Here is a 115,343-nt window from a genome sequence, read left to right on the forward strand (position 1 = left end):
GAAAAGTCCACCCCCTATGAATGATGGATATTCACTTTTCAAAGAACGAGTTTTAACTGGAAATGGATTGTTTTTGAGGATTTAAACTTACTATACGAGAGGGATAAGTCCTGAAAGTTAGGAAACAATTTTTGATTGAAAGATTCATTGCCCCCTCTCTTCCTTTAAAACATATACCCTTCCATCTATCAGAAATTATGTTTGTTTAACCTATCACTTTTATCCACTCGTTTCAGTAATACAGACATATATTATTACAAGAATGAAAAGGGGGGGGTGCAAGTGCAAAGAAGTAACTGTAAACACAAACGGGGGAAAAGAAAAAACAAACAATTACAACTCATTATTAAACTACTAAGACAATTGATCAATAGACCGATCATCCCGAATATTACCGTGAATGCTAATCCAACTGCTCAAGCTGCACAAGATCATGCTCAAAATGCCGGTACAAACATGATCGATGAGGCTTCTGATTCTGATATCAAAATCGAAACAACTATCAGAGAAAAAGGGCCCGGTAATCAAAATGTATTATAAGTATTGCTTCTACTCTCCATATCTGGAGAGTTTTTTATTTTTACAAAAAAGATTACTTGATCCCAAACCTCTTAATAATCCTCGCTTGACCCGGATAAATTGTCCAATCTTTTAGAAAATCTTAATCATATACTGTTAGCAAATAGTAAGGAGGTGAAATATATGTTTAAAAAAAAGAAGCGCAAACGTTTTAAACGCGACAGATTCCGTTTTCCTAAAAAGGATTGCTGCCCGTTAGACGTAGAAGCGATTGCTAATCCTCTTGCACAAGCTACACAAGATAAATCCAATAACGCAGGCGCTAACTTAATTGATAACCCGGACGATTCAGACATCTGTATAGAAACTGTTATTACAGAACGTGGACGAGGAAGTCAGAAAGTGGTTTAAATTATCCACACTTCCTGCAACAAAATTATAAGGGAGGATAGAAATGAGTAAAAAACGCGGAAAACGATTTAAAGATCGCAAACGCAAACATTTTTTTGATCCAGATTGCTGTCCGGTCGAAGTAGAAGCAATTGCTGATCCTCTTGCACAAGCTACACAAGATAAATCCAATAACGCAGGTGCGAACTTAATTGATAATCCAGATGAATCAGACATCTGCATTGAAAGGATTGTTACAGAAAGAGGACCAGGAAGACAGAAAGTGGTTTAAATTTGTTCTTATTTTCCATTAGAAAGTAAAAGTGAGGTGTACAAATGTTGAACAAAGACAACCGCCGTGGTAGGGATCGGAAAAGAAGAAGAAGAGGGAAAATTGATTTAGAAGCCATTTCCACTCCTCGGGCACAAGCTACCCAAGATCAATCGAATAACGCGGCAATTAACTTAATCGACAATCCAAAAGATACGGATATCAAAATCTTCGAGAGAGTTTCAGAAAGTGGACGTGGGAGCCAAAAAGTGATTAACGATTAATTTACCATCCCTTTTTGAAAACGCGACAAACAGGTAGATGATTATTCCCGAAGTGCTTTTGAGAAAAGTTGTAAAGATGCGATAATTTTTAGCGGCATATAGAGCCCGGCTGATGCTGGTTTCTATATGCCCTTTTTTGTTGAAAAATGTCTTATTTGTTGGTATCGCCTACACCTTTTTGGCTTGAACGTAATATATTATATCAAGGTGATAGATTGATAGATTTTAAGAATGCAGTAGGGGCAACTATTTAATGCTTACCTCTTTAATAACCAACATACTTAAACAAGCCTATGCATACTTAGATTTAAAGATCTTGAAAGGAGGTGAATACAATGAGAAGGTTTAAAAAATTCCCGAAACGCGACAGACGCCGCAGACGCCTGAGACGTTGTAGACGAATCAGACGTGATCGTCGTCATGACTGTGATTGTTAGTTTGATCCCCCATTAAAAACACAATCCCATTAAAGCCAACATCTAGCAGGTCAAGCGGGTTACTTGCCCAATAAATAATGATCTTTCAAAGGTCTTGGCAGAGTGGACGGTTTTAACTTTCAAAATGGATACTATTAATAAATGATCTATTGGGTGAGTAACCCTATTAATTGCAATCAGGCAGAGGAATGATTACATATGTAGTAAGCAAGCGTCTGGTAAAATCCCTTTACATCCGCTTCCTTGCGAAATTCATACAATCCCTCCTTTCATTCCCCCCTATGTACTGTTATTAACCTTGGACAAAAAAATTCCCGTTTCATCCATTCGCCTTTAAAAAAATTAAAAAGCTGCTTCTCTGATGCAGAGAAACAGCTGACTAATACCAGAATCAAACTATTTTGATTACTGTCAATGACAGGTTAGTAATCTCGAAGATCTATATTTTTATTCAACGTCTGCATCTTACCCGAACGGTTCCGCGGGCAAATTCCCGTCTGATCCTTGATGGGAACCGTCCGCAAACAAATATAAATATCCGGCCACTTATGCAGCGAACGACAAGAATTTCATTTCTTCTAATCGTAAATCTTCGGGCAGGTCCTCTTCTTCCACACTCCACCCTTTCTTCCTGCCCCGGTCTCAGCAATATAACTCTTGGCCTTTGTAATGCTTCCACTATAGATTGCCCCCTCTCAAACCAAGTTACTATAATCTATTAAATAAAATGCTACTTTGAAACAGACAAATATACTAAAAATAAAAGTTAGATACTTGAGTGTTAGCAGCTTTCATCTGTTCCCGGGTTTGGAGAGGAGGCTGATTATGAATGACATAAAGATTGATGAGGTTTCACCTGCTATCCAATTTCCACAATTATTGATCTGCCGCTAACCCCGGCAATCCCAGCAGATCATTGATTCGTTTCATATCCAGGTGTTGCCGGATCCATCCCGCTAAAAAAATGTATACTTCTTCTCTTAATTCCTTCCGGCTCCTCAAATGTTCCATTCGCTCCGGCAATCCTTTTTTTCGGCGAAGGTGATTAAGCCAATGGTTTGTGAAAGATGGATTATCAAAGATTCCGTGAAGATAAGTTCCCCAGACATCCCCATGCTCGGAAACGGCACCGTCGAAACGCCCGTCAGCCAGACGAAGCAGTGGAAGTAAGGTTGGGTCCCGCTGTGTCCGACCCAGGTGAATTTCATATCCCTCGAGTCTGTCTGCTCCAGCCCAGTCAACAAGGGGATTGGCTTCGATTCGGACCGTTTTCTTTCCGGGCATAAAACGGGTTTGCATCTTTAAAAGCCCCAATCCGTCCTGCTCTTGTTGCGCCGACTCAACATGGTCAGGATCAAATAGTTTTCTGCCCAGCATCTGATAGCCGCCACAGATGCCCACAACGAAAGTGCCATTTTGTTTGAGGTGCAAAATTTCTTCTGCCATTCCCTTTTCCTTGAGCCAACTGAGATCGTCCATCGTATTTTTGGTTCCCGGGAGGATAATAACATCAGGCTGTCCCAGTTCACTGACCGATTTGACATAGCGGACAAGCAAATCATCCCGATTGAACAGAGGCAAAAAATCTGTAAAGTTAGAGATCCGGGGAAAGCGTATGATGGCAATATCTAATTGAACGTTTGTCTTGTTAACTTTTTTTAGTTGGAGATTTTCCAGTGACATCGAATCCTCCGGATCAACGCTGATCTCTATATAAGGAAGTACTCCTAACACGGGAAGTCCTGTCCGTTCTTCCAGCCACTCGATTCCCGGTTGAAGGAGCTCTTTACTGCCGCGAAATTTATTGATAATTAGTCCTTTCACTCTGGCCCTCTCTTCTGGTTCAAGAAGCTCCAGCGTGCCGACAATCGAGGCAAAAACACCGCCACGATCAATATCCGCCACTAACAACACAGGGGCTTCGGCCATATGAGCGATTCTCATATTGGCGATGTCACGATCTTTCAAATTGATCTCCGCCGGACTCCCTGCCCCCTCAATCACGAGAACCTGGTATGTTTGAGCCAGCCGGTCCAGTGACTGCTGAACCGGTTCTAATATTTTTTCCAGTACATTCCGCCTGTAAGAGCCGGCTTCCATATCTGCAAAATGCCTGCCGTGAACAATCACTTCTGCAATCATGTCACCTTTTGGTTTAAGTAGAATCGGATTCATATCTGTAGTCGCTTCAATTCCTGCCGCTTCAGCCTGAACTCCCTGAGCCCTTCCGATCTCCCCGCCATCTGGCGTCACATAGGAATTGAGAGACATATTTTGTGATTTAAAGGGAGCAACCCGATACCCTTCTTCCAAAAAATAACGGCACAGAGCCGTACATAATACGCTTTTTCCCACATCGGACGCCGTTCCTTGCAACATAATAGCCTTCATTTCCAAGCACCCTTTTCTCTTATGCGGCGATTTAAATTGCTTGGCATTCTCTTGCCCATTACCGTATCAGCCGAGAGCTGTTCTCTTCTTGTGTCTATATTCTCTGCAGGCCGTTAACCAACGGTGAACCATCGCCGGATTGGAGGCAAAATGCAGATGAGTATACCCTGCTAACAGATTTTCCTTCGCATAACCTTCCTGTTGTTTCCCCCATCGACTTGTCGTTTTATAAGCAGGGGAATAATCCGCCGTTTGCGGAGTCAATGTTGAATAATGAAATTCATGCCCGCGCGCCTTCTCTCCGTCCCGGAGCAACAGCTGGTCTGTCTCCGCTTTCACTTCCCGGTACCCAAGAGCAACCAGATGGTCTTTCATTTCAACGGTTGCGGGAATCACACCAACCATGTCGTGTACCCTTCCGGCGGTGTCCTTGATCGACCGGCTGAGGTACATGTATCCCCCACACTCAGCAAATGCAGGCAAACCTCCTGTGATCCGCCTGTAAAAAGATGTTTTCACCAGGTCGTTGCCAGCCAGTTCAACCACAAACTCTTCGGGAAAACCACCCCCAATATACAGACCGTCAGCCTCATCCGGAACAGGTTCTCCCCTGAGCGGGCTAAAAAACAGCAAATCGGCTCCAAACATCTCAAGAAGCTCCAAATTTTCCGGGTAGTAAAAGTTAAACGCCTCATCCTTTGCCACCGCGATAACCGGGCGATGCTGATTATCCGTCGCCAGAGGCTGAAATAGACGATCTGCCAACTCTTCCAGCCGTGGAGCATTTGTTGCAATCGCCAGGATTTGATCCAAATTGACTCCCCGTTCCGCTTCCTTTGCCAACCGCTCAAAGAGAGGGGTCATTTCACCCCGTTCAACAGCGGGAACCAAACCGAGATGTCGTTCCGGGATATTGATGGCGGTACTCTGCGGCAACCAGCCTAAAACAGGCAAGCCGCATTCCTGTTCAATGGCCGCCTGCACCATGCGGAAATGCGCTTCACCACCTGCCTGGTTGACAATCACTCCCGCAATCGGCACAGCCGGATTTAAAAGTTGATAGCCTTTAACCACTGCTGCGGCACTGCGAGCTAACCGATTGATGTTGACAACTAAAATGCACGGGCTTTGCAGCATGATCGCAATCTCAGCCGTACTGCCCTTATCACTGAGGGGGCCTTCTCCATCATATAATCCCATTACGCCCTCAATGACAGACAGCTCTGCTCCCTGACTTCCCCGTAAAAAAATTTCCCTCATACATTCAGGCGTGAGTATCCAGGTATCCAAATTCCGTGAAGGGCGCCCTGTCACAGCGGTATGATAGCTGGGATCAATATAATCCGGACCCGCTTTAAACCCTTGAACCACCAGGCCTCGCCTTTTAAAAGCAGCCATTAGGGCAAGAGTTAAAGTTGTTTTCCCCACACCGCTTTCTGTGCCAGCAATGACGATCCTCGGCCTTGACTGGCTCATGAAATCACCTCTTTTTCATTCCGATACAGCTTGTGGAAAACCTCTATGTATATATAAAAAACACCCCTTTAAGCAGATTGTACACAAAATCTTTTTTGTGTGTCTGCTTAAAGGGATGCTCATCAACTCCTCTTTGGCCGGCAACAACACCGAGTGACACGGAAAATGGTCTGCCGGTTCCCTCCATTAATAAAAACGGCTTAAAAACTGGCCTATGCGCGAGTCTTTCGGATGGTCACTGTTAAAAATCTTGTCCGGAGGACCTTCTTCAGCAATGCGCCCTTCCTCAAAAAATACGATGCGATCCGCCACATCACGGGCAAAATCCATTTCGTGTGTAATCAACATCATTGCCATCTGTCCTTCAGCGGCAATCTCTTTAATAACCGCAAGTACCTCGCCAACCAACTCCGGGTCCAGCGCAGATGTTACCTCATCAAACAGCATAACCTTGGGTTGCATGACCAGGGCGCGTGCCATCGCCACCCGCTGTTGCTGACCCCCGGATAATTGTGAAGGGTAAGCGTCGATCTTATCCAGTAATCCTACTTTATCAAGCATGGTTTTGGCCCGCTCCACCGCTTCCTCTTTGGACAGGCCCAACACCTTGATCGGTGCTTCTGTCACATTGCGCAATATGGTCATATGCGGGAATAGATTAAACTGTTGAAAAACCATGCCGATTTTTCCGCGCACTTTGTGCAAATGTTTTTCCTTGGCCGGCACCAGCTTATTCCCAACTTTTTTGTGCCAGAGCAGCTCACCGTCGACTTCAATCGTACCCGAGGACGGCTTTTCCAACGTCATCAACACCCGGGCAAACGTTGTTTTGCCTGAACCGCTCGGACCAATTACCGCAACTTTCTCCCCTGGTGCCAAGTCAAAATCAACTTCGCGCAATACCTGGGTATCACCAAACCATTTGCTTATTTTCCGGTAGCGGACAATGGGTTCTATTTGATCCGGTTCGGCTTGTGATCGATCCGATTTTGGTTTTATATTCACCATGCCGATCATCTCACTCCTCTTTTATGGATAAATTAGACAAACACTTTTCTTCCTATTTCCAGGCAATATTATTTTTGTTGGAGTTTCAAACTCATTTCCAGGCGGCGTACCAGGAGAGAGGAAACATAACTCATAATAAAGAAGAATACCCCGACAAGCGTAATCGGTTCTAAATAGCGGAACCATGTCGAACCAATGATTTGTGCTCTGCCCAGCAATTCGATCACCGTAATGACCGACAATACCGGGGTTTCTTTAAACATTGAAATTCCGTAGTTCCCCAGCACGGGAACAATCGGCCGGATCGCTTGCGGAAGAATCACACTCTTCCACATCTGCACTTTTGAAAAGTTAAGGGCAGTCGCTGCTTCCCATTGCCCACGGGGTACAGCCTCAATACCTGCACGGTATACCTCCGACATATAGGTACTGTAATGAAGCCCCAGACCCAGTACACCGGCAGTGAATGGTGAAAGCTTTAATCCAATGTCAGGTGCCACATAAAAAATGAAAAACAACTGAACCAGCAAGGGTGTGCTGCGTACAAACTCAATAAACCAGTAGCATATCATTGATAACAGTTTCACCTTTGACCGCCGGCCAAAAGTGAGCAACAGTCCGCCAGCCAATGAAATCACAAAGGCAACCAGTGTCGCACTAATCGTCACTTTCGCCGCATCAAGGAGTTGCGGTAAAATTTTTAAGGTAAAATCCCATGACCAACTCATATTATGACCTCCCCGTTGAAAGTCTGCGCTCAAACCATCGCACGCCTAACGTCAACGGATAGGCAATGACAAAATACAAGATAAGTAACAGACCGAATATTTCCGGGGTGTACTGATTCATATCTGTCCGTAAGGTTGTTGCGGCAAATGTCATATCAGAAATGGTAATCAGTGAAACTAAGGAAGTTCCTTTTAACAGCTCGATCAGCTGGTTGCCAAAAGACGGCAGCATGATCCGAAAAGCTTGCGGCAGGATGACGCTGCGCATCCGCTGTCCCGGGGTCATGTTTAGAGCAATCGCCGCTTCGGTCTGTCCCCTGGGGATCGACAAAATCGAGCTGCGGACAATTTCCGAACTATACGCCCCGTAGTTAAGCCCAAGAGCGAGAAGACCCGTTAAATCGGCCGGTAAAGAGATACCCAACTGTGGCAGGACAAAATAGAGCCAAAACAACTGAACCAATAATGACGTCCCGCGGAAAAATTCGACATAAATACCGGATAGAAATCGAACCACTTTAAATTTTGACAAACGCGCAAATCCTACTGCCAGAGCGATAACAAAAGCCAGTACAGCCGAATAGATCGTTAACTGGACTGTAACTCCAAGCCCTTCCAGCAATCTTGGCAATATCTTTTCATAGACACCGATTGAAACCACATCCTTCCCTGTTTCCACCAGACACTTGTTGACAGCCAGACATGTGAACCACCATTCACCTTGAAACAAATCAGAGGGACTGGAACCACCAATCCCTCTGATCGGGTATATGAATGGTTTGCATCACAAACTATTGTTGTTTACATAATTCTTCGGCAGTTTTGTCTCCTGGTAAGTTTTCTTCGTTAAATCCGAATGGTTGAATAGCCTCTAATAGAGCGCCCGACTTTTTCATTTTCGCAAGTTCTTGATTGAATGCATCACGAAACTTCTCATTATCTTTGCGGAAGGCTGCCGCCCCATATCCGCGTACACTTTTTCCGTCTATGACCGGCTCTTTAAAATCCTTCACTTCTTCGATATTTTTTGAACCGGTAGACTCGATCATCGCCCGCAGAGAAGGGCCTGTCATGGTAATCGTATCTACCCGGCCGGACGCAAGCGCCGAGATTGCGGAAGGCTGGTCCGGAACAATCACAATCTGATTATCCTTCACACCCAGCTTCTTCAAATAGCCAACCTCAACCGCCCCCTTCATCACCCCGACTTTCACCTTCGGATTGGCGGCGATATCTTCATAACTGTGAAGATTTTTCGGGTTTCCTTTTTTGACGGCGATTGCTTCGCCGATCGTATACTCCGGATTGGCAAACGCTACTTCTTTACAACGCTCCGGTGTAATATACATTCCGGCGGTAATAACATCGAAACGGCCCGATTTCAATCCCGGAATCAATGAGCCAAATTCGACCAGGACCGGTTCAATTTTGTTAATTCCCATATTTTCGAAAACGGTTCTGGCAACCTCAACGGCCTCTCCCGTCACCTTTCCTGATTCATCTTTATAAGCATACGGCTTCTCGTTAGCGAACCCGACTTTGACAACTCCTTCTTCCTTTGCACGCTTGAGGGTATCGTTCATACTTGAACCAAAATCAAGCCCGCCACAGGCCGTCAATGACACACTGAGTAACAACACGAAGACCATTTTAAATAAGTTTTTTCCAGACAACAATCTGTCCCCCTTCAATCTGTTTCATTTTAATTTGCATGAGCACTCGGGTTTTTATTGTAACATACATCACTGTTTACTTTCCAATTAGCTAGATTCATCAAAAATTTCGCTTCAGGGTTATAGTACAGGTAATTCCCGGAATATGAAACAGATTCTGCAGCAAAAATTTGGTAAGATTCTCTGTGATCAGTGAGAGAGCAGTACCAGAATATAATCCCTAAAAATAATCAGTCGCCGACCCATATGATGCCGGCGACTCCCAATCTTTATTTTTAGTTTTCCATTCCTAAATCTTACAAACTTCTGCCCCGTAAGCTTCATCCAACACTTTCAGCTTTCCGGTGAGATGACGGCGGTACGTGTTGATATAAGCTTGCGGTTCTTTCGGGTTAGGCCAGCGTTTAATGCGGCCCGTCATCGGAGAGATAATCTTGCTGACCGCACCGCACCCGAGGCCGATAATCGTCTGCCGCTCTTCCATAATAATAATATTGTACAGGCTTTCTTCGCCCGGGAAAGCGTAACCTACGTTTTCCTGATTGCCCAGGATATTTTTCTGGCGATACAAATAATACGGGACATATCCCATTTTTTTGGCCCACTCCCGGGCAAGGCGAACCATTTCTCCTGTCTCATCACGATCAGCAACAGTGTATTTCTGTTTGTTCTGTGTCATCACAGAGCCACGCTTAAAGGAAAGGGTGTGTACTGTCAGGGATTCAGGTCTCAGCTCCTCCATTACATCCAGTGATTGGCGGAAGGTATCAGGGCCCTCATTGGGCAAGCCGATAATAAGATCCATATTGATATTATTTAAACCCATCCGGCGGGCGAGCTTGTATTTTTCAAGTGTCTCTTTTACCGTGTGATGGCGGCCGATCAATTTTAATGTTTCTTCTTTGAAGCTTTGCGGGTTAATACTGATCCGGTCCACCTTCCAGCGCTTCAACAAATCCAATTTTTCTTCGTCCAGCGTATCCGGGCGGCCGGCTTCTACGGTTAGTTCACGAACTCGACCGTAGGAAGGAATTGAGTTTTTCATTTTCTTGAACAAAGAATCCATCTGATTTGCAGTAATTGAGGTGGGTGTTCCCCCTCCAAAGTAAATTGTCGTGACCGGCAGATTGCGTTCTTTCAGCCATTCTCCCACTGCTTCAATCTCTTCATGCAAACCAGCCAAAAACCCCTCTACAGATCCCGTCCGCCCCTGGATCGCATAGGCGGGGAATGTACAATATGCACATTTGGTGGGACAGAACGGGATACCGATATATAAGCTTACTTCTTTATTCAGTTCATACAGGTCGGGAATCACTGTTGTCTGGCGATGTATGATTTCCTTGAGAAGCTCGATTTTCTCGGGGTGGAGCTGATAGTCGCGGATGAGAATCTGTTCTGCTTCTTCCATCGGCTTTCCGTCCAATAATAAAGTGTGCAACAGCTTTGTAGGGCGGACCCCCGTCAAAATCCCCCAGGGTTGCCGGATACCCGTAGATTCTTGCAAAACTTGAAGCAAAGCATGGCTGACCGCTTGTTTTACCCGTTTGCGGTATTCTTTCCCCTGTTCATCCGATTTCACTGCCCGTTGATGCGAAGCATGCCATTGTTGCATCTTGTTTGGATCTGTCAGCGTAACAGAAACACCAATTGGGTTTCCTCCCTCAATGGTAAAGTGGAGACTGAAATCTCCTGTTCCCGACTCATCGGTCACTTTCACATCCTCAAAAAACAAAGCGGAAATAAGTTCTATATCGCGATAAAAAACGGGGTCAACCCCGGATACATATATGTTAATCATTATCATCCGTGTCAACTTAAAAGACACTTCCTCCTTTACAACATTCCATCTCTACACAGTCTAGCCCATGCCCCTGCGGAAATCAACGAAATTTCAAAGGGCCGCCGACGGGCAAGGAAAACCCGGTTGGCTTTTCATTGTTTTAATTGATTACCGCATATTGCGGAAACAACTCTAAAAAACTAAGATCACCATTCTTGTTATACTTTAAACCAGAAAGCGCTTTCTGCTTGAAAACCTAAGTGGTGATGTAAACTTGTTAGATGAACGGAAAGTACGTCTCCTGCAATTTTTGTTAAAAACAAATCAAATCACATCTGTGAATGATTTAGCAAAAATCCATGATGTTTCAGAAAAAACCATTCGCAATGATTTAAATGAAATCGCCAGCTGGCTTAAACATGCATTTAAGCTGCAATTGGTACGCCGTCCGGGTGTGGAGCACGGGAATCGGCTTCGGCATTGCCATTCCCCACGGGAAATCGGCAGGTGTTTCTTATCCCCGGGTCGCATTTGGCCGCAAGTTGGAAGGAATCGATTGGAACAGTATGGACGATGAAAAAGCTAAATTGATCTTTATGATTGCCGTACCGGAAGAACAGGCCGGCAATGAACACTTAAAGATTTTACAGGCTCTTTCACGAAAGTTAATTGATGACTCTTTTCGGGCGCAACTCCTGGATGCAAAAACAAAAGATGAAGTGATCTCATTGATGAACACGATGTAATTCAAGGGGCTTCGGTCCCTTTTTTACATATTGAGAATGCTGTCTTATCGTGAGAAAATGACCATAGAGGATGGCAGCCATGATACTGCACTGAAAATCCCTCAAATACACAAAAATAGATATGAATGAGACAAACAGCTTTCACTTTATAAGGAGCGACACATGATGTACCAAGAGCCGATTTTTCTGCAACCCGCCTTTAAAGAACGAATCTGGGGGGGCAATCAACTGCAAACCCGTTTCGGTTTTTCCATCCCGTCCCCACATACGGGTGAATGTTGGGGGATTTCGGCCCATCCCGAAGGACTCAGCCGGGTTAAAAACGGTCCTCTGCAGGGAAAAACACTGGACGAAGTATGGAAAAACCACCGGGAATTGTTTGCCAATCAACCGGGAGATGCATTCCCGCTGCTCATCAAAATTCTGGATGCGCAAAAAGACTTATCCGTCCAGGTTCATCCTGATGATAAAATGGCAATGAAATTAGAAGGTTATCCGTTTGGAAAAACGGAATGCTGGTATATTATCGATTGTGACGAGGGAGCAGAAATTATTCTCGGACACCACGCTTCCAGCAAAGAGGAACTTAAGCAAATGATCCGGGATGAACAATGGGATTTGCTTTTAAAAAAAGTTTCTGTCAAACCCGGTGATTTCTTCTATGTCACCAGTGGAACCATTCATGCCATTGGTAAAGGGATCATGATTTTGGAAACGCAACAAAGTTCGGACATCACCTATCGTGTCTATGATTATGACCGCACAGACGCGAATGGGAACAAACGCCCGTTACATGTTGAAAAGTCAATCGCCGTTACCAACGTCCCTGATCTGGAATCAACCATTCACCCTGCCGTCACAAAGACAAAAGGCCTTGCCATTAAACAGTTCGTTTCCGAAAAATACTTCACCGTACAGGAATGGAGCATCAACGGTGAAACAGATGAATTAAAAAGAAATAGTGGTGATTTTCTTTTGTGCAGTGTAATCGACGGAGGCGGGAAAATGGTCACGAAAGATCGTTCTGTTTCATTTACCAAAGGTGATTTCTTTATTCTGCCGGCCACTATTCCCTCATTCCGGGTACAGGGAAACTCCCGATGGATCGTATCTCATCCGTAGTTCATCCGCCAAAGCTCTTTACCGGACTTTTATACACCGGCAAAGAGCTTTTTTCTGTGAAAGTGTGTATCTAAGGGGGGAAGGCAGATTTCTGCTTCCCCAGCATAATTAAAACTTTCATCCCAGTGTATCGGCAAGTCATGAAGTTTTTCTGTAAATCTGCCTCAAGAAGGTGGAGAAATGATTTTTATTTATTTCCATCAAATTTCCTGCAAACAAAAATTGTTCGTAAATTTTTTAATAAGCTGCTCAAATTGAACCAAAAATCATTTATAATATTCTTGAAAGGAGGTACACAGATGAAAAAAGCAATGGGTTTGACCTGCTCTTTTATTTTAACTTCTACCCTCTTGCTGCCTAACCTGGCAAATGCAAGCGCTCCGAAACAAATTCTTTTCAGTGGCGGCTCTTTACATAAGCCCGGCATCTACAAAATGAATGAAGATACAACGGCTGTAACACGGATTACGGACGGGGTTTCTGTGGATGCATCACCTGATGGGAAAAAGCTGGCCTTCATTAAAAATGACAGCCTTTATATCTCCGACATCGATGGAAAACACCAGGTTCGTTTGACCAAAAGCCGGTTTCCCGTTTATGACTCCTCCCCCCGCTGGTCTCCGGACGGAAAGAAAATTGTTTTCAGCCGCAGCGATGGAAATATCTATAGCATTGATAAGAACGGAAAAAATTTAACCAATCTTACCAATACGGATGAAACAGTCATCAACTCCGAACCTGATTGGTCTCCCGACGGTTCCAAAATTGTTTTTCACTCAAACCGGAACGGCAATAGCCATATTTTTGTCATGAACGCCGACGGTTCCAGTGTCAAACAACTGACTGGGAATAAGCAGTCATCAGAGTATAGTGCTCACTTTTCACCCGATGGCAGAAAAATTTTATACGGGAGATCCATCAAGGCTGACTCCGATATCTATATCATGAACGCTGACGGAAAAAATCCCCGGAATTTAACCAAAGACATACAGGAAGCAGCGGCCAGCCCTCTCTGGTCCGATGATGGAAAGAAAATCGTTTTTACCCTCAATGAGCCTCGCATCACCGATCACGGTTATTTGCTGATCATGAATGCTGACGGTTCCGGCAAAGCGACCATCAAATTGCCAATTAACTTTGTAAACCCCTATGATTGGAACCAATTGGAGACAACACAATCGGCTTCCAAACAATCATCCGGAATCAAGGCGACGATTAACTATTTATCAGATTTTCTATTTGATTAAAAAACGCCCATCCCCCCTGATCCTTTCTCGTTTACAGGCATCAGGGGGTTTTTAGTTTTTATTTAAGAAAAACCGGCCTTCTCTTTGATAATTTTTGTTTATATTTTCCAAACGTTGTGATAATATGAGATCAGGAATTATTTTACATTAAAGGGGTGTTTATAATGGCCCAACCATTGATGAGGGTTCTTGGCGTCATATTTGTCTTGGCCGGCGTAATCGGTTATTTTGTTCCCCTTGAAGGATTTCTTCATCTGACGGCAACGCACAACATCATTCATCTTATAACGGGAATTATTTTTTTAGCTGTCAGCAACAGTGAGCACTACAGCATGTGGGTATCCAGAATTTTCGGTATTGTTTATCTCCTCGTAGCCATCCTGGGACTGTTTACAGATAATAATTTCGGATTAATGATGTCTACCCCGGCCACGGATATTATTCATTTCATCATTGGTGCACTGGCGGCTTATGCTGGATTTAAAAAGCCCGCTTCTTCTGCCGAGAAGCAGAACCAATCTGTTTAGCCCTTCCTTTCTTCCAGCCAAAATGAGGCTGGCTTTTTCTTTGTCTTTACACCCGATGCTGCTCTTTCTGTTCTTATGCAACATCGGGATCAGACAAAAAGTTTAGAGATGATTTATAATTACTTCCGCTCCATGAAAAGATGAATACGGCTTTCCAATTTTTAAAGCCTGTTCGCTCAGGCTGTGTAAAACATGTTTATTTTGCACAAAAGTGGTTAACTCGCGAGGGATAAAGCTTGGTTGATCCTGTCTGATTGCTACTTGTTGTTCAAGTAAAAACCGGCTGTTTCTTTCCTCTTGTCCAGGAATCGGTTGACAGATTAAGATTGGCAACCCCGTCGCCAATGCTTCTGAACTAGTCAACCCTCCTGCTTTGGATACCACAATATCGGCAGCCTTCATAATGGCCGCCATATCTTCAATAAACCCGAACAAACAAACTCGCACATCCTGATTATACTTGCAGCGCAGGCGTTCATATAAAGGGCGGTTTTTCCCGGTAACCACAATGAGCTGGATATCTGGCATTTTTTCACGAAATATATTTATACATTCTTCTACAGGCCCCATCCCCATTCCACCACCCATAATCAGAACGGTAAAGCGGTCAGGATCTAAGTTCAATTTTATCCGCAACAGATGCTTGGATCGTCCGGAAACAGAAAAAGCAGGATCAATGGGAATCCCGGTGCAAAAAATCTTGCCCTCAGGTATGTGGTATCTCCGGTTTATTTTTTCGATCAATGCTGAGTGGGCGACCAGATAAAAATCAACTTCCGGATGTACCCAAAATCCGTTGACATCAAAATCTGTAATCGCCACCCCTATACGAAATGGTCGGCGAGTTCTCTCTCTCACATAAGCTAAGGCACCAATACAAAAGGCATGTGTACAGACAATCACTTGCGGATTGATTCGTTCAACGAAATCTTTTAGCTTGTGTCCGATCATTTTCCCGACAGGGGTGGAAAATAATTGACTGAAATAGCTCTCTTTTGCGTAAGCCATTCCCCATAGCGCCGGCGCATATTTCAATGTATTGAGATACACTTTGCGCAAGAAAACTGCCAGCTGCTTGCTTACATAGGGGAGTCCGCAGGCCACTTCTACATGAAGATCAGGATTTATCATATTTAGCCCTTTCTTCAGTGATAAGGCCGCACCAAAATGACCAATCCCGCCAACGTTTTCCGTTAAGATTAATACTTTATCCATATTACGATTCCACCAAGTATCGTTTTAACATTGCCCTCCTTTTTGAAGAGGAGGGCATTCTGCATTTTGCTTTTAGCATCCCCATAAGAAGAAGATAAAAGCAAACTTTCTTCCTTTATTTAAGGTAAAAAGCAGGTTTTACAGTTAAAGCTGGCAGTAAGCCCACGGTTTTGAATCGTGGGATGAAAGAAAGCGTTGCTCGGCATCCCCCCTTTTGGGGATAATAAGATCAACCAATTTGGTGGATAATCAAACATATGAGCGATGATCATCCCACTGGTAGTGGGTTTGTTCCTGTACGTCATGGTATGAGGTTCCAGTGGCGAATCAATCTCTCCGACCGGGTAAACCCATGAGAGTGAGTAAATATGGGACCAGAATGCTGGTAACAGGCGTTTCGCCCATGCGGGTAGATGCAACATGAGTTGTAGAACTGCATGGGAAGACAGCCCTGAACTTGAGAGTTGTCCAAAGCAGAAATGAATGGAGGGCGTTAACTACCCAGGAATCCCATGGGGACCATCGGGAGTGCCTGTGGTGCTTCAGCCGTGTAGAGTCTCAATGAACATAGGATACAATTAAATGTGTTGTACTCGGAGCAATAATGGTTTTTGATTGAGTCTTGCACCCCGACAGCCTCTCCCCTGTTACTGTGTTTCATTTTTTAAGATTTTATACGAAAAGGTTGAATTAGACCGGTTCTTCCGATCAGAAGCCCGGTATGAAATCCATTTTTCGTATTTTTGTGATTATTGATGATTTTAAAGTGTTTTGCCAAACTTTCTATTAGAACAAATATTCCTTTTTCAGGTGAACTTGATTGCAGACCAGAGGCCGCCGATAAACTTGAAACTCAGACGGTAAACCTTAGGCAAACAATTAGCGCACCACTGATTGCAAATGCGGCACTGCCGATAATACTAAACAGTTCTCATGTCACTTTCCACCACTTCAATCAGTTATAATTACTATTTGTACCAGACTATTCTATATCCTGATAGAGGTTTTAAATAATAATTTGGATCTAGAAATACCTTCCTCCGGCTGTTTTTCATTCATCATTTTTCCGGATTATCCGTGTTGCAAGGTGCGGATCAAATCCTGTTTGCCCATCCAAAGCGAAGGCCCCAGTGAAGCAATAATCCCAATAAACGGGCTTAGGATCAAACTTCCCAACACCCATTCGGTTGGAAACGGAAATATTTTGGCCTCCAATCCTGCCAAAAGATGATATCCCAGCGTAATCCCGGCAATGATACCCACCAGCCCGCCAGCTGTGGTAATCATCATTCCCTCGATGACCGCTAATCGGACAACCTGTCGCGGCGAGCTTCCGATCGCCCGCAGAATGGCAAATTCACGGATACGTTCCCTTAATCCGCCTGCCATACTGTTCATTAAACCGAAATAAGCCAGTCCTGTCATCATGGCGATTGCTGCCAACAGCAGCGCCCATCTTTGCCTGAATTGCTGCTGCACCTTTTTCCACTCCTCGGCCCGGTCATACAAGATTGAGTTTGAGTAATTGGGATTTTGTAATAAGAGTTGGGTTTGATTTTGAATAGACTTTTTTAATGAAGGACGTTCAATGGTATAGTAAATACTTTCCAGTGTATTAACACCAAAATTCCTGACTATAAAAGCAGGATCTGTATACATACCAAATTCGTCTTTGGTGTTAACCGGAAGAATTTTAATAATTCCCACCACTTTGAGAGTAATGGTTCTGGGCAGTTTCTGTTCAGCCAAATCTGCATTTATTTTAATTTTTTCTGTATCCCGGATCACTTTGATTGAATCTCCCAACCGGTAGCCAAACGTTTCAGAAGTTTTTTTGGTGATAACCACTCCACCGCTCCGCAATTTTTTTTGATCCCATGTACCCTCAATCAGGGGGATGGGAGTGAGTTGATTTATGTCATTCATCTGTAAGCCGCTTAACCCTATGGATGCCTGTTTTTGTCCATGGAAATAATGATATGTCGGGTAGTTAGGATCAGATTTTTTTAAATTGAGTGTGATCACGTGTACCCTGGTGTGAAGAGCAGCCGTTTTGATGCCCGGAATTTGTTTCAACTCACTTAACAACCGGGGGTTGAGTCCACCCGGATGATAATAGTTACTTGCACCCGCTGCATGAATAACATAGTCAACCGGATAGTCTTTCTTGTGATCTTTTTCAGCCTGGATCAAGACCGATGTCAACACCATGGTTCCGATACAACCGATCATCACCGCTAACATGAAAATAGCAGCAATTTGTCTGCTTCTCCCCATCTGCCTTAACGCGTTGCGGCCGGCCAATAAGCCTTCAGATCTGAAAAAGGGTTTTAATACGATGCCGACCAGTTGTACTGTCCATTGCAATAAAATAGGCAACCCCATCATGAGCACCAGTGCAAACCCCAGTCCGACAACTACATAAACAATTTCAGGGGCTTTAAACAAATAAGTCAGAGTTGAACAAACCAAACAGGAAAGGAGCAACCAAAAAATACTCCACTTTTTCCACTTTCCCGGCCCGGGCTCCACTTTCACTTCTTGCCGAAACGCTTCGACCGGGGATAACCGGCTCGCTGTAAAGGCTGGAATCAATCCCGTCAGCAGGATGAAAAAATTGGCTCCCAATCCATACAGGGCAACTTTTCCCCAGGGGATTGCAATCCCAACATGCTTGACACCAATGATATTTTCTGTGATCCCCTGTAAGCCATAAGCAGCAGCAATACCGCCTAAGATTCCGGCAGCAGTGGCTAAACCGGCAATCAATAAAGACTCGATCAGAACGATTTTTCCAAGTTGGTTTCTTTTTGCTCCGATTAATCGCAGCGTTGCCAAATCTCTCTGCCGTTCCCGCATCGACATTTGCAGCGTACTGACCACAATAAATGAACCTGCAATGATAACGGTAATTGCGATTCCCTGAACGATAGGGCGAATCCCGGAGAGATTTTCCCGCTCTTGATCCATAAAACTACGCTTATTAATCTCCGCGTCGGGAAGGATCTTCTTCAATTCTTTCACTACTTCTTCTTTTTGTTCGGGACGGTACAAACTGATAAACAGAACAGTTGTTTTTCCTTGCTTACCAGTCGCTTGCCGGAGCCATTGCAAGTCGAAGACGGCTGTAGGACCTGCTTTTTCTTTTCGTTTAAGCGCTCCGGAAATCCTTACTTTTTTCTTTCCGTACGGAGGAAATGGCATTTCGATCACACTTCCCACCTGCAAATGCTTCGCTTTTAAATCATCTTCATAAAAAGCCACTTCTCCCTGTTTTGGGAAACGGCCCTGAACAATTTTTTCATGAATGGTAGCGAGCATCGAAGGGTTAATCCCTACGTACAGGGGTTGGTCCATGATCTCAGGGAGGTTCTGCTGTTGACCGATATAGGGATATAAGACTTGGTCTGCCCTTTTCACCCCTGTCAGTTGCATGATCCGACCTACCTCAGCATCGCTCAAACCCAACTTTGATGTTTGATAACCCACTCTGAGATCATCTTCCCCATATTTTTGCTTAACTTGTTCCTCAACTGAATTTTCAATGGAAACCATTAAAATCTGGGAAACTGTTAGCAGCATTATACTGAGAGAGACGCCCAGCACAGAAAAAATGGCTCTGCCCCTGCGAACACGAAAAAATCGCCAGGCAAGCGCAAATAATCCCTTCATTCATCAATCACCTCTTCCCTTCTCATCCGATTGGATTTTGATTATAAATGGCAATGATCAACTTCTTATCGCAGATTTATAAACAAAACATCAACTGTTTTTCAATCACTGGCAGATTTGCCGTTATATTTGCCATAATGGAATCGTAATGGGAGGGAACGAAATGAAACAAGCAACGGTTCTTATCGTGGATGATGAGATAGAAATTGTGGAATTGATCCGGGATTTTTTAGAAGCGGAAGAATTTCAGGTGATCACAGCGCATGATGGAAAAGAAGCTGTCAAAATGCTACAGGAGCTGCAGATTGATTGCCTGTTGCTTGATGTCATGATGCCGAAGCAATCAGGATTCGACACTTGCCGGGAAATTCGGCAGAATAGTGATGTACCAATCCTTTTCTTGAGCGCCCGGCAGGAAGATACAGATAAAATCAGGGGCTTAAGTCTCGGAGGGGACGATTATATCGTCAAATCAGCAACCCCTGGGGAAATTGTCGCCCGCATCAAAGCGGTTTTGCGCCGTACCCGGAAAGAGACGCGGCTACGAAAACCGGCCCCCCTCCGTTTTGGTGATCTACTTGTAGATTTGTCTTCCCATGAAGTCTCGGTAAGACAACAGCAAATTCCTTTAACTGCCAAGGAATTTGAACTATTGCGATTTTTGGTTGAAAACCCGAGACAGGTATTCACCCTGCAACAGCTTTACGATCAGGTGTGGCGAGAAGAATATGGAGACCTGCATACCGTGCGGGTTCATATTGCCCGGATCCGTGAAAAAATAGAAGAAAACCCAGCGAAGCCCCGTTGGATTCAGACGGTTTGGGGAATTGGCTACAAATTTGCCGGTGGTCATACATGATGAAAAAAAAGTTTTCCATTCGCACTTGGTTTGTATGGATTGGCTTACCATTAATTTTTATAGTACCGACATGTATCACCTATGGGGAAGTTTTTGTCCTTGTCTCCTTCTTTGACGATACAGATGAAGCCGTCACTCAACTCAACAAACAAATGGAGGCAGATCAAACATGGATCAACCAAAATATTTTAAACCAACCAATGAAATGGTCAGATCCATCCTGGCAAAAAACGGTTACAAGTAAACTGGAACAAATGAAAGTTCAGATCCGGTTGTTGGATCCGAAAGGGCAGCTGGTATTTGCCAACCGGCACCACAACGAACAGCAAAAGGTTCAAACAAATCTTTTTGAAGAGTATCCCGTCTATCAGGATCAGCAATGGAGAGGAACCGCTTATATCAGCTATCAACTAAGAGCACGTACAAACAACGATCAAAGAACAAGTGCAACTCAAGAAATACTGCTCTCTTTCGCAAAATTCAGCCCGGTTATTAGCTGGTTGGTTACTTTTATTATCATGCTGCTCACCTGTCTGTGGTTTATAAATCAGTCTATATTGAAACCATTGGCCAGTCTGGGGAAAGCGGCCAGGATGGTTTCCAGGAACAATCTGCAATTTCATCTTCCCGGCACCCATATCAAAGAAGTAGCCCAGGTGCTGGAAGCATTTACAGCCATGAAAAAGGCGTTACATGCTTCGATTGAACGACAGGCTATAATTGAACAGGAAAGAAAAATGTTTATTGCCTCTATGATTCATGATCTTAGAACCCCCCTGTTTTCCATCAGGGGATATCTTGAAGGGATTCAAACGGGAATTGCCTCTACTCCGGAAAAGGTTAAGCACTATGTACAAGTTTGCCAGGAAAAGGCGAACACTCTTGATCAATTGGTCAATGATTTATTTACCTATTCCAAGTTAGAACATCTGGAGCAATCCCCTGAGTTACAAACCACTGATCTGGTTGATCTCATTCGGACAGCTCTTGAGGGTTTTGACCCGCTTGCCAGGAAAAAGAATATTTCCGTTTCATTTCGACATGTTGTTGATCATTGTATGATTCCGGGTGATTCACATTTACTCGCCAGAGCAATTAACAATTTGTTGGATAATGCCCTTCGCTTCACCTCTTCCCATATTGAGGTCGGCTGTCATTATAAAGATGAAAATTCTGTGCAGATGATCATCTCGGACAACGGTCCCGGATTTACCTCCCAGGATCTGCCTTATCTTTTCTCGCCGCTCTATCGGGCAGAATCTTCCCGAAACCGGAACACTGGCGGTGCGGGTTTAGGATTGGCGATTGCCAAAAGAATCGTCGAAGCACACCAGGGAAAAATAGACGCTTTCAATCGTCAACCAGGTGGTGCATGTTTTGTGATCGAGCTTCCTGCAGAACGGCAAAATGAGAAATAAACAACCTTTTTCAACCTCGAAAAAAACTTTTAAATTAGATATTCACCTAATTTCATATGTGTCTAACAAAAAACGAGCCTGCAGTCACAGATTGGGCTCGTTCCTCAAACAATTTTTTAACCACGGTTTATATGGGAAAATTAGAGCTTCTTTCTTTGAATGCCAGATTCCCTCTACCAGGCCGCCACAGCTCCGTCTGTCCGGGGTTCTGTCCCACCTGCCAGAACTCCGTCTTGATTTCTCCAGATAATCTGCCCACGGCCAAATCCTCCTGAGTCAGGCGCAATCCGGATATCGTGTCCGCGTGCGAGAAGGTCCTGGACGATATGATCAGGCACACTTCTTTCCACTTCAACAATTTTTCCTTCTTTCCATTGCCAACGGGGAGCATCTAAGGCAGACTGGGGATTCATGGCAAAATCGATGGCATTGACAATTACTTGTAAATGGCCCTGCGGCTGCATGAACCCACCCATGACACCAAAGGGACCGACGGCTTGATCCCCTTTGGTGACAAAGCCGGGGATAATTGTATGATAAGTTCGCTTTCCAGGTGCTAAACAGTTGGCATGATCAGGATCCAATGAAAAAGTGTGGCCTCTGTTTTGCAGGCTGATGCCTGTTTCCGGAACAACCAGTCCCGATCCAAAGCCCATGTAGTTGCTTTGAATAAACGAAACCATATTCCCTTCGCCATCAGCCGCAGCCAGATAAACGGTCCCTCCTGTATACGGCTTCCCGGCCTGTGGCAAAATCGCCCGTTCGCCGATTTGTTTCCGCCGCTGTTCAGCGTACGATTCAGATAATAACTCTTCCACTTTTACTTTCATACGGTCCGGGTCGGTAATATACTTCAGGCCATCAACAAAAGCGAGCTTTAAAGCCTCCATCTGTAAATGATAAGTTCTGGCACTCTCTTTCTCGAACAGATCAAACCCTTTCAGGATATTGAGAGCCATCAGGGTAACCAGTCCCTGTCCATTGGGCGGAATTTCCCAAACATCATATCCCCGGTAGTTGACCTTAATGGGTTCCACCCACTCCGGCTGATAGGACTCCAGATCCTCCTGTGAGAGATATCCGCCGTATTTTTGGGAAAAATGGACGATTTTCTCCGCCAGTTCTCCCTGATAAAATGAGGAAGCTTTCGTTTCAGCAATCAATTTTAAGGTATTGGCATGGTCCTGTGAACGCCATACCTCCCCCGCACGGGGCGCCCGCCCTTTCGGAGCGAATGTATGAAACCAGTATTCAAATTCAGGGCCTTTTAACACTTCTTGAAAGATTTGAACCGCTCTTCCCCAATATTTACTGAGAATCGGTGAAAGCGGATAGCCTTGTTCAGCATATTCGATCGCAGGTTGCAATACGTCAGACAACGGCAATTTCCCAAACTTCCCGGACAATTCTGCCCAGGCTGCCGGGGCGCCCGGAACTGTTACAGGCAGCCACCCGAACTTGGGCATTTCTTTAACCCCTTTGCGGGCCAGTTCCTCCAGGGAGATTTTTTTCGGGGACGGGCCGCTGGAATTTAATCCGTGCAAACGGCCCTCATGCCATACCAGAGCAAAAGCATCTCCTCCTATCCCGTTGGATGTGGGTTCCAACACTGTCAGAGCGGCTGCAGTGGCAACGGCCGCGTCGATGGCATTCCCCCCTCTTTTCAGTATTTCTAAACCGGCCTGGGCGGCCAACGGCTGAGAGGTTGCCACCATTCCATTTTGGGAGTATACCGTCATTCGCTGTGAGGGATAGGGTATATGCAAAGAATTAAACTTCATACATAGGCCTCCTGATCTTTAAAGTGTAAGATGCCTCTACGCCAGAAAAAAGAATCCGTAAACAAGCGAGCCCGCAATCACCCAGGCAGGATGAACATTCCACTTTTCCATCAGCAAGAGACTTGCCAGAGAGAGGAAAAACGTTTGAATAAAACCGATATCCTCAAGAGAACTATCAAAAAAATCGAAAGCCATCAACGCTAATAAAATTCCAACAACAGGCCGAATCATCATGGTCATCCGTTCCACTTTGGGAGAACGCCTGTACCGGTACAAAAGAGCCAACAAAAAAATCATGGCCAGCAAAGAAGGGCCAACAGTCGCAAACAAAGCCACAATGGCTCCCAGGGGGCCGGCGATTTCATAGCCGACATATCCTGCCATCTTGGTGGCGATCGGACCTGGCAGGGTATTCCCAAGGGCTAACAGATCTTTAAATTGATCTTGAGTCAACCAATGATAATGATTGACCACTTCATGCTGAATGAGGGGGATGGCTGCCGGTCCTCCTCCGTAACCCACGATCCCGGGGATAAAAAAGGCCCAGAACAATTTCCAGTAAATCATCTTTTATCTCCCTCTCTTTTCGCCAAGTTCTTTTGAGAAGGAAGCATTTTTTTCTCCTTAATCAAAAGGGTGGAAATCAACAATATCCCTATGACTACCGCCGGATGAATGTCCAGCAATACGATGGCCACCGTACTCGCCGCACTGATGAAAACGGTTAACCATTTATAATGGTTTGACCAGGCTTTTTTAAAAAAGGAGTAAGCAAGGACAGCGAGCATCACTGCGACTACCGGACTGACGGCATGAGTGATCCCCTCAAAGCGAGGGGAGTTTCTATAGGCTGCGAATATTCCCAGCAGAGCGATCATCAATATAACAGTTGGCAGTACCATGGCACATAAACCTGTGAGACATCCTGCCACACCGGCGACCCGGTAGCCGATATACCCTGCCATTTTTGTGGCGATCGGACCGGGTAAAGTATTTCCGATCGCCAGAATATCACTAAATTCTTCATCATCCATCCAACCAAACCGGGTGACCACTTCCCGGTGAATCAACGGGATGGAAGAGGGGCCTCCTCCATAACCAAGCATTCCTGCCCGAAAAAAAGCAAGAAAAATTTGGTAAATTTGTTTCATAAAACAACATCCCCGTTCCCATTCAGGAATCAAAGTCTATCTTGCATGACAAGCAATCCAATGATCCGGCGCCAGTTCTTTCCAATCAGGCTTAACCTCTCTACATACCGCCTTTGCTTCCGGGCAACGAGTATGAAACGGGCATCCTGCCGGGGGATCTGCCGGACTGGGTAAATCACCTTTCAATAAGATGCGTTTCCTTTTCCGTCCGGGGATGGGCCGGGGAACAGCAGATAAAAGAGCCAGGGTATACGGATGCTGCGCTTCTTTAAACAACGTTTTCACCGGTGCCAATTCCATCGATTGACCCAAATACATAATTAACACCCGGTTACACAAGTGGCGGACGACTCCCAGATCGTGGGAGATAAAAAAGTAAGTCAAGCCGTGCTTTTCCTGCAACGAACGCAATAACCGCAATACCTGGGCTTGAATGGAAACATCAAGTGCTGAGACAGGCTCGTCGCACACAATCAGTGAAGGGTTTAAAACCAATGCCCGGGCAATCCCGATCCGTTGCCTTTGGCCGCCGCTGAACTCATGGGGCAAACGGTCATAATGTTCTGCTCCAAGTCCCACTTCTAGCAGGTACTGCAACACTTTCTCTCTTCGTTCCCTGTGTTTCAAACCTGTTTGGTGAATGATGAGCGGTTCCTCCAGTGCGGAACCGACTGTTTGGCGGGGATTCAAAGATGCAAAAGGATCCTGGAAAATCATCTGCATTTTTTTGCGAATAGGTTTGAGGGATCGAGCCGGAAGAGAGGCAATATCCTGTCCATCGAATATCAGCTTCCCGTCTGTCGGATTTTCCAAGCGGAGTAAGGTTCGGCCCAAGGTAGATTTTCCGCAGCCGGATTCACCTACCACTCCAAAGGTTTCACCCGGGTACAGTCGCAAAGAGATCCCATCAACCGCTTTTACCTGCCCGGTTACCCTCCTCAGCCAACCACTGCGGACAGGATAATATTTCTTGATATTCTCTAATTGAAGAAGCGCTGTATCACTCATGGCTGCATCCAACCTCCTTTTCCCCGAGCCAGCAACGAACCATGTGTCCTTTTTCATAGACAAACTCCCCTGGAAACTCGGTCACGCATCGGTCCATCGCTTCTGAACAACGGGGGTGAAAAGGGCATCCCTGGCGAATGGAGCCCGGCTTGGGCAGGCTGCCCGGGATCGATTCCAACTGATACTCCTCTTCATCCACATTGGGTACAGAGCGCAACAGTCCCCGCGTGTAAGGATGCTTTGGATGATTGAAAAGAGTTTCAACATCCCCCTCCTCCACTGCTTTTCCCGCATACATCACCAGTACCCGGTCTGCCGTTTCCGCCACCACGCCCATATCGTGCGTGATTAAAATCACTCCCATTCCCGTATCATCCCTCAATTTCAGAATCAAATCCAAAATCTGCGCTTGAATGGTCACATCGAGAGCGGTTGTGGGCTCATCAGCAATCAATAATTTGGGCTGGCAGGCCAGCGCCATGGCAATCATCACCCGCTGGCGCATCCCGCCACTTAACTCATGGGGATACTGTTCCATCCGCTTTTGCGGATCAGAGATTCCCACCTGTGCAAGCAGTTGAATCGCTTCTTGGTAAGCCTCTTTTTTTGAACAGCGGCGGTGGATCAGCAGAGGCTCCATCAACTGAAAACCAACCGTAAACACGGGATTAAGCGAGGTCATCGGCTCCTGAAAAATCATCGAGATCTGATTCCCGCGGATTTTTCGCAACTCTTCCTGATCCAATTTCAGAAGATTGGCTCCGTTAAACTTGATCTCGCCGGATGTACGGGCTGATGAAGGCAGCAGCCCCATCATTGACAGGGAGGTCAAACTTTTTCCACAACCCGATTCACCGACAATACACAGGACTTCCCCCGGCTTTACAGAAAATGAAACTTCCTGGACAACAGGGATTTCAGTCCCTGCGTCCAAGAAAGAAACTCGTAAGTTTTGTACATCGATCAGTGAGTTTTGCATCCAATCCCCCCTACTTAAAGGAGACGTCCTTCAGGTACCATTGTCCCGTTGGATCGACTTCCAGACCTTTTACATTATTTGCCGTGGCAGTTACAACCACTCCGTGGTGCAGTGTCACCCATGGGGCTTGTTTCACCAGCAGTTGGTTTGCTTGATGAAGGGCTTCAAGTCGTTTTTGCTTATCTGTTGTAGTGCGGGACAGTTGAATCAGTTGATCAGCCTCCGGAATAGCCGTCTGTGTCCGGTTGGATGTCCCGATGTTATCGGAGTGCAAGTTTGGATAGAACAGTTCACTTCCGTCTCCCGTACTGTTTGTCCATGCACCAATCACTAATTCAAACTGTCCCTGTCGGGTCGTATCCAGATAGGTACCCCATTCTAAAGTCTGAATCTTCACATCTAACCCAGCCTTTTTCAATTGACCCTGGACCAATTCGGCCAGCTTGGGATAATTTCCGGTGTTGGAAGAAGTGATTGTAAGGGTTTTGCCCTCCAACCCCGCTTGTTTGATCAATTCCTTTGCTTTTTGTAAATCATAGGGATAAGCTTCTTTTTCGATCTCCGGTTTGTATCCAAATACTTTGGGCCCAATAAGCCCTTTGGACGGTTGCGCCAATCCCTTCATCATATCCACAATTTCATCCTGATTGATCGCATGGGCCACTCCCTGGCGAAGAGTCGGGTTATTGGTCGGCGCTTTTTTCATGTTAAAGCCGAGATAGTAAACCGGGGTTCCCTCATTGGTCACGATTGAAATATTTTTGTTTCTTTTTAACCGTTCCAACTGCTCCGGCTGTAAATTGTCAACCATTTGTACCTGGTTTGTTTCCAGCATTGAAATAGCGGTTGATAATTCGGGAACAACACGGAACTCTACTTCTTTCACCTTTGCTGTTCCATCCCAATATTTATCGTTAGCTTCCAAAATTAAATGATCTCCCTGCACCCATTCTTTCAGCTTATACGGCCCCGTTCCCACCGGTTTTTTCATCAGGTCGCCTTTTTTGTCCGCAGTCGGACTGACAATCGAGGCATTGGTATGGGCCAAAGCCGCCAACATCGCTCCATACGGTTCTTTGGTTTTAATCACAACGGTATGCTCGTCTTTCACTTCAATCTGATCAATGGGTTTCAGTAATGAACCTCGAGGAGCAGCAGTTTTAGGGTCACGCAATTTATCAAAAGTGTATTTCACAGCTTCTGCATTGAAAGGAGTCCCGTCGTGAAATGTAACGCCTTTCCGCAGTTTAAACACCCATGTGTTCGGGTCGGGATTTTCATAAGACTCAGCCAGCTTCGGCTTGATTTCCATTGTTTTGGGATCACGGACCACCAGAGTTTCGTAAATTTGGTTAATCGCATTTGCAGAGGGAGTATCATTGGTCATAATAGGAGACAGCCCCACCACATCGGCGGTGGATGCATAAACCAGTTTCTGATTTGAAGCGCCGGGTTGAGCAGGAGTACATCCTGCTGCCAGCAAAGCGACGATTGAGCAAAAAGTAACCAACAGTTTAAAGCCCTTTCTCCTTACCATTTATCATCTCTCCTCACATCATTTAATGTTCTGTCATCTTGGGATCCAAAGCATCACGCAATCCGTCCCCGACAACATTAAAGGCAAAAACAACCAACATGATCGCAATACCGGGAATAATGGTCATATGGGGAGAAGTCCACATAAAATCTTTCCCTGAAGCGATCATCGCCCCCCACTCCGGTGTCGGCGGCTGGGCTCCTAATCCAAGAAAGCTTAAGGATGAGGTAGAGAGGATCGCCGTAGCCATTCTCATCGTTGCAAAGACGATGATGGGTGCAGTACAGTTCGGCAAAATATGTTTAAACAAAATTCGCCCGTCACTCGCCCCAAGCGCGCGCAGGGCTGTCACAAAATCCTGGTTTTTGAGTGACATCACACTTCCCCTCACCACACGGGCACAGGAAGGAATGGACCAAATACTGATGGCGATCACAACGTTGACCAGGCTTGTTCCCAGCATGGCGATCACTAACATCGCCAGTAAGATCCCCGGAAAAGAAAACATGATATCCATCAATCTCATTAACAGGCCATCCAACCAACGGTAATAACCAGCTAACAGCCCGATGACAACCCCTCCGACCAATCCCAAAATGACTGAGGAAATCCCTACGATCAATGAAATACGGGAACCATAGATAATCCGGCTCCACATATCCCGTCCATATTCATCCGTCCCCAGCCAGTGCCCCTCCGTCCCCGGCGGCAACTCTTTTACAGAAAGCTCCTGTGCAGTTGGATCATACGAAGTAAGCAGAGGTGCAAATAAGGCCATAAAGATTTGCAAACCGATAATCACCAATCCCAGACAAGCCAGTCGATTCTGAATCAGACGCTTGCCTATTTCTTTGAAGCGCTTGCCCCCCTCTTTATTTTCGGGTACAGGTGTTGAATCTAAAGAAACAGATGAGTTGTTTGCCATGCCGATCCCTCCCTTCTTTATTCATATCGAATGCGCGGATCTACAATTGCGTATAAGATGTCGACAAGGAGATTGACCAGAACAAACAGAGTGGCTACTAAGAGAACCGACCCCTGTACCATCGTATAGTCCCTGGCAGCAATCGCCTGAACCATCAATCTTCCCACACCGTTAATGGCAAAGACCTGTTCGGTGATAATCGTCCCCCCGAGCAAGAAGCCAAAATTTAAGCCAATGACCGTAATCACAGGAATTAATGCATTACGCATACAGTGGAGCAAAATAACACTTCTCTCTTTGACTCCTTTGGCTCTTGCAGTCCGAATATAGTCCTGACGGATCACTTCCAGCATGGCGGAACGTGTCATTCTGGCAATCAGCGCAGCCGACCCCGTGCCCAGGGTGATCGCCGGCAGAATCAACTCTTTGATTCCTTGAACCGTCCACGGTGCCGCCGTCAAGCCCGCCACAGGAAACCATTGCAGATAGACGGAAAAAACCAAAATCAGCATACTTCCCAGCCAAAAATTCGGAATAGAAATCCCGGCGAGTGCACCGACTGTACTTAACATGTCCAGAGATGAATTTTGCCTGATCGCGGAAATGATTCCTGTCCCGACCCCGATTACTGTCGCCACTACAATACTGGCGATGGCCAGATTCACAGTGTTGGGAAACCGAATCATAATCGCTTCCGCTACCGACTGCCTGGTTTGGTACGAATACCCCAGATCTCCGTGCAAAACGTCGTTAATATAGCGGAAATATTGCGTCAATATAGGATCATTCAACCCTAAATCCGCCCGGATCGCCGCAATTTCCTCTTTCGTTGCAGTCGGTCCCGCAATGATACTGGCAGGATCACCGGGCGCAAGATGCAGAGAAATAAAGAGGATAAAGGAAATTCCCAATAGTAAGGGAATAAGCTGTAAAAGTCTGCGAAAGATTAGCCCGGCCATTCAATCCCTCCTTATTCACGGACGTTATTTTACAAAGTTGTAGCTGCTTTTCATCTTTTTTAATACTGGCATTACATTTGTCTTTTGAATGCCTTCGATCTTGTTTAGTTTTTGAATGATCCACTGGGAAAGATCTTCATAACTTCGGGTCATCACTTCTGCAAAAATTTGATACTCCCCCGTGATCAATACCACAAAACGGACTTCATCCATTTCCTTTAACTGTGCCACCACCTCCTCCAAAGAATGCTGTTCAGCCGCTAAAAGAACAAAAGTTTGGACATTTAAGCCTACTTTGATTGGATTAATTACTCCGACTAAACTTAATATTCCGCTTTCTTGCATTTGCGCTACCCGCATACGAATGGTGCGCTCAGAAACACCTAATATTTCGGCAATTCTGGTAAAAGGCATACGGGCATTTTTCTGTAACATCAATGCAATCTCGCGGTCCATTCCACTTAACTCTTGAGAATCGATACAATTCTTTTCTAATTTCATGCAAGCCTCCTAATATCGTATTATAATTTGTTAAAAAAAACGAAATAACACCTTATTTGCATTAGATTGATTCGATATTTTTATTATTTCAAGTAATAATAATCGAAATCCAATCGAATTGCAACTATATTTTTTCGGTTTACGAAAAATAAAAAGCCGGCCTCCGATTTAAGAGACCGGTTTTTAAAGATGCGAATATTGATGAACATGGCCGCCGCATTTAGCTTATCCAGCCCGGATGGGCTAAAAGTCCCTTCCTCTATTACAGCAATTTTACCAGTGTTTTAGCCTTTTCCGCCGAATTCAGGACTTTATCCAGACCACTGCCGCATCCGGATTCTACGACTGCTGCATAGCTTCCTTCAACCAGGGGGGCATCGGCAATCTTTACCTTTTTATTCTGTTCCAGCCACTCGATCGCCATTTCCGTATTCATGAGCGCACTGCCAATGTCAAAGAGCACCACAACCCCTCTGTCCGTACAGACAGATTCAATCGCTTCCTTGATTCTCACAGCGCTGGTACCCAGCTCATCTTCATCCGTTCCACCAGCGACAGCAATCGGCACCTCCGATTGGACCTGCCGTAAAAATTCCCGCAGTCCCTCAACCAGAACCCTGCTGTGGGAAACCAGTACAATCCCTACATAACTCATGTTCCTTTTTCCCCTTTTAACATTGTCAGGCAAAGGGCTTCAAACAGATAATAGGAGGATACCGCTCCGGGATCCAGGTGCCCGGCCGATCTCGGGCCAAGATAGGAAGCACGCCCTTTTTTAGCTTCTAATGGCCTGGTGTTTTCCATCTGTTGATAAGCAAAAGATTTTAAACTTTGCCAGGATAGATCTGCAACATATTCAGCTACATAGGATGAAACCGGTTCCCATACATCTAACAGAGTCTTCTCTCCGGGTGCCGCTTTGCCCCTCATTTTGATGCCGTTAACTGCTTCATGTAATGCTTTTGAAAATTCGTCCAGCGAAACCTTTTCTTTCCCTTTAAACACAGATGCCATTTTTATAAAAGCGGTACCATAAAGCGGACCGGATGCTCCTCCGACTTTGGAAAGCAATGTCATCGCGATATTCTGGCACAAAGCCCCAATATCCTGATTCAACTCCCGGGAAATCTTGTTTTGCACCTCCGCAAATCCGCGCGCCATATTGATGCCGTGATCACCATCACCAATAGCTCGATCCAGCTCTGACAAGTAATCTTTATTTGCCTGGATGGTGTGATTCGCTTTCAGCATCCATTGAGCAAAGTCCTGTACATCAATTCCCACATTTGATCCCCCTTATTCCTTCTTCCAGGCAACCGTATGAGCCGGAGCTTCTAATAACTCTGTTAATTCGTCATCCAATTTTAACAGAGTCACAGAGCAACCTGCCATTTCCAGAGAAGTCATGTATTCACCAACAAAAGTATCATGAACGCGGATCTCCTTCTCATTTAATATTTCAGCTACTTTTTTGTTAATGATATACAATTCCATCAATGGGGTGGCACCAAGTCCGTTGATCATGACTGCTACTCTGTCACCTGAAGCCAGCTTCAGATCATCGAGAATATGTGAGACCAGGGTTACGGCAATCTCATCTGCGGACGCCATCTCAGCCCTTTGAATACCAGGCTCTCCGTGGATACCCATTCCGATTTCCATCTCATTTTCACCGATCTCAAAGCCCGGCTTTCCCGCTGCGGGAACCGTACAGGGACTGAGTGCCATTCCCATGCTTCTCACATTGTTGATCACTTTGGAGGCAACCCTGTGCACATCCTCTAAAGAAGCCCCCTGCTCAGCAAGAGCACCGGCTATTTTGTGAACAAAGACTGTCCCGGCAATCCCCCTGCGCCCGGTTGTATAAGTGCTGTCCTCTACAGCTGCATCATCATTCACGACCACTTGTTTGACGGAAATTCCTTCTGCCTCTGCCAATTCAGCAGCCATTTCAAAGTTCATGATATCGCCTGAGTAATTTTTTATGATAAGTAAAACGCCCTGTCCACGGTCCACTGCCTTAATCGCTTCAAAAACCTGGTCCGGTGTCGGTGATGTAAACACTTCACCGGCAACTGCTCCGTCCAGCATCCCTTTTCCCACAAACCCTGCATGAGAAGGTTCATGACCGCTTCCTCCCCCGCTCACCAGGGCAACTTTTGCCCGTGCAGGAGTCTCGTTGCGAACAAGCACAGTGGTCCCCTGTAACCGCTTTAATAAGTTCAGATGAGCAAGTACCATTCCCTCAAGCATCTCATGTACGACCTTTTCAGGATCGTTGATTAATTTTTTCAAAGAGCACCCTCCTCCGGCTATCATACTGTGAAGACTGAAAGAATGTAACCTGGGCGTGAAAAAAATAGTTGATCTTTCTTTATTATACTAGTTTCTCAAATTGAATAACTTACTCATCCCAATAAAATAGCATCCCTATGTTTTTTTATCCCACCTATTTTCAGAGACATACGATATGAGCCGTTACGATCAATGTAGTAAGAAAATAAATTATCAAAAATGGACAATTTATAACCATATCCCGGTACCGTACTGGACGAAACTTGCCAGCCGGCAGGTGGTGTACGTGTACAGATCACTTTATTCGGAAGAACAGGCTCAGCAAATACCCGGATGGAACATTCTCCATTGATATTGCCCCGACAGCAAATGCAGCTCCTGGCCCGGCCGGGTTTTCCGCTTGTACCTTTTGAAAGTACGATTTGTACAATGGGAACCACTCAAATGGTTGAATGCAATTCGCAAGAGCCACCAAGGGTGAAGTCATTCTGAATCACTCTATTATAAAATCAGTCACCCAAAAGTTTTCCGGGTGACTGATTTTATGAATTTCACCAGAAAAAAATCCCTTTAAGCAAACAGCAACTCATCTGCGTTTTGCTGTCTGTTTAAAGGGGATCATATAGCTACTCTCTTGGTTTAATCATGATCTCCTTTGCCCCTTTTTTGATCGCATCGGAAACGGCATCAAGGATTTTCCCCTCGTAAGCAGTGTCAATCACCGGTTTCCCGTCCACTGTTACCCGATACATTGGCTTGGGAGCAGGCGGTTGTTCGGGCACATACTTCACCCCAAAGTATTCACAAACCCCTTTCGCCGTTTCAACAGCGCATTCTTTCTGAAATGCGGGGTCAATCATCCGCTTAGCTTCTTCCAATCTTGGATCATCCATAAAGCCGTATTCAATTAATACCGCCGGCATCTTTGTCTCACGCAATACATGGAAATTGGCTGATTTTACCCCCCTGTTTCGCTGTTTTGTCCCCTGGATTACATATTTGTGAATCAAGTTGGCAGCCCTTGATCCTTTACTGCTTCCCGGGTAATGGTAGCACTCAACACCCTCTCCGCCCCCGGCATTATAATGGCACGAAACATACAGATCGGCCCCTTTTGAATTGGCCAGGTTTGTACGGTCAGCAAGAGGAGTATCCTGATCTGTCGGTGCTACGAGCAAGGTACGGAAACCACAGCGTTTTAGCTCCTGATCTAAATATTTAACTACCGCCCTGTTAAATTCATTTTCCTTTATCACTCTTCCCCCTAACTGCGGGATCGGCGGAGTACGTTTACCGGGTGTATTCATTCCATGCTAATGTCCATCGTCTAAAGCAATAAGCCATTGACGATGTGCCATAATACCAACTCCTTTCATCAATAAACCCGTTTATGAAACAAAACAATTGTCTTTCGTTGATTTTTAAATGGCAGATTTCGATTACCTGTATGATTTATTTAAATAAATAAATTTTTTCATTCCTATTATATCATAATATTGATAATTTTTCATTTTATTTGCTTTATGATAATCTCTTCATTTTTAAATCTATGCTCCTTACTTCACCAGTGTCAAGCCAGGCAGTACTCCCCGGCAGGCCTGTCAGAAATAGGCCTGTGATTCCAAACCAGGTTCGTCACTTGTCCGTTTCCATTGAAACTTAATTCACATATGAATAACTGTACAACCTGAAGAAAGGGGGCTTTGGTTTGAAAAAAAGTAACCCTCCTGCGCATAAACACACGTATGACATCGTTTTGATGGATCATAAGTCTCGCCACAAACATCATCGTCATAAGTACAAAGGGGCTACTTCCATCGATGTCGGTCATATGCACTTTCTTTCCGGAAAAACGGAGTCGGCGCCAAGCTTGAAAAGACATGTTCATAAATACAGAGGTACCACTACCTTTGACGCCGGGCATGTCCACCATTTCTCAGGAGTAACAAGTCCCCCGATCCACTTGCCCGACGGAAGACACTATCATATTATTAAGGGTAAAACAACAGTCAGCGGAAAGATTCCTCATCAACATTTTTACTACGGGGTTGCCAGATGAAGAATCTGCGGGATCTCCTGATCATTCAGAAAGATCCCGTTTTTTCATGAAAAGGCAGATACCTGTTCTTCTTTTTGGATTCCCTGGGAAATAATTTCAACCCGGGCCGGTCTGCTATTACCTTTATTAATTAACAATAGTTGAGATAGTTGCATTAATAATTCAAGACTTTTTCTATGATGGCATAGGTTAAAGGCAAGGAAACGGGACAAATAAAGAATAGAAGACATTCAAAAAGCCAGGCGATCAAATTCCCGGCTTTGATAAGAAACATATTTAAGACTAGCGAACAAAACTTTGTTCGGTTAAAGTTAACGCATCTTCCAGCCAGTTGGGATGCATGGGAATCATATTACACGGTAAATCATCGGGAGGAAAAAAACGGATTTCCATCGTCTCCGGTGATCGGTTGGAAAGTTGGCCTTCCAGGATTTCAGCTTGAAAATATACAGTAACAAAATGGATATTTCTACCGTCCGGGTAGTGAAAAACTTGCGATTCCGGCTCAGAATAAACACCAATCAGGCGCAGAATCCGGACCTTAAGCCCGGTTTCTTCCCACACTTCCCGAATTGCTGCATTTTTCACCGTTTCACCAGGCTCCACATGTCCTGAAGGAAGCCCCCAAAGTCCTACATCCGATCTTTTTTGCAATAATACCCGCTTATCATGATCAAATATGATCACCGCCACACCAGGCCGGATTTCATCAATGATATGCCCAGAAGATTTCATTTGTCTCTTCCTCTCACTTTCCAATGTATTGAATGAAAAACTCAAACAATTCTATGCTGAAAAGATTTTGAACACTCCCTCCACCTACGCAGACGCTTAGAGGTGGGGGATTCTTGGGTCGTCCTGACTCGTGACAGGAAGTTTACCAAGCTTACACGGTCGTCCCAACCGCAAGAATCCTTAAGCCTTCCTTCAGAATGTTGATGGACACGTTCACATCCCGATCATGGCCGGAATCACATCCGGGGCACTCCCCACTCGCGCAAATGGAGATGCTTGACGTCTTTATTTCGGAAGCCACAATGGGAGCACAGCTGGCTGGATGGGAATCGTTTCCCTACCTGGATGATCTGTCTTCCAAACCATTCAGCCTTATAGGCAAGCAGGTTGACAAACTCTGACCAGCTTGCATCCGTGATCGATTTCGACAAGTGATGATTTTGAACCATATTTTCTACTTGCAAGTCCTCTAAAACAATCGTTTGGTTTTCACGAATGATTTTAGTGGACAGTTTATGTAGAAAATCTCTACGGGCATTCACAATCTTTTCATGAATGCGATTGACTTTCAGGCGAGCTTTCCTGCGGTTTTTTCCTCCCGGTTGTCTTTTAGATTCCACGCGTTGCCATTTGGCTAACCTTTTTTCATATTTTCGGAAATATTTCGGTGCCTTCACCTTCTCTCCTGTCGACAGAATTGCAAAATCCTTAAGCCCAAGATCAATCCCTACAGCTTGATCTTTATCGACAGGTATATAGGGGCTCGCAATGCGTTCACAGAGAATGGAGACAAAGTATTTGCCTGTCGGAACCGCCGGACCGTTGCAGAAAGAATCCGGCCTTCGACTTCTCTTGATTTCGCAAACTTCACCCAACCGAGCTTGGGAAGTCTGATTCGGTTTTCTTCGACTCGGATGTTCTCAACTGCTTCTTCTTGATCTTCAAGAATCGCTTCCATGCGTCATCCAATTGTTTCAACGTCGTCTGAAGAGAAGTAGCGTCTACTTCTTTCAACCACTCCAGTTCTTTCTTGAGTACAGGAAGTTGAGCAGAACAAGCATGATAGCCCGGAATCTTGCTCTTTTTTCTATACAATTCCCTTTGAATACTTAGAAAATAGTTAAATATAAACCGGCTGCAACCGATGCTTTTGTGGATCAGAATCGCTTGTTCTCGTGTCGGGTAAAGACGGAACCGATAGACTTTGTGCACTTGATTTTCACCTCCGATCTATATCCAGTTATAACACATAGAACGTATGTTTGTAATTATTATTCTGAAAAATAAGAAAAATGAGTACAACTCATGAAGATGAGAATAAGGGTAGAAGCAATGAAAGAGGCTGTTGGTGCGATCACATCATGGAGTGATGAGTCAATGGAATCTGAAACAAGCGTCGGACTCCTAAGAGGGTTCATGCCCTCCCTTGTCCGAAGCCGATTCATCCCCCGCCTACTTTGTTGAGGTAGGAGTCTTCTCGGCTTTTTGAGAGAAATTCAAGAGGGTTTGCTTATTATCGCCCCATATCTGCCTTCGTTGAATAAGAAAGGAAATCATCATCCACATTAAGGAAAAGGAGGTTTTTTATGAGTGAGCATGAGACCCGAAGTATGGAGCAGAAGAAAAAAGAGGCCAAATCGCGAGAGTGGGATCAACAGGAAAGGGATCAGGAACGGGCGACCGGTTTTGGAAGCAAAAAATTAGAGGGCCCAGACCGTCCCTCCACTTAAGTTCTTCACACGGCTACGTGCCGTGTCTTTTATTGGTCCGGCAAAATGTTGTTCCTGGATTCGTCATCATTTATTGATTTTAATCGTCAATTTGAATACACTTTATTTATACTTTTTCATCCCCAAACCTATGATTCATTCTTTGTATGTATGTAAACAGGAGGATTCCTCTACTAAGATGAAACAAGTAAAAATGGCATACTTTCAGTTGGGATTATCGATGTCGTTTGTGGGGGCCAATGTGGCAGTAGGAAAACTGATCGTGGAAGATGTCCCTATTTTTTTATTTTCAGAAATCCGCTTTTTGATCGCCTTACTTTTTTTGGTTCCTATGCTTTTTGTCAACCGTCAACAAACTTTTCGTTTACATCACAAACAGTGGGGTTTATTGTTTCTGCAATCATTTTTTGGTGTTTTCCTCTTTAGTATCCTCATTTTATACGGAGTGAAATTTACATCTGCAACATCAGCCGGAATTATTACCAGTACGGTTCCCGCAGTGATTGGCCTGCTCTCTTTTTTCTTGCTGAGAGATAGGTTAACTTTTTTTCAGATTCTTTCTGTTTGTTTGGCAGTACTGGGGATCTCGATTATTACCTTCAAAGAGGCAAACCCTGATGGAACGGCAGATTTTGCACTGCTGGGGAATCTGCTGGTACTCGGATCAGTTGTTGCAGAATCCTTATTTACAATACTGGCAAAAAAACTCTCCGGGATTTTAACTCCGATCCAAATGGCCACTGGGGTGAATATATTCGGTTTTCTCCTATTTTTACCCTTTGCAATCAAGGATTGGTTCTCTTTTAACCTGTCCTTGATGGATTTCACCACATGGTCTCTCATCGTTTATTACTCTATCACTGCAAGTGTACTGTCATTCGTGCTATGGTATCGGGGAGTAGAAAAAGTTCGGGCAAGTGTTGCCGGTTTGTTTACCGGATTTATGCCCGTTGCGGCAGCGATCGTTGGAATTTTCATTCTTAAAGAGCCCTTGGGTTGGACTCAAGTAATTGGTATCATATGTGTCATCCTTGCTATTTTCCTGGGTACAAAAAAATCGGTTCAACCTCCATTAGAGAAAAAAGTGGGAGGAAGCATGAGAAATCCAAAATAGAATTCGTGCGACAAAAGCTGCTTTAAGATTTACCGCACAACTTGTATGATACTTGCTATTTATAATTTTGTTAAAAGCTTTGAAAGAGTGCCCTCAGGACTGGAAGCCGGTTGATCTCGATTTGGTCATATTCGGCGTGCGGTCCATCACCATTTTTCATCCCCCGCCTTTACCTGCTACCTTTTTGCAAATTCTTTTTTTGCCACTGTGTATTTATCCAGCATCTCAGGTACCGGTTGATAGCCAATTCCGGGAGTGGTCGGAATTTCAATCATTCCGTCAGGAGAAACTTCCACTTCGGGTCGAATAATATCTTCAGTCCAGTAACGGGAAGAACCGGCAGTATCACCCGGCAGCTTAAAGTTAGGGAGTGAGGTGATAGCAATATTATGGGCACGCCCGATGCCGGATTCCAGCATGCCGCCGCACCAGACGGGAATCCCATTGTCCCGGCACAAGTCATGGATTCGTTTTGCTTCCGATAAGCCGCCAACCCGGCCGATTTTTATATTGATGATACGCGCGCTTCCCCATTCAATCGCCTTGCGGGCATCTTCGTACGAGTGAATACTTTCATCGAGACAAATCGGTGTTTTAAGTTGTTTTTGCAAAGCCGCGTGATCAATAATATCGTCATGTGCCAGTGGCTGCTCAATCATCATCAGATCGAGGTCATCCAATTCTTTTAAAAGGAGGAGATCATTCAAGGTATAAGCTGAATTGGCATCAGCCATCATCGGAATATCACCGAAACGGTCACGTAACGCACGGAGCACTTGAACGTCTTTCCCCGGTTTAATCTTAATCTTGATCCGGCGATATCCCTGCTCCAAATAATGTTCCACCGTCCGAAACAGCTTGTTGATATCCTCTTCAATACCAATACTGATTCCCACTTCGATCCTCTTTTTCGTTCCTCCAAGAGCTTTCGCGAGCGAGAGATTTTGCCGTTTGGCATACAAATCCCAAAATGCCCCTTCCAGCGCGGATTTCGCCATATGGTTTCGTCGGATCGGTGCGAACAACTTACCAACTTCATCTGGATGTCCAAACGTTCCCTGCTCAAAAACCATCGGAATCAAAAAATCCTCCAGGATATGCCAGGCAGTCCCCGCTGTTTCCTCACTGTACAAGGGTGCAGTTGAAACAACACACTCTCCGTAACCGATCTCTCCATCACCATATACCTCTGTCAAAACAAAGTCTCTCTCCTGCTCTGTACCAAAACTGGTTTGAAAAGGTGATTTTAGTTTCATTTTCATTTTGCGTAGAACGATTTTTTCTACCTTCATTACATTCACCTCTCTGTATATATTTTCGCAGATGAATTCATTTCTGAATAGAACCATTTTGCAGGATCACAATGTGATGAAGAAGAGATCAACCGTTCAAAATATTAAGTGCCTGCTCCCCCTCTCGATCAGGAATGCAGGCACTTTATCGTCTCCTTACTAACGGTCTGCCCTTTTCTTCCCCGCCAGTTCACTGTTTTTTCTAAGATTCCATTCTTTGTTTTGCATAAAGAGCACTGCCGATCACACCTGCATCATCCAACAGTTCTGCGGTACGAATAGAAATCCGTTCCCAGTAACCATGATAAACAGAGTGCTCCAACTCTTCTTTCATCGGGGCGAATAATCGCTCTCCCGCAAATGCAACGCCTCCGCCGATCACAATGGCATCAGGACTGAGCAACGAAACCGCATACGAGAGACCTTTCCCCAACAACCTCCCTGTATGGCTGAGCACCTCAATTGCTACGGGATCTCCCGCATCGTAGGCACGTGTCACATCAGCCGCCGTGATGCGGGAAAGATCCTCGGATTCAAACCATGTTTGTAAAATACTGCTGCGGCCGCCTTCTATCGCTGCACGTACCTGCCTGATGATCCCTGTTGCAGAAGCGACAGTTTCCAGGCATCCCCGCACTCCGCAAGGACAGGGAGTCGACTCTCCCTCCATCGGAATATGCCCGATCTCACCGGCCATATAACCGCCGCCATAGAAAAGTTTACCCCGATCAACAATTGCAGCCGCAATTCCGGTGCCCAGTGTAATCCCAAGCACAACATCATGCCCTTTTCCCGCTCCCTGCAATGCTTCGCCAAGCGCATACATTCTGACATCGTTGTCCAGGAAAACAGGTATTTCCAGCTGTTGCCGCAGCTTGTCAGCCACAGGAACATCCTTCCACCCCAGATTGGCTGAAAACAATGAGACTCCGCGAACAGGGTCTACAAATCCGGGATTCCCAACCCCTGCCGCTAAAACCCTGCTTTTATCTATTTGTTCTTCCGCAAGCAAGGATTGGATTATTTTCCCAATTTTTTCGATCACATAACTGCTTCCCAAGTGAGCCTCTGTCGGCAGTTTACATGTACGTTTCAGGTTCCCCTCCCGATCCAACAGCCCTGTTACAATGTTTGTCCCGCCCAAATCAACACCAACTACAAAATCCATGAATAACCCCTCGCTTTTTGGGCCCATACTCGCAAAAATTCAATCGGTTTTTGATTAAACAGGCTCTTCTGCTTCCGTATTTTCCCCCTGTACTCTTTGAAAAGGGACACTCTTCCTAAACGCCTGATGCGCAATCCAGGTCATCCAAAGAGCCAATCCGCTCCCGCCAAGAAGAGGAATAAAACCGGAAAATGTGAGCAAGAAAAATATGATTCCCACACAACCAGCCAACATGAACAGACTGCGAAACAAGTGGTAGATGCTTAACATTAAAGAGTACTTCAGATATTGCCAACTTTTCAATTTGACATGTACAAACAGGGGAAACACATAGAGAAGCAACAACCCGTACATCATTGATGCGCTTAAGATCACAAGCTTCGCGATTAGATAGATTGTTCCTGGAGATGAAAAAAAGTAAAAATCTACATATAATACAATACCTATAAAAACAAGAAGAAACCCGAGAATTTGAGAATTTATGAATTCACGGCGATAGTTAAGCCAAAATGTGCGAAAGATCGGAATATCTTCTTCCCCCATCACCCATTTTCGCGTAACGGCAAACATGGAAATGGTGGCGGGAAAGATGCCAAACACCCCCAGTCCCGCCAGTGTAAATACCAGCCACAACGCATTGATATACATCAGCCGAAGAATCCATTCACATATTCGGTAAACAGTACCCATAAATCCGTCAATAATCACTGTTTTCACTTCCCGGGTCTATCTCTGAATTTTTCGGTTGCCTCCACAGAACAGGCTCCGCTCTTTTGAACCGGTTCTCACTCCTGTCCGGATTTCCGGTAGTAGGAAGCTACCTTGCGAATCCCGCTAATGATATCCTCAATGTCCTGCTCGGTAAAAAACTCACTGACTCCGAACCTTACCGCCGTTTGCAGAATCTTTTCCGCAGTGGGACATAACCCCTGATGGTACGAAACATCTGATAAATCAAAAGGAAAATGACTGTTCAGATAAGCTTGTTGCTTTTGAAATAATGGATTTAAATAAACAACCTCGGGAATATAACCAGCTTGATTGGGGATCCCCTCTGCGGCCAGCGCCCTGGAAAATTCATCCCGGGTGCAGTTCAGTTCCGCTTCATCCACTCGCATCATGTAAAACCAGTAGGTGCTCCAGTTCCCTTCATAAACATGATGAGGCTGTATACCGGGCAAATCACGAATCCCCTCTGTGATTCTCTCTCCGTATTGATGTCTTTTTTCACAGATCCAGGGGAGTTTCTTCAATTGGGCAATTCCTACCGCACCCTGAAGCTCGGTCATGCGGTAATTGGGAGCCAGATGGGAAAGATCGCGTGCCACATGACCTCCAAACCGTTGATAGTTTTTATCGGCAAAGGCATGAACAACGCGGAAGTCTTCCTCTTTTCCCGAATTGACGGTGATAATGCCGCCATCTCCGGTAGATATATGTTTAAAATCATTGGTACTAAAACAACCGTAGTCACCGATGGTACCTACTAACCGTCCCTTGTACCGGCAAAGAAAACTCTGGGCACAATCCTCAATCACTATCAAATGATGCTTCCGTGCAATCTCCATAATCGGGTCCATATCACAGGCATTCCCTGCCAGATGAACAACCACAATCGCTTTGGTTCGGGGAGTAATCCGGGACTCAAGCGATGCCGGATCAATATTGTAAGTCCGGGGATCCAGGTCCGCAAACACAGGAATGGCGTTTTGATAAAGAATTCCGATAAGGGTCCCCTGGTCAGTGATCGGACTTGTGATCACCTCATCACCCACTGTTACTCCGGCCGCCCCCAGTGCCACGTGGATTGCGGCAGTTCCCGAGGAGGCGGCTACACTGTATTTTACACCATACATCTCGTTAAAATCATGTAAAAATTGTTTCACCTTTTTTCCGGAATGATAGAAGAGGGTATTTTGCTCAAGTGCCTCAATCAGCTCTCTGGTCTCTTCCAAACCAAACCGTTTTCCCGTCCCGAACGGCGTTGTTTTTACCTTTGGTCCGCCATGGATCGCTAACTGATTTGCATTCATCTGATGAACCCCGCTCTCTTTCATTTTATACCCATCTCCTTTGTTTTGCCTGAACGGTGACCACTTTTTTTGCACACCGGACACCAAAACGCATTTGGGCGGAATCTGATGGCTCCGCCTCATTCTCATCCGGAAGAGGAACCCACACCACCACATCGCTCAAATCTGTTTCGCTTTGCACCAGGATATGTCCGTCACCGTCACACTCTTCAATTCGTATTTTTCTTCGGGCCCGTTCCCAATCGTTTATTTGCTTTCCGGTCCAAAAGACAAACCCCCGCTGTTTTGCCTCACGTACCACTTTTCGCAATGCATGTCGGACCGGTTTCTGATTATAAATATGGACCGGATGGAACAGGAAATGGGCGACTCCACCGACTTTTTCCACTTGCTCGAGAAAGGGACCAATCACGCTGCTATCCGCCAAAGTCCTATGGTCTAAGTCCTGAGTGAGAAAACTGATTTCCAATACATCATAGATGCGGTTTTGCTCATCCGACCATCCCACGGGAAAATAAGGGTGACAGGTACCAAATAAGAATCCGATATTCCCTTTTTTACTGGGCCCTCTCGTTTGGTCTGAAAGGATTCCGTATGTTTCACACCAGCGAAACAATTCTCCCCAGCCTTCAAACCGGGTGTAATGGTTTTTGTTTGAAGTTATTTTTTCCATGCCAACCGCAGTTTTTAACCATTCAAATTGGCGCCGGAATTCAGCTTCTTCCCACTTTCCCTGATCATGATGAACCGCGTTATAGTGAAATGCCAGTTCATGCCCTTCTTGTTCAACACGTTTGTAAATATGGGCACTATAGCCCGGTTCGATAATGCACCATGTCGCCGGCGTATCACATTCTCCAAGAACGTCAGCTGTTACTTCCGCCGATTCATCAGTATTGTGGTCACTGTCAAGGGAGATCATAGCCACATGGGAAATTCCATCAGGCCAATAACCAATCACAGGCAAAGTTAAACCTCTTTCCACCACTCTTCTCAAAAGGTGTCCGATCAGCACTTCTCTCCATAAATCGGCATAGGCATGGGCAAAATACGGGGCTCCGGTGCCCGTCTTTTCACGGTCCAACTCCCAATCCATTTCTATCGCATCATCTGCTTTTAAAATCCCGTCATCGACAGGGCCCGTCCCGTCCAAGGCAGGAATGCCGTCCTCAATGACAGGTCCTGCTCCTTGTTGAAATTTGACAACCGTTTCAGCGATATCGACTGCCCAGCGGTCAATCACTCCCTTGCCCACACGAAATTGCAATAATGCTGCACCAAGCGTGTCCCCATCCGGGTGATCTTTTTTGATTTTCCCGATCTCTCCGGGAACATGATCACTTGTTGAAACAGCCAGCCATGGGGAAGCTTGCAAATAGCGCAAAGGCTTTTGATCCGCAAATTTGGCCGGGAGCATCGCATATCCTTTACCAGCCGGTCCCCGGTCTGAATAGCCAAGTTTGTCTGCTAAGCGGGACAATCCCATGAACGAAATCACAACCCCCCCTTCTTCAGCAAATTTCCAAATTTCTGAAGCTGTTTCCTCCTCTTTGCCATCCAGGGCAACCACTAAAACATCCAGCCCTTTTTGTGATATTTGTTCAGCCCGGTCAAGCCATTGAAAGGATATTCCAGCATGTCCCAAAATCTCACCGATATAAGTTTGAAACACATTAAGACCATTTTCCCACCTGCGCTTTGCTGCTTGTCTGTCCAACAGAACACCTACATGTGCCAGTCTCATCAAAATGTCTCCTTTTAAATAATGTGTTTCTTCCTTATTCCCGTCAAATCCTGCAGGATCATACTTGTATTATACTTGTATTATATAAAACATAAGTTACAATCATCAAATTTTTTTGACTTAAATACAGCTGCCAGTTTAGACATAGTTAAGACCGCCCGTATTTGATCAAACACCAGCGATACAAAGGATCGGGAGTCTAAAATGGCATGATGTCCGTCCAATTCAATTTCCACATTCTTTTTTCCTGATGCTTTTAGTTGCAGACGTTGGGTGACTGAATCGCTTTTCTCATGCAAAAAAGGGCGGATTTGCCGGATGAACCGTTCAAAATCAACGATATGAACAGTTCCCAAATTCTGATCCCGGGTTTTTTTCGCCGGGGCTAAAACTTTCGCCAAAGAAGTTTCATGCCAAGGAACCGGGACCTCAATTCGTGATACCTGATACTTTTGGGCTGCATAAGCCAGCAATTGTCCAATGGAATCTCCATCTCCCCCCCATTCAACAGCCATCGCGTCACTGTTCTGTTGCGGATCGTTGGGCAGGCCAAGAACCAGAAATGCTTTCAACCCTTCATTTGCCCCGGCAAGCAAAACTTTATGGTGCATTTTCATGCAGCTGGCCATGGCTTGTGACCTCATTAATGCGGCTAAATCCCAAACGCTTTGTTCATAACGGATGATCCGCTTTCTTGCCAGTTCGCTGATATCAAACCAATCTGCAGCTGTCAGTTCCCGGATCTCACAATCGCTGTCAGAATGATTTTTAACAATGGCTTCCGCAGATTCTGCTTCAACGGAATAACGCATAACAGTTCCAAAGCGAAAGCAATTGGCTCTGGTGTAGAGCGGGCCATATCCGGATACCAGTAACAGGGATGCCCCCGCCCTGTCCGCATGAGCCAGAATATGATTCAATATTTTGCTTGCATACCCTTTCCCCCTTGAAGCAGGTTCTGTGCAGACGGAACCGATGGAAAAAACGTTAAGACTGGCAGCACCAATATGAATGATCGCAGGTACCAATCCGATAAACGAAACCATTTTCCCATTTTTAAATGCTCCGTATGATTGCCGAAGGCTTAAAGAAAAAACCTGGGGAAAAGCTAATTCCATGGAGCTCTGGTCTGAACTCCGAAATGTTTGGTTGGAAAGCTGAACCGCCTCCTCAAATTCATCGCTATTTAACATCCGAATTTCAATCTCTGCCATTGTCATCCCGTCCCTTTTTGGAATCTGTAAACGATAGCGGGATAAATCCTGTATGTAACCTGTTTCTTTTTAAGGGTACCACTGGTATTTTGACTAGTCAATCCATTTGCAGTTTTGGGACCAATTTGTTTAAGATGATAAAAGTATGGAAAATTGGGGTCATTGGAGCAATTATAGAGATTCTTCTACACACAAAATTGAATTTCAGCAGTGAAAAGGGGGATATTTATGAGGGAGACTGAAAATTCTTTAAAGAAGTGGCTAAGTTCACTTGGCCCCGCCATCATTACCGCAGCATTGGTCCTCGGCCCCGGAAGTGTCACTATCACATCCAAAATGGGGGCACTTTATGGATACAGTCTGCTTTGGGTGACCGCCTTATCCGCGATATTTATGATGACTTTTACGGAGATGAGTGCACGGATCGGAATGGCCACCAATCAATCCCTCTTAACAACCATTCGCCAAAAGTGGGGAAAAACAGCGGCAATTATCATCGGTACTGGTTCCTTTCTGGTTACAGCCTCCTTTCAAGCGGGAAACGCTATCGGAAGCGGAGTTGCCTTTTCCCAACTGACGGGGGGACATTCAAGCGTTTGGGTGATCCTCTTCACCTTACTTTGCATGGCTTTATTGTTTTCAAGCAATTTTTACCGAATTCTTGAAAAAATAATGCTGATTCTTGTCGGTATCATGCTGATAGCGTTTTTGGCCACTTTCATTACGGCGAAGCCCAGCCCGCAAGGAATCGCCGCCGGTTTGATCCCTTCCGTGCCTGATGGCTCCGCCTTATTGATTATCGGATTAATGGCAACCAGTTTTTCCATCGTGGGAGCTTTCTACCAATCATATCTGGTTCAGGAAAAGGGTTGGAGCAAAGCTCATGTAAGAGAAGGGGCGAGGGAAAGTTACTCCGGAATTGTTCTGCTTGGTTTTATATCTGCCCTGATAATGATGAGTGCCGCCGCCGTTTTACTTCCACAAGGGTTTCAAGTAAACACGCCGACAGATATGGGAAAAGCGCTTGAGCCGCTGTTTGGAAACGGGGCTACAACCATCTTTATGATTGGCTTGTGGGGTGCTTCCTTCTCTTCCCTTACCGGAAATGCCACCATCGGCGGAACCCTGTTGTCAGATGCCCTTGGCTTGGGAAGTAAACTCTCCGCCAAAACCGTACGTATTTGCATTATGTCCGTGATGGCGGCAGGGGCGATTGTTGCAGTCTCTTTTGGTCAGATACCTTTGCAATTAATTGTCCTGGCACAGGCGATTACCATCATCATTGTCCCTCTTATCGGCTTTGCTTTATATGCGGTGGCAAACGACACAAAGATAATGGGCGGCCTTGCCAATAAAGGGGCCAGGAACATCATTGCCCTCGCTGGTCTTGTTGTTCTCCTTATCCTTGCTGCTAATACTGTGTATACACTTCTAATCAAATAACAGTTGGGAATGAGCTTTAGCTAAAAACGCAAAAAGGACGGGCTTAAAGATCCACAATCAACCGGTCATAGTCAGCGGGTTCCAGGCTGTACAGGTTACTGTTTTTCCTGTTTGCTTCCGGACTTAGCTCGCCAGGATTACGAAAACGAAAAACATCGTTTAAAGCTGCTTCTACCTGTGCGGCCTGACCCGATGCTTTTAAGATCTGCATTAATTCATAATCACGGATTCCCCGCTGCAGCCATTTGTAACGAAGAGAAAGGATTGGCTTTCCATTGGCACCGGGATAGACAAAGTTCATATCACCGGCTTTCCAAATCGGCGCCCGATAGGATAACTGTTCAAACGGTTGATCCGGCCATACAGTATAATTCCATCTTAAAAAACCGTCTAACTGGAGCTTTTCCACCAGCCACGGAATCACTCTGCTTTCCAGTGCCGGTGAACAGATAAAAGTATTTGGCTGCTCCGGATAACAGCAAACATAATAAAGCAGGTTACCCGGAATTTGTGGTCTTAATTCCTTCAGCCGGCTGTGTTCCCCGGCTACACAGTTCAATACGGGAACGTAATCATGGATACCTTCCATATTCCTTCGGATAAACTCAACATGTTGAATGGCAACTTTGTATTTAAAGGAGGGGGCGGTCTGTCTCAGGGCAGCCAGCCTTTCCTGAAATAATTCAAAATCTTTCGGTTCATCCGCCAGCACCCGTACCCGGTCAATTCGCCCTGTTTCGATAAAATGTTTTTCCAGTGCCTGAATATAGGCATCCAGATCTTCACGGCGGCGCATAAAGCAAAACGTGCCAGAACTTTCATCAAAATAGCGAATCCGAATCCCGTCCGGGTGATTTTCCACGATAGATCCATAACCTGCTTCAGAATCCTGCCATATATTCAGCAATCCGAACAACTCAATCTCAGCACAGATCCCATGCTTTTCCGCGAGCGCAACATATTCATCCAAAGCAGAAAAATCGTATCGAAAACTTCCGTCCGTTCGCCGGGATACCCGAACCATACTGTATTCAAATAAATCGGAGGGCCGTCTGTCCCGATGGCTGTGCTGTCCGGACCACGGGATTTCAGATACCACCAGGGTGACCGCTTTTTGTCCCAGTTGTGAAAGTGAATGCAGATAACGATCAAGAATTTCAAAGTGTTCTTTCGACCAAAGGCCAACTTGATATTTCCGGGCAATATTTGAGTTATGCTGCCACAAATCCAGGTAAAATGTATAATCACTCGGTTCCGGAAGAAGATAATCTTTTACTGTCAGCGAAAAGGTACATTCTCTCTCCAGTCTTTCATCTTCAAACATCGTATGGGTGAATAACCGTATTTTTCCTTTATAAATACCCGGAGGGGTTTCAGCCGATGCATGACACTCCACCCACACCTGTTGGATTTTGCGCTGTTTCACAAAGATCTCATTTTGTTCAAGCAGAAGATCAGATTTTAAACAGCGGTCGTCATCTTCAATCAAGCCGATCAACTTTACTTCTGTTGTCAGGAATGGCTCTGTCTCCACTTCAATTCTTGCAATTTTTAAAGGTCCCCCCTTCCAAAACAGGGGATCGCTGCTGATTGTGAGCAGAAAATCTTCGTCTGCGGAGAGCAGAACCTGAAGAGCTGCGCTATCTCTGCGGCAACACGCGATATCCAGGTGCTTGGCTTTGGTTTCCTGCTGCCCTTCCAACCATGAATGATTATTCCATATATACTTGTAGAACATGGGTGCGACACCAAAATACAAAAAGATTCCCCCCACTGATTTTTTCTGTGAAAGTGTGTGTTTCAATGCGGGGAAGGCAGAATCCTGCCCCCCGGCATGATTCAAACTTTCATCCCCGGTTGATCAGAATCCACGAGTCTGTTATAATGCAACCGTTTTTCCAGTTTTGCGGCTTTCGTTTGCAGCTTCTATAAAGCGGATAATCTTCAATGTTTCCTGCAAATCGAGGGGTGGCTTTCCTGTTGTAAACATGGACATCACCTGTTCAAGCAGGCTGGCATAATACGGCTTCGGATCAGAATAGACATCGACGAAATCTGTTCCCTTTTCCCAATGAACCAGAGCCCCAAATGCGTTGTTGCCCTTACGGTTTCCCCGGATGGTACCAACCCTGCCATCTCCCCATTCCCCGACAACTAAATCATGATCAGGGTTTGTTGCGGCTGTCACATGAAGGCAATCTGCTCCCAGGATGGCAAAAAGCATTTCTGCCGTATGAATGCCATACCAGAATAAGCCTGGCTGGGTAGGCTCGATCGCCATTGGACCGTAACAGTCGGCACCGATAATCGCCCCTTTTTCTGTTTGTTTCAGAACGGAAGTTAATCCTTCCGCGTAACGTAGAGCGGAGCAGCTCATCAAGGGAATCTCATACTGTCCGGCAAGTTCAATGATGGCTTTTGCCTCTTCGTAATTGACTGTAAATGGTTTATCAATAAAAACCGGTTTGCCAAAAGGTGCCACACTCCTGAACTGTTGCAGATGGACCCGGCCGTCCACCGACTCTAACAGGATTGCATCACATTGTTCTGCAACAGCTTCCGGTGTATTGACAATATTTACATCATATTGATCGCGCAACTCACTTGTATAGCCTTCAATACGTGCATAGCTGAGTTTGACGTCCGGTGATCCCCCCGGGTAAGCCGCAACCACTTTCCCTCCCGGGACATGATATGGATGATCCGGGTCATTCAGCAGTTTGGTGAAGGCGGTCACGTGAGAAGTGTCCAGTCCGATGATACCGATCTTTAATTCACCAGCCATTCCTACGGTCCCCTTTCCCGTCAACAGGTTTATTGGCATAATACGGTTACCTGAGAGTGTCAGCTCCATTCAATCTTTTGAAAAGTATTTGTTTTTGCTGATTCGCTCGCCTTTAAACACATGTATGCACTGAGCAATCCGTCTTCAAGTGGAGCCACTGATTTTGCTTTTCCTTTCATCACGTCAATAAAGTTTTGCGCGAGAACGACATCGCCTCCAAAATGAGGCGCTTCATCGGTCATTTCATATGTTTCCACCATGGGTGTGTGATGCCTGTATACCTTGATTGTATTTGTATAGAAATCAAACTCTAACGTTCCTTTATAGCCGAGCAGACGGGCTCCTCGTGCAGCCGCTTTTTTTCGGGCAAAGAAATTTTGCGAGTATGAGACATGCATCCCGGTTTCATATTGGATAAGGGCACTGCCTGAGTCCTCATTCCCCGTGTCCACGGCAAAACAGCAGTATTCCCCGATCGGCGTATCATGAACTTTTTGCATTTTCACTGTACTTTCGGTACATGTGTCCTGCTCATCACAGTCAACACATTTAAGTCCGGCCGGCTTGTTTCCCTTGAATATTTGTTTCGATACCATCGCACTGATCATAGTGGGTTTGATGTCCAACAAATAGTTGATATAGTCAAAATCATGGGTTGCTTTCTGTAAAAACAGCCCCCCCGTCTCATTTTCATCCCGGTACCAATGGTGATAGTACACCCCGCCATAAGGAACATTATTAAACGCTTGCACATGTTCGACTGTGCCAATTTTCCCCGAGTCTAGAATTTCTTTAACCGTACGAACCAATGGTGCCACCCGGAGAGGAAAGGAAACTACCACCTCCGTATCTGAGGCATCATATCCTTGTTTTAAACGGATTACATCCTCCTTGTTTGTTGCAACAGGCTTTTCCAGGAATAGCGGGATTCCGCCTGGCAATACCCGGCTGGCCATCTCCGCGTGCAGCGAACATCTGGTGCCAATTAAAATTCCGTCCAGATCCATGCACTGCAACATCTCTTCAGGATGATCCAGGAAAGCTATTTTTTCAGATACATCTTCTCCCAATTCCCGTTTTATCTCCTGATTTCTCACATCGGCAATCGCTCTGATCTCACAAGCTGAATCCAACTTAATCATTTCATCAATCATACTCCGTATCCGCCGTCCATAGCCAATAATCCCTAGTTTCATCATTAAACCCCTTTAACTCTTTTCTTTTCAATATTGAAAAATTGTTGCCGTCTTTCTGATCCATTTATCCTTTGCCTGTGCCATCATCCCGGTTACAAATGTTTGGATGACAGCCTCTCCACCCATTTATATGCCGGATTTGGCTTGGCCTGCCCTGTCTTAAAAAAGTGATTCATCTTTTAACCTTTAATCGCCCCTTGCAGTCCGGAAACAAAATAGCGCTGCATAAGGAGGTAGAAGATAATGACGGGCAGCAGAGAAATCACTGTTCCGGCAGCCATCGTTCTGACATCATCATTAAAGGTACCGGACAGATAAGCCAATCCGAGTGCCAACGGGTATAATTGATCGTTCTTTAAAATAATCAGCGGCCAAATGAACGAATTCCATACCGAAATAAAAGAAAAGACGCTGAGTGCGGCCAGTGTTGGTCTGGTCAGGGGTAACATAATGCTCCACCAGATGCGAAACGGTCCACATCCGTCCAAAATGGCAGCTTCCTCCAACTCTTTGGGAATAGAGAGATAGGCCTGCCTCATTAGAAAAACGGAAAATCCTCCAACCAGCCCGGGAATAATCAGCCCCCACCAGGAATCAACCATTCCCAACTTCTCTACGATAATAAACAGCGGAACCAGCTTCCCTTCTTCAGGCAAAAACATTGTTCCAATAATCGCATAAAAGATAAAATCCCGTCCGGGAAAATTCATTCTCGCCAGCGGATAGGCGGTGAGAGCAGTTAAAAACAAGTGAGTGGGAACCATAATCATAATTAAAATAAATGAATTTAACATGTACCTGGGAAACGGAACAACCGTCCATGCTTCAACAAAATGATCCCAAACCGGCGGATTAGGGATGAAACTGGGCGGGAAAGTAAATACGTCCTGTGCATTTGATTTGAATGCAGTTGACAGGAGCCATAAAAAAGGTCCGATGAATATAGCAGCAATCAGGATTAACAACAGATACATAAACGCTTTTCGGGTCCACTGAATCCATAAACTTTTCCGTTTTGTTTTCATCCCACCGCCTGTCCTCCTCTCGAAATCTTGAAGTTAATAAAGGTAAGAACCATTAAAATCGCCCATAAAGTGATTCCCATAGCTGTCGCGTAACCCATATCCAGTTCCACAAATGCTTTTTGGTAGATATAGAGCGGTAAAGACAGGGTGCTGTCAAGCGGCCCGCCGCCGGTCATAATATAGATACTGGTAAACATTTGCACCGTATTTAAGGTTGAGAGCACGAGTGTAACTGCGATAATCGGCCGGAGTTGCGGCAAATACACATGCCAGACAACCCGAAAGCGATTGGCACCATCAATCTTTGCCGCCTCCACCAGTTCCTTCGGAATTGACTGCAATCCGGCCAGATATATAACCATATAAAAGCCCATTGCCTTCCAGCTTTCCAGGATTGCTACAGCCGGGAGGGCCGTGTCTGTATTTAACAGCCAGTTAACTGATTCCTGCTGCAAGCCAAAAAGTTGCAGGACAGCGTTTAACAGACCAGCCGGATGGTATAAATATTTCCAAACGATTGCTACCGCTACCATCGAGGTAATGACTGGCAAATAGTAAATCATCCGAAACAAATGGATGCCCCGCAACTTTTGGTTGACCAAAATGGCAAGAAACAGGGGAATAGAAACCAGTGAAGGAACGATGATCAAAAAGTAGGTAAAAGAGTTTTGAATAGATGTCCAAAATTTGGGATCATCAACCATATTCCTGTAGTTCTCAAGGCCAACCCACTCAGCCGGCGCAAGGACATGATATTCGGTAAAGGAGTAGTAAAAAGCGCTCAATGTCGGGAGATAATCGAAGGTAAAAAATAAAACAATGGCTGGCAAAAGAAAAAGATATGGGACCAAGGGGATTTTACGTTTCTTTGCAAGCGGCAAGGGTTTGTTTTTGGATGGAACAGTCTCTGTTGACAAGTTATTCATCCCCCTTTGTCAAAAATAGAAAAATAAAGCGGCAGAAAGACAGATTCTGCCGCCGATGAAGTTGTACTGCTTGCAGGCCCTAATTCTTGGCTAAAGACTGGTTCCAGTGCTTGACAGCTGTATCGAGCGCTTCTTTGGCCGACTTTTTCCCCAACATGGCTGCGCGAATCTCTTCTTCGTAAAATTCCTTTAATTCTTGCTCCTTTTCAATTCCCAAAATGTTGACAGTGAGGTTGGGTGCAGCTTCTACCATCACTTTACGTGCCTGGTCTTTAATCGTATTGCCCTCTACTTTTGTAAAAAACGGATCTTTCAATGTTTCTTCCGTTGATGGGAAGATGGGGACCAGCTTACAAAACTCCAGCTGCTTTTGCGGACTTGTGATATAAAGGGCAAAGTCTGCTGCTTCTTTCGGATGTTTGGATCCCTTCGGCACCAGGAAAAGCTGAGTATCTTTTACAGCGAGCTTGCCCGCTTTTCCGGTAACCGGGGGGACCACTTTTAATTTCGGTATAACGCTCGGAGCATTTTTTTCTATATTATTCAGGGTAGCGGCCTGTGCATTACCGGAATGGGCTGCCAACTGATTATCGATGGTTTGCTGATATTGCCGGTCATCTTTAACGACAGCACCGGGAGCGATCGCTCCATCCTTGTAGGCTTGAACAAATTTTTCAACAAATGCCACATGTTCCGGTGAGTTGAAAACAGCGGTTTTACGATCCTCACTTAATATCGGCAAACCTTCAGTGATAAATGTCTGAAGCGTAGCAATATCGTTGGAGCCATAAACCTTTGGCAATTTTGCATGGATTTGCTTCCCGTTTGCAAACAACTCATCCCATGTTTTGGTGGGCTTATTCGGATCCAATCCGGCCTTTTGGTACAATTCTGTATTAATCAATCCGATTGGAGGACCGGCATAATACCAGGGAATCGCCATTACCTTGCCGTCTATGGTAACGCTTTCTAAAAGCCCGTCCATGTACGGGTCTAATTTTTCTTTCCCGACGATATCAGAAATAGGCTGTACTGCATTATAATTTTGCAATACAGAAAGTCCCAAATTTGTCTCGTTAACCACATCGGGAACATCGCCGCTGGTTAAGGCGGTAGTCAATTTTTTGGTGACGTCGGCTCCCGGAACATCCACCCATTTGATTTTAATTCCGGGGTGTTCTTTCTCATAGGCGTCAATCGTTCCCTGAATATAATCCGAGAAATTTTTCTTCAGGTTGATCGTCCAAAATTCCAATTCGATCGGGCCGTTTTTTTTGGCTGACGGCTCTGTACAGCCAACAACCATAGATACAAGTAACAGGGTTGACAGTATCACCGCCCAGACTCTTACCCTTTTCATGGAACTCCCCCTTTAATCCTTCTAATATAAATCTTTCAGTTGCTGAATCGTAGAAATCCAGAAATTCCCTGTTTCTCCAGGAATAGATTTACCCGTCTGGGCATAGATTTCATTTGACAAGGCATTTAGGTTGTGCATTGCTTTCTCGTTTTCTTCCGCAAAGTAGTCATCAAGGGCATGGCCGATTTTCACAATAAGGCTGTTTTTAATCTCAATATCAATATTCACGCTAATGATTTCATCATACAGATCGTAGGTCAGATATGATGCTTTCACATCTCTAAACACCTTTACACGGCGTTCCGGATCATACTTAAGGGTTTCACCGATCATTCCCGGGAATGTTTTTGACGGTTCCCAACTGCTTTTATCTTCAAAGTTCCCGTTTTCAATGCTGAAACCATTTGCTTCAATCCTGTCAAATCCGACATTATTAAAATAGTTTCTGACTCCATTTTTTTCATACAGGCGAAAGGTGAGTTTTGCCTTTGTTTTACCTGTCAGATAGGGAGTTAAATCAAGCGCGACGTGCTCCCATTGTCGATTTGTTGTATTTTGGGCAACGTCTTGTTCCCACACCACGGCATCATCGATCAGAACCTGTTTAAAATGATATCCGGGCGCATTAGGCCCTTCATCCATTGTCCGGAAAGTGATGGAGTACTTCCCGGATGTCCGTTTCGGACGGATCAATTGGGTAACAGAAACAGCATCACCCGGATTGGTGGCCACTCCCGAAGGAACAAAGAAACTCATGTAACCTTTTCCGGAAAATGCCTTGTCATCTGTGGGTTCAGGCACAAATTCTTTGTGCAATACATAAGTGACAACCCCGTCAAGCTTTCCTCTCCGCATGTTATCAAGTGCAATCTGCACTGTTTCCCTCACATATTCCCGTGAAGGGTTTGCAGGAGTATTGGACAGCTGCGAAGCATACAGCATCCAGATCAGCGATAGATTGTGCGCTTTCACAAGCCTGGAAGCCCGATCAATCTGTTCCTGCTCAGTTGACCATACTTGTGTATTTCGGTAAGGATCATCGCGATATGCAAGAATAATTCCGTCGATATATATGCCTCTTGTATCTAGAAAATCCTCAGTTAATGAAGTTGCATACATGACAGGCGTAAACGTCAGTTTTGGATTAATTGATTTCGCCGTCGACTTCATCTGGGACATATACTCAGGCGTGTAAAAATCCAAATTGTGGTTGAAGTCATCAATCGCCCAACCAATCACATTGGGGTGTTCGAGGGAAAGCTCAGCGATCGCTTTGGCCCACGCCAGATAATCTGTGAGATAAGGGTAGGACTTCCGCGGACCGGTAGATTCCGAGGGAGGGACCAGGTAAACAACTACATTGATTCCGGCCTTTTCTGCAGCAGGCACAAACTCACTTCTAAGATCATCCCAATCTGTGGGCTCATGCCAAATTAGATAGTAGTAGGTATTGATATGCAACTCTTTCAATCTTTGAATCGACGCAGGAGTATCCACATGGTGAATACCATCCGCGCGGGGAGTTTTTTCGCGAATCAGGCCGGCATAATCGGCCAAAATATCATTCAGCAGTTTTTGTTCAGATGCGCTTGCCCTATTAAAAGATAATCCTGTGAAAATACCAGAAACCAGAGCGCTAATACAACAGTAAATCATTAATTTTCGCAAGATATACCCCCGTTAAAATTAATAGAATATAATGCATAATCGTTGGGATACTTTTCCTGGTTTCAACCATTTTATCCGCCCCAGCAACCATACAGGCATAGATTGCTCACAATACGATTCCTGCTCAAAACAGGCGGCAAACATGCAAAATCTTCACGGGAAATCTCTCTATGAAACTAGTTAAATCTCTGGCATCCCCCCCCCTTTTTGTTGGCAACTTGTATGTTACATGTATCTTTTCTTTTATTAAAAATAGCATAAGTTTTTTGACTAGTCAATTTTATATTTTTAATAATACCGGTATGATAATTGTATTATTTTTTTTCATCAACTATAATAATAGAGATTTAAAAACGAAGACCATATATGTTTCTCAATTCTCAAATATTAAAAATAGGCTAAGGGGGGAAGCTGATGCGCCGTGAGAATGAATTCCGCTATTTGAAATTGGCAAATATATTGCGTGAACAAATTCTTTCTGGATATATTAAGCCTGGCGAATTTCTGTTATCTGAAAATGAGCTTTGCAGATATTACGGTTTAAGCCGCACTTCAGTGAGGAAGTCATTGGACGAGTTGTTGAGAGAGGGTTTAATCATCAAAAAGGTGGGACAGGGAACCATGGTATCCCCGGACCTGGTCATTCAGGAGAATCAACGTAAAACTTTGCGTATTTTAGTACCATCCCCCTCTTTCTTTGTAGATAACGGATTGCCGATCATCATTGAAGCATTCTTAAAAGATCATCCCAACGTAGATGTAAAATTACTGAGTTTGCCTTCGTTCTATTTTTGGGAATCGATCCGGGCCAGCAGGGAAATGGGGCTTGACCCTGACCTTGTATTCGTTTCTGACCGGCAATTTGCCGAAATGGATCATCTGGAGTCGTTTACAGACCTGCAATCTTCTTTGGGAGACAGCCTTACATCCATGTACCCCAGAGTATTGAACGCTTTTCAGGGCAACAAAACAATCAAAGCAGTGCCGGTCACCTTTTCCACCGTTTATCTGGCGTATAATCCGGAACTGTTTAAAAAATTTCATGTGCCTCAACCTGAACCTGTCTGGACACAAAAAGATTTCCTCAGCGCCGCCCAGAAACTAACCCTTGACACAAATGGCGATGGAATTTTGGATCTATACGGAATTTCCCTTTCTTCATCGTTCAGCCGCTGGCCCGTGTTTGCTCTGCAAAACGGAATACAATTGAATCATCTTCAAATACAGTCTGATCGTCTGTTCAAAACGTTAAATTTCCTGCACGATTTGTTATATAGATATCGCGTTGCCACGATCTTTCAGACAGAACCCTATCGAATCAATTCCGATGCCTTCATACGGGAAAAATCAGCGATGGTTTTAACTACTACTCTGGAGATGGCAGGATGGAGAAGTGAGAAGATGAGTTTTGAGCCCCGGGTGGCCTCACTTCCTTTCGGTGACCTTGAGGCGACACTGCTGCTGGCCAATGCTTTTATGATCCCTTCCTCATGCCGATCCAAAGACTTAGCTGCTGCTTTCATTCAAACAGCCCTCAGTCCGGATGTACAGAAAAAAATGAGTCAAAAAGCACATTTTCTGTCTGTGCTCCAGTTGGTGAATGAACAGGTATGGGATCAACCGTTTCTAAAATCTATCAATATTACTGATCAAAATATTGGAAACAATTACTTCCTTCATGAAATGATTCCCGATTCGAGTGTAATTGAAGAACTGGAGACGGAAATGAAGCTGTTCTGGGCCGGATTGGAATCAGCCGATTCGTTTACAGATACATTTCTGCGTATTTTATCAACATAATATTTTTGAGGCAGTTACTTTATTCACTGTCAAAGAATTTTCGGCACGGAATTTTTATCCCCTTACAGGACAATTGATTTTTGGGAAAGAATTCCTTCTTGAAATAGCTTCAGAACTTATATGAACCCATCTCCTTTTAACCCGCACATATCGGAAGGGGACCCGTGCTGAGATCCAGGTCCCTGGTTTCCAACCAGCTGTTTTGAAGAACTTATGTTATGCTTTACGGCAAAATAGCTGTCTGAGTTCGGTCCCTCAGGTCAAGCTTGGCAATAATATTAATACATGATTTTAAACTGTACCTTCTGAAAATAAATAACTGTGAAGAAATTCCCTTATTAAGATGAGTACCTCTCTTTCGCGAACAGATAACTTTTTAAAAAGTCAAGTATACAAAAAACCCCCGTGACTCACAAAACAGCCAAAGGGATGAAAGTTCATAATGCTTTGGGTGCAGGTTTTCCGGAGAGCGGCCTTTGGGCCTAATAGAAACATGTGAATTTCTTATTGCTTGTGATGCAACTCAATCACATCATCTCTGTTTATTGTAAATTATTTTATTAATTCCAGTTGCAATTGAACCTGCACCTTTATTCATATTTGCCAAAACATGAGCGTGTATCCTGGATTTTACGTATACCGATGATTGTATGCTGACCCCGGGATCACTTCCAAATACGAAATACTTGAAGACTTCATTGTTTTGCATTAAAATCCAGACGCCATATCCGTAATATAAATGATCATTATTTTTTATATGAGGGATCAACAGCTTATCAGTCGTTTCCTTATTCAAAAGTTTATGATCTAACAATCCATTCCAAAACTTTACCAGATCGAAAACGGTTGTAAAAGCTCCTCCGTCCGGACCGCCTACGATTGGAACTGAATAAATATTAGTTTTCCAGGTGTGATCACCTTCGCTATCAATATAGCCCAGCGCTGTCCGTTTAGGGAGTTGATCCATCCGGAAGTATCCTGAATCTGACATATCGCAGATCCGGAATATATTCTCTTCAACGTACTCTGGAAAAGGCATGCCTGTCAGTTGTTCCACAATCAGTCCAAGTAAAATAAATCCAGCGTTACTGTAGGAAAATTTACTTCCGGGTTCAAATTTCATATGATTGTTCTGAAACATGGGCAAAAAATCTTTAGGAGATTTAATGGAATACATGGGTACGGTTTGCCATAATTCTTCAAAATCACTCAACACTTCTTCATCAAAGTAATCAGGTATTCCCGAACTATGGGTTAATAAGTGGTGTATTGTAATATTCGGATGAAAATGCGGAAAAGATACGTCCAAGCAATCTCTGATATATGTATCGAAAGTTAAAATCCCCTTCTCAACATCGCTACTGAGGTAAAAATCTTACAACCGGATGCCATGCCAAATCTTGTCCGCGGCGTATTCGGAATCCGTTCACTTCGGTTCGCATAACCATATCCAGCTTCAAAGATCGATTTTTCATCCAGAACGAATATTGCGCCAGAAAACGGGAAATTTTCATTCTGTCTTTTAACAATTTCTGCAATCTGCATAGATAATTTCATATTTAGTTTCCTTTCTCATCCTCTTGGTGATTCTATCTGACGCTGAACGTACACATGAACAGTGTACCTTAACTGAATTTTCACGATACCTAGTGATCTGCCGCTGATTCTTAGCTCCATCCCACAAGAAAGATACCGCGCAAAGTTCCATTAAATGGGGAGCTTTTAAACTGGTTAACCATAAACGAATCAAACCGGTGGTTGATTCTATTCCGCAAACTTACGATCCAATGACCGATATTGAATCGCCTCAGCAATGTGAGCTGCCCTGATGTTCTCCTCTCCAGCTAAATCTGCAATTGTGCGTGCTACTTTTAAAATCCGGTCATGGGCCCGGGCACTTAACCCCAGGGAATCAAACGACTGTTTTAACAACTCTTGTGAATCAGAATCCAATTTACAGTACTTACGGATTTCACTGCTCCTCATATTGGCATTACAAATGACTTCTTGATCTGCGAAACGTTCGCTTTGAATCGCGCGGGCCCGGTTCACCCGTTCACGAACGGCCGCTGAAGGTTCGCTTAAAGCAGACGTGGTCAGAGTCTTATAATCTACCCTTGGCACTTCAATATGAATATCAATCCGATCCAAAAGCGGTCCGGAAATTTTGGACCGATACCGTTTGATCTGCAGTGGCGTACAAGTACAGGGACGATCTTCTTCATATCCAAAAAATCCACAGGGACATGGATTCATAGAACCCACTAACACAAAATCTGCAGGGAATGTTAATACTGCTCTTGCCCTGCCTAAAGTAACCTCGCGATCTTCCAGCGGTTGACGCAATACTTCTAAGGCATTCTTTGAGAATTCCAACATCTCATCTAAAAATAACACACCTCGATGGGCGAGTGATACTTCACCCGGTTTGGGTACGGACCCTCCGCCAACAAGGCCTGCCTGCGAAATTGTGTGATGGGGAGAACGAAACGGGCGTTGCGTAATCAGCCGGCCCCGTTGAGTGGTCAACCCGGCAATGCTGCAAATCTTTGTCACTTCCAAAGATTCTTGTAAACTCATCCGCGGTAAAATAGTAGGAATTCTCCGGGCAAGCATAGTTTTTCCCGATCCGGGAGGGCCGATCAGGAGCAAATTATGACTTCCCGCCGCCGCCACTTCCATCGCTCTTTTTACGTGATGCTGGCCCTGCACATCGGAAAAGTCCAGGGAAAAAGATTCTTCAGCCGGCGAGGTGCTTTCAATCGGATCGGATGTCCACTCATGGCGAAAATATTGAACTGCTTCCTGCAAGGAACGGACGGGAATCACCTCCATTCCCTCCACCAAAGCTCCTTCACAGGCATTAGGTAACGGCAACATCACTTGTTTGATTCCCTGCTCTTTGGCTGCCATCACCATTGGTAATACTCCGGAAAGCGGACGCAGCGTCCCATCCAGAGCCAGTTCTCCCACAAGCACAATCTGTTCGGGAGATTCAACCTTACATTGACCGCTTGCTGTTAAAACCCCAATCGCAATCGCCAGATCAAACCCAGACCCTTCCTTTTTGACATCAGCCGGGGCAAGGTTAGTCGTAATCCGCTGCAATGGAAAGTTGGTCCCGCTATTTTTAACCGCTGCACGAACCCGTTCCCGTGCTTCACGCACAGCCGAATCCGGCAGACCGACAATATCAAATACGGGAAGGCCGTTGCTGATATCTACCTCAACTTCGACAAGAAACCCGTCAATCCCCAATACACTGGCACTATACAGCTTTGCGAACAACGCCTTTTCCTCCATTGGTAAATCATTGTATGGTATAATCATTATACTTTCAATAACATTCATAAAAATCCTGCAAAAAATAAGAAAAAATGTCAAAAAAAGAAAACAGGCGCTATGTACAGGGACATACCTTCTGTAAACAGTTAATTTTATGCAAAGTATTAAATCGCGGATTCTATTTGCTTTATGTCAGCGAAAGCGATTTTTAGCCGCCTCATCTAAAACTTTATCCAGACAGGCTATATGATTTAACAATCAATTGGACATGTACGGCAGGGTAAATTATATTTGATTTTTAAAGAATCTGGTTATGAAACCCCTGTACAATGGTGATCACAGGGGCAACACCACTTGCAAGAAATGCGTGTTGTGTTGTTTACTGAGAGAAGCATAACCTATATATGAGACAGGAGAGGGAGTCAGATGACGGTTTATCAGTATGAAGCGGTGTTGAATAATGGTGAAACGAAAAGCTTGTCTGATTATGAAGGAAAAGTGCTGTTGATCGTCAACACAGCAAGCAAATGCGGATTTACGCCCCAATATAAAGAGTTGCAAGAATTATACGAGCAGTACCGTGAGGATGGACTGGAGATTCTGGCGTTCCCCTGCAACCAGTTTATGAATCAAGAGCCGGGGACAGATGCGGAAATCCTTGAGTTTTGTTCACTCAATTACGGCGTGACGTTCCCAATCTTTTCAAAAATCGATGTGAATGGCGATCAAGCCCATCCCTTGTATAAGTATCTTTGTAAAGAAGCACCGGGACTGATGGGGAGTAAGGCAATTAAATGGAATTTTACCAAGTTCCTGGTAAATCGCAAGGGGGAAGTGGTTAAACGGGTTGCTTCCAATATCAAGCCAAGCGAATGCAGAAGGCAAATTGAGGCGCTGTTAAAAGGCTAGTTTAAGATATGAAGCAGCCGGCCTGATCCACCGGCTGCTTCTTCCCATTTTAATGATCCCGCTTGTAAGCTACATCGCCATTAAAATGGGAGGCTTCTCAATTCCATCTGGCGTGGCCCCCAAGAGGATACCGGGCAACGCTCACTATCATCCTGTGTTAGGTTGGATTCCAAATTCTCCATCTATTCATCGAAATAATGCGCGTATACTTAGAAAGGGAAAAATATGGACCATATGGGAGAGTTTCATTGAATGTTCTATGAACTTTATCCCTGTCTGGCAATACTGGCTTATCATCTTAACTCAAACACGGTAAATGTTGAAGTATTTATAAGCTGGATTAAAAAGATCGAATGGAAGGCAAGCTATTAATATCCATAAAAGGAGCTATGCCTTTTTAAAAGTAATTTTTATCTTTCATGTTATATTTTTTACTGGTCACATTACCTGGTAAGGAGTTGATGATGATATGCTACCTCTTATTATTTTTTTTGTGATCGGAATAACATTGATCATTCTATTTGTTTATTCCTTTAAATTTATTCATAAGAAGCAGTAAAAGAAGCCCCGACTAAACGTTTCTTCTTTCCATTTAATCATTTACACACTTCCCGATTTAGTCTAAAAACAATAACGAAACTGCATTGGCTGACGTTGCCTGTATTTCCGCGAATACGGCCTCCCTTTTATCAACCCTGGGTTACAAAATTCATTCCTTCCCTCTCGTCGGATCTGCATCTGCAAAGTAGGAAGCAAATTGGCTGCGGGTTTCCTCCAGCTGTTCAGGGGAAAGTATTTGGCATTGACCGATCATCTGTGCGCCAAATGCCAGATGAGCGACATTTTCAATGATTTCTGCTCTTGTATACGCGGAGGCAAGTGTTTTTCCTACTGTAATCACACCGTGATTTTTTAACAACGCGCCGTTGGCGCCATTCAGTACAGCAACCGCTTCTTCGGCCAGTTCCTCCGAGCCGAATCTTGCATAGTCAGCAACGGGCACCCGGTCACCAATTTCTGCAATTAAATAATGGACGGGGGGAATCTCTTCACCTGCACAGGCGAACATCGTCGCATAGGTGGAATGCGTATGCACAACCGCTTCAACATCCGGCCGCAGCCTGTAAATGGAGGCGTGCATCGGAGTTTCTGATGAAGGTTTTCTTTCGCCCGCTACAACCTCACCTGTTGCTAAATCCACTGCCACCAAATCAGCTGTGGTGATCAAATGATAAGGCACAGCAGAAGGGGTAATCCACATTCTGTTATTCTTGGCATCACGTACACTTACATTTCCGTTTGTTCCTTTTACCAATCCTGTTTGGTGCATTTCCCTAGCATAGTAAACTAATGTTTCCAGCTTCTCCATGAAACAGCCCCCTGGAATATTAAGTGCGAATAAGAGCAAATAAAACAGAGAAAGATCACTCTTTTATTTGCCTTTAAAATGGGGTTTTCTTTTTTCGCGGAATGCACGAACCCCTTCTTGATGGTCATAAGAAGGAACCATTAAAGCTTGTGCAGCCCGTTCCGCTTCCAGTATATCGGCTAGATCGGCTGTAAGAGCCTGGTGGGCAAGGCGTTTTATTTTTCCGTACACCCGGGTTGGGCCGCCGGCCAATTGGCGCGCAAGAGCTCCAGCTTCAGATTCCAGTTTTTCAGCAGGGACCACACGATTAATCATCCCCCAAGATTCTGCTTTCGCTGCGGAAATCGGCTCAGCGGTAAACAGCAATTCTTTGGCCCGGTACAATCCCAGAGTACGTGGCAGAAAGAATAAACCTCCCCCGTCGGAAATTAAACCCACTTGGGCAAAACTGAGCGCAAAGCGGCTGTCTTCTGCTGCTATGATCATATCACAGGCCATTGCCAGACAGACACCGGCACCCGCCGCAAAACCATGAACCACTGCCAGTATGGGTTTTTCCAGGCGAGTCATTTGCTCTATCAATTGATTCAAATAACCGATATGTTCATAATACTCTCCCGGGCTTGACTGTCCCATTTGCTTGACATCTCCGCCTGCCGAAAACGATCTTCCGGCACCGCGGATGACAATACACCGAATATTTTCATCCTGTTCAGCTTTCTTCAAAACATCTTGCAGGCTGAATATCATTTCTTTGCTGAAAGCATTTAGAACTTCCGGGCGGTTCAGCGTAAGAGTCATCACCTGACCATCAATATCCACCAAAAGATGTTCGTTAGCCATTTTCCCCATCACTCTTTCTCTTCGGTTTTATTTTTGTCTCGAACTTTCTTAAACTCTCTTTCTTGCAGCTCACGCCACAATATTTTGCCGGTACTCGTCATGGGCAATGTTTGGACAAATTCGATCTTTCGGGGACATTTGTAAGCAGCCATGCGCTCTTTAGCCCACTCTATAATCTCTGCTTCGTCCACTTCAGTTTCTTGTTGATCCTGAAGGATGACAAAAGCCTTTACGACTTCCCCGCTTCTTTGATCTGGTGTGCCTACGACACACACCTGCCGGACGGCCGGATGGCTGAACAGGATGGACTCTACTTCAGTGGGCCATACTTTAAACCCGGATACGTTAATCATACGCTTGAATCGATCCACGATAAAAAAATATCCTTCTTCATCGTACCTCGCAATGTCTCCCGTGCGGAAAAAACGCTTTCCGTCAATATCAATAAACGATTCTTTCGTTTCTTCCGGGCGATTCCAGTAACCTGAAAAGACTTGCGGACCATGAACCACCACTTCCCCTGCTTCCCCGGGCCCAAGTTCTTTTTTCGATTCTATATCAATTACACGGGCATCCACATCAAACGAAGGAATGCCCAAACACTGTAATTTGGGGCGATTCGGGGGATTAAAGTGGGTTTGCGCCATGGTTTCCGTCAGCCCATATCCTTCTATATAGCTTAAACCCGTCAAATCGTACAGCTTTTTCCCGACGGCTTCGGGGAGAGAGGCTCCGCCACCGCCTACGAACAAGAGCGAATCTAAGCGATAGGCATCAATTTTTGATTGGGCCAGAAAATCTACCACCATGGTACTGATATTCGTCCAGTGAGTACAGCCGTACCGTTCGATCCACCTTGCGGCTAATTCCCTGTTCCAACGTGTCATCATTACCAGAGTTCCACCGGCAACAATCGGTGCATGCATAGAATGCACCATACCTGTTACGTGAAAAAGAGGCAAACTGGTAAGTGCAACAGAATCGGAAGCCAGGTTTACCCATGCCGCCGCTCCAAATGTATTGGCCTGGACGGTACGGTGGAAATGAATACAGCCTCTTGGTTTCCCCGTCGTTCCGGAAGTATAGGGAAGAACCGCCAAATCATCCGCTTGAGCCTGAGACTGCTCTGGTTTAAGATTCATAGATAAAATATCCAGCCATTCGGTTACATTGGCATCCTCAACCTTATGCGGCGGCAATTGCACTTCTTCAGGCCATAGTGATTGATCCTCTGAAGCCGGATTGGCATATGAGGAATAGGAGGCGACAATCAGATGGCGCAAGCTGCCCCTTTGTAACAGCGGAGCCGCCAGATTGTACAGTTCCAGCCCGACAATCGCCACTTCCGCCTGGCAATCCTTTACATAAAGATCCAATTCTTCTGTCTTATTCATCGGATTAATCGGGACAACGACGGCGTCTGCCAGCAAAATAGCATAATAGGCAACCACATACTGGGGGGCATTTTGCATATATATGGCAACACGATCCCCGCTCTTTATCCCGAGTTGCTTTTGTAAAAACCCGGCGACTTTTTGTACTTCATCAACAAGCTCCTGATAAGTTAAAATTCCACCATAATATATAATGGCTGGTTTCCCCGGATATCTTCTTGCCGTAACAAATAAATTGTCATGAATCGGAGTACACGACACCGTTAACGTCTTTGGTAACAAGGGAGGCCAATGGGCAAAATGCCGGTTGAACATTTTTTCTTTTCCTCCTTGACAATAAAATCGGTTTGCCGGTCAATGTTTGCAAAGCGTTTTTTCCTCTTTGCATAATAAAAGATGAATTTTGCCCATTTTTCACACTCCGGTCAACATTTATGGGCATATTGCCGGGCCAATTGGATCAGGGCATGAACGAGATCTCTCAGCCTGGAAAAGCGTTCGTCCTGTGTCTGCCCTTTTTTCCAGCGATAATAGATTTGCTGGCAAATAACTGCCAATTTAAAGTAGGCGAAAGCCAGATAATAATGGATATGAGAGAGATCACGCCCGCTTTTTTTGGCATAAGCTTCAATCCACTGTTCCCGGGTCATAAACCCCGGAAGCACCGTGACCGGGCGCTGCCCAAACGCTCTTTTTAAAAATTCCGGATCATTCTTCTCTGTCCAGTAGCTCAAGGCACATCCCAGATCAGCAAGAGGATCTCCAACCGTGGCCATTTCCCAATCAAACAGTCCCACCATTTTTGTCAGTTTTGAATCAAACATCACATTATTCAATTTATAGTCATAATGGATAATGGCAGGCTGCGGGGATGCGGGTATATGTTCCGCCAGTTGGCTGGTGAGAGTATCGACACCCGTGATTTCATCTGTTTTCACCCGCTGGTAGCGTTTGATCCATCCTTCCACCTGACGTTGTAAAAACCCTTGCGGCTTGCTGATCTCCTCCATTCCGGTTTCCCGGTAATCAATCGCATGCAGCTGGACCAGCGTATCCACCATCATTTGCGATAACTCACGACCTTTCGCTTCTGTGGGAGCCAGTCCTGCCGGAAAAGATGTGTCCACAACCACTCCTTTTCTTCTTTCCATCAGGAAAAACGGAGCTCCCACCACATCCGGGTCATCATGGTAAATCAGGGGTCTGGGGGCAAGGGGAAAAACCGGATGTACCTTATTCAATACCTTGTATTCACGACCCATATCATGTGCTTTAGGAGCAACAGGTCCCAGAGGAGGACGCCTCAACACAGCTTCCCAGTTTCCCGAGCGAATCAGATAAGTCAAATTGGAATGGCCGGCGGAAAATTGTTCAATTTTGAGTGGAGTTTCGGGCAGCTCGAAATGCGCCCGCAAAAAAGTTTCTAATCTTCCCGGATCCAGTTCTTCTCCCTTACGCACCGGAATCGTTTCTCCGGCCATTACCATGTCTCTCCCATTTTGTCCGCCAACCGATGATCAGTGAAAGAGATTTGATGAGCTTTCAGTTTCTGCCGCCAGTGATCAGGTATCGGTTCACTTCGTTGGCTGACAAAATTAAAATAGACGATCACCGATTCCGATTGTGCGATGGGTTCATTGCTTTTTGCATCCAGTATGCATTGAAACAGGCGAAAGCTTTTATTGCCGATTTGTTTCACGCCGGTTTGGACTATTAAGCGCTGGTTGGAGTAAGCCTGCCGCAGAAAATCACAGTGAATATGTCCTAAAATAAATGGCCATTCGGACAAAGTCATCGGCGTTCCCAACTGTTCGAAAAAATCAGTTCTCCCTTGCTCAAGGTAGATAAAATAACTGGTATTATTGACATGCCCAAGTGCATCCGTTTCACAAAAGCGCACTTTTATTTCCGTTTCCAACATGTGTGTCTTCCCCCTTCATTGATTCCACTTACCCGGTTAAGGAAAAAATTGTCCTTCAAAAGTTGTGTCTTAACCATGATCATCTTTAGGGCCGCTGACCGGTTTATTGGCGGATTCGCCCCTTTTCGTCATATTCATAAAAACCTTTGCCCGTTTTCCGGCCCAGTTCACCTTTTAAGACCTTTTCCTCTATTATCTTCGACGGTTGATCTTCAGGATTTCCTGTCTCTGCATATTGCTGTTTCATCACATAATAGATTACATCGATTCCAGACAGGTCGAAGAGTTGAAACGGCCCCAAAGGATGACGCAGTGCCCTGGTTACAATTAAGTCAATATCTTTATAGTCGGCAATGCCTTGCTCATACAATTGGAGAGCTTCCCTTTGCAGAGCCCCCAGAATCCGGTTGGCGACAAAGCCTGAAATCTCCTTCCTGAGCAAAACGCCTGTTCGGTTGATTTTTTCACAGACCTCCAGCGCTATTTGTGCTGTCTGTTCTGATGTTTTGCTGCTCATTACAACTTCTACGCAATCCATGACCAGTGGCGGAAAGAAAAAATGCATATTGCACACTTGATCCGGTCGGGAGGTCACATCAGCGATCAGCGAATTAACAATCGTTGAACTATTGGTGGCAAGAATCGCATGGGGAGGAGCGATTTTATCCAAACGGCGAAATACTTCCCGTTTCACCTCCAACTTTTCTACCACTGCTTCAATAACAAAATCAGCTTCTTTTGCTGCTTCTTCCAGGTCTGTGGTAAACGCAAGACGGGAAAACGCTGCTTCTTTGGCTTCTTGAGAAACCTTTCCTTTGCGTACCCAGTCAGCCATACGGTCATGCAACTTTGCTTCGGCCTGCTTCAGTGCCTGTTTTTCGATATCCTGCAAAATGGTTTGAAAACCGCCCAATGCACATAACATTGCAATTTGATGTCCCATGGAACCGCTTCCAATTACACAAATATTTTTGATATCAGCCATGTTTTATCTTCTCCTCTCCATCGATTCTTCGTTTACATTGCCTGCGTTCCACCATCAACGACCAGCACATGACCGGTAACGTAGTCGGAGGCAGGCGATGCCAAATAGACAACAGCCCCTTTCAGATCATGCTCAGTGCCAAACCGTTTGAGTGGTGTTTGTTCCAGTATCGCTTTCCCCCTGTACTCCAAAATTGCCTTTGACATTTTGGTTGGGAAAAAGCCGGGAGCAATGGCATTTATACGGACGTCATATGGAGCCAGCTTACAAGCCAGATCTTTGGTGAACGCGATTACCGCTCCTTTGCTGGCGTGGTATCCGATCGCATCCAGAATCCGGGGATCTGTTCCACCCAATCCGGCAACAGAAGCAATATTGATAATTTTTCCGGACCGCTGTTCGGCCATCTTCCGTCCCACCGCCTGAGACATCAAAAAAGTGCCGGTTACATTTACATCCATCACCATTTTAAATTTCTCCAACGGCATTTCAAGAGCGGGAGCTCCCCATGACACTCCGCTGTTATTGACTAATATATCGATGCCTCCAAATGTCTCAGCCGCTTTTTCCACGACTTGTTGCACCGCGGCCGGATCAGTAACATCACAGGGAAGGGCGAGGGATTGAACTCCCAGCTCCTTTAACCGGTCACTCACCTTTTGACAGGCTTCGATCTTTCGCGAACATACCACCACATTTGCTCCCGCCTCCGCCAGCCCAATGGAGATCTGCTCTCCCAATCCGCGACCGCCCCCCGTAACAATAGCCGTTTTCCCCTGTAAACTGAACAAATCATTGATATGCATGTGATTCCCTCCATTGTTTTTCCCGTGATAGATTACCCGCGCTGCGACTGCTCCTTTAACTCCAATCGGGCTACGGACATACGATGCACCTCATCCGGTCCATCAGCAATACGAAGTGTACGGGCATTGGCCCAATGCATGGCAAGCGGAAAATCATCTGACACACCGGCAGCTCCGAGCACCTGGATCGCCCGATCCAGTACTTTTAACGCTACATTCGGCGCCACCACCTTGATCATGGAAATTTCTTTGCGTGCTTTTTTGTTCCCCACACGATCCATCAGATAAGCTGCTTTCAATGTTAAAAGGCGGGCTTGCTCAATTTCGATACGGGAATCCGCGATCCATTGTTGAATCACGCCCTGTTCCGCAAGAAATTTTCCGAAAGAGACCCGCTTCTGCGCCCGTTGACAGAGGATCGCCAAAGCCCGTTCCGCTACTCCGATGAGCCGCATGCAATGATGGATGCGGCCCGGTCCCAGGCGGCCCTGAGCAATAGCAAACCCTTTACCTTCATCCCAAATCATGTTTTCTTTCGGCACCCGGACCTGGTTAAACACAATTTCCGCGTGTCCGTGAGGCGCATGATCATAACCGAAGACGGGAGTAGTCCGAATCACTTCAACGCCGGGAGTATCCAGTGGCACGATCATCATGGAATGACGTTCATGCCTCGGGGCATCCGGATTGGAAAGGCCCATCACAATGGCAAATTGGCAGCGCGGATCCCCGGCACCAGACGACCACCATTTCCGGCCGCTGATCACATATTCGCCGCCGTCCCGGTCAATCCGGGTTTGCATATTGGTAGCATCTGACGAAGCGACATCCGGTTCAGTCATCGAAAAACATGACCGAATCTCTCCATTAAGGAGGGGTTTTAACCACTTGTTTTTTTGCTCTGTTGTCCCATACTGGTGCAAAACTTCCATATTCCCCGTATCAGGTGCCGCACAATTAAAGACTTCGGGAGCAATAACCGAACGCCCTATCACCTCGCACAAAGGAGCATATTCCAGATTACTCAGCCCGGCACCATACCGGCTGTCCGGCAAAAACAGGTTCCACAATCCTTCTTCCCGTGCTTTCGCCTTCATTTCTTCCATAATCGGCGGACTCTCCCACCGGGTTGCTTGCCTGTTTAACTGTTCTTCGTAAACTTTCTCATTGGGATACACTACGCTCTCCATAAAATGTTCCAATCTGCGTTGCAATTCCTTCACCCTGGGGGAGAAAGCAAAATCCATGCCGGTTCCTCCTTCGTTACCACCTGATTGCTACTTTGACTATTATTATTAAATTGCGATAATATAATATATATCATTACTGACATAAATGTCATTTTATAATAATTGTCATATAATCATATATTATTGTCAATAGAAAGAATAATCAGGGGGGGCAGATCAGATGAATATGAAACCCAATCGACAACATCGCCGAAGAGAGAGAACGAAGAATGCCATCCGCCAGGCGGCCATGAAAATATTTTTAAAAACAGGCTTTCACCAGGCGAACGTAAAGGAGATTATGGATTTTGCCGATTTGGGCTACGGCACTTTTTACCAGTACTACAATTCCAAATTGGATGTTTTGCTTGAACAGGCAAACGAAGTATATGAAATGATCACCACTCGCTACCAAAAACCCCCTTCCAGCGAAAAAAGCATCTATCAACGGACGTTCAACAGCATTTACAATGTTCTGTTCACTTTCGACAGGCACAGAGATGTGATGACAGTACTAAAAAAGATCCGCCACACAGATCCGGAAGCAAATAAAGTGTGGGAAAAAATCATGCAAGAGTTGTTTCAGCGTTTAGAATTTGACATCACCTGGAGCATGGAAAAAGGACTTTGCCGGAATGTCAATCGGGATTTGGCCATCTCCGCCCTCTACGGGATGTGTCTTGGCGCCATTGATCACCTGCTGACTCAGGAAAAATCAAATGCCGATATTTTACAAATATCCAAAGAGGTTGCCTTACTTTTTAAAGAAGCAATCTTCATCACCGATGAAATGCCCCGGCTTTAAAAATGAGGGCGTCCAACTGCACTCCGCCGGACGCCGCTTGTGATTTTTATGTTTTAATAACTGACTCTACCATCCCATTCTTTTACGCAAAGAAGTAATATGTGCGATATGATGTTTCCCGTGCCAAACATATAATCCTAAGGCTTCATCCAATCTTTGCACTCCCCTTCTCGGGTGGCGAAAAGTTTTTGAAAAATCATCGGCCGTTAAAGATTGCAACAATAAATACCATCGATGGTGAAGGGCACTGAACAACTGGATCGATACAGAAATCGGTGCTTCGTTGGCATCTGTCAGGCTGGCCCATCCATCGATATTAAAAGAGGCTGTCATAGGATTCTCCTCTGTGAGACCGCATTTAAACCGTGTGTAATTGACCACGTGACTGTCGCATAGATGATGGACCACTTGTTTCAGTGTCCATCCTCCCGGTCGGTACGGTGTGTCCAGTTGTTCATCTGTTAACCCTTCCAGCGCTTGAGCAAGCATCTCGGGTATCATCTTCATTTCCTCGATCCATGTCTCCCTTTGTTCAGCCGTGATGTTCTCAGCTTGTTTGTATCGGCCGATTGGATAACGAAGCTCCTCCACTGCATTTCCCCCTTTTTTAAATCTTCATAAAACAGAATTTACATTCATTTTGTCCTGATCCATCCATTAGAATATTCCCAATTCCATTTATCTACTAAACTCCACGCGATGATAATAAGTTTTTACAAAAAAAGCAACCCATTTGCATCTGAATATGTTAAAATAATCTACTAATTATATCGGTTAAAGGATGAGAGCAGGGATGAGCGGAGTTCAATTCATGAGCAGAGTGAAAATTGAAGATATTATCATCGCCAATCAGGCGATGAAAGATGTAATCGTCAAAACCCCGTTACAGCGAAACCAGCTCCTGTCAGATTTTTATGATTGCAATATTTATTTGAAGCGGGAAGATCTTCAAGTGGTACGTTCTTTTAAAATAAGGGGAGCCTATAACACCATAAGAAGCTTGTCTGCTGATGAACTTGAGCGGGGGGTTGTGTGCGCTAGTGCCGGAAACCATGCACAGGGAGTATCCTATTCTTGCAAGCTGCTGGGAATTAAAGGAAAAATCTTTATGCCTGCGACAACCCCCAGACAAAAAGTTTCACAAGTGATGCACTACGGTGGCCCCTTTGTCGAAGTGATTTTATCCGGTGATACCTTTGATGATTCTTTTTTACAGGCTAAAGAATATAGTACCAAAGAGCAGATGCCGTTTATCCATCCATTTGATGATTACCGCACCATTGTCGGACAAGGGACGATTGGTGTGGAGATAATGAACGACATGGAGCAAGAGATTGACTATGTATTTGCAAGCATTGGGGGCGGGGGATTGGCCGCCGGGATCAGCTCTTACATAAAAAGCATTCACCCCGGGACAAAGATGATTGGTGCAGAGCCGTCCGGAGCCCCCGGGATGAAGAGGTCGTTTGAAGCCGGCAAGGTGGTTACACTGGAGAGTATCGACAAATTTGTAGACGGTGCGGCCGTCAAGCAAGTCGGACAATTTTCTTACCAGGTCTGCCGGGAACTGCTGGATGACATCATCCTGGTCCCTGAAGGAAAAATATGTACAACAATCTTAAAATTGTACAATGAAAATGCGATTGTGGTTGAACCGGCCGGGGCGCTCCCCATTGCCGCCCTGGATTTTTATAAAGAACAGATCAAGGGAAAAAACGTTGTCTGCGTCATCAGCGGCGGTAACAATGACATTGACCGCATGCAGGAAATCAAAGAGCGCTCTTTGATCTATGAAGGTTTAAAACATTACTTTATCATCAACTTCCCGCAACGTGCCGGGGCGCTCCGTGAGTTCCTAGATGATGTACTGGGCAAAACGGATGATATCACCCGCTTTGAATATACGAAAAAGAATAACAAGGATAACGGACCCGCCCTGGTGGGGATTGAACTGAAACACAAAGAAGATTACCAGCCGCTCATCAAACGGATGAAGCAAAAAGGATTCCCCTATATCGAGATCAATCATGACCCCAATCTGTTCAATCTGTTAATTTGAGGTTATTGTATCTCTTACCATAAAAACGAGCCTTTTTGATCGGAAGGCTCGTTTTGGTCTTCTTGGAAAACTTCTGATCATCTCTTACTTCCATCTTACGACCTTTAAATATTTTTTCTAATCATCCAAATGTTTGGATAAATTAAACCATGAGGCCGATGTGGTCCAACCGGCCCCATGGTTTATTATTTGCTCAAAATGCTGCTTCAATATGGTCCATTTGTACCGGAACCCTGTTTCGATCCAACAGTACAGAAACAACATCAAAACGTACTGGCACATGTTCTAACCGTTTTTGTTGAAGGTATTGCAAAGCTAAGCGACGCACTTTTTGCTGTTTGCGGATGTCAACAGACTGAAACCCAAATCCGAAGCGTGCTCCGCTGGTTGTGCGCACTTCAACAAAAACGACTTGTTCTCTATTCCTGGCAATAATGTCGAGCTCCCCCAACCGGCTCGACCAATTTCTGTCCAGGATTTCCCATCCTTTCTTTAACAGGTATTGTGCCGCCTCATCTTCCCCGGCTTTTCCTACTTGCTTGCGCCGGTCTCCACTCATATGGCCCACCCCTTCAACAGTTCTTAAAGGGTTTGAGATTTTAAACAATCCCGAACAGGTGCAAAACTGCGGCGATGAATAGGGCTTGGCCCCCATTTTTTTAATGCTTCCAGGTGTTCCGGCGTGCTGTAACCCATATGGCGGTCAAAACCGTATCCCGGATATTTTTCAGCTGCTTTGGCCATCCACTCATCTCTCGTTGTTTTCGCAATGATAGAAGCAGCAGCAATCGAGTGGCTGAGAGAGTCTCCTTTGACAATCCCTTCTTGCGGTATGGAAATGCCCGGAATCCGTACAGCATCTGCCAAGATAAATTCCGCCGCAGGAGTGAGTTGTTCCAATGCCAATCTCATTGCGTGGTAAGTTGCTTGCAGGATATTATATTTGTCTATGTATTCAACATCGGCGATTCCAACACCAATGGAGACCGCCTGCTGTTCAATCCGCCTTTTCAGCTGATTTCTTTTTTCTGCTGACAATTGTTTGGAATCATTCAAACCCGTCACGTCAAAATCTGATGGAAGGACAACCGCCGCCGCAACCACAGGGCCTGCCAATGGCCCCCGACCTGCTTCATCCACACCGGCAATTGTTTTATATCCTTTTTCCTGGCACTTCCGCTCCATCTGCCACAACGCCTCTAAGCGGGCGGCTTCTTTTTGTTGGCGTTCCTGTTCTTTCAAATAAGACTGCACCATTTTGCGAACCCCAACCCGTGAATCAGCAAGAAGTTCATCTAACATCTTCTGTGAAAGAACTGGCTGTTCCTGCTCCAGCCACCTTTTCAGTTCACGAATCGTTTTGCCCATCAGCTTCAACTCCCCCGTCCGAATGCCAATCCCCGGGCATTTCCATCGTAACCTTCCCGATCCGGCCGGAACGAAGATCATTTAACAGGATCTCAGCCACTTTTTCAAAGTTAATCTCTCCGCCCTTTTGCAAACAGCCACGCTTCTTCCCGATTTCCGTCAATAATCCAACCCCTGAGAGAGAAAGATCTTTTAGTTTGTACCGTTCCGCGAGAAATTGAGGGTATCGGTCAGACAGGTAATTCACTGCATAAAGAGCTACTTCCTCCAGCGGCAATATCTCTTCTTTGATGGCACCACTCGCCGCCAAACGCAACCCGACCTCGGAATCATCAAATTTCGGCCACAGGATTCCCGGGGTATCCAATAGTTCCATCGTTTTACCAATCCGAATCCACTGCTGCGCTTTGGTCACCCCCGGACGATCTCCCGTAACAGCGGCAGTCCGTTTCGCTAAGCGGTTAATCAAGGAGGATTTCCCGACATTGGGGATTCCCAGCACCATGGCCCTCACTTGTCTGGAACGGATCCCCTTTTTCTCTCTTGTCGCAAATAAAGGCTGCAACAGTTTTTCACTGGCTGGCTGAATCTGGCCTACACCTTTTCCCGTTTTTGCGTCCACAGGCAGAGCACTCATCCCCTGCGAATGAAAAAAGTCCAACCACGCCTTATTTCCCCGTTCATCCGCCAGATCACACTTGGTAAGCAATAGTAAACGCGGCTTGTGTTTGACCAGGTCATCAATCATGGGATTGCGGCTGGAAAGAGGCAAGCGTGCATCTAAAAGCTCAAACACAATATCGACCAGCTTTAATTTTTCTTCTACCTGACGGCGGGCTTTCGCCATATGTCCCGGAAACCATTGTATACTCATCTGTTGTCACCTGCTTATTTATCCTGTGAACGATTTCCCATTTCAAGAAGTTCACAGGGCTTCATCCAAAATTTGCTTGGAGATTGGTTGATAAAAGAGCTTGATTGTCAAGCATCCTTGAAAATCAAGCTCCCGGCTCTCTGATCACTGTTATTGCAACCTTACTTCTACCATAAAAATCCAAAATCCTGGAAAGGCCAATAGATAAGATCGGCTCTTCCGATGATTTTTTTCATAGAAACAGGTCCAAATTCGCGACTGTCGCTACTGTCTGTGCGATTATCCCCCAGGACAAACACATGTCCCGGCGGCACCTTTCTCATATCAAAATCCTGAGTTCGCGTATGTTCAGATATATATGGTTCGTTGACAATTTTTCCATTGATCATCAGTTTATTATTTTTCGCTTCTACCGTTTCACCGGGCAAAGCAACCACGCGTTTTACATAATCTTTATGTTCTACGGCATGAAAGACGATGACTTCACCAGGTTTAGGATCACGTAACTTATAGATCAACTTATTGACAATTACCAAGTCCCCCGAATGCATCGTTTCTTTCATAGAAGGGCCGGAAACATTAAAAGGTTCCAAGATAAATAAACGGATGAGAATAGCAAGAACGACAGCTAGTAGAAAAGCCTGGGTCCATTCCCAAGTCTTTGTTTTCCCCAATGACTTTTTTTGCTTTCGCAATCGTTCTGAACGAGGGGCAAACGTGCTCATGGGGACCTCCTGCATTTTCACTCTCAGCATCTTTCAAACGAAACATGCGACAAAAGGGCTTGAGATTCAAGCCCTTCGTCCAATGATAAACTTTCAGCCCTATTTTTGATGTGCTTCTTTGATTCGAGCTGCTTTACCACGGAGTTTACGCAGGTAGAACAGTTTCGCACGGCGCACTTTACCGCGGCGAACCACTTCAATTTTATCAATACGCGGGGAATGAAGCGGGAAAGTACGTTCCACACCGACTCCGTAGGAAATTTTACGAACAGTGAAAGTTTCGGACACACCACCGCCACGGCGTTGGATCACAACACCTTCAAAGACCTGAATCCGTTCGCGTTGTCCCTCTTTTACTTTCACGTGAACGCGCAGGGTATCACCCGCACGGAACAATGGAATGTCCTGACGAAGTTGTCCTTCGGTAACTGCACGAAGAGTTGGATGCATGATAGTACCTCCTTCCGTTAAGAGATGATCTTCAAACATTTTCGGATTTCATCAACGTTTTTGAACGGAGAATATTGTAACACACGGCCTGATTGAAAACAATTACTCATCACGGTCAAAATCCCGTTCCAGCTCTCTCAGGTAGGCACGATCTTCCTCAGTTAAAGGTGCTGTCTGAAGCAGATCGGGCCGCCTTTCCCACGTGCGCCGCAACGCTTGCCGGCGGCGCCACTGTTCGATGCGAAGATGGTGTCCGGAGAGCAAGACATCCGGCACACGATACCCGCGATACTCGGCAGGTCTCGTATACTGTGGATATTCCAGCAACCCGGAGGAAAAGGAATCGAGCGTGGCTGAGTTTTCATTGCCAAGGACGCCGGGGATCAGACGGCTCACGCTGTCAATAACCACCATGGCGGGTAATTCTCCGCCAGTGAGTACATAGTCCCCGATGGAAATTTCCTCAGTCGCCACATGCTCGCGAATCCGCTCATCATATCCCTCGTAATGTCCACACAGAATGATGAGATGCGAGTAACGGGCCAGTTCCTCAGCTTTTTGCTGTGTAAAAGGTTCCCCTTGAGGTGACATCAGCAAAACCGGCGGGCGTACGGGCAGATCTTGTACAAGATAATCCACTGCTTCAAAGATCGGTTCAGGCTTTAACACCATGCCCCCACCCCCGCCATACGGGGTGTCATCAACGGTTCGGTGCTTATCTGTGGAAAAGTCCCGAAAGTTGATGACCGAGGTTTCCACTAACCCCTTTTCATATGCTTTTTTGATGATACTGGTATTCAGGAAACCCTGAAACATCTCTGGAAAAAGGGTTAACACATCAAATCTCATTTTGGCCAATATTATCCCAAACCTTCCATCCACTCGATCATGATCCGCCCGTTTTCTGTGTCCACTTCTTTCACAATATCCTCAATATAGGGGATAAGGATTTCTTTTCCGTTTTCTTCTGAACGAACCACCCACACATCATTGGCAGGGTACGGCAAAATCTCTTTCACTGTCCCGAGCATGTCACCATCTGTTGTCATCACCCGACAACCGATGATCTGGTGGAAATAGAACTCCCCTTTGTCTTCATCGACAGGAGCTAAGTCGCTTTTCAAAACAACTAACTTTCCGCCTTTGTACGGCTCCGCTTCATTGATGTTGTCCCACTCATGGAACTTGAGCAAATAAGCGGATTTGTGGGTGCGGCATTTCTCCACGGTCAGCGGGAGAGGATCGGATAAATCACGATGCAAAAGAAGGAGTTGATTTCCGGGTGCAAACCGCACTTCGGGAAAATCGGTATCAGAGAGAACGCGAACTTCTCCGCGGATGCCATGGGTTCCGACCAGTCGTCCCACATGTAAATATTCAGCTGAGCTCATCCACATCCTCCCCTGTCACTATAAACATTAAACGATTTCGACCCATACACGCTTGTTCTCCTTCAACGCTGCCGCGTTGACAACGGTACGAATCGCCTTGGCGACCCGCCCTTGTTTTCCGATCACTTTGCCCATATCTTCACTTGCCACGGATAATTCATAGACGACAGCCCGCTCTGTGATTCGTTCTTTCACGCTTACCTGCTCGGGATGATCTACCAGAGACTGAGCAATCAATTCAATCAGTTCTTTCATCTTCGACCCTCCGGCCATCCGTTCAAAAAACCATTATTTTTGGTATTTCGTTTCGTGCACTTTTTTCAGGATACCTTCCCGGCGGAACAAATTGCGGACGGTATCAGATGGTTGTGCACCATTTGAAAGCCATTTGAGCGCTTTATCTTCATCGATTTTCACTTGCGCCGGCTCGGTAAGCGGATTGTAGTATCCGATCTCCTCAATAAAGCGGCCATCGCGAGGAGAGCGGGCATCAGCTACAACCACACGATAAAAAGGAGCTTTTTTCGCACCCATACGTTTTAAGCGAATCTTTACTGCCATACCTTTCACCTCCTCAACAGGATAACGATTGATCTATCACATAAACGGGAAACGGAAACCCCGCTTTTTCTTTTTCGCACCCTTTGTCATTCCTGAGAACTGTTTCATCATTTTTTTCATATCGTCAAACTGTTTGAGCAAACGGTTTACATCCTGTACCGTAGTGCCGCTTCCCTGTGCGATGCGTTTGCGGCGGCTGGCGTTAATAATCTCCGGATGAAGTTTTTCTTTGGGAGTCATGGAGCGGATAATCGCCTCCACACGGCCCAGTTGCTTTTCATCCACCTGCAGGTTTTTCAGTCCTTTGATCTGGCCGGCACCGGGAAGCATAGACAGCATATCCTCGAGCGGCCCCATCTTGCGCACTTGTTGCAATTGATCGAGAAAATCTTCAAAAGTGAGTGTTTGCGTACGCATCTTCCGTTCCAGATCTCTGGCTTTTTCCTCATCTACTGCAGATTGCGCTTTTTCGATCAGCGTGAGGACATCACCCATCCCCAGGATGCGGGAAGCCATTCGATCCGGATAGAAAGGTTCCAGGGCATCCGTTTTTTCACCCAGACCGACAAATTTGATCGGACAGTTTGTGACCGCTTTGACTGAGAGGGCAGCCCCCCCGCGAGTATCCCCGTCAAGCTTGGTCAGTACCACACCTGTTAAACCGAGCTCACGGTTAAAGCTCTCGGCGACATTGACGGCATCCTGACCGGTCATCGCATCGACGACGAGCAAAATCTCATCCGGTTGGATGGTATCGCGGATTTGCTTCAGTTCGTCCATCATCGTTTCGTCGATGTGCAAACGGCCCGCCGTATCGATGATTACATAGTCAAACCCGTCTTGTTTCGCTTTGTCCGCCCCTTGTTTGGCAATCTTTACCGGACTTTCCTTGTCACCAAGGGAAAAGACGGGTGTATTCAGATCTTTCCCCAGCACTTCCAATTGCCTGATTGCCGCCGGGCGGTAGATGTCACCCGCTACCAACAGGGTGCGTCGGTTTTGCTTCATCAGATAACGTGCTAACTTGCCGGAGGTTGTCGTTTTACCGGCACCTTGCAACCCCACCATCATGATTTTGGTTGGCGGGCGGCTGGCTTGAACAAGCTTGCTCTGCTCTCCCCCCATCAGTTGCGTCAGCTCTTCATTCACTACTTTGATCACTTGCTGACCAGGGGTTAAGCTTTTGAGCACTTCTTGTCCGATGGCCCGCTTTTTGACGTTGTTAACAAACTCTTTTACCACCTTAAAGTTGACGTCCGCTTCAAGGAGGGCCAGACGAACTTCCCGCATCGCCTCTTTCACGTCCGCCTCGCTCACTTTGCCTTTTCCGCGCAACCTTTGCATGACGGCTTGCAGTCGTTCGGATAATCCTTCAAATGCCATGGTGCCACCTCCCTATTTCAACCTGTTAATCTATGTCTACCAGCTCACTGACAAACGGTTTAACAATTGCTCGTGCTTCCGGCATCTCTTCTAAACGCTGCAGCAACTCCTCAGCGATCTTCTGGCGCTTCAGATGCTTTTGCAGTAAACCCAGTTTCTCCTCAAGATCTGTCAGCGTGGCTTGAGCCCGCTTGATCGCTTCAAATACGGCCTGACGCGAAACGCCCTGGTGCTCGGCGATCTCACCGAGTGACCAATCATCATGATAGTACAGTTCCAGCAATGTCCGTTGTCTTTCCGTCAACAACAGGCCGTAGAAATCATAGAGAAGGTTCATTTCAGTGGTTTGCTCCAGCACAGGAGTCACCTCTCACGACACCGTCAAGGCGTTTGCCTTTACAGGTTAATACTATAGCGAAGAAAAAATCATCTGTCAAGGTTTTTTACTTGATAAGATAAACTGATTTACAAACACATGTTCTTTTGTTAATATTTACCTAAGTTACTCTTTGAAAAGTGGATAGTATATCGGGTTGTGGAAGCCAATCGTCTTGCATGTAAAATGCTATGCGTACCTGATTGGCCAGACTGAAAAGCGAAAACCAGGCAGTAAGTCTGGCCTGAGAAGTAGCAACTAAATTCTCTTTAAACCGTGGGGCTCACGGGGTTAGCTCGGTAAACTTCTCTTCGATCGAAGGGATTACCCAAGAATCCCCCGCATTCATGCGTGGAGAGTGGTCAAGCCTCCACTTCTTCCTGTTCGATGGCATCCTTAAACATCGCGTGCAAAAACTGCTCTGAATCAAACTCCTGGAGATCATCCGCTTTTTCCCCCAGTCCGACAAACTTGACCGGAAGTTGCAGCTCATGGCTGATCGAAACCACAATTCCGCCTTTAGCTGTACCGTCCAGCTTGGTCAAAACAATGCCGGATACGTTGACTGCTTCTCCAAATTGCCTGGCTTGAATCAAAGCATTTTGTCCTGTGGTGGCATCAAGCACCAGCAGAACTTCATGGGGAGCACCAGGGACCTCCCGCTGTACAACCCGGTGAATTTTTTTCAGCTCTTCCATCAGGTTCACTTTATTTTGCAAACGGCCAGCGGTATCACATAAAAGAATGTCCGCTTTCCTTGATTTAGCCGCTTGGATGCCATCATAGATAACCGCTGCCGGATCAGCCCCTGCCTGGTGTTTGATCACATCGACACCGACACGGCGCCCCCAGGTTTCCAACTGTTCAATCGCACCAGCACGGAACGTGTCTCCAGCAGCCAGTACCACTTTTTTGCCCTCTTGCTTGAAATGATGGGCCAGCTTCCCGATCGTTGTCGTTTTGCCCACACCGTTAACCCCGACAAACAAAATGACGGTCAAGCCTTCCTGGTTCATGGTCAACTGATTGGCCTGCTCCTCCCTGGTGAGCATCTCGCCGATCATCTCAGACAGCAGGGGCTGAAGCTCGGACGGGTCCTTTACCTTTCGCTCCTTTACTTCCTCACGAAGCCGTTCCACCAGGTCCATGGTTGTTTTAACACCAACATCGGCACTGATGAGGATTTCTTCCAGCTCTTCATACAACTCTTCATCAATCTTATTGCGGCCCGTGAACAAATCGTTCATCGCCCCGACGAGGGATGAACTTGTTTTGCTCAAGCCGGACATAAATTTTTGCGTGACTGATTCAGTCTTACTGGCAACACTTTCTTTCAACCGTTTAAAAAAACTCATCTGGTTCCCTCCACTTAACCGTGTGTTGCGGCAATCTCTCTTTGTCCATCATACTCTTCCAGTTTAACAGATACCAGTTTGGAAACGCCGGACTCTTGCATCGTAATCCCGTACAACACATCTGCGCCCTCCATCGTCTGTTTGCGATGGGTAATAATGATAAATTGGGTCCTGCTGGCAAATTTCCGCAAATAGCGGGTAAAACGGGTCAAGTTGGCTTCATCGAGAGCAGCATCCACTTCATCCAGTACGCAGAAAGGAACCGGTTTTACGCGCAAAACGGCAAATAAAAGGGCAATAGCCGTGAGCGCCCGCTCCCCGCCTGACAGCAGCGTTAAGTTTTGCAATTTTTTGCCGGGAGGCTGGGCCACGATTTCCACTCCCGTTTCCAGCAGATGATCGGGATCTGAAAGGTGAAGATCAGCTCGCCCTCCGCCGAACATCTGGACAAATACATGCCGGAACTCGGCGCGGATCAGTTCAAAACTCTCTTCAAAGCGTTTTCCCATCTCCGCTTCCATCTGAGAGATAATCTCATACAATTTCTGTTTGGCTTCCAGCAGATCAGCCTCCTGGGTTTTGAGAAACTGAAGGCGTTCCGTTAAACGCTGATGTTCCTCAATCGCCCCCAGATTCACTTCTCCCAGTGCCGCCAGCTGAGACTTCAGCGAGCGTACTCTGCGCTCAGCTTGCCCGGATTCATCCGGTAGTTCGTAAGTTTCTTTGGCGCGCTCAAAACTGATCTCATACTCTTCGGCGAGCTTCTGCAACAGATGGTTGAGTTCTACATCCAGCCGGTTTACCCGCACTTCCTGGTCCTTCAGGACTGCTTCCTGTTTTCGCAACTGTTGCTGGGTCAACCGGACATCCTGTTCTTGTGCATCCCGGTCGCGAATCATTCGCTCCCGCTTTTGCCGCACATCACCCAAACGGATTTGAACCTGTTCTTTTTTTGACCGCAGTTGTTCAATCCGGCGATCAAGCTGTTCCATCTCCTGCAAATGGCTTTCCCTTTGTTCCTCCAGCAAGTGGAATTCATTCTCTGTATCCCTTTGTTGCTTTTGTACGCGTGTCAACTCGCTTTGCACGCGTTCGAGATTTTCTTCCAGATTGGCAGTTTCCTGGTTCAGGCGGGCCAGTGCCACCTTCCATTCCGTGATTTTCTCTCCTGCTTCCTCTTTGCTTGTCTCCTGTTGTTTTACTTGAACCCGGATTTGTTGGATGAGAATGTCAAGTTGCTCATTCTCTTGCTCCAACTGCTTCATTTGCCGGTCCAGCTCCTCCAGGTGTGCAGTAATCGTTTGTTGTTTGGCCGTCAACTCTTGACGCTCTTCAGCCACTTGCTCTAAATGTTCATTGACCGTGTGTCGCTGAATCGAGAGTTCCCGTTCCAGCCCGCGGAGTTCTTGTTCTTTGACACGGCGCTCTTCACCGCGGACACGTACTTGTTCCCACTCTTGTTCAATATGGGCTTTTTGTTGTTCCAGGCTCTCCAGTTGCCGGGAAACCTCACTCCAGATCTCCTTTGCCGAAGCGATCTCCTTCTCCAGTTCCTCCAGTTGTCTGGATCGTCCCAACAGATTTGTTTTAGATGGATGACGACTTCCACCACTCATAGAACCGCCCGGATTTACCACATCTCCCTCTAAGGTAACCACCCGGAAGCGGTACTGCAGTTGGCGCGCGATCCGGTTGGCTTGCTCCAGCGTCTCCGCAACAATGACTAAACCGAGCAAATGCTGCACCAGCCCGCGATAACGTTCAGCGCTGTGTACCAAATCAGCGGCTACCCCGACAAAGCCGGAGAGATTTTTTAATTTCGCCAGATCTGCGGCAGGGAGATAGCGGCCTTGCAAAACATCAAGCGGAAGAAAAGTAGCCCGGCCTAAACGTTTTTCTTTTAAATAGGAAATCCCCTGGCGGCCGGTGTGTTCATCTTCAACAACCAAATGTTGCAAAGCTCCGCCTAGTGCCGTTTCCATCGCCGCTTCGTATTTTACCGGAACCTGAATCAACTGGGCAACGGCACCATGAACTCCTTTCAATGATCCCGCACCTCGGTCTCGGGCCTGAAGGATTTCTTTCACGCCCTGGAAAAACCCCTGGTGTTCGGTTTCCATCTCTTTCAACAGTTCCCACTGGGACCGCAGTCGGTTTAACTGTTGTTCCGCCTTGCGATTTCGTTCAAACAGAGCCTTTTCTTCCCGTTCGATTTCGCTTTTTCTTTGAGCCAGCGAACGAATTTGTTCAGCTGCCTGTTTCAGTTCCGCTTCTACCGCTGACAATTGATCCGCGAGATCGCTTGTCCTCCCGGTGTGCAACTGTTTTTGCTCATACAGGTTTTCTTCCTGCTGTTCCAGTGATTGCAATCGTTCTACCAACTGTTTCAGTTGCTCATTGGCGTATTGCTTTTCGCTGCGGAGAGCGACAAGTTGATTGCCCTGAAGTTGCAATCGCTCTGTCAGTTCAGCCAACTGTTCCGCTGAGTTTTCCCTGGTGAGCGATATTTTCTGCTGCACCGCACCCAATTCACACTCCGCACGGGCCAGTTCCTGTTTTTTCTCCGCCAGCCGCTGACGAATACGCTCCTCCTCTTTTTGTAAACGATCCAACTCCTCCGCCAGATGCTGCATCCGCTCCGCCAGTTGCTGCTCTGAAAACTGGCGATTGCGAGTCCGCTCCAGGTAAACTTCCTTTTGCCCCTCGGCTTTCTCCAGTTCCTCGCTTACGGTGAGGAGTTCGCTTTGCATCTGCTCCCAGGTTTGTTCGTGTTCATTTAATTGAAATTTCAGCTCTTCCAGTGCCGCTTCCTTTTTGCTAACCTCTGCCGATAGAGTGACTTGTTCTTCAGTCAGCTGCTTTATATCACGAGTGGCTTGTTGCCACTGTTCATGCAGCGTTTCAATCTTATGTACATACAAGCCTACTTCCACTTTTTGCAGTTCCGTCTTCAACTCTTTAAACTGTCTGGCTTTTTCCGCCTGTATCTCCAGTGGTTGTACCTGAGTATCCAATTCATGAATCAAGTCGTGAATCCGGGACAGATTTTGTTCTGTACCGTCAAGTCTTTTTTCCGCTTCTTTCTTTCGCGCCTTATATTTGACAATTCCGGCAGCTTCCTCAAAAATCGCCCGCCGGTCCTCCGACTTCGTACTGAGGATCTCATCAATCTTCCCTTGTCCAATCATGGAATAGGCATCTTTTCCGATCCCCGTATCCATAAACAGCTCATTGATATCCTTCAGGCGGCACAACTGTCTGTTGAGGAAATACTCACTTTCCCCTGAGCGGTACACACGACGGGTGACAGTCACCTCGGTATAATCAACGGGAAGGCGGCGTTCGCTATTGTCAAAAGTCATCGATACCTCACAATAACCGACCGGTTTTCGTGAATCGCTTCCGGCAAAGATAACATCTTCCATTTTGGCTCCCCGCAGTGATTTGGCACTCTGTTCTCCCAGAACCCAGCGGATTCCGTCTGTCACATTGCTTTTGCCACTCCCGTTGGGTCCGACTACGGCCGTCACACCCGGAACAAATTCCAGTTCCGTCCGATTGGCAAATGATTTAAAACCTGTCATTTCCAAACGTTTCAGGTACATAGCCACACCTCCCCTCACATTCATTAACTGATATATTTTATCACAAATAGATTGGAAAAGAGACCCTGTCATTAACGGTTCCCTACGACAAACCCCATCTGCTACTTTCCGTTTATTGCATAGCATCAGTAAATAAATCCAAAAATGTTCAGAATAAATTCCGCTTTCCTTTTGTTCCCGCCTTTTGTAGACTGATAATGGCCCTAATTATTTATAAGGAGGTCTGTTATGTCAACGAAAAGAAACTTTTGGCTCCCTTTTCTGTCTGTTCTTTTAAGTATTGCACTAGTAGCCGGATATCCCTTCTTCCGGGCAGAAGCAAAAGAAAAGAAAACGGCTCATCTTACCATTATGTCAACCAGTGACTTGCACGGATTTATCACTCCGATTAATTACACGGATAATAGCCCCGCTAATCACGGTTTAGCAAAAATCGCCACTCTGGTAAAACAAGTCAGAAAGCAAAATCCGGAAGCTTTGCTGTTCGATAGCGGCGACACCATCCAGGGATCGCCGATGGAGTACTACCATGCCCGGATTGACAACAAACCGATCGATCCAATGATGTTAGCCATGAACTTCCTTCAATACGATGCAATGGCAATCGGCAACCATGAATACAACTATGGGCGCCAGGTAATGGAAAAAGCTAAGGCAGAAGCAAACTTCCCCTGGCTTTCCGCCAACACGCTGAAAAAAGGGACAGATGATGTTTACACCAAACCTTACAAAATCATCAAGATGAAAAACGGTCTCCGCGTTGGTGTACTGGGCCTCACCACCCAAAAAGTGCCGAACTGGGAAGATCCCAAAAACATTGCCCATCTCGACTTTATCGATGTGGTAAAAGCGGCTAAAAAATGGGTGCCGATCATGAAGAAAAAAGAAAAAGCAGACGTAATCTTCGTTTCCTACCACGGCGGGCTGGAGCACAAACAAGAGGCCGATGGAACCATTACCCCCCTTCCCCAGACCGACGGCGAAAACCAGGTTTACCAGTTGGCGACCCAGGTCAAAGGGATTGATGTCATCCTCGCCGGACACATGCATACCCCTCTCGCCGATGTGCGCGTAAACGGCGTACTCATCACCGAACCGAACAAATGGGGCTCCCACTTATCGGTGGTAGATATGGAACTGCAAAAGCAGAGAGGACGCTGGATCGTTACAGATAAAAAAGCGAAGCTGCTGGATGCTTCTACCGTCGAGGCAGATCCGCAAATTTTAAAGTTAACACGATGGTATGAAGAACAAACACAGGCTTTCCTGGACAAACCGGTCGGTAAAATCAACGGAGATATGACCGTCACTGACCCACACTACACCCGTACTCATGATACGGCCTTGATTGAGTTTATCAACAAGGTACAAATGGAAACGAGCGGCGCCGACATCTCTGCGGCTTCCCTCTTTAACAACGATGTGCCGGGACTGCCTGAAGACGTAACCACCCGCGATATCTTAAGCACCTATGTCTACACAAACACCTTAAAAGTAATCCGTGTCAAAGGATCAGATATCAAAGCCTCCCTGGAGCAGACCGCCACTTACTTCAAACAGAACAATGGCTCTGAACCGGTGGAAGTCAATCCCAAATTTATCATTCCCAAAGTGCAGCACTACAATTACGACATGTGGGAAGGGATTAAATATACGATTGATGTATCAAAACCTGAAGGGCAACGGATCGTGGAATTGACCGATCTGAATGGACAACCCCTCGATATGAACAAAGAGTATGATGTCGCCCTGAATAACTACCGTGCCGGCGGTGGCGGTGGTTACCCGATGTTCTCCGGGAAACCGGTGGTGAAAGATATAAATATTGAAGTATCCGAGTTGATCACCAACTACATCAGGGAAAAAGGGTCTGTCAATGCAGAAGTGGACAATAACTGGAAGATTATTGGCGGGATCGTAGATTAGACACTGCTTTATGAAAAAACCAGTGCTTCCCTGGCGGTTTTGTAACCGCAGGATGCGCTGGTTTTTTTAGTGTATCAAGCCGGATACATCCTTTTTCTCATCCTGTACATCATAAATAAGAAGATGAAAGAGGTGATGTAAATGAAACAAAAACAAAATCCAACTGCAAAAGTTACCGAAAAGAAAGATCAAAACAGTGATAAATTGGGACTCGACCTGGAGCTGCCGTCAAACTATGAAAACAGCCTGGGCGGACACCCGAAAAACCTGACGGACTTTGAGGTTCAACGGGCACCGGGCCGGTTATAAGGTTTGTCTCTGATTTAGATATGTTGCACGATAAAAAATAACCCCTCTGCCGCCCATTGCAAAACGGCAGCAGAGGTTTACAAGCGAAATCCCTGTCCCTTACAGATCAGTCTCCATCTCAGGATTTTCCTCCCGAATGCGAAATACCCGTCTCTCCAAAACTAAGACTCTTCTTTCCAAATTTCGAATCCGCTGGTTTTGTTGCCGCACAGTAGCCTCTAAAGCGGCAACCCGCTGGGCAAGCCCCCTCTGTTGTGAAGGATGGGCAGGGGAAGGATAATATTGTTCAGGATACTGACTCAAAAACATTTGATCAGGATAATTATAATACATCATTGAACCTCCAGTTTTTTTCTTCAGCTTATGTAACGTTTAGGATTTCGGGCACTTGTCCCATCCAGAATGGGCAGGGCTCTTTTCCATACGGGTCTGGTGATTCCCCAAAAAAGCCGGCAGCCTTGCGAGGCCGCCAGACCCGGGTTAACAATAAAATCGCAGGACTCTGTTTTAATCCTCTTAATGAGGTGTATCTCATTAATTCACTCCAATATAATGGTCCGGTTCATCATTTCAATGGCGTTTCAATCTTCTTGATGAAGTTGATTCGAAGGTGTGTCCAATGACGTGGCCCGTCTGAAGGGAGGTTTCAATCTTCTTGATGAAGTGTATCTCATTGATACCGCAGACCTCAAAGTCCTTGGTGTACAAGGCTTTCGACACTCATTTCCGAACACCTCCTGGACCTTCGCCGAAGCTGTAGGTGTTCGGAAATCGAATCACAAACTGCAAATTTCTATATGCGCAGGCCCAACTCTTATATCCAAACACCATCACATCAATACACCCGGCTCCCCAATGGTGCATCATGCTCCAGTTGTAACAATGAAACTCCGCCTTCTTTAGACATAACTCCCAACACCAATACCTCCGACATGAAGTCCGCGATCTGCTTTGGCGGGAAATTGGTCACGGCGATCACCTTTCTGCCTGGTAAGTCTTCCAGCTGATAGTGCTTGGTAATCTGTGCACTGGACTTTTTGATGCCGTATTCACCAAAATCTATCCACAGTTTGTATGCCGGGCGGCGGGCTTTTGGAAATTCTTCAGCGCGGATAATTTGTCCAACACGCATTTCCACTTTCTCAAAGTCATCATATGTACAAAGGCTCATAACAAATCTCTCCTCTGAATACACTTGATCTTTATAGAATCAGCATCGATGGGGACGTGCTTTTCGCAAGTAAGAAACTACCTGACTATAAAATATATTAAACCATCTTACTTTTCTCTAAACAAGGGACAAGCCCTCTCCAATAAAAAAAGCGGGCAGAAAACTCCTGCCCGGCTGGCTCCATCCACTTACTATTTTTCACTTATGACCGAATTGAACAGGCTCCAGGTGCTCTCTTTCTTCCTGAGTGTAAAGGCGGGAATGAATCAGAAAACGCACCCCGAGCGGAATTTCCAGTGAAAAGGAAGCACCGCGGCCTTTTGTCACATCGACGGTGATCTGGGTATGCTGCCAGTATTCAAATTGAGAACGGGACATGTAAAACGGGCATCCGTCGATTTCTCCCAGCAGGACATCGCTGCTTCCGACACGAAACTGTCCCTTTTTGAAACACATGGGCGAGGAGCCGTCACAACAGCCGCCGCTTTGATGAAACATCAGATCTCCGTTCTTTTCCCGAAGTTGTTTGATTACCTTTCTTGCTTCATCTGTAACAAGCACACGCTTCACACGTTCCATCCCGATTTCCCTCTTCCAATTTGTTTAAAAGAAACCCATGGCATTTTTATCATAGGAGATCAGCATATTTTTGGTCTGGCGGTAATGTTCCAGCATCATTTTATGGGTTTCGCGGCCGATTCCGGACTGTTTGTAACCACCGAATGCGGCATGAGCCGGATAGAGGTGATAACAGTTGACCCAGACCCGGCCTGCATCAATCTTGCGGGCAATTTGATAGGCCTGGTGCATGTCGCGGGTCCACAATCCGGCCCCTAATCCGTAAAGCGTATCGTTGGCAATCTCCAGCAATTCTTTCTCGTCTTTAAAGGTTGTGACTGAGACAACCGGGCCGAATATCTCTTCCTGAAAGATGCGCATTTTGTTATTTCCGGCAAAAACAGTCGGTTCAATGTAGAAGCCGTCTGGATAGCGCTCGTTTTGATACGCTTTTCCCCCGGCGAGACATTTGGCTCCTTCGTCCCGCCCCAGTGCCAGATAGCTTAAAATCTTTTCATACTGGTCGTTGGATGCCTGTGCTCCCATCATGGTCCCCAGTTCCAGCGGGTCTCCCATTTTGATTTTGCTGACCCGGTCCAGCGCTTTCTCCATAAATGGGTCATAGATGGACTCCTGGATCAACGCCCGGGAAGGACAGGTACATACTTCACCCTGGTTGAGGGCAAACATGGTGAACCCTTCGAGCGCTTTGTCCAAAAAGGCATCATCCCGGCTAAATACACTTTCAGTGAAGATATTGGGCGATTTCCCCCCCAGCTCCAGGGTAACCGGCTTGATGTTTTCTGACGCATATTGCATAATCAGGCGCCCGGTGGTTGTTTCTCCGGTAAAAGCCACTTTTCCGACGCGCGGCGATGTAGCGAGCGGTTGTCCCGCCTCCGGACCATATCCATTGACAATATTGAGGACACCCGGCGGGAGCAGGTCTGCAATCAGCTCGGCAAACAGAAGGACGGTGACCGGAGTTTGTTCCGCCGGTTTAAGGACGACACAGTTTCCGGCCGCCAATGCGGGAGCCAGTTTCCACGCCGCCATCAGCAACGGGAAGTTCCAGGGGATAATTTGCCCAACCACTCCAATCGGCTCTTTGATATGCATGGAAAGCGTATGGGCATCCAGCTCCGAAACGCCGCTTTCCTCTCCGCGGATCACCCCGGCAAAATAACGAAAATGGTCAATCGCCAGCGGAAGATCCGCATTTAATGTCTCCCGGATCGGCTTTCCGTTGTCCCACGTCTCGGAAAGGGCAAATTTTTGCAGATTTTCTTCCAGACGATCCGCAATTTTGAGCAATATATTGCTCCGCTCAGCGGGAGAGGTATTTCCCCACTTCTCTCTCACTTCATGCGCCTTTGTTAAAGCCAGATCAATATCTTCCTTTTGTGAACGGGCCACTTTGGTAAATACCTGGCCATTAACCGGAGAATAATTGTCAAAGTATTCCCCGCCAAGAGGAGCCACCCATTCCCCTCCGATGAAATTATCGTACCTGGGTTTGTACTGAACCAGGCTTCCCTCCGTATTGGGGGCTTTGTAGCTGGACAGAGTCATGCTCATGATGGGCCATCCTCCTTCATATTTGTAAGATGATCGTTCATTTAAATATAATTGCAAAAAATATGCCAACTCGTTTTTAAAGAGATCAGGCGCTACTTCTGCCGGATCGCTGTTCCGCTATTGTTCCACTGTTTCAAATCGGCACATGTTACTGTCCCGCTATCATTGATAGCTCCAAACAGATTCGTTATAATTATAATGGGCTTAATATTCAAAAAAATAGAAAGGGGAGACTCGAACCACTTGAATATGGATCTGTCGAATATTCCCCCGTCTTTAATCTCTTCATGGAAACGAAGCGAAAATTTCGGAGTAGATCCCTGTCATGTAAACGATGACCTTTTATCCGGAGGGGAATTAACGGAACGCAGAGAGCGAATGAAAGAACTGCTGGAATCATCGGCAAACATTCTCAGCCAGCTTTATGAACCATTGAGAAGCCATCTTTTTATGCTGGTTTTATCAGATCTGGACGGATATATCGTGGCCAAATGGGGCGACCCTCCTTTTACGGACCGGGCCCGGCAAGTATGGCTGGACATCGGTGCCAACTGGAGGGAAGATATTAAAGGAACCAATGCCATAGGAACCGCTCTTTCCGAACAAAAACCGGTAAGTGTCCGGGGAGAGGAACACTACTGCCAGGAAAACCGCTTTTTAACCTGCTATGCTTCTCCCTTATTTTCTTCCACCGGCGAGTTGCTGGGCATTTTGGATGTCAGCGGTGATGCCCGTCTGCATCATTCCCACACATTGGGGATGGTAGTGGCGGCGGCCCATGCCTGCCAAACACAACTTTTGCTCAGGCGCACAGAGCAGGAGCTGGTTCTTCATTTACAGGAACTGAACGCCATCACAGAAAGAACGCCCCAGCCTCTTATATCTGTGAATGCTGATGGAATCATCACCAGAATCAACCGGGAAGCCGCGGGACTGCTGCGTCTCCCGCAAACAAAATGTATCGGTCAGCCGCTTTCCCGCTGGTTTGGGCAAAAAAACACACAAAAAATCCTTTCTTCACAGAACTCCACTTCGCTGCATCTGAATGTCAAATCTGATCTTCAGCCGGGCAAACAGCAGTCATGGCTGATTCAGCCCGTCATGGATCATAGAAAGAAAATTTTCCGTGTTCTGTTGAGCCCGGGGAAACCTCTACATACAATTAAACAGGAAACGGCTACGCCTTGCTCAGTCCCCGGGAAAAATCCGGACCCATCCGGGTCGGGCAGCTTCTGCCATTGTCCCGAGACCGCAAAAATATATCAATTTGCCCGCCGGGTAGCGAAAACAGATTCTTCCATTCTTATTTGTGGTGAAACAGGAACAGGGAAAGACGTTCTGGCCAGGGAAATCCATCGTGCCAGCGGAAGAAAAGGATCGTTTATCGCGATTAACTGCGGAGCGATTCCCGAGACATTGATCGAGTCTGAATTGTTTGGTTACGAAAAAGGAGCTTTTACAGGAGCGCGAACGGAAGGCCGGAAGGGAAAATTTGAAGCCGCTGCAAAGGGAACCCTGTTTTTGGACGAAATTGGGGAAATGCCCTTAACATCACAGGCATCTCTGTTAAGAGTGCTGGAGGATAAGACGGTTACACGTATCGGGTCCAACCGCCCGATTCACACAGATGTACGAATCCTGGCGGCAACAAATAAACAGCTTTCCCAGGAGGTGGCAAAGGGGCGATTCCGTGCTGATCTCTATTACCGCCTGCGTGAGATTGAGATCCTCCTGCCACCGCTTAGAGAGCGCTCAGATTTATACCAATTGGCGGAGTATTTTCTGGAGCAGGTGGTGCAGGAACTGGGAGATGTCTCCTTGTCTTTTCATCCCAATACCTGCAAGCAGCTTTCCCAATATGACTGGCCGGGTAACATCCGGGAATTGCGCCAGGTGATTCGTCAGGCGGCATACCATGCCTGTTTTTCAAGGGAATCTCCTGTCATCACAAAGGATGACCTATCCCTTACCCAGACACTCTGCCAACCTTTGCAACCCCATCACTCTCAGGGGATCTTAAATGACTATGAGGAAGAGGCGATCGCCCGGACCATTCGGGCAACCGGGGGAAACTTAACAGCAACTGCACGCCTGCTGGGGATCGGCCGGACCACCCTGTATCGTAAGCTATCCCAATATCCAAGGCTGAAACAGTTGAAAGAACAGTTTAAAACAGAGTAGAAACCATTTCCAAATACATTCAAAGCTGATTATCGTTGTTTGCTTCATTCCGGTGCCGGCCCAAGTCATAAATCAGCTTACAAAAATGAATGTATCAACTCCCCGAGGTGAAAATCACTCCAAATTTTACGGCTATTTTCTTCACAATTGCCAGAGGGAGACAGATTTCTTCCCGCCTCTGATCGGTACCCTGGACAAAATGGAAAATCTGTCTCTTCATTGCGTTAGCAATCTTTCATCCCGGGGATATGTCACCCGGCCATACCCATCACTGCTCCTATCCCTGGGCTGCTGCTTTTTCTTCCTTTTTGACAGGAGCAGGGCTTTTTTGTTTCCAAATCAGTTTTTGAAAGGCAACCGCCAGTAAACCTAACACAAATACAATCAAACCGACCAGGACATACACCTGACTCACACCGATCAGATGAACGAGGCCTCCTCCGATTAAAGGTGCGATAATCATTACTGTGCTGGAGAGTGAATTTTCAATGCCAAACACTCTTCCCGTCGCCTTTTTCTCAGTTTCCTTCTGTAAAATGACGTTGAAGGAAACAAAAAACAGACCGACACCAACCCCCGCCACAAACGATATCAAAAACCCGAACATCAAGGGTGTGCCGGGTGTAAATAAGCCGATGAAACCAAATCCAAATCCGATAAGACTCAGTCCCCCGCCAAGTACCCACCCATACCGCAACTCCCTGACGCGTTGAATCCACATGGCCCCCAGTACTCCCCCAAGGCCAACCACTGAAATGATCCAGCCCATATACTCCGGAGAATGAGGAAAAAGTTCACGAAATAAAACCGGAAACTGGGCGTCGACTAATTGGATGACCGTCATTCCCAGCATGCCGTATATTAAGGTAAAAAAATAATTTTTCGCTTCAGGACATACTTCCATCCCTCCAGCCAGGTGCCCCACAGATGTCCATTCTTCCCTGCTTTCTCCGTACGGGTCCGACTCTGTCCACCCTCCTCCACCTTTCCCGCACTTAACAAAATCAATGCCGAACAAAGGCTGTTAACAGCTTTAATGGCCATGCAAGCCTGCGGAGAAATCACTGTAATTAACATTCCGCCCGCCAACGGCCCCACAATTTTTCCCGCCTGGTTCAACAACCCGTTTAAAGCGGTTGCTTTTGTCAGTAACTCTTCACGGACAACCCGTTTGGTTAACGATTGCTGGGCTGGATAGAAAAAAACAGTAAAAGCGGAACGCAAAGTGAGAAGAAAGAGCAGCCAGTAGATATTGGGAACAAACATAAGCAAAAATGTGACGATGGCTATGAGGATATCCGCCGCTATCATAATGTGTATTTTTTTCAAGCGGTCGGCGGCCACCCCTGCCCATGACCCGAGCAAAATTCCCGGCAAAGCATAGGTAATGGGGATCAAACTGACAAGAAAAGGGTCCGCTTTCCAGGTATAACCGACCAATACAGAGACGGCAATCAGATCAAGATACACACCAAAAATAGAAATGGAATAAGCTGAAAACATCCTAATAAAAATCCATTTCTTCCAAATACTTTCCGTATGCACTGGTTTTACCATATAAAAAACCCCCCGTTATGTTTTTTTTAGATTAACAGGGGTTTGTCAGAAGAATATCAGAGGAGATGTTTATCTAAAAAAAGTTCCACTTCCCGGCCTCTTCCTTTAAGTTTATACTTCAGTAACAGCTGATCCCAAATTTTATGATATTTCGTTTCTATTTCAGCAATATTGATAAGCCTGGCGGACTGGAACAAAATATGGTGAAGGAAAAGAAGCATATTGGCTGCCATGTGAGTCTCCTGCATGATGTCCCATCCTTGATCAATCAGCCATTTCCCTTCTTCTGTCTTTCCAGAATAAATAGAAAAAATGCCCTTTAACAAGTGATAATAACCAAGCTCCCGGAGATAAGGCGTTTTAGTAAGTTTCTCCTTGATTTGCCTGAGCTGTTTTTCTGCTTTCTCCCACTCACCTGCCAGCATCAAGCCTCTGCATTCCGTCAACGCCACCAGAATCACAAAATCGGACAATCCGTACTGTTTAACTGTTTTGTGGATCGAATCAAACCGGCTCAGTGCTTCACTGATCTCTCCCGCATCCAACATGATTTCAATGACCGTGTGAATTTCTACTTCCAGTTGAAAAAGATCCGGCAGCAGCTTTTTTTCCATCGCGTTATGAAAATAAAACAATGTTTTTTCCGGATTAAATTCTGTGATGTAGTGACCATAACAAAGATAATAAATCCGTTCACCCAGCGGGATTTCATCGTTAGTCAAAAACCACTCAAAATCGCCCAGGCAGCCCTTAATAAAACCCAGGTAAGGAAAAGTGAGGTGAAACCCCAGCTCCTTCTGATTTTCAGCGAGAACTTGCAAAGATTTACCCCGCCCATCACGATGGTATTTCTTCCAAAGTTCATAAATGTGTCCTGTCATTTCCGACTCATAAACAGCAGGTACCAGGTTAATCATAAGCCGGTAACCCCGTCCCCTCACGGTTTCGATCCGGAGTACCCCGTCCAATTCTTTAATCTTCTTCCGTATACGATAAACATGGTCATCAACCGTTCGATCTACGGGCGCATCCATTTTCCACACTTGATCGAGCAATTGACTCCGTGAAAATGTTTTTCCTGGATATTGGAAGAAAAATTCCAACAAAGAAAACTCTTTCGGCAACAAATATATTTTTTTCGACCGATATTCCATACACTGCTCGTCTGGATTCAATTTTATAGGAAACATCTTATAACCCCTGCCAAATGATCTTAGACATCAGTTTTATTTTACTTATAAGTGATTTCATTTTACAGACGATTATTGGAAAAAATAAATCCTAACAAAGAGCGGTTAGGAGTTTTTTTATGAAAAAAGCAACCATCATCTTTCTGTGTATGCTGGTATCATTATTCTGCATATCGGCATCCGTTCGCACCGGGGATGACAAAACGAGAGAAACGCTGATCACCAACGCATTTAAAACCACGCTTACCCGGGCGGTTGACGATGCGATTGTCGGATATTACGGAAAGAGGCAGAAAAGCTTTTCGGTTCCAGACATTAAAATCAAAGAGATTGAGGAAACGATGAAAGGGGGCTACTCTTTTTTATGTAAATTAGAAGTTCCTACCTATGAGGGACAGCATGATCCTCCGTATGGACTGGAGAAGATCACACTGGAGATCGGGCCGGCCGGGGTATCCGTCTTGAAATTTGAACATGAGGATGTTCCTTAAAAAATATAAACCAACATTCCGGTTGTCGGGTGTTGGTTTTTTTCTTTTGCGTTTTGTTTTGCCGGCTAATTTGTCACAAGAGTGGCACATGCTGCTCCACATTCAGTTCGAAGGCTCCTGGGACAACCGGAACAGCACTTTCCTGCTGCATTCAGGTGATAATAAAGACAGCAGGTTTTTCGTATCCGAACCGGAGGGTCCGATCGATCCGTCATGTTTGTTTCTGAATAATATTTTGCCAATGGCTGTGTACATCCCCCGAAGCAATCAGCCGGGGCATGCCGAATAAGAAATTGAAAATCTTCTTTCACCCGTGTCCGGATCGCTTCCGGAGCATCAGCCAGTTTTTTTTCATACAGCCAGTAAACGTAGATTGCGGTGTTTTCCCACAGAATTGAACAAGAAATTCCTGCACATTTAGAAAGAACCTGCCAAACGCCGGAGATATGATCTGCAAAAATAGATTTTACGATTTCCTTTCTCCACCTTGACCGGTTCAGACCCGGTTCAGTTGTAACCCAGCTGTCCAGGCGAAGTTTTGGTAACCAGTTTTCCTTTTGATAAGCGGACTCAACATAACAATTTTCAACAGATACGTCTAGTCCTTTATTATAGACGCTCATTGCATATAACACCGGCAGTACAGCCAGAAAAGTATACCTTTTGGAAAATTGGGATGCCGTAACCAGCAACGAAGGCGAACCAAGCCGATCAGATAAGCAGGTAAGATAATGATGGCATTTCTCCGGATCCACAAGATCCTTAGCGTGACAGGAAGCCAAAAGGTCGTTGGATGGTCTGTTCGTCACTCGAAAATGTTCCTCGAGAAATTGCAACTTATCTGAGTGAAGCTCCGGCATGATCCCTTTTCCCCCTCTGATTGCTATTCAAAGCAGCGCGCGTTTACTACAGCTTTTATCTGCTGAACTGTTGTGATTTGCTGTATCTACATATAAGAACAAGATTTTCCGATCAATTGTCCAAAAAATCCTTTATCTGTATTCACAGCTTATTCCTTCAAAGACAATGATATTCATTATCAATGATATTTGTTATCAATGATACCCTATTTTCATTTTTATTGCCAGCTTTTTTGAGGGGAAAATGCCATCGAAAAAACAAAAGGTGCCTTATATAAAAATTTCTTCCCGTTTCACCCATTCTCTAAATGCCGGGACATATACCTGCTCAACAGAGTCTTGTCTGGGAGCGTTTACAATGGCACTCATGGGAAACCCGGGTGAGATCGGCCTTACTTTCCGTGCGGCAAAGCGGAACGTCCGGACAATATGATGTGTATAAGAGCGGCCTTGATGAATGACGGACCAGGCTGTCACAAACTTACCGGTACGCTCCGACTCCGGGATTTGTTTCGTTTGATCCAGAAAAAATTCTAACCACTCCTCATCCCCTATATCATCAGGCAATTGACCGTTCCAGCGCCGGACCATCACACCCGGAAGCCCACCCAGGGCATCAATTTCCACCCCTGTATCGGAGGCCAGTACTGTCCTGCCTGTGTACCGGTAATAAGCTGTTGCCTTCAGGAGGGCATTTTCCTCGGGTGTCTGTCCGTTTTCAACCACATAAATCGGGCTTATGCCGGCATCCTTCAACGCGATCCCTTTTACGCCCACCCCGTTCAGCAAAATCAGAGCAGTTTTTATTTTTCCGGGATTACGTGTCGCGATCAGCACATCCATCGCCTTCAATCCTTTACCATTAAACTATTTTTTCACAGATCTGGATGATTCCCACTTTTTCCGTATCATCCGGTAAACAAAGAATACACTTAATCCGATGATTAGAATAAGGGCAAGAAGGAACATGCTCAATTGAAACAGCATCGTACCAAATCAAATTAATACATAAATAAAATTCCACCTTTTGTTGTGTTTTCCACAGACATAGTGATCAATCAATAGTAATGCTCATTTATTTGGTCTCTCTTCTGCATTCCGGCCTTTTTCGGCAATTAAGACTTCTAATGATGTTCGGATTCCTTCCAGGGCTTTCATCATTCGCCATAAAGTTAAGATGGCCAGTACTCCGCCCAAAACAGGAAGAATAATGGCTAAAAAGGAAAATAACTGTATTAATACAGGCCCGATAGTACTCATTTGGAAACAATCCCCTTTATCTTTTGATCCCTGTGGTCTTTATTATCCACTATTTTTTATGAAAATCGCAAATCAAAAAACCACCGTTGAAATGCGGTGGCTTATCGGGATTCTTATATTGGCCAATGCTTGAGAGCTTGTGTGGCGGCTTGTTGTTCAGCCTCTTTCTTGGAGCGGCCCGAACCTTGCCCCAGCTTCTTATTTTCCAGATAAACTTCTGCTACGAAATGACGATCATGAGCGGGCCCCTGCATATCGACAATACGATATTCCAAAGGTCCCATACGCTCTTGTTGTACCATTTCCTGCAATTGGCTTTTGGCATCGGTCATACGGGCAAGCCATTCATCACTCACTTTAGGAAAAACCACGGTATGCAAAAAGTTTTTGACAACATCCAGACCTTGATCCAAATACAGGGCACCGATAAACGCTTCAAATAAATCGGCGAGGAGGGAAGGACGGGTCCGGCCACCCGTCATCTCCTCTCCTTTCCCGAGGCGGACCAAACGTCCAAAGTCCAATTCCTTGGCAAAAGATGCGAGAGAAGGCTCACAAACGACACGGGCCCTAGTACGGGTTAACTCCCCTTCACTCATTTCGGGGTAACGGTGAAAGAGGTACTCAGAAACGACTAATTCCAATATGGCATCGCCGAGAAATTCCAACCGCTCATTATCCGGGTGGAATCCGCTGTTTTTTCGTTCATGAGCATAAGAAGTATGGGTGAATGCCTGTAGGAACAGCTTTTTGTTATGAAAGGTTACCCCTGCGGCCTGTTCCATTCCAGTCAGATCCATGTCATCACCACCTGCTTATTACGCATCTTCATATGCTTTTAATAAAATGGTCGCATTGTGGCCGCCAAAGCCGAGTGAGTTGGAAAGGGCGGCACGTACCCTTGCTTTGCGCGCTTCATTGGGGACATAGTCCAAATCACAGTCGGGATCCGGGTTTTCATAGTTGATGGTTGGCGGAATGACCTGCTCTTTCAAAGTGAGGGCCGTCGCGATCGCCTCAACTCCGCCTGCAGCGCCGAGCAAATGTCCGATCATCGATTTGTTAGAGCTGACCAGCAGTTTATAAGCATGATCTTTAAATGCGTTTTTAATCGCCATTGTTTCAAATTTATCATTCAGATCGGTAGAAGTACCGTGAGCATTGATATAGTCAATGTCTTCCGGCTGCAATCCGGCATCTTCGACAGCCCGTAACATGCTGCGCATCGCTCCCTCGCCTTCCGGTGAAGGGCTGGTCAGGTGATAAGCGTCCGCAGTCATGCCGTAACCGGCGACCTCGGCGATAATGTCGGCTCCGCGTTGCATGGCGTGCTCAAGTTTCTCCATTACGACTATGCCAGCACCTTCCCCCATGACAAATCCATTGCGCTCACGGTCAAACGGGCGGCTCGCTTTTTGCGGATCATCATTGCGGGTGGAAAGAGCGCCCATAGAGGAGAAACCTGCAAAGGCCATTGGCAGGATGGTCGCTTCTGCTCCTCCGGCGATCATCACATCAGCATCACCGCGCTGGATAATTTTGAAAGCATCCCCGATGCTGTGCGTACCAGTAGCACAAGCGGAAATGACAGCGCTGTTTGGCCCCCGGGCACCGGTGATGATCGAAACCTGACCTGAAGCCATATTTGCGATCATCATCGGGATAAAGAACGGACTGACCCGCCTTGGTCCCCGGTTAATCAGGGTCTTGTGCTGTTCTTCCAGCGTTCCCAGCCCCCCGATGCCGGAGCCAATATATACGCCAACCCGGGTTGGGTCTTCTTTGCTCATATCAAGTTCGGCATGCTGAATCGCCATTTTTGCTGCCGCAACAGCAAACTGGGTAAAACGGTCCATCTTTCTGGCTTCTTTTTTATCTAAAAAGTGTAAGGGATCAAAGTCTTTCACTTCAGCAGCAATTTTGCAAGCATAGTTGGTTGTATCAAAACGTGTGACAGGTCCAACACCTGATTTTCCTTGAATGAGATTGTTCCAAAAAGTTGTATGATCATTACCAATAGGGGTGATGACACCAAGGCCGGTGATAACTACCCGATTTGTCATCTGATCCACTGCCTTTCTCTACAAAGCTGTACGAAGGACCAAAAAATGAATAGGCATAAAGTCCCGCATTTCACGGGACTTTTGTTAAGTACGAGAAAAACTATTTGCTCTTATTGATGTATTCAACAACATCACCAATCGTGGTGATTTTTTCAGCATCTTCGTCTTCGATGCTCATTTCAAACTCATCCTCAAGTTCCATGATGAGATCCACGACATCAAGGGAGTCAGCACCGAGGTCTTCTTTGATGCCGGCTTCCATTGTAACTTCGGAAGGATCTACATTTAAGCGGTCAACAACAATTTTTCTCACACGTTCCAACGTATCAGCCATGTCTTTCACCTCCCTTTCGTATTATACGAGAACAAATCCGGACAAGCAATTTGCAATCACTCACATGTTTTAAAAACCGCGCAAAGCCTAATCCGAAAAAATGTTCCCTGAACCAAAAACCTCCATAATACCAAAGCCCTGACACATGGGAAGCCGCGAAACTCAAACCGGAAGGTAGTTAAGCAGTCACCATTCCCCCGTCTACATGAATGACTTGTCCCGTGATGTAGCTGGCCGAATCCGAAGCCAGAAACTTCACTGCTTCAGCCACATCCTGTGCAGCTCCAAAACGGGCGAGCGGAATCGCACGCAGCATCTGTTGTTTCATATCTTCATCCAATACGGCAGTCATATCGGTTTCGATAAACCCGGGTGCGATCGCATTGACTGTAATCCCGCGGCTGGCAAGCTCTTTCGCCGTTGTTTTCGTCAATCCGATAACACCTGCTTTCGCTGCCACATAGTTAGCCTGTCCCGGATTACCGATCACCCCTACAACAGAACTGATATTGATAATCCGGCCGCTTTTTTGTTTCATCATTGTGCGGGTAACCGCTTTGGTACAGAGGAAGACACCTTTCAAGTTGGTGTCAACAACCTGATCCCAATCCTCTTCCTTCATTCGCATGAGCAAGTTATCCCGCGTAATTCCGGCATTATTTACAAGAATATCAATTCGGCCCAGGGAAGAAATCACTTGCTTCATGGCAGACTCTACCTGTTCACCCACAGATACGTCCACTTGAACAGCCATCCCTTTTTGTCCTGTTTTTTGGATCTCGCCAATGGTTTCTTCAGCAGCCGATTGGTTACCGGCATAAAAAATGGCTACATCAGCTCCGGCTGCCGCCAGTGTAATAGCAATCGCTCTGCCTATGCCTCTGGACCCGCCGGTGACCACAGCAACTTTACCGGAAAACATGTTTGTGTTCCCCCTTTGTCGTTATAGGGATTCTTTTAGTTGTTCAACTGTTTGCTTCAGCGTGTCAGGATTTTGTACAGAAAGTGTCTTCACCTTGCGATTTACTTTCTTTACGAGACCGGATAAAACATTTCCCGCTCCAATTTCCACAAATAGATCAACACCCTGTTCAATCATCCACCTGATACTGTCTTCCCACAGAACAGGAGAAGCGACCTGTTCAACCAGGCAACGGCGGATCTCTTCCGCACCTGTGACCGGCTGTGCACTTACATTGGCTATGACGGGGACAGAAGCATCCCTGATCTCAATGCCGCTCAACGTTTCAAAGAGACGGTCGGCTGCCGGTTTCATCAAAGAAGAATGGAAAGGGCCGCTGACAGACAGTGGAATCACCCGGCGCGCTCCTGCTTCAGCCGCCTTTTCCCCTGCTTCTTTCACTGCTTCACTGTGCCCCGAGATGACAATTTGTCCCGGACAGTTGTAATTGGCTGGTTCCACGACATGATTTTCCTTGCTCACTTCTGCACAGATTTGATCCAGCATTTCCCGGTCCAGGTTCATGATCGCAGACATCGCCCCCAGGCCGGTCGGCACTGCTTCTTCCATAAACGAGCCGCGCTTATGTACTGTTTTGACTGCGTCACGGAATGAAAGAGAACCGGTCGCAACAAGAGCAGAATACTCTCCCAGGCTGTGACCTGCAACAAAATCGGGTCGAATCTGTGCTTCTTCAAATACCCGGTACAAGGCGATACTTGTGGTTAAAATCGCCGGTTGTGTGTGAAAGGTTCTGCGCAAATCCTCCTCGGGACCTTCAAAACAAAGCCCGGACAACGAATATTCCAGAACTTCATCCGCTTCCGCAAATACTTGTTTTGCCACTTCACTGGCATTTGCGATTTCCTGTCCCATCCCAACTTTCTGAGAACCCTGTCCCGGGAAGATAAAAGCAATTTTCCCCATTTTTTACCTCCCGCATCTCACTTTAAACATTTTGTTTACTCAATCACCCATTTTAACGCGGTTGCTCCCCAGGTTAACCCGCCGCCAAATCCACATAATACCAAAGTATCTCCTTTTTTGATCCGCCCCTGCTTCACAACTTCATCCAGGGCAACCGGGATGGAGGCAGATGACATGTTTCCATAGCGATCCAGGTTGATCACCACTTTATCCTCAGTCAGACCCAATCGCTTGATGGCGGAGTCAATAATGCGGATATTTGCCTGGTGAGGAACGAGAAAATCAATGTCCTCTCTGGTCATGCCCGCTTTTTTCAGCGCCTCATCCGTGGAACTTCCAAGGACGCGAACGGCAAATTTAAACACTTCCCGGCCGGACATGGAAATCGTATGCAGGCGTTCGGCAACGGTTGTTTCCGTCGCGGGCAGGCGTGAACCTCCTGCCGGGAGTTTAAGCAGTTCTCCGCCGGACCCGTCACCTCCTAATTCATAGGAAAGAAAGCCATAGCCTTCTTCTACAGGCCCCAATACAGCCGCTCCGGCGCCGTCTCCAAACAGGACACAGGTATTCCGGTCTGTCCAATCGATAATCCTCGACAGGCATTCCACCCCAATCACGAGGGCATAATTGTAAACACCTGTGGATATAAACTGGCCGGCTGTCGCGATCCCGTATAAAAATCCGGTACATGCGGCAGACAGATCAAAGGTGGCAGCATTAGGAGCTCCGAGGCGATCTTGCACTAAACAGGCAGTAGCCGGAAAAGCCATATCGGGAGTGACGGTGGCAACAATGATTAAATCGATCTCTTCTGCCGTGATGTTTGCATGCTGTAATGCCTTCTCCGCTGCTTTGACCGCCAGATCAGAAGATGCTTCGTCCGGGGCGGCAATGCGGCGCTCTTTGATTCCTGTTCGAGTGACAATCCATTCGTCGCTCGTATCTACCATTTTTTCCAAATCGGCATTTGTCATTACTTTTTCCGGAAGATAAGCGCCTGTCCCCACGATTCCTACCGGTCTCATCTACTCGTCAACTCCTCTATGCTTCGACAATTCTTGTTCAATCTGTGAAATCACTCCCTGTTCGATAAAGAGGCGGGCCTGTCGAACTGCATTATAGAAAGCTTTGGCATCCGAAGAGCCGTGCGCTTTTATAATTGGTCCCCCCAAGCCCAGGAGGGGAGCTCCGCCATGTTCTTTATAATCCATATCTTTTTTAAAACGCTTCAATCCCGGGGCCAGGACGGCAGCAGCCAGTTTGTTTGTCCAGCTGCGGGTAAACTCTTGCTTCAATCTGTCAAAAATCGCTTTGGCAACGCCTTCGGTATTTTTCAGCAAAATATTACCGCTGAACCCGTCACAGACGAGCACTTCACAGGGACCTGTCAAAACATCTCTCGCTTCGGTGTTGCCGATAAAGCGAATCGACTGCTCTTTCTCCAACAAAGAAAAAGCCTCTTTGGTCAGCTCCGTCCCTTTTCCCGTCTCTGTGCCAATATTTAAGAGCCCCACCCGCGGTTCTGAATAGCCGAGTACCTTTTCCGCATAGATCGACCCCATCAAGGCATATTGGCGGAGGTGTTCAGGTTTTGCTTCCGGGTTGGCTCCCACATCCAGCACCAATGTTCCCTTTCCGGACAAGGTGGGGAAAACCGGTGCCAGAGCCGGACGGTCCACTCCCTTCATTCGCCCGGTGTAAAAGAGACCCGCAGCCATCAGTGCTCCTGTATTTCCTCCGCTGATAAAGGCATCCGCTTCTTTTTTCTTTACCATTTGACAGCCTACGACCATGGAAGAGTCCTTTTTGCGGCGGACCGCTTTGACTGGTTCATCGTCGGCTTCGATCTGTTCACTGACCAACCGAAATTCCAGGTTGGAAATGCCGTTTGGCAACATGGTTTCATCTCTGCCGATTAAGATAAACGTTGTATCGGGCCACTCTCCCGCAGCAAGGCGAATGCCCTTCACCACCGCATCCGGGGCATAGTCTCCTCCATGAGCATCCAAAGCAATTCGCACTAGAGCTCCTCCTTATTTTACTGCCCTTCCTCATCGGTGCGATACACGTCAAAGACACCTTGAAATACAACTTCTCCGTTCACTTTCGTCTGCACATTGATCTGCAGCCGTGACGGCCCGTTTGTAATCACTTTCGCGAAAGCAAGGCACTTCTCTCCCAGCCGTACCGGACGAACAAACCGGATTCCGGCAGAGCCGGTAAGAGCCACTTCAGCGTCAACAATAGCCACTGCCAGCGAATTGGCTTGTGCAAACAGATAATGTCCGCGTGCAATCTGATTACGGGCAAAAACATGCTCTTTCTTAATCTCTAACATTGATATTCCGCTTTGATCCAATTGGATGTCGACTACTTCACCTATAACTTCTTCCAGTGACAGCGATCTTACACCGTCAAAATTATTCTCCGCCATGTGCTTAATCCGTTCGCGAAGCTCGGGGATCCCCAGTTCCATTCGATCCAACCGGATTGTCTGGATGCTTACCCTGCATCTTTTCGCCATCTCTTCATCAGTTAAAAACGGGTCCTCTTCCAGAGCTTTAACAAGTTGGCGTTGTCTCTCTTTTTTAGCCATGCGCACAGCGGAGTTCACCCCTTTGTTTATGACCATATATTAATACCAAGTCCTAAATCAGTATATAAAAAAGGGAGTGAATTAGCAATAGAAAAAACAAGAGCCGACCTCTCCAGCCGACTCTTGTTTTATAACCAAAGCGAAGATTAGTCGTTAACAACCCCTTCAACTTCGGCACCTTTGTAGTAACCACACTCTTTGCATACACGATGGGCAAGTTTAGCCGCTCCGCATTGCGGACATTTAACCATACCGGGTACACTCAGTTTAAAGTGGGTACGACGTTTGCGTTTACGGGTTTTAGAAGTCCGTCTAAAAGGTACTGCCATGACACTTTCACCCCCTATTAGAATGTAGCACAAGTCCGGGAAGTTTTCATTTAACTTTTATCGGTCCTTATTCAACAATTCCTGCAGTTTAGCCAGGCGCGGGTCAATTGACTCGATCCGGCATTCGCAGGCATCTGTGTTCTTGTTGACACCGCACTTTGGACACAATCCTTTGCAATCTTCCCGACAAACCGGAGCCAGCGGGATTGAAAGCAAAAGTGCCTCCCGAATATACGGAGTGAGATCCAGGATATTTCCTTCAATCAAATGGATCTCATGCTCCTCTGTCTCCCCCGCTTGATTTTCCACATCTGTAAATTGCTCCACCCATTCCGTTTGGACCGGGATTTCAATCTCGGATAAACACCGGGAACAGGTCAAGGTGGCATGGGTTGATTGTTCTGCCTTTACTTCAATCAGATGTGAATCCAACTTCAACACTTGAGCCGTTACCTTCACAGGCTCCAATCGAATCAGTCCCGGAACTTTAACCGCCAGCGAGTCGGGCGGGATTGTTTCACTCAGCTCCATCTGCTGATCCTTTGCCTGGTTCAAATGGTGCAGGGAAATCTGCATGGTTCCACTCCTTGTGTAAAAACAGGGATATTATAAGACACTTTAGCGACCTATGTCAATGTTTTTACCTTGAAAGAAGCGGCCGCCTGATGAACAGGTAATGTTCTCAGATAACGAACCGCTTCTTTCAAAGAGGAAACAGGGATAATTTTCATCTTTGACCCGATCCGCCGGGCAGTTTCCTTCGCCATCCTTTCATTTGTATCCTGTGGCCCTCTGTCTTTGGGACAAAAGAAAATCTGCGCTTCCTCACGCTCAGCGGCGACAATTTTATGTTGAATGCCTCCGATTTGGCCCACTTCACCTTTTTCAGAGATTGTCCCTGTACCGGCGATGCGATAGCCTCTGGTTAAATCTTCCGGAATCAGTTGATTGAGTACCTCCAGAGAAAACATCAGGCCTGCAGAAGGACCTCCAATATTTTCTGTTTCGATACTGGCAGGAGGCGACGTTTTCACCTCAACCCGCGGAACGGGGACGATCCCCAGTCCGGCACGCTTTTTTTGTCCGGGTGAGACGGGAAGAGCGACTAACTTTACTTTTTTCTCCATTCTTTTCCCGTTGCGGATCAAATCAACCGTCACAACATCACCTGGCTTTTTGCGGCTGAGGTACTGAATGAGCTTTTCTGTTGAGGAGAATAACTTTTGGTCTACCTTTTTGATCAGATCACCTTTTTGCAGAACATGCGGCTGGTTGTTTACCAGCTGAAAAACCTCTATTCCCAATATCTCGACCGATACGGGTCTTCGGGCTTCCCGGTAAGCGGCAATAATGGCGTTATGTTGTGAGGCAATCATGTTCTCCGCCTGTCGCCGCTGGTATTCTTCCTCTGATTCATTTTCAGCCAGGATTTGCTGTTCAGGGACGAGCTCGACCCGGCCGCTTCCTTTCGCATATAAATAATCAAAAACATTTCCTTCTTTTAGAGAAATGGTTGTCAAAAGAAAAGTCCCCTTTTCCCCGGCCGTTTCTTTATCCACCTTCACAAGTGGCTTTACATCAATGGCCACTCCCGGTTGCAGTACAAAATAGGGAACCGGAATGAGCAAAGTTGCTCCGATCACAATTAAAACCACTGAGGCAATAAATCCCCCAATAACCTGTTTACTCCATCTTCTGAAGTTCATTCATAGCTTCCTCTCCTTGCCGCTCCTGAATCAATTTCTTTAATTGTTGAATGTGGGATCTTGCCTCTTCTTCACCCCGCCGAATACATTCTTCAACCCGCGTAAATGCTGTCGGGTTGATATCCGAAACATCAGGTTGGATGATAAAATCAGCTGTCGTCATTCTCTGTTGTAGTATTTCCCTTTCCATGATAACCAGAGTTTGCGTAATCACATCAAAGATATTGTTAATTTTCACCCTGTCTATGCGTGGCAGGACATCGACAGCAATGACAAGATCAGCACCCATCTCACGCACGACTGAAACCGGAACCCGGTCGATCACCCCTCCGTCAACCAGTATGCGATCGCCGACGATCACAGGTTCAAAGATTCCCGGGATGGATATGCTTGCTCTCACCGCTTCATCGATGGGGCCGCTCTTAAATACCACGCGTTCACCATTGCTGAGATCCGTGGCGACCACAGCTGTGGGAATCTGTAATTCTTCCAGGGATTTTTGGTGTGTCAGCAGCCGGATTAACGCCTTTACCCTGTCTCCAATCACAAACCCCCGTTTGGGTACCGTCAAATCAAGCCAGTGTTTTCTTTTCAATCTGATTGCTAGCTTTTCACACATTTCCAGATCCAATCCGTTGGCATACAAAACTCCGACAATACTTCCCATACTGCTGCCTGCGATAAAGTCGATGGGAATTCCTTCTTGCTGCAACACTTTTAGGACGCCAAAATGTGCCATACCTCTGGCTGCTCCTGAACTTAACGCTAAACCAATCTTTGGTCGGGCCAAGGAGAGTCTCCTCCATTTTCCATCTTTTTTCTGTGAAAGTGTTCATGAGTAATCAAGCGGAGAAATCATATTTGTGTCGAGTGAATTTAGCTCCCGCTAGGGAACGGAGCCCTAAATATGATTTCGGAACGGCGCTGATCAGACAAACTTTCACCCCTTGGTGTTAACATCACCTTGACATGTTTTTTAATTCATGTCGGACAACCGGTCTAAATGAATACAAACATGCGTAGACATGTTATTGACCTTGTTGCCCGTGAGGAGAGAGAGCATGCAGATCACAAGTACATTTCTCCGAAGTCGGCTAAAGTCCTTTGCCCTGGCTTCCATTGCTTTTTTTATTGCCGTGGTACTGGTTATGTACCCGGAACAAGCATTTAAATCTTCTCTTCGGGGTCTGACGATCTGGTGGGATGTTGTTTTTCCTGCCCTTTTACCGTTTTTTATAACGGCCGAGATGATGATGGGTTTTGGAGTTGTCCACTTCCTGGGTATTTTACTTGAACCGTTGATGCGCCCCATCTTTCGGGTGCCGGGAGCGGGCGCATTTGTGATGGCTGTCGGCTTGATCTCAGGAAATCCAATGGGTGCCAAGCTGACTTCCCGACTGCGTGAACAAAAACTGGTTTCACGTGAAGAAGGGGAAAGATTAGTTTCCTTTACGAGCACTGCTGGCCCCCTATTTATATTTGGCGCCGTCGGAGTTGGTTTTTTTGAAAACACCTCGGTGGGTATCATTCTGGCTCTTGCCCATTATTCAAGCAGTATTCTGGTCGGGTATCTAATGCGCTTTTACGAGCCGCATGCCCCTCCGTCCGCTCCGCAAGAAAAGAAAACGGGATTTATTTTTATTCGGGCGTTACGGGCGATGCATCGGGCACGGATTGAGGATGGCCGGCCGTTCGGCCAGCTTCTGGGGGAGGCAGTTACCTCAGCTATACAGACACTCCTGATGATCGGCGGTTTTATTATGGTATTTTCCGTGCTGGTGCATCTGATTAACTATATCGGACTGACAAGCATACTGGCGAAGGGAATATCATATTTGTTGGCGATTCTTTCCCTTTCACCGGATTTATCTGATCCTATGCTTGCAGGCATATTTGAAATTACACTGGGCTCCCAACTCTCAAGTGCTGTTTCTCCCAGTGTGCCAATGGTCTACAAACTGACAATTGTCAGTGTCATGATCGGCTGGAACGGCTTATCGGTTCACGCCCAGGTTGCCAGTATGCTCAGCCGGACGGATGTCCGTTATCTTCCCTATTTTTTTGCCCGGATCCTTCACGGATGCTTGGCAGGAGTCATGACCATCATCCTCTATCCTTTTTTGAAAGAGCAACTTGGCGACTTACCAACAGCAATCCCCGTATTTTCCAGTACCGCCGGTCTAACCTCTTTGCCTTTATGGCAGATTTTACAGTGGTTTGCCACGGCGACAGCGATGATTTGGCTGTTTTACACCGTTCGCTATGCCGCCACGCGGAAGCGAATGTAATCAGTGCTGACGTTTAACCCGCTGATTCCGGTTAAACCGTTCAGCGGGTTTGATCTGTAAACTTGAGACTCAACGCTTCGGCAACGTGATGTGGAACCAGATCTTTCACATCTGCCCCATATTTGGCAACTTCCTTTACCATAGCTGAACTGATAAAAGAATGTTTATTATTGGTCATCAAAAAAAGAGTTTCTACTTTTTCACTCAGCTTTCGGTTAATTGAAGCGATTTGCAGTTCATACTCAAAATCGGAAATCGCACGCAAACCGCGTAAAATTACATTGGCTTCCCGTTTATGTACATAATCGATCAAAAGACCGTCAAAGCTGTCCACTTCAACCTGGGGGAACACTTTTGTTGCTTCAATCAGCATCTGTTTTCTCTCCTCAACGGAAAAAAGAGGATTTTTAGCTGAGTTGATAAGAACAGCTACTATGATTTTGTCAAATACTTTGGCTCCGCGTTCAATAATATCCAGATGCCCGAATGTGACCGGGTCAAAACTCCCCGGATAGACTGCTATCTTCATTTTTATTGACGGCCCTCCTTTGACAATCCTGACTGATAGAGAAAGATTGAAGTATCTCCGTAAGATAATTGACGGGTCGCAATTAAGGTGCCAATGGATGGAGGAAGTTCCCGGCGGGTTGGATACTCCGCCACAACCACCCCGTCTTCATTCAACAAATCATTTTTGGAAATTTGCTCCAACACTGGCAGGAGTAAATTTCCTTGATAAGGCGGATCTAAAAAGATGATCCGAAAGCGAAGTTTTCGTTGTTTCAACACTTTCAACACCGACCGGGCATCGCGGCGGTAAATCTCAGCCCGGTCATTCATCCTGGCCGCTTCCACATTGCTGCGAATCGTATCCAAACTGGTTTTTGAACGGTCAATAAAGATCGCCCGTTCCGCACCCCTGCTCAGTGCTTCAAGCCCCAGGGCTCCGGTACCGGCAAATAGATCAAGCACCCAGCCTCCGTCAAAAAAAGGCCCGATAACCTGAAAAAGCGATTCTTTGACACGATCAGCTGTTGGTCGCACATGTGAACCAGGAACCATCTTTAATCTCGTCCCGCGAGCAGTGCCGGCAATAATACGCATTTATGACTTCCTTACATCGATATACTTTTGGAACATTTCTTATCCTATCACAAATCTTCCGCAAATCAAAAGCGGCTCCGAGACAAAAAAGTTCATTCAATATGTATAAAAAAAAATAAAGCGGTAATGATAAAAGATGACAACGTCAATCATTGATGTTGTCGAACCGCGGAGAAGACTTACGTTTCCCCATAAGCTCTTCCTCCGGTTTCTCCTCTCCCATTTAGTATCTGACACAATGGTTGTGAAAGATACCATGGGCTCGCGCCATATCACGCGAGCCATTTTTTTGCCTTTTTTAAATCTGTTTTTTTCGTCTGCTTTTTCCTCTGCGCGAACCGGTACGTGATTGATTCAGACTGGCTGTTTCATCATAAGAATGAGGTAATTCCTCCCAGCTTCTGCCTTGTCTCAAAGAACGTGAGGGCGATTCCGGATGCTTGTTCCCCGTAGGTCCCCATTCACTCTCCGGCCTGAAGGGCCCGGGCAGAGAGGGGGAACCATAAGCTTCCGGCGCTCTCGGCGGACCCGGAAATGGGCCATAAGCTTCCTGATTAGGCCGGGTCCACGGGGCCTCTTTCCGTTTGGGATGGACGTGAGGTTCCATCATCCACTCTCTTTCCCACAAATCCCTTGCTACCGGACCGGGATGTCGCTCATCGGCACGCGGTTGCGGGTTCGGAGGTCCTTCTCCCCAAAAAGCAGGGTGATCTTCCCAGAATCCAAAGGATCTCGGCATCTGTTCCTGATGGGGAAATTCCCACGGAGGACGGTTCAGATTTGCCTCCTTTGTTTGCTCTTCCTGTTTATTCAGGATTTGAGCCTTTCTTTTTTTTCTCATATTATCCATCACCTTCTTATCAATCATGTCAAAATCCCATTAGCCAGACACTAATACCTTATGTTTGGCCACCTTTGCCTGTCCGTGTCAATCGCCCAGCAAAGATGCCTAATTTTCCTTTTAGATGGACCGTTTTAACATTCCGGCCTCAGCCGGAGTTAATACCCCTTCTGTAACCATCAGGTCGATCATTTTACTCGATAGCTCATACCAGCGAGGAGACCGTTTTAAACGTTCAATTTCCTCCTGAGTAAATAAACGATAGGGAATCTGTTGGGAAAACGCCAATAACCCCATCACTCCCTGCCTTCTGCGAATCATTTTCGCCTGAGAAACCAGAGACTTGATTTGATCCACCGTTACAGCTTTTCTGCCCAGGGTTTGATTGATCGTACGTGCCACAACTTGATAAACATGATTGTTATTCACATGCAATTACCCCCATCACACGATGAATGATTCATCATATGCGTCCACTGAAAAAGCGTACATTGCATTTGCCTATCAGCAAGGAAGTGATACCAGTGCATGACGGAAAGTGCTTTGGAAAAGCTATCTTAAAAAGGAGGTGAATGTGAAATGGCTGATCGAGCTGATGCATTCAAAACGGGTGACCGTGTCAGGGAACCCGGTCAATATGTAAGTGCAGCCGGTGAAAGAGCGGAGTATCAGGAAGGAGATACGTTCAAAGCTTGTCCCGCAACCGGAAAAGAAACGACCTGGAGACAGCATGACGACGGGTGTGGTTGTTAATCTGTCCCTGTTTAAAACATGAAACCGGGTCGATTCCCTCAGGGAAAAACCGGCCCTGACTTATGGAAAGATCGGTTTTTCTGCGGGATTCACGCAGACACTCGCAGCAAATCCCCGGCCTGACCAGTCGGACCGGACATAAATCAAGCCCGCTGGTCAATGATTTTTTATTTTTATTCAGCCATTGACCAGCGGGCTTGTTTTATTTTTTGGATCGGATCTTTTGGAGAGACTGGCTGACAATCAGTCAAAACTGGTCGCCCCCAACTCCGCCTTCATCAAGTATTCAAATAATGGCTGTGTTTCCGGATTGGATTGAAAATTGGGCTGGTTGACAACCTCAGCCGCATCAGAGCGGGCGATTTCCAGAACACGAAAATCTTCGCTTAAGTCTGCCACCTTAAAATCAGGAAGGCCACTCTGTTTAACACCCAGAAAATCTCCGGGCCCGCGTAATTCCAGATCGCGCCGGGAGATTTCAAAACCATCAGTGGTTTCTGTCATGACACGCATCCGCTCCACTCCGGCTTCAGATTTGGGATCAGCCACAAGAATACAGGATGACGCCCCCCCACCCCGCCCAACGCGCCCTCTCAGTTGGTGCAACTGGGCCAGGCCGAAGCGGTCAGCGTCATAAACAACCATCACTGTAGCATTGGGTACATTGACCCCAACTTCGACAACGGTGGTAGAGATCAGCACCTGTACCTCATTTTCGGCAAACAGGCGCATCACTTCTTCTTTTTCCGTTGCACTCATCCGGCCGTGTAACAACCCCACCCGGATCGGAGACATCTCTACCGCCAGTTGTTCAAATACCTCCTGGGCATTTTGCAAATCCAGTTTCTCCGACTCTTCAATCAGTGGACAAATGACATATGCCTGATGACCTTTGGTGCATTCTTTTTTGATATACTGCACAATCCGTGGCCACATGTCCTTTTTCACCCAGTAGGTATCAATCGGCTGGCGGCCTGCGGGCATTTCGTCAATCGTGGAGACATCCATCTCCCCAAATACCGTGATCGCCAGCGTTCTGGGAATGGGAGTAGCTGTCATAAACAGCACATCCGGCACTTCTCCCTTCTCCCTCAACAAGGCTCTCTGTTTCACGCCAAAGCGGTGCTGTTCATCAGTGATCACCAGCCCCAGCCGGCGGAAAGTGACGGGCTCCTGAATCAGCGCATGGGTACCCACCACCACATCGGCCAGCCCCATTTGAATTTGCCCCAGCAGATCCCGGCGTTCCTTGGCCGTCATGCTCCCTGTTAAGGAAACCACTTTCATTCCATACGGGGTCAATAATTCGGCAAGAGATGCAGTATGTTGATCGGCCAGAATCTCTGTCGGAACCATTAACGCTCCCTGATAACCGCTTAAATAGTTGGCGTAGAGTGCAATGGCTGCCACCACCGTTTTACCCGAACCTACATCCCCCTGCAACAGGCGGTTCATCTGTGCCGGTGCCCGCAAATCTTGCAAAATCTCGCGCGTAACCCGCTTTTGCGCCCCTGTCAAGGGAAAAGCGAGTCCAGAAATAAATTCCTTTACCTGTTTCATGTCAAACTCATGGGATACACCTTTCACTTCAGTACGGTGAACCTTTTTGAGCCACATCATTTTAAGTTCATACAGAAACAACTCTTCGTATACCATGCGGCGCCTCGCCTGGCGGCCGTCCTCTTTGCCTTTCGGAAAGTGGAGCAAATACATCGCTTTCGCCCGGGAAATAAGTTTATAGCGCTGAATCAATTCCTGCGGCAAAATTTCTTTGATATGACCGCCGTATTTAACAAACGCCTCATAAATCAACTTTCGCAACCAGCTCATTTTAACAGCACTGGTGACAGAGTAAACGGGTTGTAAACGGCCCACATGCCTCTCTTGCTCCCGTTCACTGATCAATGTCCGGTCTGCGGTGACCTGAAGCCGGTTCCGCTCCCATTTTCCGGAGATAACAATGGTGTTTCCGGCATGCAATTTGTCTTTGAGATACGCCTGGTTAAACCAGATCACATGGATATGAATTCCGTTTACATCCAATTTAACCGTCATGCGGGACTTTTTCTTGCCGTACCATCTCACACTGGGCTGCCCGTAAACACGGCCTTGAACCGTTACTTTCTCCCCGTCTGACGCCTCCGTTAAATCGGTGAGCCGGTAATCTTCATACCGGTACGGATAATACTCCAATAAATCGGCGATGGACTCAATCCCAAGTTCGGACAGGTCTTGCTTTTTCTGCTCCCCCACTCCCGGCAACACATCAACAGGTATATCAGCCAGATTCATTTCTTTTTGGCGATAGACCCAAAGATTTGCCGTTCTAACGCACGTCCGGTCGGGGTAGCAGCAAGACCGCCGAGAGCCGTTTCTTTGAGAGCTGCTGGCATGCTTTGTCCAATCTTGTACATCGCCTCGATCACTTCATCGGTGGGGATAACACTTTTCACTCCTGCCATGGCCATATCGG

General features: G+C 46.0%; 111 protein-coding genes and 3 pseudogenes (1 of these 114 running past the window's edge). 25 read left to right on the forward strand and 89 right to left on the reverse strand.

Features of this window, described 5'->3' with window-relative positions:
* Window positions 1-282 precede the first annotated feature (282 nt).
* From I8U27_RS09835 to I8U27_RS09850, 4 genes are all read left to right on the forward strand, one after another.
* Window positions 283-540: a hypothetical protein gene (locus I8U27_RS09835; protein WP_181751890.1), complete on the forward strand. Its 258-nt coding sequence runs from the start codon at window positions 283-285 to the stop codon at window positions 538-540.
* 162 nt (window positions 541-702) lie between these two features.
* The gene (locus I8U27_RS09840; RefSeq protein ID WP_181751891.1) at window positions 703-930 is read left to right on the forward strand and encodes a hypothetical protein; all 228 of its coding nucleotides are present in this window, start codon (window positions 703-705) and stop codon (window positions 928-930) included.
* A 43-nt stretch (window positions 931-973) separates the two neighbouring features.
* Window positions 974-1,201, forward strand: coding sequence for a hypothetical protein (locus I8U27_RS09845; protein WP_181751892.1), 228 nt, complete (start codon window positions 974-976; stop codon window positions 1,199-1,201).
* Window positions 1,202-1,248: 47 nt separating this feature from the next.
* Window positions 1,249-1,464 (forward strand): hypothetical protein, encoded by a 216-nt coding sequence (locus I8U27_RS09850; protein ID WP_181751893.1) that lies wholly within the window; start codon window positions 1,249-1,251, stop codon window positions 1,462-1,464.
* A 1,313-nt stretch (window positions 1,465-2,777) separates the two neighbouring features.
* Here I8U27_RS09850 and I8U27_RS09855 read toward each other — a convergent pair.
* The 7 genes from I8U27_RS09855 to I8U27_RS09885 all read right to left on the reverse strand — a co-directional run bounded on the left by I8U27_RS09855 (window position 2,778) and on the right by I8U27_RS09885 (window position 10,984).
* A complete protein-coding gene (locus tag I8U27_RS09855; RefSeq protein WP_181751894.1) occupies window positions 2,778-4,292 on the reverse strand; it encodes a cobyric acid synthase in 1,515 nt (504 codons plus the stop codon).
* Between the two features lie 66 nt (window positions 4,293-4,358).
* On the reverse strand, window positions 4,359-5,768 hold the full coding sequence (locus I8U27_RS09860) for a cobyrinate a,c-diamide synthase (RefSeq protein WP_181751895.1): 1,410 nt from the start codon (window positions 5,766-5,768) through the stop codon (window positions 4,359-4,361).
* 186 nt (window positions 5,769-5,954) lie between these two features.
* Window positions 5,955-6,776, reverse strand: a complete 822-nt coding sequence (ehuA, locus tag I8U27_RS09865) for an ectoine/hydroxyectoine ABC transporter ATP-binding protein EhuA (protein ID WP_220185946.1) — start codon at window positions 6,774-6,776, stop codon at window positions 5,955-5,957.
* Between the two features lie 68 nt (window positions 6,777-6,844).
* Window positions 6,845-7,504 (reverse strand): ectoine/hydroxyectoine ABC transporter permease subunit EhuD, encoded by a 660-nt coding sequence (gene ehuD, locus I8U27_RS09870; protein ID WP_181751896.1) that lies wholly within the window; start codon window positions 7,502-7,504, stop codon window positions 6,845-6,847.
* Between the two features lies 1 nt (window position 7,505).
* Window positions 7,506-8,165 (reverse strand): ectoine/hydroxyectoine ABC transporter permease subunit EhuC, encoded by a 660-nt coding sequence (gene ehuC, locus I8U27_RS09875; protein WP_181751897.1) that lies wholly within the window; start codon window positions 8,163-8,165, stop codon window positions 7,506-7,508.
* A gap of 130 nt (window positions 8,166-8,295) precedes the next feature.
* Window positions 8,296-9,177, reverse strand: coding sequence for an ectoine/hydroxyectoine ABC transporter substrate-binding protein EhuB (gene ehuB / locus I8U27_RS09880; protein ID WP_232345352.1), 882 nt, complete (start codon window positions 9,175-9,177; stop codon window positions 8,296-8,298).
* Window positions 9,178-9,466: 289 nt separating this feature from the next.
* Window positions 9,467-10,984, reverse strand: coding sequence for a coproporphyrinogen III oxidase (locus tag I8U27_RS09885; RefSeq protein ID WP_232345361.1), 1,518 nt, complete (start codon window positions 10,982-10,984; stop codon window positions 9,467-9,469).
* Window positions 10,985-11,270: 286 nt separating this feature from the next.
* Between I8U27_RS09885 and I8U27_RS21345 the strand changes: the two are divergent.
* The 5 genes and pseudogenes from I8U27_RS21345 to I8U27_RS09910 form a co-directional block, all read left to right on the forward strand.
* Window positions 11,271-11,366, forward strand: a pseudogene (locus tag I8U27_RS21345) (DeoR family transcriptional regulator); the annotation flags it as partial.
* 13 nt (window positions 11,367-11,379) lie between these two features.
* On the forward strand, window positions 11,380-11,706 hold the full coding sequence (locus I8U27_RS09895; RefSeq protein WP_232345353.1) for a PTS sugar transporter subunit IIA: 327 nt from the start codon (window positions 11,380-11,382) through the stop codon (window positions 11,704-11,706).
* 165 nt (window positions 11,707-11,871) lie between these two features.
* Window positions 11,872-12,828: a mannose-6-phosphate isomerase, class I gene (gene manA / locus I8U27_RS09900; protein ID WP_181751899.1), complete on the forward strand. Its 957-nt coding sequence runs from the start codon at window positions 11,872-11,874 to the stop codon at window positions 12,826-12,828.
* A 299-nt stretch (window positions 12,829-13,127) separates the two neighbouring features.
* Window positions 13,128-14,075 carry a TolB family protein gene (locus I8U27_RS09905; RefSeq protein WP_181751900.1) on the forward strand — a complete coding sequence of 316 codons (948 nt, stop codon included), beginning with the start codon at window positions 13,128-13,130 and terminating at the stop codon, window positions 14,073-14,075.
* A gap of 164 nt (window positions 14,076-14,239) precedes the next feature.
* Window positions 14,240-14,602 carry a DUF4383 domain-containing protein gene (locus I8U27_RS09910; protein WP_181751901.1) on the forward strand — a complete coding sequence of 121 codons (363 nt, stop codon included), beginning with the start codon at window positions 14,240-14,242 and terminating at the stop codon, window positions 14,600-14,602.
* Window positions 14,603-14,704: 102 nt separating this feature from the next.
* Here the strand turns inward: I8U27_RS09910 and I8U27_RS09915 are convergent, their stop codons facing one another.
* Both I8U27_RS09915 and I8U27_RS09920 read right to left on the reverse strand, forming a co-directional pair.
* Window positions 14,705-15,817 carry an MGDG synthase family glycosyltransferase gene (locus I8U27_RS09915; RefSeq protein WP_181751902.1) on the reverse strand — a complete coding sequence of 371 codons (1,113 nt, stop codon included), beginning with the start codon at window positions 15,815-15,817 and terminating at the stop codon, window positions 14,705-14,707.
* 1,071 nt (window positions 15,818-16,888) lie between these two features.
* Complete coding sequence (locus I8U27_RS09920; protein WP_181751903.1) at window positions 16,889-19,489, reverse strand: FtsX-like permease family protein; 2,601 nt, start codon at window positions 19,487-19,489, stop codon at window positions 16,889-16,891.
* 163 nt (window positions 19,490-19,652) lie between these two features.
* On the opposite strand from I8U27_RS09920, the gene I8U27_RS09925 reads away from it, so the two are divergent.
* Window positions 19,653-20,348 carry a response regulator transcription factor gene (locus tag I8U27_RS09925; RefSeq protein ID WP_181751904.1) on the forward strand — a complete coding sequence of 232 codons (696 nt, stop codon included), beginning with the start codon at window positions 19,653-19,655 and terminating at the stop codon, window positions 20,346-20,348.
* Window positions 20,348-21,766 carry a sensor histidine kinase gene (locus I8U27_RS09930; RefSeq protein WP_181751905.1) on the forward strand — a complete coding sequence of 473 codons (1,419 nt, stop codon included), beginning with the start codon at window positions 20,348-20,350 and terminating at the stop codon, window positions 21,764-21,766. The genes I8U27_RS09925 and I8U27_RS09930 overlap by 1 nt, the downstream gene beginning before the upstream one ends.
* A 173-nt stretch (window positions 21,767-21,939) precedes the next feature.
* On the opposite strand, the gene ggt is transcribed toward I8U27_RS09930, so the two are convergent.
* From ggt to I8U27_RS09995, 13 genes are all read right to left on the reverse strand, one after another.
* On the reverse strand, window positions 21,940-23,547 hold the full coding sequence (ggt, locus tag I8U27_RS09935) for a gamma-glutamyltransferase (RefSeq protein ID WP_198065865.1): 1,608 nt from the start codon (window positions 23,545-23,547) through the stop codon (window positions 21,940-21,942).
* Between the two features lie 36 nt (window positions 23,548-23,583).
* Window positions 23,584-24,114, reverse strand: coding sequence for a chromate transporter (locus I8U27_RS09940; protein ID WP_181751906.1), 531 nt, complete (start codon window positions 24,112-24,114; stop codon window positions 23,584-23,586).
* Entirely contained in the window at window positions 24,111-24,698 is a 588-nt protein-coding gene (locus I8U27_RS09945; protein WP_181751907.1) for a chromate transporter, read from the reverse strand. The genes I8U27_RS09940 and I8U27_RS09945 overlap by 4 nt, the downstream gene beginning before the upstream one ends.
* Window positions 24,699-24,734: 36 nt before the next feature.
* A complete protein-coding gene (locus tag I8U27_RS09950) occupies window positions 24,735-25,706 on the reverse strand; it encodes an ABC transporter ATP-binding protein (protein ID WP_269751014.1) in 972 nt (323 codons plus the stop codon).
* Window positions 25,699-26,685: an ABC transporter ATP-binding protein gene (locus tag I8U27_RS09955; RefSeq protein WP_181751908.1), complete on the reverse strand. Its 987-nt coding sequence runs from the start codon at window positions 26,683-26,685 to the stop codon at window positions 25,699-25,701. Before I8U27_RS09955 ends, I8U27_RS09950 begins: the two co-directional genes overlap by 8 nt.
* 10 nt (window positions 26,686-26,695) lie before the next feature.
* Window positions 26,696-28,222 carry a glutathione ABC transporter substrate-binding protein gene (locus I8U27_RS09960; protein WP_181751909.1) on the reverse strand — a complete coding sequence of 509 codons (1,527 nt, stop codon included), beginning with the start codon at window positions 28,220-28,222 and terminating at the stop codon, window positions 26,696-26,698.
* Between the two features lie 22 nt (window positions 28,223-28,244).
* On the reverse strand, window positions 28,245-29,147 hold the full coding sequence (locus I8U27_RS09965; RefSeq protein ID WP_181751910.1) for an ABC transporter permease: 903 nt from the start codon (window positions 29,145-29,147) through the stop codon (window positions 28,245-28,247).
* A 17-nt stretch (window positions 29,148-29,164) separates the two neighbouring features.
* Window positions 29,165-30,106 (reverse strand): nickel ABC transporter permease, encoded by a 942-nt coding sequence (nikB, locus tag I8U27_RS09970; RefSeq protein WP_181751911.1) that lies wholly within the window; start codon window positions 30,104-30,106, stop codon window positions 29,165-29,167.
* A 24-nt stretch (window positions 30,107-30,130) separates the two neighbouring features.
* Window positions 30,131-30,607 carry an Lrp/AsnC family transcriptional regulator gene (locus I8U27_RS09975; protein WP_181751912.1) on the reverse strand — a complete coding sequence of 159 codons (477 nt, stop codon included), beginning with the start codon at window positions 30,605-30,607 and terminating at the stop codon, window positions 30,131-30,133.
* Window positions 30,608-30,869: 262 nt separating this feature from the next.
* On the reverse strand, window positions 30,870-31,262 hold the full coding sequence (gene dhaM / locus I8U27_RS09980; protein WP_181751913.1) for a dihydroxyacetone kinase phosphoryl donor subunit DhaM: 393 nt from the start codon (window positions 31,260-31,262) through the stop codon (window positions 30,870-30,872).
* Window positions 31,259-31,891 (reverse strand): dihydroxyacetone kinase subunit DhaL, encoded by a 633-nt coding sequence (gene dhaL, locus I8U27_RS09985; RefSeq protein WP_309506128.1) that lies wholly within the window; start codon window positions 31,889-31,891, stop codon window positions 31,259-31,261. Before dhaL ends, dhaM begins: the two co-directional genes overlap by 4 nt.
* Window positions 31,892-31,903: 12 nt before the next feature.
* The gene (gene dhaK / locus I8U27_RS09990) at window positions 31,904-32,902 is read right to left on the reverse strand and encodes a dihydroxyacetone kinase subunit DhaK (RefSeq protein ID WP_181751914.1); all 999 of its coding nucleotides are present in this window, start codon (window positions 32,900-32,902) and stop codon (window positions 31,904-31,906) included.
* 626 nt (window positions 32,903-33,528) lie between these two features.
* On the reverse strand, window positions 33,529-34,209 hold the full coding sequence (locus tag I8U27_RS09995) for an N-acetylmuramoyl-L-alanine amidase family protein (protein WP_232345354.1): 681 nt from the start codon (window positions 34,207-34,209) through the stop codon (window positions 33,529-33,531).
* Between the two features lie 401 nt (window positions 34,210-34,610).
* Between I8U27_RS09995 and I8U27_RS10000 the strand changes: the two genes are divergently transcribed.
* The gene (locus I8U27_RS10000; protein WP_181751916.1) at window positions 34,611-34,961 is read left to right on the forward strand and encodes a YmaF family protein; all 351 of its coding nucleotides are present in this window, start codon (window positions 34,611-34,613) and stop codon (window positions 34,959-34,961) included.
* 282 nt (window positions 34,962-35,243) lie between these two features.
* Here the strand turns inward: I8U27_RS10000 and I8U27_RS10005 are convergent, their stop codons facing one another.
* Both I8U27_RS10005 and tnpB read right to left on the reverse strand, forming a co-directional pair.
* On the reverse strand, window positions 35,244-35,696 hold the full coding sequence (locus tag I8U27_RS10005) for an NUDIX domain-containing protein (protein WP_181751917.1): 453 nt from the start codon (window positions 35,694-35,696) through the stop codon (window positions 35,244-35,246).
* Window positions 35,697-35,847: 151 nt separating this feature from the next.
* Window positions 35,848-36,908 (reverse strand): annotated as a pseudogene (tnpB, locus tag I8U27_RS10010) (IS200/IS605 family element RNA-guided endonuclease TnpB).
* 374 nt (window positions 36,909-37,282) lie between these two features.
* Between tnpB and I8U27_RS10015 the strand changes: the two are divergent.
* Both I8U27_RS10015 and I8U27_RS10020 read left to right on the forward strand, forming a co-directional pair.
* Window positions 37,283-37,426: a hypothetical protein gene (locus tag I8U27_RS10015; protein WP_181752037.1), complete on the forward strand. Its 144-nt coding sequence runs from the start codon at window positions 37,283-37,285 to the stop codon at window positions 37,424-37,426.
* 178 nt (window positions 37,427-37,604) lie between these two features.
* The gene (locus I8U27_RS10020) at window positions 37,605-38,540 is read left to right on the forward strand and encodes a DMT family transporter (protein ID WP_181751918.1); all 936 of its coding nucleotides are present in this window, start codon (window positions 37,605-37,607) and stop codon (window positions 38,538-38,540) included.
* 176 nt (window positions 38,541-38,716) lie between these two features.
* Here the strand turns inward: I8U27_RS10020 and menC are convergent, their stop codons facing one another.
* From menC to I8U27_RS10050, 6 genes are all read right to left on the reverse strand, one after another.
* Window positions 38,717-39,832, reverse strand: coding sequence for an o-succinylbenzoate synthase (gene menC / locus I8U27_RS10025; protein ID WP_181751919.1), 1,116 nt, complete (start codon window positions 39,830-39,832; stop codon window positions 38,717-38,719).
* Window positions 39,833-40,034: 202 nt separating this feature from the next.
* A complete protein-coding gene (locus tag I8U27_RS10030; protein WP_181751920.1) occupies window positions 40,035-41,000 on the reverse strand; it encodes an ROK family protein in 966 nt (321 codons plus the stop codon).
* 54 nt (window positions 41,001-41,054) lie between these two features.
* Window positions 41,055-41,717: a YesL family protein gene (locus I8U27_RS10035; protein ID WP_181751921.1), complete on the reverse strand. Its 663-nt coding sequence runs from the start codon at window positions 41,715-41,717 to the stop codon at window positions 41,055-41,057.
* A 68-nt stretch (window positions 41,718-41,785) separates the two neighbouring features.
* Window positions 41,786-43,057 (reverse strand): DegT/DnrJ/EryC1/StrS family aminotransferase, encoded by a 1,272-nt coding sequence (locus I8U27_RS10040; protein WP_232345355.1) that lies wholly within the window; start codon window positions 43,055-43,057, stop codon window positions 41,786-41,788.
* Between the two features lies 1 nt (window position 43,058).
* Window positions 43,059-44,777, reverse strand: a complete 1,719-nt coding sequence (locus tag I8U27_RS10045; protein WP_181751922.1) for a polysaccharide deacetylase family protein — start codon at window positions 44,775-44,777, stop codon at window positions 43,059-43,061.
* An 80-nt stretch (window positions 44,778-44,857) separates the two neighbouring features.
* Entirely contained in the window at window positions 44,858-45,991 is a 1,134-nt protein-coding gene (locus tag I8U27_RS10050) for a GNAT family N-acetyltransferase (protein WP_181751923.1), read from the reverse strand.
* Between the two features lie 228 nt (window positions 45,992-46,219).
* Here I8U27_RS10050 and I8U27_RS10055 point away from each other — a divergent pair, with 228 nt between their 5' ends.
* On the forward strand, window positions 46,220-47,434 hold the full coding sequence (locus tag I8U27_RS10055) for an Nramp family divalent metal transporter (protein WP_181751924.1): 1,215 nt from the start codon (window positions 46,220-46,222) through the stop codon (window positions 47,432-47,434).
* A gap of 43 nt (window positions 47,435-47,477) precedes the next feature.
* Here I8U27_RS10055 and I8U27_RS10060 read toward each other — a convergent pair whose 3' ends face one another.
* The 7 genes from I8U27_RS10060 to I8U27_RS10090 all read right to left on the reverse strand — a co-directional run bounded on the left by I8U27_RS10060 (window position 47,478) and on the right by I8U27_RS10090 (window position 56,394).
* Window positions 47,478-49,193 carry a DUF4091 domain-containing protein gene (locus tag I8U27_RS10060; protein WP_232345356.1) on the reverse strand — a complete coding sequence of 572 codons (1,716 nt, stop codon included), beginning with the start codon at window positions 49,191-49,193 and terminating at the stop codon, window positions 47,478-47,480.
* A 120-nt stretch (window positions 49,194-49,313) separates the two neighbouring features.
* Window positions 49,314-50,219, reverse strand: coding sequence for a Gfo/Idh/MocA family protein (locus I8U27_RS10065; RefSeq protein ID WP_181751925.1), 906 nt, complete (start codon window positions 50,217-50,219; stop codon window positions 49,314-49,316).
* A 59-nt stretch (window positions 50,220-50,278) separates the two neighbouring features.
* Window positions 50,279-51,415, reverse strand: a complete 1,137-nt coding sequence (locus I8U27_RS10070) for a Gfo/Idh/MocA family protein (RefSeq protein ID WP_181751926.1) — start codon at window positions 51,413-51,415, stop codon at window positions 50,279-50,281.
* A 179-nt stretch (window positions 51,416-51,594) separates the two neighbouring features.
* A complete protein-coding gene (locus I8U27_RS10075) occupies window positions 51,595-52,440 on the reverse strand; it encodes a carbohydrate ABC transporter permease (protein ID WP_181751927.1) in 846 nt (281 codons plus the stop codon).
* Window positions 52,437-53,357, reverse strand: a complete 921-nt coding sequence (locus I8U27_RS10080; protein WP_181751928.1) for a carbohydrate ABC transporter permease — start codon at window positions 53,355-53,357, stop codon at window positions 52,437-52,439. The genes I8U27_RS10075 and I8U27_RS10080 overlap by 4 nt, the downstream gene beginning before the upstream one ends.
* An 88-nt stretch (window positions 53,358-53,445) precedes the next feature.
* Entirely contained in the window at window positions 53,446-54,726 is a 1,281-nt protein-coding gene (locus I8U27_RS10085; RefSeq protein ID WP_181751929.1) for an ABC transporter substrate-binding protein, read from the reverse strand.
* Window positions 54,727-54,747: 21 nt separating this feature from the next.
* The gene (locus I8U27_RS10090; protein ID WP_181751930.1) at window positions 54,748-56,394 is read right to left on the reverse strand and encodes a hypothetical protein; all 1,647 of its coding nucleotides are present in this window, start codon (window positions 56,392-56,394) and stop codon (window positions 54,748-54,750) included.
* Window positions 56,395-56,808: 414 nt separating this feature from the next.
* Here I8U27_RS10090 and I8U27_RS10095 point away from each other — a divergent pair, with 414 nt between their 5' ends.
* Complete coding sequence (locus tag I8U27_RS10095; protein ID WP_181751931.1) at window positions 56,809-58,194, forward strand: extracellular solute-binding protein; 1,386 nt, start codon at window positions 56,809-56,811, stop codon at window positions 58,192-58,194.
* Window positions 58,195-58,726: 532 nt separating this feature from the next.
* On the opposite strand, the pseudogene I8U27_RS10100 reads toward I8U27_RS10095, so the two are convergent.
* A pseudogene (locus I8U27_RS10100) lies at window positions 58,727-59,751 on the reverse strand (serine hydrolase domain-containing protein).
* A 207-nt stretch (window positions 59,752-59,958) separates the two neighbouring features.
* Complete coding sequence (locus I8U27_RS10105) at window positions 59,959-61,482, reverse strand: YifB family Mg chelatase-like AAA ATPase (protein ID WP_181751932.1); 1,524 nt, start codon at window positions 61,480-61,482, stop codon at window positions 59,959-59,961.
* Between the two features lie 423 nt (window positions 61,483-61,905).
* Here I8U27_RS10105 and I8U27_RS10110 point away from each other — a divergent pair, with 423 nt between their 5' ends.
* On the forward strand, window positions 61,906-62,388 hold the full coding sequence (locus I8U27_RS10110) for a glutathione peroxidase (protein WP_181751933.1): 483 nt from the start codon (window positions 61,906-61,908) through the stop codon (window positions 62,386-62,388).
* Between the two features lie 709 nt (window positions 62,389-63,097).
* Here the strand turns inward: I8U27_RS10110 and I8U27_RS10115 are convergent.
* The 8 genes from I8U27_RS10115 to I8U27_RS10150 all read right to left on the reverse strand — a co-directional run bounded on the left by I8U27_RS10115 (window position 63,098) and on the right by I8U27_RS10150 (window position 70,953).
* On the reverse strand, window positions 63,098-63,757 hold the full coding sequence (locus tag I8U27_RS10115) for a class II aldolase/adducin family protein (protein ID WP_181751934.1): 660 nt from the start codon (window positions 63,755-63,757) through the stop codon (window positions 63,098-63,100).
* Window positions 63,758-63,820: 63 nt separating this feature from the next.
* Window positions 63,821-64,600, reverse strand: a complete 780-nt coding sequence (locus I8U27_RS10120) for an enoyl-CoA hydratase/isomerase family protein (RefSeq protein WP_181752032.1) — start codon at window positions 64,598-64,600, stop codon at window positions 63,821-63,823.
* A gap of 8 nt (window positions 64,601-64,608) precedes the next feature.
* Window positions 64,609-66,309 (reverse strand): long-chain fatty acid--CoA ligase, encoded by a 1,701-nt coding sequence (locus tag I8U27_RS10125; protein WP_181751935.1) that lies wholly within the window; start codon window positions 66,307-66,309, stop codon window positions 64,609-64,611.
* 110 nt (window positions 66,310-66,419) lie between these two features.
* On the reverse strand, window positions 66,420-67,475 hold the full coding sequence (locus I8U27_RS10130; RefSeq protein ID WP_181751936.1) for a phosphotransferase family protein: 1,056 nt from the start codon (window positions 67,473-67,475) through the stop codon (window positions 66,420-66,422).
* Complete coding sequence (locus I8U27_RS10135) at window positions 67,475-67,915, reverse strand: acyl-CoA thioesterase (RefSeq protein ID WP_181751937.1); 441 nt, start codon at window positions 67,913-67,915, stop codon at window positions 67,475-67,477. Before I8U27_RS10135 ends, I8U27_RS10130 begins: the two co-directional genes overlap by 1 nt.
* A gap of 103 nt (window positions 67,916-68,018) precedes the next feature.
* A complete protein-coding gene (locus tag I8U27_RS10140) occupies window positions 68,019-68,900 on the reverse strand; it encodes a 3-hydroxyacyl-CoA dehydrogenase family protein (RefSeq protein ID WP_181751938.1) in 882 nt (293 codons plus the stop codon).
* A 32-nt stretch (window positions 68,901-68,932) separates the two neighbouring features.
* Window positions 68,933-69,706, reverse strand: a complete 774-nt coding sequence (locus I8U27_RS10145) for an SDR family oxidoreductase (protein ID WP_181751939.1) — start codon at window positions 69,704-69,706, stop codon at window positions 68,933-68,935.
* A gap of 32 nt (window positions 69,707-69,738) precedes the next feature.
* Entirely contained in the window at window positions 69,739-70,953 is a 1,215-nt protein-coding gene (locus I8U27_RS10150; RefSeq protein ID WP_181751940.1) for an acyl-CoA dehydrogenase family protein, read from the reverse strand.
* A gap of 163 nt (window positions 70,954-71,116) precedes the next feature.
* Between I8U27_RS10150 and I8U27_RS10155 the strand changes: the two genes are divergently transcribed.
* Window positions 71,117-71,740 (forward strand): TetR/AcrR family transcriptional regulator, encoded by a 624-nt coding sequence (locus I8U27_RS10155; RefSeq protein ID WP_181751941.1) that lies wholly within the window; start codon window positions 71,117-71,119, stop codon window positions 71,738-71,740.
* 66 nt (window positions 71,741-71,806) lie between these two features.
* Here I8U27_RS10155 and I8U27_RS10160 read toward each other — a convergent pair whose 3' ends face one another.
* A complete protein-coding gene (locus I8U27_RS10160; RefSeq protein WP_181751942.1) occupies window positions 71,807-72,331 on the reverse strand; it encodes a YfiT family bacillithiol transferase in 525 nt (174 codons plus the stop codon).
* Between the two features lie 220 nt (window positions 72,332-72,551).
* On the opposite strand from I8U27_RS10160, the gene ilvA reads away from it, so the two are divergent.
* Window positions 72,552-73,799, forward strand: coding sequence for a threonine ammonia-lyase IlvA (gene ilvA / locus I8U27_RS10165; protein WP_181751943.1), 1,248 nt, complete (start codon window positions 72,552-72,554; stop codon window positions 73,797-73,799).
* 193 nt (window positions 73,800-73,992) lie between these two features.
* Here ilvA and I8U27_RS10170 read toward each other — a convergent pair whose 3' ends face one another.
* The 13 genes from I8U27_RS10170 to smc form a co-directional block, all read right to left on the reverse strand.
* A complete protein-coding gene (locus tag I8U27_RS10170) occupies window positions 73,993-74,358 on the reverse strand; it encodes a YraN family protein (protein WP_181751944.1) in 366 nt (121 codons plus the stop codon).
* Window positions 74,359-74,381: 23 nt separating this feature from the next.
* Window positions 74,382-75,167 (reverse strand): ribonuclease HII, encoded by a 786-nt coding sequence (locus I8U27_RS10175; protein WP_181751945.1) that lies wholly within the window; start codon window positions 75,165-75,167, stop codon window positions 74,382-74,384.
* Window positions 75,148-76,041, reverse strand: coding sequence for a ribosome biogenesis GTPase YlqF (ylqF, locus tag I8U27_RS10180; protein ID WP_181751946.1), 894 nt, complete (start codon window positions 76,039-76,041; stop codon window positions 75,148-75,150). The genes I8U27_RS10175 and ylqF overlap by 20 nt, the downstream gene beginning before the upstream one ends.
* Window positions 76,042-76,208: 167 nt before the next feature.
* Complete coding sequence (lepB, locus tag I8U27_RS10185) at window positions 76,209-76,766, reverse strand: signal peptidase I (protein ID WP_181751947.1); 558 nt, start codon at window positions 76,764-76,766, stop codon at window positions 76,209-76,211.
* A 99-nt stretch (window positions 76,767-76,865) separates the two neighbouring features.
* On the reverse strand, window positions 76,866-77,216 hold the full coding sequence (gene rplS, locus I8U27_RS10190; RefSeq protein ID WP_181751948.1) for a 50S ribosomal protein L19: 351 nt from the start codon (window positions 77,214-77,216) through the stop codon (window positions 76,866-76,868).
* A 102-nt stretch (window positions 77,217-77,318) separates the two neighbouring features.
* The gene (trmD, locus tag I8U27_RS10195) at window positions 77,319-78,065 is read right to left on the reverse strand and encodes a tRNA (guanosine(37)-N1)-methyltransferase TrmD (RefSeq protein ID WP_181752033.1); all 747 of its coding nucleotides are present in this window, start codon (window positions 78,063-78,065) and stop codon (window positions 77,319-77,321) included.
* A gap of 11 nt (window positions 78,066-78,076) precedes the next feature.
* A complete protein-coding gene (rimM, locus tag I8U27_RS10200) occupies window positions 78,077-78,607 on the reverse strand; it encodes a ribosome maturation factor RimM (RefSeq protein ID WP_181751949.1) in 531 nt (176 codons plus the stop codon).
* Window positions 78,608-78,634: 27 nt separating this feature from the next.
* On the reverse strand, window positions 78,635-78,862 hold the full coding sequence (locus I8U27_RS10205) for a KH domain-containing protein (protein ID WP_181751950.1): 228 nt from the start codon (window positions 78,860-78,862) through the stop codon (window positions 78,635-78,637).
* A gap of 33 nt (window positions 78,863-78,895) precedes the next feature.
* Window positions 78,896-79,168: a 30S ribosomal protein S16 gene (rpsP, locus tag I8U27_RS10210; RefSeq protein ID WP_181751951.1), complete on the reverse strand. Its 273-nt coding sequence runs from the start codon at window positions 79,166-79,168 to the stop codon at window positions 78,896-78,898.
* Between the two features lie 36 nt (window positions 79,169-79,204).
* Complete coding sequence (gene ffh / locus I8U27_RS10215; RefSeq protein WP_181751952.1) at window positions 79,205-80,551, reverse strand: signal recognition particle protein; 1,347 nt, start codon at window positions 80,549-80,551, stop codon at window positions 79,205-79,207.
* Window positions 80,552-80,576: 25 nt separating this feature from the next.
* Window positions 80,577-80,918 carry a YlxM family DNA-binding protein gene (ylxM, locus tag I8U27_RS10220; RefSeq protein WP_309506129.1) on the reverse strand — a complete coding sequence of 114 codons (342 nt, stop codon included), beginning with the start codon at window positions 80,916-80,918 and terminating at the stop codon, window positions 80,577-80,579.
* A gap of 371 nt (window positions 80,919-81,289) precedes the next feature.
* Window positions 81,290-82,282, reverse strand: coding sequence for a signal recognition particle-docking protein FtsY (gene ftsY, locus I8U27_RS10225; protein WP_181751953.1), 993 nt, complete (start codon window positions 82,280-82,282; stop codon window positions 81,290-81,292).
* Between the two features lie 14 nt (window positions 82,283-82,296).
* Window positions 82,297-85,887: a chromosome segregation protein SMC gene (smc, locus tag I8U27_RS10230; RefSeq protein WP_181751954.1), complete on the reverse strand. Its 3,591-nt coding sequence runs from the start codon at window positions 85,885-85,887 to the stop codon at window positions 82,297-82,299.
* 228 nt (window positions 85,888-86,115) lie between these two features.
* Here smc and I8U27_RS10235 point away from each other — a divergent pair, with 228 nt between their 5' ends.
* Both I8U27_RS10235 and I8U27_RS10240 read left to right on the forward strand, forming a co-directional pair.
* On the forward strand, window positions 86,116-87,813 hold the full coding sequence (locus tag I8U27_RS10235; protein WP_181751955.1) for a bifunctional metallophosphatase/5'-nucleotidase: 1,698 nt from the start codon (window positions 86,116-86,118) through the stop codon (window positions 87,811-87,813).
* 141 nt (window positions 87,814-87,954) lie between these two features.
* Window positions 87,955-88,122 (forward strand): hypothetical protein, encoded by a 168-nt coding sequence (locus tag I8U27_RS10240; RefSeq protein WP_181751956.1) that lies wholly within the window; start codon window positions 87,955-87,957, stop codon window positions 88,120-88,122.
* A 99-nt stretch (window positions 88,123-88,221) separates the two neighbouring features.
* Here I8U27_RS10240 and I8U27_RS10245 read toward each other — a convergent pair whose 3' ends face one another.
* The 4 genes from I8U27_RS10245 to I8U27_RS10260 form a co-directional block, all read right to left on the reverse strand.
* On the reverse strand, window positions 88,222-88,455 hold the full coding sequence (locus I8U27_RS10245; protein WP_181751957.1) for a hypothetical protein: 234 nt from the start codon (window positions 88,453-88,455) through the stop codon (window positions 88,222-88,224).
* A 502-nt stretch (window positions 88,456-88,957) separates the two neighbouring features.
* Window positions 88,958-89,293, reverse strand: a complete 336-nt coding sequence (locus I8U27_RS10250) for a tRNA-binding protein (RefSeq protein WP_181751958.1) — start codon at window positions 89,291-89,293, stop codon at window positions 88,958-88,960.
* Between the two features lie 198 nt (window positions 89,294-89,491).
* Window positions 89,492-89,872, reverse strand: coding sequence for a DUF779 domain-containing protein (locus I8U27_RS10255; protein WP_181751959.1), 381 nt, complete (start codon window positions 89,870-89,872; stop codon window positions 89,492-89,494).
* A gap of 24 nt (window positions 89,873-89,896) precedes the next feature.
* Window positions 89,897-91,429: an aldehyde dehydrogenase family protein gene (locus tag I8U27_RS10260; protein WP_181751960.1), complete on the reverse strand. Its 1,533-nt coding sequence runs from the start codon at window positions 91,427-91,429 to the stop codon at window positions 89,897-89,899.
* A 249-nt stretch (window positions 91,430-91,678) separates the two neighbouring features.
* On the opposite strand from I8U27_RS10260, the gene I8U27_RS10265 reads away from it, so the two are divergent.
* The gene (locus tag I8U27_RS10265) at window positions 91,679-93,610 is read left to right on the forward strand and encodes a sigma-54-dependent Fis family transcriptional regulator (protein WP_232345363.1); all 1,932 of its coding nucleotides are present in this window, start codon (window positions 91,679-91,681) and stop codon (window positions 93,608-93,610) included.
* 277 nt (window positions 93,611-93,887) lie between these two features.
* On the opposite strand, the gene I8U27_RS20600 is transcribed toward I8U27_RS10265, so the two are convergent.
* The 3 genes from I8U27_RS20600 to I8U27_RS10275 are packed head-to-tail and all read right to left on the reverse strand — an operon-like array spanning window position 93,888 to window position 96,357.
* Window positions 93,888-94,514 (reverse strand): MFS transporter, encoded by a 627-nt coding sequence (locus tag I8U27_RS20600; RefSeq protein ID WP_232345357.1) that lies wholly within the window; start codon window positions 94,512-94,514, stop codon window positions 93,888-93,890.
* Window positions 94,472-95,167 (reverse strand): MFS transporter, encoded by a 696-nt coding sequence (locus I8U27_RS20605; RefSeq protein ID WP_232345358.1) that lies wholly within the window; start codon window positions 95,165-95,167, stop codon window positions 94,472-94,474. Before I8U27_RS20605 ends, I8U27_RS20600 begins: the two co-directional genes overlap by 43 nt.
* A gap of 56 nt (window positions 95,168-95,223) precedes the next feature.
* On the reverse strand, window positions 95,224-96,357 hold the full coding sequence (locus I8U27_RS10275) for a winged helix-turn-helix domain-containing protein (RefSeq protein ID WP_181751962.1): 1,134 nt from the start codon (window positions 96,355-96,357) through the stop codon (window positions 95,224-95,226).
* Between the two features lie 119 nt (window positions 96,358-96,476).
* Between I8U27_RS10275 and I8U27_RS10280 the strand changes: the two genes are divergently transcribed.
* Window positions 96,477-96,848 carry a DUF3888 domain-containing protein gene (locus I8U27_RS10280; protein WP_181751963.1) on the forward strand — a complete coding sequence of 124 codons (372 nt, stop codon included), beginning with the start codon at window positions 96,477-96,479 and terminating at the stop codon, window positions 96,846-96,848.
* Window positions 96,849-96,913: 65 nt separating this feature from the next.
* On the opposite strand, the gene I8U27_RS10285 is transcribed toward I8U27_RS10280, so the two are convergent.
* The 15 genes from I8U27_RS10285 to I8U27_RS10355 form a co-directional block, all read right to left on the reverse strand.
* Entirely contained in the window at window positions 96,914-97,708 is a 795-nt protein-coding gene (locus I8U27_RS10285; protein WP_181751964.1) for an IucA/IucC family C-terminal-domain containing protein, read from the reverse strand.
* A gap of 270 nt (window positions 97,709-97,978) precedes the next feature.
* Window positions 97,979-98,551, reverse strand: a complete 573-nt coding sequence (locus tag I8U27_RS10290) for a non-canonical purine NTP pyrophosphatase (RefSeq protein WP_181751965.1) — start codon at window positions 98,549-98,551, stop codon at window positions 97,979-97,981.
* 228 nt (window positions 98,552-98,779) lie between these two features.
* On the reverse strand, window positions 98,780-98,968 hold the full coding sequence (locus I8U27_RS10295; protein ID WP_181751966.1) for a hypothetical protein: 189 nt from the start codon (window positions 98,966-98,968) through the stop codon (window positions 98,780-98,782).
* 113 nt (window positions 98,969-99,081) lie between these two features.
* Window positions 99,082-99,768: a ribonuclease III gene (rnc, locus tag I8U27_RS10300; RefSeq protein WP_181751967.1), complete on the reverse strand. Its 687-nt coding sequence runs from the start codon at window positions 99,766-99,768 to the stop codon at window positions 99,082-99,084.
* Window positions 99,769-99,786: 18 nt separating this feature from the next.
* Window positions 99,787-101,031 (reverse strand): beta-ketoacyl-ACP synthase II, encoded by a 1,245-nt coding sequence (fabF, locus tag I8U27_RS10305; protein ID WP_181751968.1) that lies wholly within the window; start codon window positions 101,029-101,031, stop codon window positions 99,787-99,789.
* A gap of 100 nt (window positions 101,032-101,131) precedes the next feature.
* Window positions 101,132-101,365, reverse strand: coding sequence for an acyl carrier protein (acpP, locus tag I8U27_RS10310; protein ID WP_181751969.1), 234 nt, complete (start codon window positions 101,363-101,365; stop codon window positions 101,132-101,134).
* Between the two features lie 178 nt (window positions 101,366-101,543).
* Entirely contained in the window at window positions 101,544-102,287 is a 744-nt protein-coding gene (fabG, locus tag I8U27_RS10315) for a 3-oxoacyl-[acyl-carrier-protein] reductase (protein ID WP_181751970.1), read from the reverse strand.
* 21 nt (window positions 102,288-102,308) lie between these two features.
* Window positions 102,309-103,253: an ACP S-malonyltransferase gene (gene fabD, locus I8U27_RS10320; RefSeq protein WP_181751971.1), complete on the reverse strand. Its 945-nt coding sequence runs from the start codon at window positions 103,251-103,253 to the stop codon at window positions 102,309-102,311.
* A 35-nt stretch (window positions 103,254-103,288) separates the two neighbouring features.
* Window positions 103,289-104,278 carry a beta-ketoacyl-ACP synthase III gene (locus tag I8U27_RS10325; protein ID WP_181751972.1) on the reverse strand — a complete coding sequence of 330 codons (990 nt, stop codon included), beginning with the start codon at window positions 104,276-104,278 and terminating at the stop codon, window positions 103,289-103,291.
* Window positions 104,279-105,274, reverse strand: coding sequence for a phosphate acyltransferase PlsX (gene plsX / locus I8U27_RS10330; protein ID WP_181751973.1), 996 nt, complete (start codon window positions 105,272-105,274; stop codon window positions 104,279-104,281).
* A 17-nt stretch (window positions 105,275-105,291) separates the two neighbouring features.
* Window positions 105,292-105,849, reverse strand: a complete 558-nt coding sequence (gene fapR, locus I8U27_RS10335; protein ID WP_232345364.1) for a transcription factor FapR — start codon at window positions 105,847-105,849, stop codon at window positions 105,292-105,294.
* A gap of 146 nt (window positions 105,850-105,995) precedes the next feature.
* Complete coding sequence (gene rpmF, locus I8U27_RS10340) at window positions 105,996-106,178, reverse strand: 50S ribosomal protein L32 (RefSeq protein WP_181751975.1); 183 nt, start codon at window positions 106,176-106,178, stop codon at window positions 105,996-105,998.
* 57 nt (window positions 106,179-106,235) lie between these two features.
* Window positions 106,236-106,754: a YceD family protein gene (locus I8U27_RS10345; RefSeq protein ID WP_181751976.1), complete on the reverse strand. Its 519-nt coding sequence runs from the start codon at window positions 106,752-106,754 to the stop codon at window positions 106,236-106,238.
* A 50-nt stretch (window positions 106,755-106,804) separates the two neighbouring features.
* Window positions 106,805-107,884 carry a SepM family pheromone-processing serine protease gene (locus I8U27_RS10350; protein WP_181751977.1) on the reverse strand — a complete coding sequence of 360 codons (1,080 nt, stop codon included), beginning with the start codon at window positions 107,882-107,884 and terminating at the stop codon, window positions 106,805-106,807.
* The gene (locus I8U27_RS10355) at window positions 107,862-108,674 is read right to left on the reverse strand and encodes a patatin-like phospholipase family protein (RefSeq protein WP_181751978.1); all 813 of its coding nucleotides are present in this window, start codon (window positions 108,672-108,674) and stop codon (window positions 107,862-107,864) included. Before I8U27_RS10355 ends, I8U27_RS10350 begins: the two co-directional genes overlap by 23 nt.
* A 271-nt stretch (window positions 108,675-108,945) precedes the next feature.
* Between I8U27_RS10355 and ylbJ the strand changes: the two genes are divergently transcribed.
* The gene (gene ylbJ, locus I8U27_RS10360; protein ID WP_181751979.1) at window positions 108,946-110,172 is read left to right on the forward strand and encodes a sporulation integral membrane protein YlbJ; all 1,227 of its coding nucleotides are present in this window, start codon (window positions 108,946-108,948) and stop codon (window positions 110,170-110,172) included.
* A 40-nt stretch (window positions 110,173-110,212) separates the two neighbouring features.
* Here the strand turns inward: ylbJ and coaD are convergent, their stop codons facing one another.
* The 4 genes from coaD to I8U27_RS10380 all read right to left on the reverse strand — a co-directional run bounded on the left by coaD (window position 110,213) and on the right by I8U27_RS10380 (window position 112,546).
* On the reverse strand, window positions 110,213-110,701 hold the full coding sequence (coaD, locus tag I8U27_RS10365; protein ID WP_181751980.1) for a pantetheine-phosphate adenylyltransferase: 489 nt from the start codon (window positions 110,699-110,701) through the stop codon (window positions 110,213-110,215).
* Between the two features lie 2 nt (window positions 110,702-110,703).
* Window positions 110,704-111,276: a 16S rRNA (guanine(966)-N(2))-methyltransferase RsmD gene (gene rsmD, locus I8U27_RS10370; RefSeq protein WP_181751981.1), complete on the reverse strand. Its 573-nt coding sequence runs from the start codon at window positions 111,274-111,276 to the stop codon at window positions 110,704-110,706.
* A 298-nt stretch (window positions 111,277-111,574) separates the two neighbouring features.
* Window positions 111,575-112,117: a hypothetical protein gene (locus I8U27_RS10375; protein WP_181751982.1), complete on the reverse strand. Its 543-nt coding sequence runs from the start codon at window positions 112,115-112,117 to the stop codon at window positions 111,575-111,577.
* Window positions 112,118-112,237: 120 nt separating this feature from the next.
* Window positions 112,238-112,546 carry a hypothetical protein gene (locus I8U27_RS10380; RefSeq protein WP_181751983.1) on the reverse strand — a complete coding sequence of 103 codons (309 nt, stop codon included), beginning with the start codon at window positions 112,544-112,546 and terminating at the stop codon, window positions 112,238-112,240.
* 150 nt (window positions 112,547-112,696) lie between these two features.
* Here I8U27_RS10380 and I8U27_RS10385 point away from each other — a divergent pair, with 150 nt between their 5' ends.
* Window positions 112,697-112,870, forward strand: a complete 174-nt coding sequence (locus tag I8U27_RS10385; protein WP_181751984.1) for a hypothetical protein — start codon at window positions 112,697-112,699, stop codon at window positions 112,868-112,870.
* Window positions 112,871-113,113: 243 nt separating this feature from the next.
* Here I8U27_RS10385 and recG read toward each other — a convergent pair whose 3' ends face one another.
* Both recG and sdaAA read right to left on the reverse strand, forming a co-directional pair.
* A complete protein-coding gene (gene recG / locus I8U27_RS10390; protein ID WP_181751985.1) occupies window positions 113,114-115,162 on the reverse strand; it encodes an ATP-dependent DNA helicase RecG in 2,049 nt (682 codons plus the stop codon).
* A protein-coding gene (sdaAA, locus tag I8U27_RS10395) for an L-serine ammonia-lyase, iron-sulfur-dependent, subunit alpha (protein ID WP_181751986.1) crosses the window boundary here: on the reverse strand, window positions 115,159-115,343 show its 3' end. Its footprint extends 709 nt past the window's final position; 185 of the gene's 894 nt are visible here — the last part of the coding sequence; its start codon lies off the right edge, out of view — the gene reads right to left on this strand; its stop codon occupies window positions 115,159-115,161. Before sdaAA ends, recG begins: the two co-directional genes overlap by 4 nt.

The organism is Paenactinomyces guangxiensis (assembly GCF_016055185.1).
GTDB classification, from domain to species: domain Bacteria; phylum Bacillota; class Bacilli; order Thermoactinomycetales; family Thermoactinomycetaceae; genus Paenactinomyces; species Paenactinomyces guangxiensis.

Coding starts and splice junctions, on each gene's coding strand:
- fabF (WP_181751968.1), bottom strand. CDS start 101,031: ATGACAAATCGGGTAGTTATCACCGGCCTTGGTGTCATCACCCCTATT.
- I8U27_RS10050 (WP_181751923.1), bottom strand. CDS start 45,991: ATGGCAGAGATTGAAATTCGGATGTTAAATAGCGATGAATTTGAGGAG.
- rimM (WP_181751949.1), bottom strand. CDS start 78,607: ATGAGCTCAGCTGAATATTTACATGTGGGACGACTGGTCGGAACCCAT.
- I8U27_RS09845 (WP_181751892.1), top strand. CDS start 974: ATGAGTAAAAAACGCGGAAAACGATTTAAAGATCGCAAACGCAAACAT.
- recG (WP_181751985.1), bottom strand. CDS start 115,162: ATGAATCTGGCTGATATACCTGTTGATGTGTTGCCGGGAGTGGGGGAG.
- I8U27_RS09930 (WP_181751905.1), top strand. CDS start 20,348: ATGAAAAAAAAGTTTTCCATTCGCACTTGGTTTGTATGGATTGGCTTA.
- I8U27_RS10135 (WP_181751937.1), bottom strand. CDS start 67,915: ATGTTGGAAACGGAAATAAAAGTGCGCTTTTGTGAAACGGATGCACTT.
- I8U27_RS10150 (WP_181751940.1), bottom strand. CDS start 70,953: ATGGATTTTGCTTTCTCCCCCAGGGTGAAGGAATTGCAACGCAGATTG.
- I8U27_RS09860 (WP_181751895.1), bottom strand. CDS start 5,768: ATGAGCCAGTCAAGGCCGAGGATCGTCATTGCTGGCACAGAAAGCGGT.
- ggt (WP_198065865.1), bottom strand. CDS start 23,547: ATGAAGTTTAATTCTTTGCATATACCCTATCCCTCACAGCGAATGACG.
- I8U27_RS10375 (WP_181751982.1), bottom strand. CDS start 112,117: ATGAGAAAAAAAAGAAAGGCTCAAATCCTGAATAAACAGGAAGAGCAA.
- I8U27_RS10110 (WP_181751933.1), top strand. CDS start 61,906: ATGACGGTTTATCAGTATGAAGCGGTGTTGAATAATGGTGAAACGAAA.
- I8U27_RS10115 (WP_181751934.1), bottom strand. CDS start 63,757: ATGGAGAAGCTGGAAACATTAGTTTACTATGCTAGGGAAATGCACCAA.
- I8U27_RS10125 (WP_181751935.1), bottom strand. CDS start 66,309: ATGTTCAACCGGCATTTTGCCCATTGGCCTCCCTTGTTACCAAAGACG.
- dhaM (WP_181751913.1), bottom strand. CDS start 31,262: ATGAGTTATGTAGGGATTGTACTGGTTTCCCACAGCAGGGTTCTGGTT.
- I8U27_RS10205 (WP_181751950.1), bottom strand. CDS start 78,862: ATGAAAGAACTGATTGAATTGATTGCTCAGTCTCTGGTAGATCATCCC.
- I8U27_RS10260 (WP_181751960.1), bottom strand. CDS start 91,429: ATGAGCATGACTCTGTCCAGCTACAAAGCCCCCAATACGGAGGGAAGC.
- I8U27_RS10070 (WP_181751926.1), bottom strand. CDS start 51,415: ATGAAACTAGGGATTATTGGCTATGGACGGCGGATACGGAGTATGATT.
- coaD (WP_181751980.1), bottom strand. CDS start 110,701: ATGAAGATAGCAGTCTATCCGGGGAGTTTTGACCCGGTCACATTCGGG.
- rpsP (WP_181751951.1), bottom strand. CDS start 79,168: ATGGCAGTAAAGATTCGCTTAAAACGTATGGGTGCGAAAAAAGCTCCT.
- nikB (WP_181751911.1), bottom strand. CDS start 30,106: ATGGCCGGGCTAATCTTTCGCAGACTTTTACAGCTTATTCCCTTACTA.
- I8U27_RS10345 (WP_181751976.1), bottom strand. CDS start 106,754: ATGCAGATTTCCCTGCACCATTTGAACCAGGCAAAGGATCAGCAGATG.
- I8U27_RS09975 (WP_181751912.1), bottom strand. CDS start 30,607: ATGAAATTAGAAAAGAATTGTATCGATTCTCAAGAGTTAAGTGGAATG.
- rnc (WP_181751967.1), bottom strand. CDS start 99,768: ATGGATCTGACTGGAATGGAACAGGCCGCAGGGGTAACCTTTCATAAC.
- I8U27_RS20600 (WP_232345357.1), bottom strand. CDS start 94,514: ATGGAAGTATGTCCTGAAGCGAAAAATTATTTTTTTACCTTAATATAC.
- I8U27_RS10120 (WP_181752032.1), bottom strand. CDS start 64,600: ATGGCTAACGAACATCTTTTGGTGGATATTGATGGTCAGGTGATGACT.
- I8U27_RS10075 (WP_181751927.1), bottom strand. CDS start 52,440: ATGAAAACAAAACGGAAAAGTTTATGGATTCAGTGGACCCGAAAAGCG.
- I8U27_RS09855 (WP_181751894.1), bottom strand. CDS start 4,292: ATGAAGGCTATTATGTTGCAAGGAACGGCGTCCGATGTGGGAAAAAGC.
- I8U27_RS10030 (WP_181751920.1), bottom strand. CDS start 41,000: ATGGATTTTGTAGTTGGTGTTGATTTGGGCGGGACAAACATTGTAACA.
- I8U27_RS09910 (WP_181751901.1), top strand. CDS start 14,240: ATGGCCCAACCATTGATGAGGGTTCTTGGCGTCATATTTGTCTTGGCC.
- I8U27_RS10295 (WP_181751966.1), bottom strand. CDS start 98,968: ATGAGTACTATCGGGCCTGTATTAATACAGTTATTTTCCTTTTTAGCC.
- I8U27_RS20605 (WP_232345358.1), bottom strand. CDS start 95,167: ATGGTAAAACCAGTGCATACGGAAAGTATTTGGAAGAAATGGATTTTT.
- I8U27_RS10240 (WP_181751956.1), top strand. CDS start 87,955: ATGAAACAAAAACAAAATCCAACTGCAAAAGTTACCGAAAAGAAAGAT.
- ehuA (WP_220185946.1), bottom strand. CDS start 6,776: ATGGTGAATATAAAACCAAAATCGGATCGATCACAAGCCGAACCGGAT.
- I8U27_RS10285 (WP_181751964.1), bottom strand. CDS start 97,708: ATGCCGGAGCTTCACTCAGATAAGTTGCAATTTCTCGAGGAACATTTT.
- I8U27_RS09895 (WP_232345353.1), top strand. CDS start 11,380: ATGCATTTAAGCTGCAATTGGTACGCCGTCCGGGTGTGGAGCACGGGA.
- I8U27_RS10155 (WP_181751941.1), top strand. CDS start 71,117: ATGAATATGAAACCCAATCGACAACATCGCCGAAGAGAGAGAACGAAG.
- trmD (WP_181752033.1), bottom strand. CDS start 78,065: ATGAGATTTGATGTGTTAACCCTTTTTCCAGAGATGTTTCAGGGTTTC.
- I8U27_RS10145 (WP_181751939.1), bottom strand. CDS start 69,706: ATGCATATCAATGATTTGTTCAGTTTACAGGGGAAAACGGCTATTGTT.
- I8U27_RS10290 (WP_181751965.1), bottom strand. CDS start 98,551: ATGGATGTGCTGATCGCGACACGTAATCCCGGAAAAATAAAAACTGCT.
- fabD (WP_181751971.1), bottom strand. CDS start 103,253: ATGGGGAAAATTGCTTTTATCTTCCCGGGACAGGGTTCTCAGAAAGTT.
- rsmD (WP_181751981.1), bottom strand. CDS start 111,276: ATGCGTATTATTGCCGGCACTGCTCGCGGGACGAGATTAAAGATGGTT.
- I8U27_RS09995 (WP_232345354.1), bottom strand. CDS start 34,209: ATGAATACACCCGGTAAACGTACTCCGCCGATCCCGCAGTTAGGGGGA.
- I8U27_RS10385 (WP_181751984.1), top strand. CDS start 112,697: ATGGCTGATCGAGCTGATGCATTCAAAACGGGTGACCGTGTCAGGGAA.
- I8U27_RS09940 (WP_181751906.1), bottom strand. CDS start 24,114: ATGATTTACTGGAAATTGTTCTGGGCCTTTTTTATCCCCGGGATCGTG.
- I8U27_RS09905 (WP_181751900.1), top strand. CDS start 13,128: ATGAAAAAAGCAATGGGTTTGACCTGCTCTTTTATTTTAACTTCTACC.
- fabG (WP_181751970.1), bottom strand. CDS start 102,287: ATGTTTTCCGGTAAAGTTGCTGTGGTCACCGGCGGGTCCAGAGGCATA.
- I8U27_RS10095 (WP_181751931.1), top strand. CDS start 56,809: ATGCGCCGTGAGAATGAATTCCGCTATTTGAAATTGGCAAATATATTG.
- I8U27_RS09965 (WP_181751910.1), bottom strand. CDS start 29,147: ATGGCAAACAACTCATCTGTTTCTTTAGATTCAACACCTGTACCCGAA.
- I8U27_RS10065 (WP_181751925.1), bottom strand. CDS start 50,219: ATGGCTGGTGAATTAAAGATCGGTATCATCGGACTGGACACTTCTCAC.
- acpP (WP_181751969.1), bottom strand. CDS start 101,365: ATGGCTGATACGTTGGAACGTGTGAGAAAAATTGTTGTTGACCGCTTA.
- I8U27_RS10005 (WP_181751917.1), bottom strand. CDS start 35,696: ATGAAATCTTCTGGGCATATCATTGATGAAATCCGGCCTGGTGTGGCG.
- I8U27_RS09840 (WP_181751891.1), top strand. CDS start 703: ATGTTTAAAAAAAAGAAGCGCAAACGTTTTAAACGCGACAGATTCCGT.
- I8U27_RS09885 (WP_232345361.1), bottom strand. CDS start 10,984: ATGATAATGATTAACATATATGTATCCGGGGTTGACCCCGTTTTTTAT.
- I8U27_RS09955 (WP_181751908.1), bottom strand. CDS start 26,685: ATGCAAAACTCACTGATCGATGTACAAAACTTACGAGTTTCTTTCTTG.
- I8U27_RS10280 (WP_181751963.1), top strand. CDS start 96,477: ATGAAAAAAGCAACCATCATCTTTCTGTGTATGCTGGTATCATTATTC.
- I8U27_RS09945 (WP_181751907.1), bottom strand. CDS start 24,698: ATGAAACAAATTTACCAAATTTTTCTTGCTTTTTTTCGGGCAGGAATG.
- smc (WP_181751954.1), bottom strand. CDS start 85,887: ATGTACCTGAAACGTTTGGAAATGACAGGTTTTAAATCATTTGCCAAT.
- I8U27_RS10015 (WP_181752037.1), top strand. CDS start 37,283: ATGAGTGAGCATGAGACCCGAAGTATGGAGCAGAAGAAAAAAGAGGCC.
- I8U27_RS10170 (WP_181751944.1), bottom strand. CDS start 74,358: ATGAGTGGAGACCGGCGCAAGCAAGTAGGAAAAGCCGGGGAAGATGAG.
- I8U27_RS10140 (WP_181751938.1), bottom strand. CDS start 68,900: ATGGCTGATATCAAAAATATTTGTGTAATTGGAAGCGGTTCCATGGGA.
- ylqF (WP_181751946.1), bottom strand. CDS start 76,041: ATGAGTATACAATGGTTTCCGGGACATATGGCGAAAGCCCGCCGTCAG.
- I8U27_RS10130 (WP_181751936.1), bottom strand. CDS start 67,475: ATGGCCGGAGAAACGATTCCGGTGCGTAAGGGAGAAGAACTGGATCCG.
- I8U27_RS09915 (WP_181751902.1), bottom strand. CDS start 15,817: ATGGATAAAGTATTAATCTTAACGGAAAACGTTGGCGGGATTGGTCAT.
- I8U27_RS10255 (WP_181751959.1), bottom strand. CDS start 89,872: ATGGAACGTGTGAAGCGTGTGCTTGTTACAGATGAAGCAAGAAAGGTA.
- I8U27_RS10275 (WP_181751962.1), bottom strand. CDS start 96,357: ATGTTTCCTATAAAATTGAATCCAGACGAGCAGTGTATGGAATATCGG.
- I8U27_RS10245 (WP_181751957.1), bottom strand. CDS start 88,455: ATGTATTATAATTATCCTGATCAAATGTTTTTGAGTCAGTATCCTGAA.
- I8U27_RS10250 (WP_181751958.1), bottom strand. CDS start 89,293: ATGAGCCTTTGTACATATGATGACTTTGAGAAAGTGGAAATGCGTGTT.
- I8U27_RS09960 (WP_181751909.1), bottom strand. CDS start 28,222: ATGGTAAGGAGAAAGGGCTTTAAACTGTTGGTTACTTTTTGCTCAATC.
- ffh (WP_181751952.1), bottom strand. CDS start 80,551: ATGGCATTTGAAGGATTATCCGAACGACTGCAAGCCGTCATGCAAAGG.
- I8U27_RS10055 (WP_181751924.1), top strand. CDS start 46,220: ATGAGGGAGACTGAAAATTCTTTAAAGAAGTGGCTAAGTTCACTTGGC.
- ilvA (WP_181751943.1), top strand. CDS start 72,552: ATGAGCAGAGTGAAAATTGAAGATATTATCATCGCCAATCAGGCGATG.
- rpmF (WP_181751975.1), bottom strand. CDS start 106,178: ATGGCAGTACCTTTTAGACGGACTTCTAAAACCCGTAAACGCAAACGT.
- ftsY (WP_181751953.1), bottom strand. CDS start 82,282: ATGAGTTTTTTTAAACGGTTGAAAGAAAGTGTTGCCAGTAAGACTGAA.
- I8U27_RS10085 (WP_181751929.1), bottom strand. CDS start 54,726: ATGAAAAGGGTAAGAGTCTGGGCGGTGATACTGTCAACCCTGTTACTT.
- I8U27_RS10235 (WP_181751955.1), top strand. CDS start 86,116: ATGTCAACGAAAAGAAACTTTTGGCTCCCTTTTCTGTCTGTTCTTTTA.
- I8U27_RS10045 (WP_181751922.1), bottom strand. CDS start 44,777: ATGAGACTGGCACATGTAGGTGTTCTGTTGGACAGACAAGCAGCAAAG.
- rplS (WP_181751948.1), bottom strand. CDS start 77,216: ATGCATCCAACTCTTCGTGCAGTTACCGAAGGACAACTTCGTCAGGAC.
- ehuD (WP_181751896.1), bottom strand. CDS start 7,504: ATGAGTTGGTCATGGGATTTTACCTTAAAAATTTTACCGCAACTCCTT.
- I8U27_RS10350 (WP_181751977.1), bottom strand. CDS start 107,884: ATGAACTTCAGAAGATGGAGTAAACAGGTTATTGGGGGATTTATTGCC.
- ylbJ (WP_181751979.1), top strand. CDS start 108,946: ATGCAGATCACAAGTACATTTCTCCGAAGTCGGCTAAAGTCCTTTGCC.
- I8U27_RS09950 (WP_269751014.1), bottom strand. CDS start 25,706: ATGAGTGATACAGCGCTTCTTCAATTAGAGAATATCAAGAAATATTAT.
- I8U27_RS10265 (WP_232345363.1), top strand. CDS start 91,679: ATGGATCTGTCGAATATTCCCCCGTCTTTAATCTCTTCATGGAAACGA.
- I8U27_RS10040 (WP_232345355.1), bottom strand. CDS start 43,057: ATGAAAGAGAGCGGGGTTCATCAGATGAATGCAAATCAGTTAGCGATC.
- menC (WP_181751919.1), bottom strand. CDS start 39,832: ATGAAGGTAGAAAAAATCGTTCTACGCAAAATGAAAATGAAACTAAAA.
- I8U27_RS10175 (WP_181751945.1), bottom strand. CDS start 75,167: ATGGGCAAAACGATTCGTGAACTGAAAAGGTGGCTGGAGCAGGAACAG.
- I8U27_RS10020 (WP_181751918.1), top strand. CDS start 37,605: ATGAAACAAGTAAAAATGGCATACTTTCAGTTGGGATTATCGATGTCG.
- manA (WP_181751899.1), top strand. CDS start 11,872: ATGTACCAAGAGCCGATTTTTCTGCAACCCGCCTTTAAAGAACGAATC.
- I8U27_RS09925 (WP_181751904.1), top strand. CDS start 19,653: ATGAAACAAGCAACGGTTCTTATCGTGGATGATGAGATAGAAATTGTG.
- I8U27_RS09920 (WP_181751903.1), bottom strand. CDS start 19,489: ATGAAGGGATTATTTGCGCTTGCCTGGCGATTTTTTCGTGTTCGCAGG.
- I8U27_RS10325 (WP_181751972.1), bottom strand. CDS start 104,278: ATGAGACCGGTAGGAATCGTGGGGACAGGCGCTTATCTTCCGGAAAAA.
- lepB (WP_181751947.1), bottom strand. CDS start 76,766: ATGAGCACGTTTGCCCCTCGTTCAGAACGATTGCGAAAGCAAAAAAAG.
- fapR (WP_232345364.1), bottom strand. CDS start 105,849: ATGGCTAAAAAAGAGAGACAACGCCAACTTGTTAAAGCTCTGGAAGAG.